Source organism: Pseudomonas sp. 8(2025) (assembly GCF_052665325.1).
The window spans coordinates 55930-168721 of sequence record NZ_JBQOIE010000014.1; the positions used below are offsets into that span (position 1 = coordinate 55930).

Sequence of the window (112792 nt, forward strand, 5' to 3'; positions counted from 1 at the left end):
CGTCGGAGATGAGTTTGGCGCCAATGATCTTGGCCTTGCTGTCACGCTCCAGCTCGACATCCGCCGGGTTGTACCAGGTGTAGCTGCCATTGGCTTCGCGACGGTAGTAGGTCTCGGCAATCACCATGCCCTGGGTGAGCAGGTTCTTGAACGGCTCGTTGGAACTCACCAGGCCTTCGTCACGCATCAGCTTGTGGAAGAAGCGCGCGTAGAGCAGGTGCAGGATGGCGTGTTCGATACCGCCGATGTACTGATCCACCGGCAACCAGTGGTTGGCCGCGGCCGGATCTACCAGGCCGGCTTCATAGTGCGGCGAGGCGTAACGGGCGTAGTACCACGAGGACTCGACGAAGGTGTCCATGGTGTCGGTTTCACGCTTGGCAGGTGCTCCACATTTCGGGCAGCTGCACTCGTAGAACTCGGGCATGCGCGCCAGTGGCGAACCGGCGCCATCGGGAACCACGTCTTCCGGCAATACCACCGGCAACTGCTCTTGCGGGACGGGTACATCGCCGCAGCTGTCGCAGTGGATGATCGGGATCGGGCAGCCCCAGTAGCGCTGGCGGCTGATGCCCCAGTCCCGCAGGCGGAACTGGGTGCGCGATTGGCCGAGGTTCTTCTTCAGCAGCGCCACTTCGATGGCATCGAACGCGCCAGGGAAGTCCAGGCCGTTGAACTCGCCGGAGTTGATCAGCTCGCCATGCTCGCCGTAAGCGTCCTGCCAGGGCGCCGGAGTTTCATCGCCAGCGCTGGTGCGTACCACGGCCTTGATCGGCAGGTTGTACTTGGTGGCGAACTCGAAGTCGCGCTCATCGTGGGCCGGTACCGCCATGACTGCGCCGTCGCCGTAGTGCATGAGCACGTAGTTGGCGACCCAGACCGGGAGTTTTTCACCGGTCAACGGGTGCTCGACGAACAGCGAAGTCGGCAGGCCTTTCTTTTCCTGGGTCGCCATGTCGGCTTCGGCGACGCTGCCACCCTTGCATTCGGCGATGAAGGCCTGCAGCTCGGGGTTGTCCTGCGCCGCCAGGGTGGCCAGCGGGTGCTCGGCTGCCACGGCAACGTAGGTCGCGCCCATCAGGGTGTCTGGACGGGTGGTGAAGACTTTCAGGGTCCCGGCTTCGCCGATGGAGGCCTGGTCGTAGGGAAATTGCACTTCCATGCCACGGGATTTGCCGATCCAGTTGCGTTGCATGGTCTTGACCTGCTCGGGCCAGCCCGGCAGTTCGTCGAGGCTCTCCAGCAGCTCATCCGCGTAGGCGGTGATCTTGAAGTAGTACATCGGAATTTCGCGCTTTTCGATCAGCGCGCCGGAACGCCAGCCGCGGCCGTCGATCACCTGTTCGTTGGCCAGCACGGTCTGGTCGATGGGGTCCCAGTTCACGGTACCGTTCTTGCGGTAGATCACGCCTTTTTCGAACAGGCGGGTGAACAGCCACTGTTCCCAGCGGTAGTAGTCCGGCTTGCAGGTGGTGACCTCGCGGGACCAGTCCACCGCCAGGCCCAGGCTGCGCAGTTGGGTCTTCATGTAGGCGATGTTTTCGTAGGTCCACTTGGCGGGAGCCACGTTGTTTTTCATCGCGGCGTTTTCCGCCGGCATGCCGAAGGCGTCCCAACCCATGGGTTGCAGAACGTTCTTGCCTTGCATGCGCTGGTAGCGGGAGATCACGTCGCCGATGGTGTAGTTGCGCACGTGCCCCATGTGTAGCTTGCCGCTGGGGTAAGGGAACATCGATAGGCAGTAGTAAGTTTCCTTGCCTGGCTGTTCACTGACTTCAAAGGACTTTTGCTCGTCCCAGAACGACTGGGCGGCGGCTTCGATTTCACGGGGCTGATAGTGTTCGTGCATGGCTACTTTTGTACTGAATAGGGGTGGCCTAATCCTCTTCAACGCAACTTCGGGTGGCGATGACGCCAAATGCGGCGTTTTTCAGTGCCCGATGGAGCTGGAAGTGGAGTTACAGGAAGCGCCGTAGCATACATGACCGCACTCTGCCGAGGGAAACCCTGATTGCTCGGGCGGGCCGTTGGTCGCGGCGGCGCGTCGCTTTCGGCTGTCCGACTAAGCTCAAAAAGGGGAGTGAGTCTTATCTTCGATGAGGTGAACGGATGCTTGAATCGCAGCGAAAAGCAACAGAACCGGAGGTGTATGAAAGGCTCCTCAATCGACTGGCTCTGGCCCTGGATGCGGCAAAAACGGCGGATCGACTGCGCAATGAGCGGCCTATCGAGCTGGAGCTGCGGGGGTTGAGCCGGGCGGAGTTTGAATTGATCAGGGCCTATCTGGCCCGCCATCAACGTGAAATGCAGATCAATCCAATGGGCAGTCTGCAACACCAGGAGGTGCCTCGTTCGGCCAAGATCATTTGGCTGAAGGATCAGGCGCCCGTCAAGGCATCGGTGAAAGTCCGATCTCAGCAGTTCAAGTAGGTCCCAGGGCCCCTTATCGGGTCGAGCGAGGTCGCGGCCGAGGACCTCGGGAGCAAAAATACCAGGCATTGGTTGTTGCCGGACAGGTATCCCCTTTAGGCTTCGGGCATCTTGTTGGAGATGCTCGATGCCTTTTCGCTATTTCATCAAACAGTTGCTGCTGCCGCCCGGCATTCTATTGCTGTTGCTGCTGCTTGCCTGGGGCTTGCGCCGTTCCCGGCCACGGCTGGCAGGTTGGTGTTTTGCCTTGGGGCTGGGTGGTTTCTGGTTGATGAGCCTGCCGGTCATGGTGGAGTGGGGCGCGCGCGGTCTGGAGCGCCTGCCGCCCTTGCCCCAAAGCCAATGGGCGAGCCTGGCCGAGCAGGCGGATGTGATTGTGGTGCTGGGTTCGGGGCGGGAGCGGGGCGATCCGGCGTGGGGCTCTGATCAGCCCACCGGCGTGGGCCTGGAGCGCGAACGCTATGCCGCGCGCCTGGCCAAGGCCTCCGGGTTGCCGGTGCTGACCAGCGGCGGCTTGCATTACGGTACGCCGCCCACCGAGGCTGCGTTGATGGCGCAATCCCTGCTCGATGACTTTGGCGTGACGGTGCGCTGGCAGGAAGGCCGCAGCCGCACCACCTGGGAAAACGCGCAGTTCAGCGCCGAAGTCCTGCTGCCATTGGGGATCAAGCGTGTGGTGGTGGTGACCCAGGCCTGGCACATGCCCCGCTCGGTGTGGAGTTTCGAGCACGCCGGGTTTGAAGTGGTGCCTGCACCCGTGGGGTTCCTGGGAATGGATAACGCCCGTCCGCTGGGAGGCTGGATGCCTGAGTTCAAGTCGATCTGGCAGAGCGGGCAGTTGCTCAATGAGGCAATGGGCCAATTGGGCTACCGGTTGTTCTATCGCTGATGGCAATCCGGCTCCCTTGGGAGCCGGATTGCCAGTGAGGGCCCTCAAACGGTCTTGGCAATACGGCTGGCCAGCAAGGCCCAGCCAAACAGCAGGGTGCAGAGCACCACCAGCGGCCAGGAGCGCCATTGCAGATACGGCGTCAGGTTGTGCATGGGCACGACTTCGCCGTACAGAATGCCGCGCTCGAACTGGGGAATCTGCACCGTGATCCTGCCGAACGGATCGATCAGCCCGGTGACGCCGTTGTTGGTCGCGCGAATCATCCAGCGCCCGGCTTCCAGGGCGCGCATCTGCGCCATCTGCAAGTGTTGCAGGGGGCCGATGGAAGTGCCGAACCAGGTGTCATTGCTGATGGTCAGTAGCAGGTCGCTACGGGCCGAAAGGCTGGCGGCGAATTCGGGGTAGACCACTTCGTAGCAGATGAACGGCGCTATCTGATAGCCCTTGGCCTGCAGCAGCGGCTGGTCGGCCGGGCCGCGGGCGAAGTCCGACATCGGCAGGTTGAAGAAGTCGATCAGGCCGCGCAGCACTTCCTGCAGGGGCACGTACTCGCCAAAAGGCACCAGCTTCTGCTTTAGGTAGGTGCCGTCCCCTTCGCCGGTCACGGTGATGCCGTTGAAGTAGCGTTTTTCATGGCGTACCAGTTGGCGCACCGGAACGCCGGTAATCAGCGCGGAATGACGGTCGGCGGCAAAGTTGCCCATCATCGTCAGGTAGCCTTCGGCCGACTCCTTGAGCACCGGTACTGCGGTTTCTGGCCAGACCAGCAGGTCTACGCGCTTGCTGCGAAAACTCATGTCGCGATACAGCGCCAGCTGGGCGTTGAGCTCGGCCGGGTCCCACTTCATGCTCTGTTCGATATTGCCCTGGATGGCGGCGACCGATAGCGGCTCTCCGGCCGGGCTGGTCCAGGCATGGCCTTTCAGGGCCAGGCCCACGACCCAGGGGGCTGCCAACAGGAGCACGCCCGCAACGATGAAGGCTTTGCGCCCGGCCTTGATCAGTCGCGGCAGGTTGTAGAGCAGCGCTGCGGTGAGGGCCAGGGAGAAGGAGATCAGCCAGATGCCGCCCAGCGGCGCAAGCCCGGCCAGTGGGCCGTCAAGCTGGCTGTAGCCGGAATACAGCCAGGGAAAACCGGTGAGGAACCAGCCGCGAAAGGCTTCCTGGCCCAGCCACAGGGCCGCGAATGCCAGGGCGTCCGCCAGCGGCGCTTCATTGCGTCGCAACCAGCGGGCCCAGAGCCAGGCAGGCAGTGCAAAAAACCAGGCGATGGCGGCGATGAAGGCCAGCATCAGCAGGCCGGCAAGCAGGGCCGAGGCGCCTCCATAGGTGTGAATGCTGACGTAGATCCAGCTGGTGCCGGCCCCGAACAGGCCGAAGCCGAAGCACCAGCCGCGGCCCAGGGCCTGGCGCGGTGTCAGCTCGCGCAGCCCGGCATAGAACAGGCCGACTGCTAGCAGCGCCAGAGGCCAGATGTTGTAGGGGGCCAGGGCCAGGGTGGTGATGGCGCCGGCGATCACGGCCAGCAGGTTGCCGGGCCAGCCGGGGCGGGTTGAGCGCTGCAAGAGGCGTTTCATCAGCTCTTTCCTGTGTCGTACCGGGCGAGGCACGAGGAGAATGGTTGGGTTGTTTCAGATGAGCGTCGAGTCACGCAGCGCTGCTCGGCCGATGCGTCCCCGCACTGTATCGCCTGAGGCCGGGCAAGTGGCCTCAAGACGATATCGCGGTGCGGGGGAGGGCAGATGACCCGTTTCCTCAGCGGGAAATGGGGGTCAGGCGCAGCAGATGAATCCGCCGGCTGTCGGCGTTGAGCACGCGGAAGCGATAGGCGCCGATTTCAGTGATTTCGTTGCGTTTTGGCAAGTGGCCGAACGCACTCATGACCAGGCCGCCTACGGTGTCGAATTCGTCGTCGGAAAAGTCGCTGTCGAAAAACTCGTTGAAGTTCTCGATGGGCGTCAGCGCCTTGATCAGGAAGTCGCCGCTGGGCAGTGGCTTGATGTAGCTGTCTTCCTCGACGTCATGTTCGTCCTCGATGTCGCCGACGATCTGTTCCAGCACGTCTTCGATGGTCACCAGGCCTGCCACGCCGCCGTACTCGTCGATGACGATGGCCATGTGGTTGTGGTTGGCGCGGAACTCGCGCAGCAGCACGTTCAGGCGCTTGGACTCGGGGACGAAGGTCGCCGGGCGCAGCAGGTCCTTGATGTTGAAGCTGTCACCGTTCTCCTTGAGGATCAGCGGCAGCAGGTCCTTGGCCAGCAGGACGCCCATCACGTCGTCATGGCTTTCGCCGATCACCGGGTAGCGCGAGTGCGCCGAATCGATGACTGCGGGCAGGAACTCCCGAGGGGTCTGGGTCGCCTTGATGCTGATCATTTGCGAGCGCGGAACCATGATGTCCCGGACTTGCAGGTCAGCGACCTGGATGGCGCCTTCGACGATGGCCAGCGCTTCGCTGTCCAGCAACTTGTTCTGATGGGCTTCGCGCAGCAGCTCCAGCAGCTCCTGGCGGTTTTTCGGCTCATGGGCAAAAGCCTGGGTCAGTTTGCCCAGCCATGACTTTTGCCCGTTGCTCGATCGATCTTCGCTCATAGCGATTGCTCTGAATCCTTGGTTGTTACAGGGGGTTGTTGATCAGCTTTCGTCATCTGCATAAGGGTCCGGATGACCCAGTTCTGCAAGCAACGTTCGTTCCAGCGCTTCCATTTCTTCGGCTTCGTCGTCATCTATATGGTCGTAGCCCAACAGATGCAAGCAGCCGTGAATCACCAGATGGGCCCAATGGGCCTGAAGTTCCTTGCCTTGTTCAGCCGCTTCGCGCTCGACCACCGCAATGCAGATCACCAGGTCCCCCAGCAATGGGATATCCAGCAGCTCATCCGGTACATCGGCAGGAAATGACAGCACATTGGTGGCGTAATCCTTATGACGCCAGGTGTGGTTCAGCTCACGCCCTTCTGCTTCGTCCACCAGGCGGATGGTCAGTTCCGAATCGGCGGTGCGCTGGCGCAGGGCCAGCTCGCACCACTGGCGGAACTGTTCATCGCTGGGGGCCGGCTGTTGGCTGGCGCGCTGCAGGTCAAGCTCAAGCATCGTGGCGGTTGCCTCGGTCTGCGGCAGCCTTGGCGGCCTCGTCGGCAGCGTGCAGTTCGAAGCGCTCATAGGCTTCGACGATGCGTTGCACCAGCGGATGGCGCACCACGTCCTTGGGCATGAAGTGAGTGAAGCTGATACCAGGCACATCCTTGAGTACGTTGATCACATGGGCCAGGCCGGACTTGGTGCCCTTGGGCAGGTCGACCTGGGTGATGTCGCCGGTGATCACCGCAGTGGAGCCGAAACCGATCCGTGTCAGGAACATCTTCATCTGTTCCACGGTGGTGTTCTGGCTCTCATCGAGGATGATGAAGCTGTTGTTCAAGGTGCGGCCGCGCATGTAGGCCAGGGGCGCGATCTCGATGACCTGGCGTTCGATGAGCTTGGCCACGTATTCGAAACCGAGCATTTCATACAGGGCGTCGTACAGCGGGCGCAGGTAGGGGTCGATCTTCTGGGCCAGGTCGCCGGGCAGGAAACCGAGCTTTTCGCCGGCTTCTACCGCCGGGCGCACCAGCAGGATGCGTCGCACCTGCTCGCGTTCCAGGGCGTCCACGGCGCAGGCCACGGCCAGGTAGGTCTTGCCGGTACCGGCCGGGCCAATGCCGAAGTTGATGTCGTTGCCGAGGATCTCTTTGACGTAGCGCTGCTGATTCAGGCCGCGGGGGCGAATCATGCCTTTCTTGGTGCGCAGGGCCACGGCGGCATCGGCTACCGAAGGGTTGTCCAGCTCTTGCACGGCAGACTCCTGCAAGAACAGGTGGACCAGGTCCGGCGACAGCTCGGTGCCCTTGGTTTCCCGGTAGAGACGGCGCAGAAGGTTTTCCGCGGAGGTGGTTTGCTTGGGTTCGCCGATCAGTTCGAACTGATTGCCGCGGTTGCGGATCTCGATCGTCAGGCGCTGTTCGATCAAGCGCAGATGCTCGTCGAATTGCCCGCACAGATTGGCGAAGCGGCGAGCCTCGAAGGGCTCGAGGATGAAACGATGAGGTTCTATGGGTGCGTTCAAGGTCGTTTTTAGCCGCCCAACGGCAATTAAGATGAATTCAAGGATAACGCCAGCAGCCTGGGTGCGAAAGCTCTTATGCGGAGCAAGGGCTGCTGGGGCTTTTCCCTGCCAGGTTATTGCAGCAGGGAGCCGCGCAGCGAGTGAGGCTGCGCCGAGTCGATGTACACGTCGGCGAACTGGCCGATCAGCGTGGGATTGTCACAGCGGAAGTTGACGATGCGGTTGTTCTCGGTCCGTCCCTGCAGTTCGCCCGGGTCTTTCTTCGAGTAGTCGGTCACCAGGATGCGCTGGGTAGAGCCGACCATTTGTCGGCTGATTTCAAAACCTTGCTGGTTGAGGCGGTGCTGCAAGGCGTTGAGCCGTTCCTTTTTCACCGCCTCCGGTGTTTCGTCGGCCAGGTCGGCGGCCGGTGTTCCCGGCCGTTGGCTGTAGACGAAGGAGTAGGAGAAGTCGAAACCGACGTCTTCGATCAGTTTCATGGTCTGCTGGAAATCCTTCTCCGTCTCGCCTGGGAAGCCGACGATAAAGTCCGAACTGATGCAGATTCCCGGAACAGCCGCCCTGAGCTTGCGCAGCTTGGACTTGTACTCCAGGGCGGTGTGATTGCGCTTCATGGCCGCGAGGATCCGGTCCGAACCGGATTGCACCGGCAGGTGCAGGTGCTTCACCAGTTCTGGTACTTCGGCATGCGCCTGGATCAGGCTGTCGGAGAACTCCAGCGGATGTGAGGTGGTGTAGCGGATTCGCTCGATGCCATCGATCGCGGCAACCACACGAATCAATTCGGCCAGGTCGGCCATGCGCCCGTCGTGGGTTTGGCCGCGATAGCCGTTGACGTTCTGGCCCAGCAGGGTCACCTCGCGGACGCCGTTTTCCGCCAGGTGGATGATCTCGGCGATCACATCGTCGAAGGGCCGGCTGACTTCTTCGCCGCGGGTGTAGGGCACGACGCAGAAGGTGCAGTACTTGCTGCAGCCTTCCATCACCGAGACATAGGCGCTGGGGCCATCGATCCGGGGCTCGGGCAGGTGGTCGAACTTTTCGATTTCCGGGAACGAGACGTCGACCTGCGGCAATTTGGTGATGCGCGCGACGTCGATCATTTCCGGCAGGCGGTGCAGGGTCTGCGGGCCGAAGACCACGTCCACATAGGGTGCGCGGTCGCGGATGGCCGCGCCCTCCTGGCTGGCCACGCAGCCGCCTACGGCGATCACCATGTCCGGATTGGCCAGCTTGAGCTCACGCCAGCGCCCGAGCTGGGAGTACACCCGGTCCTGGGCGCGTTCGCGAATGGAGCAGGTGTTGAGCAGGATGACGTCCGCATCTTCGGCGCGTGCGGTGACTTCCAGGGCCTGATGTTCGCCCAGCAGGTCCACCATGCGCGAGCTGTCGTACTCGTTCATCTGGCAACCGTGGGTTTCGATGTAAAGCTTCTTGGCCATGGACGGGATCATCACGTGATTCAAAGAACCGCGCATTATAGGGGCCATGCCCACAGGTTCCTAGGGTTGTGCATCGGGTAGCTATGCTATAGTTCGCGCCCTATTTTTGTCCCCCGATGTGTTACCCGCCCGCCATGACCAAACGTGAAGCTCCAATCTACAAGGTGATTTTCCTCAACCAGGGCCAGGTGTTCGAAATGTACGCCAAGCAGATCTATCAGAGTGATCTGTGGGGTTTCCTGGAAGTGGAAGAGTTCGTCTTTGGCGAGCGCACGCAAGTGGTCGTTGACCCGAGCGAGGAGAAGCTCAAGGCCCAGTTCGAAGGTGTAGTGCGCAGCTTTGTGCCGATGCATTCGATCGTGCGCATCGATGAAGTCGAGCGCCTGGGTACGCCGAAGATCAGCGAGGCCCGCGGGGTGAGCAATGTCATGCCGTTCCCGATGCCGATGCCGGAAAAGTAAGCCTGGCCGATTCCGTCTTTCCGGGAGGGCGGTTGTCTGTGTGGAAGCCGGCTCACCGGCGACTGAGGCGCAAATGCCTACGGCAGGGGCGAGAAGGGTGAACGCCCATCGGCGCTCTGCAGTTCCATCAGGTATTTGCGGAAAATCTGTCCCAGTACCTGGGTCGCAACTTCCAGTTCGTCGCGCTGCATGTGTTCGGCGACTTCGTCGGCGGTGTCCAGGGCGTCTTCGGCGCCATTGACCGCAGCCATCTTCAGCACGATGTAAGCCTGCACGTTATTGGCCGGCACGCCTTCACCGTGGAAGAACATGGTGCCCAGCTTGAATTGCGCCTGGGCATGGCCTTGCAAGGAGGCCTTTTCGAAGTAGCTCAGGGCTTGATTGAAATCTTGCGGCGCACCTTTGCCCTCGTAGTAGAACTCGCCCAACTCGTATTGCGCCTCGGCATCCCCCTCGTCGGCGGCCTTCTGGCAGGCGGTGAGGGCCTCGGCCTGGTCCTGAGCCTGGGGATCGAGGGTGCAGCGACCCAGCGCCGGGATCAACAACGAGTTGCCACCTGCTTGTGCATGCGCGAGCAGGGGCTGAAGGAGCAACAGGCAGCCCAGTGTCAGGGCGCGGCCGGTGCGGTTCATGGGAATCGACTTACCTCTGAGGGGCGCGGGGCCCAGCGTGGGGCCCAATAAGCGCGCATTATGAAATAAGCAGGGCCCACCTTACAAAGTCTTTACTCGTTTTTCTGCTGCGTGGGCGCTATATCCCAAGGATTCATCAGCATTTGCAGGTTTCACTGCAGAAAATTCAAGTAAAGACTACAACGGGCGTGATGTTTCACACGCCCGCCGTCCAGCGCTTACTTCAGGGCGGCGAATGCCCGCTCTGCCGCATCCAGCGTCAGTTGCAACTCGGCCTCGCCGTGGGCGATGGAGGTGAAGCCCGCTTCGAAGGCACTCGGCGCCAGGTACACGCCGCCTTCCAGCATCAGGTGGAAGAAGCGCTTGAACAGGTTGGCGTCGCTGGCCATCACATCGTCGAAGGTGACGATGTCATCGGCACCGCTGAAGTACAGGCCGAACATGCCGCCAGCCTGGGTGGTGACGAACGGAATGCCTGCTGCATCGGCGCGTTGTTGCAGGCCTTCGAGCAGACGGCTGGTGTAGTCGCTCAGTTCGGCGTGGAAGCCCGGGCGGCTGATCAGGCGCAGAGTGGTCAGGCCAGCGGCCATGGCCAGCGGGTTGCCGGACAGGGTGCCGGCCTGGTAGACCGGGCCCAGGGGCGCGATGTGCTCCATGATCTTGCGCTTGCCGCCGAAGCAGCCTACCGGCATGCCGCCGCCGATGATCTTGCCGAAGGTCGACAGGTCGGGTGTCACGCCGTAATGGGCCTGAGCGCCACCGAGGGCAACACGGAAACCGGTCATCACTTCGTCGAAGATCAGCACTACGCCGTGCTGATCGCAGAGGCGACGCAGGCCTTCGAGGAAACCTGGTGCCGGGGGTACGCAGTTCATGTTGCCGGCCACTGGCTCAACGATGATGCAGGCCACTTCCTGGCCTACTTCGGCGAGCATTTTTTCCACCGCCGCAATGTCGTTGAAGGGCAGGGTCAGGGTGTGCTTGGCGAAAGCCGCGGGCACACCGGCGGAGCTCGGCACGCCTTGGGTCAGGGCGCCGGAGCCAGCCTTCACCAGCAGGCTGTCGGAGTGGCCGTGGTAGCAGCCTTCGAACTTGATGATGCTGTCCCGGCCGGTGAAGCCACGGGCCAGGCGAATGGCACTCATGGTGGCTTCGGTGCCCGAACTCACCATGCGCACCATTTCCATCGACGGCACGATGGAGCACACCAGGTCGGCCATTTCGGTTTCCATGGCGGTCGGTGCGCCGTAGGACAGGCCGTGTTCCAGTTGCTTGCGCACGGCGTCCAGGACATCAGGGTGGCTGTGGCCAAGAATCATCGGGCCCCAGGAGCCAACGTAGTCGACATAGCGCTTGTCGTCTTCGTCGGTGACGTAGGCACCTTCTGCGTGTTTGAAGAACAGCGGGGTGCCGCCCACGCTCTTGAAGGCGCGGACAGGCGAATTGACGCCACCCGGGATGTGTTTCTGGGCGTTGGCAAACAGGGTTTCGGAACGAGACATGATCGGGCTCTCAAAAATCAGCTGTTGAATAGGGCGTTGAAGGCGCGGGCGCGGCGGGTCACTTCTTCGGCGCTCTCGGCGCCGAACAGGCCGTGGACCACCGCCAGCAGGTCGGCGCCGTGGTTCACCAGTGGCGCGGCGTTGTCCAGGGTGATGCCGCCGATCACGCAGATCGGCAGGTGCAGGCTGGCCCGGGCCTGGTCCAGCAGCTCCAGGCTGGCCGCAGGCGCGCCGGGCTTGGTGGTGGAATTGAAGAAACGGCCGAAGGCGACATAGCTGGCGCCTTCCTTGGCGGCTTGCTCGGCCAGTGGCAACTGGCTGTGGCAGGTGGCACCGATGATCGCCTGGCGGCCCAGCAAGGCTCGGGCCGGGGTCAATGGGCCATCAGTCTGGCCCAGGTGCACGCCGGCACCGATACGCGCCGCCAGCTCGGCATCATCGTTGATGATCAAACGGGTCTTGTAGCGCTCGCACAAGGCCAGCAGGGTTTCGGCTTCCCGCAGTCGGCGGGCCTGGTCGTCGCTTTTGTCGCGGTACTGCAACAGCGTGACACCGCCTTCCAGCGCCGCCTCCACGTACTTCAGAAACTTGCCGGCCAACAGTTGGCTGTCGGTGATGGCGTACAGACCACGTAGTTTCATTGAGCAGGCCTCATGACATTACGAGCAGAAATCCAGCGGCAAGCGGCGCGGAACGAACTGGCCACGGCCAAGCTGTTCGGCATCGCGCAGGGTGCGCCAGGTGTAATCCAGGGCGGACTTCACCGCACTGGCCAGGTGTTCACCTTGGGCCAGGCGGCCGGCCAGTGCGCTGGCCAGGGTGCAGCCGGAGCCGTGGTAGCTGCCCGGCAAGCGCTGGCAGGTATAGGTTTTGCGCAGGCCGTCACGGCTGTACAGGCGATTGTGGACTTCGTGTTCATCGCCGTGGCCGCCGGTGATCAGCAAATGCTTGACGAAGGGCAGGAGTTTTTCGGCGCATTGGTCGGCGCTGCCTTCAGGCAGTTCCGCGAGAATTCGGGCTTCGGGAAGGTTGGGGGTGGCAATGGTTGCCAGGGGCAGGAGGCGCTCGCGCATGGCGTAGCCGACCTCATCCTTGCCCAGCCGGCCACCGCCACCGGCGCGCAACACCGGATCGCAGACCACTGGCAGGTGCGGGTGGGCCTGGAGCAGCTCGACCACGGTGTCGACCATCTCCAGGGAACCGAGCATGCCCAGCTTGACCGCCGCTACCGTGGAGTCGTTGAGCACGGCATTGGCCTGGGCCAATACCCACTCGCGATCCAGGACGCGGAAGTCGCTGACATTGACCGTGTCCTGCACGGTCAACGCGGTGACAGCCGGAGCTGCATGACAACCCTGAGCCAGCAGGGCTTCGATATCTGCCTGCAGGCCGGCGCCACCACTGGGGTCGTGGCCGGAGAGACAGAGGACAACGGGGCGAGAGCTGTAGATATTCATGGGCGGCGAGCTTACCACCAAACGTTTTTTTTCGCGGCGCTCGACATATAAGAGAGGGGCGATCTGGCGCCGGCCAGCCCACTTGACCGAAGCAACAGCTCTAGCCCGCTGGATTGCGCTGAAAGCCCCGTTCTAGAGCCTTTAGACTAAAACTTACAATGGTGTTCAATGGCCATCAGCGGCTATGCTAGAGTGGATTCAAATCAATAACAGGTCATGCCGGTTCTACGTCTGCTCAAGGGAAATGGGGGACTTCCTGACACCACCGGACAAGCCACGCTGGGGCTTTATGCACTATTTGCTGATGTTGCTGTTGAGCTTGCCGATGCTGGCTGGCGCCGCCGAGTTCGACGAGTTCACTCAACGCCTGCCCTTGGGCCGAGTGATGCAAGTACTCGAAGACGCGGGGGGTGAGGCGACCATTGCCGATGTCAGCTCGGGGCCTCTGGCTGAACAATTCAGACCCCACGACAAAGACACCCTCAACGCCGGTTATTCGCGCTCGGCGTTCTGGCTGAAGATCGACCTCGACTATCGCCCCGCCAACCCGAGCGCACAACGCAGCTGGTTGCTGGAGTTGGCCTATCCGCCTCTGGACCACCTTGAACTGTACGTCCCTGACGAGTCTGGTGGTTATCGCCTGGCGGGTCGTACCGGGGATGCCTTGCCCTTCGACAGTCGAGAGATTCGCCAGAACAACTACCTGTTCAACCTGAATTTTTCTCCCCACGAGCACAAGACCGTCTACCTGCGGCTGGCCAGTGAAGGCTCGATCCAGGCGCCGGTGAGCCTGTGGTCCAGCAGTGCTTACCTGGAAGCCCAGCCGGTGCGGTTGTATGTGCTCGGGCTGATTTACGGCGTGCTGCTGGGGATGCTGGTGTACAACCTGTTCATCTACCTCAGCGTGCGGGACACCAGCTACCTCTACTACATCGTCTATATCGCTTCCTTCGGTCTCTATCAGCTGTCGGTCAACGGCGCCGCAGTGGAGTACTTCTGGCCCGACAGCCCCTGGTGGGCCAATGCCGCGACACCGTTCTTCATCGGTTCGGCAGGTTTGTTCGGCAGCCAGTTCGCCCGCAGCTTCCTGCAGACTTCCCGCCACAGCCCCTGGGTCGACCGTGTGCTACTGGCCTTGATGGCCTTTGGCGCGCTGGTCATGGCGCTTTCACTGATGACCAGTTATGCCCTGGCATTGCGCCTGGCCACCACCCTGGCCCTGGTGTTCACCGTGGTGATCTACGTGGCCGGGATTGTCGCCTGGTGTCGAGGCCTGCGCGTGGCACGCTATTTCATCATCGCCTGGTCGGCCTTTTTGTTTGGAGGGGTGATCAACACCTTGATGGTGCTGGGTTATCTGCCGAATGTGTTCCTGACCATGTACGCCAGCCAGATCGGCTCGGCGATCGAAGTGGCGTTGCTGTCCCTGGCCCTGGCCGATCGCATCAATGCCATGCGTGAGCAACAGGCCCAGACACTGCTCGAAGCCGGGCAGAAGCTTGAAGTGTTGAACCAGCAACTGGCCCACAGCAACCGGCTCAAGGACGAATTCCTGGCCACCCTGACCCATGAGCTGCGGACCCCGATGAATGGCGTCATCGGCTCCCTGGAACTGATGCAGACCCTGGAACTGGATCCGGAGCTGGAGCAATACCAGCAGACAGCGGCCGGCTCGGCGCGGGACATGATGCGCATGGTCAACGGCATTCTGACCCTGACCGAGCTGCAGGCCGGCAAGCTCAGTGCCCAGCGTCAGCCGTTCAGCCTGCGCTCCCTGCTGACGACACTGCAGACCCAATACGGCGCCAGTGCCGCCGCCAAGTCGCTGGCTTTCCAGATCGACTTGAGCGCCGGGCTGCCCGATCGCTTGCAGGGCGACCGCTGCAAACTCAGCCACTGCCTGGAGTGCCTGCTGGACAATGCCATCAAGTTCACCCCTTCGGGCAGCGTGGTGCTGCGGGTGCTCACGCGTTCCGTGTCAGCGCAGCGGGTCAGCCTGAGTTTCGAGGTGATCGACAGCGGTATTGGCTTCGTCAACCTGGATGAAGCGACCCTGTATCAGCGTTTCTTCCAGCTCGATGGTTCCATGACCCGTGAATATGGCGGGCTGGGTATCGGCCTGGCGATCTGTCGGCAGTTGGTGGAGTTGCTGGGCGGGCAATTGACCCACGAATCCACGCCAGGCCGAGGCAGTTGTTTCCGCCTGCTGGTGGAGTTCGACGCCCAGGAACCCGCCCCGCGCTCGCCGGTGGCAGTGGCGCGACGCTTGCCCCGGGACTGCACCGTGCTGCTGGTGGACGACAACGACGTCAATCAGTTGGTGGTCAGGGGCATGCTGCTCAAGCTGGGCTACCAGGTGCGCACCGCCGGTAGCCCTACTGATGCCCTGCAATTGCTCGGGCGTGAGCTGGTCAGTGCGGTGTTGATCGATGGCGAGATGTCCACGGCGCAACTGGGGGCGTTTCGCTTGCAGGCCCAGGCGCTGCCCGGCTATTCCCAATTGCCCATCCTGCTGGCCTGCGTGCCCGGCAAAGAGGGCTGCCCGGCGGGGGCTGGCTCCGACTATCTGGCTAAACCGGTGAAGTTCGAGGCCTTGCAAACGGCATTGTCGAGATATGTGCTCTCTGTGGAACAGGGCGAAAGCGCCGACATTTAGGCAGGTATGCCACTTTGTTCGGGGTGGGGGCGGTGCTTAACTGGGGTCTTGGCACACCCTGAAGGAGCCCCGCGATGAACCTCCACCAGTTCGCTGAAACCCACGAAGTCACCAACCAGCCGCCAGCTTTGGACGGCGCCAATCTCTATCGGATCGACCTGCCGCTGCAGCAATGGATGCGCCGTTTCGATGCCGGTTGGGCCGAGTCGCGGGTCGACGCCTATGGCGCCCTGGCCGGTGGTCCGTTGATGGAGGCGGGGTTCCTGGCCAATCAGAACAAACCGGTATTTTCCAGCCACGACCGCTTTGGCCACCGGATCGATCTGGTGGAGTTTCATCCCGCCTATCACCAATTGATGCAGGCGGCGATCGAAGCCGGCCTGACCTCACTGCCCTGGACCGATCCGCAAGCGGGGGCCCACGTTGCCCGCGCCTCCATGACCTATCTGCACAGCCAGGCCGAGGCCGGCAGCGGATGCCCGCTGACCATGACCTTCGCCTGTGTACCGGCCTTGAAGCTGCAACCGGATATCGCCGACCAGTGGCTGCCCAAGATCCTTGCCACCCGGTACGACCCGCGCAATGTCGGCATGCAACACAAGGCCGGGCTGACCATCGGCATGGCCATGACCGAGAAACAGGGCGGCACCGATGTGCGTGCCAACACCACCCGGGCCTACCCGGTGGGGGCTGGCGGCCCCGGGCAGGCGTACGAGCTGGTGGGCCACAAATGGTTCTGTTCGGCGCCGATGTGCGATGCCTTCCTGACCCTGGCCCAGACCGACAAGGGCCTGACCTGCTTCCTCCTGCCCCGGCACCGTCCCGATGACACGCGCAACCAGTTCTATATCCAGCGCCTGAAGAACAAGCTCGGCAACCTTTCCAACGCTTCCAGCGAAGTGGAGTTCCGCGGTGCCCTGGCCTGGATGATCGGCGAGGAAGGCCGCGGCGTGCCGACCATTATCGAGATGGTGGCCATGACCCGTTTCGATTGCATGGTCGGCTCCAGCTCCCTGATGCGCCAGGCCCTGACCCAGGCCAGCCATCACTGTGCCCATCGCACCGTGGGCGGGCGGGTGCTCAGCGAGCAGCCCCTGATGCAGAACGTGCTGGCCGACCTGGCCCTGGAAAGCGAAGCGGCCCTGGCCCTGAGCATGCGTATGGGGCGGGCCCTGGATCATCTGGACGATGCCCAGGAGGCGAAGTTTTCCCGGCTGGTGACGGCGGTGGGCAAGTACTGGATCTGCAAGCGGGCCCCGGCGATGATCAACGAGGCGGCGGAGTGCATGGGCGGTGCCGGTTATGTCGAGGACAGCATCCTGCCACGGCTGTACCGCGAGGCGCCGGTGAACTCCACCTGGGAAGGCTCCGGCAACGTGCAATGCCTGGATGTGCTGCGAGCCTTGTCGAAGGAGCCGGGCGTGCTGGACGCCTTGTTCGCCGAATTGGGCGATGGCCATGGCGACAAGCGCCTGGCCGCCCATATCAACGGGCTGAAGGAGAGCTTCAAGGACACCGGCGACATTCAATACCGTGCTCGTCAACTCACCGAGGACATTGCCCTGGGCCTGCAGGCCAAGCTCTTGCTGGAAGCCGGCAACCAGGTGGTCAGCGACGCTTTTATCGCCAGCCGCCTGGGCGGCCAGGGCGGGCGGGTCTACGGCACCTTGCCGCGTGGCCTGGACGTGGCGGCCATTGTCGCCCGCTCCTCCCCTCAGGGCTTCTGACCCTCCCCGGCGCCGGCTTCCCGGCGCCTGCGGTGATTACGCTGTTCCCGTGGGACGGTCTTGCAGGCAAGATGAACGCCTGCAAGTTCAGAACACAGGATGCTTATCGTGACCGAAGCTTTTATTGTCGTTCAAACCGCCGAGCAAGCCGTGGACCGGCTTGCCGCCCTGCATGAGCGGGCCACCACGGCGCTGAGCCAGGCGCTCAAGCGTTATCTCAAGGACCGGGTCGAGCCGGATGCCGAGCAACGAGCACTGTTTCGCTACCCTGAGTTGCGCCTGACCTACCACTGCCACGGCGAAGTCCCACAGACCACAAGGGCCTATGCCAAGGTCCAGTTGCCGGGCACCTACAGTGTCACCGTGACCCATCCTGCAGCCTTCCGTAATTACCTGCTTGAACAATTGGTGCCGTTGATGCACGACTTCACCGTGACGGTGGAAGTGGGCGTCAGTGAGCAGAACATTCCTTATCCCTATGTCGTGGAGCAGGGCGACGAGCTGGCAGGTTCCGGCGTGACCGCTGCGGCGCTGGCGCGGGTGTTCCCGAGTACCGACCTGTCGGCCGCCACCGATGGCATCGCCGATGGCCTCTACGATTGGGAAAATACCCATCCGCTGCCCCTGGCGCTGTTCGATGCCGCGCGAGTGGATTTCTCCCTGCGGCGCCTGGTGCACTACACCGGTAGCGACTGGCGTCATGTGCAGCCGTGGATCCTGCTGACCAACTATCACCGCTATGTGGACCAGTTCATCGTTCATGGCCTGGAGCAGTTGCGCAGCGATCCGCGCTTTGTGCGCATGGTCCTGCCGGGCAACGTGATCATCGAGAAAAGCATGGATCACGGCGAGGCCTCGGCCATCGCCGCCGGTGTGGTCTGGCACCGCTACCAGATGCCGGCCTACCACTTGCAGGCCAGCGATGGCCACGGTGTGACCCTGGTGAATATCGGTGTCGGCCCGTCCAACGCCAAGAACATCACCGACCACCTGGCGGTGCTGCGTCCGCATTGCTGGCTGATGATCGGCCACTGCGGCGGCCTGCGGCAGTCCCAGACCATTGGCGACTACGTGCTGGCCCACGCTTATATGCGGCGCGACGGCATTCTCGACCGCGTGGTGCCGCCGAACATTCCGATTCCGGCCCTGGCCGAAGTCCAGTTGGCGTTGCAGCAGGCGGCGGCCAATGTCACCGGGGAAAAGGGCGAACAACTGAAGAAACGCCTGCGCACCGGCACCGTGCTGACTTACGACGACCGCAACTGGGAGTTGCGTTGGGCCGAGGAACGCCCGCTGATCAACCTGTCCCGGGCCGTGGCGGTGGACATGGAAAGCGGCACCATCGCCGCCCAGGGGTATCGCCTGCGGGTGCCGTACGGCACCTTGCTGTGTGTCTCGGACAAGCCATTGCACAGTGAAATCAAGTTGCCGGGCGCGGCCAACGCCTTTTATGAGCGTGCGGTCAGCCAGCATCTGAAGATCGGTATCGAAGCGGTGGACCTGATGCGCAGCGAGCTCAACTCCCTGCACTCGCGCAAACTGCGCAGCTTCGACGAGCCGCCTTTCCGCTAAGCGTTTAAGCCATGGTCATTTGGCGGTCAGGCCACTAGCATTGTCGGTCCTGATCGCTGAATGTTCCTGCTCCCATGTCCCGTCCGCCCCGTCCCGCTTCCCGCCGCCCTGGCGCCAAACCGTTTTCCTCCTCTCCCGCCAAGCGTGTGGCCAAGGCCGCGCCGGTCGAGCCGAAGCTGATCCTGTTCAACAAGCCTTTCGATGTGCTGACCCAGTTCAGCGATGGCGAGGGGCGGGCCACGCTCAAGGACTTCATTGCGGTTCCCGGGGTCTACCCGGCCGGGCGCCTGGATCGCGACAGTGAAGGGTTGCTGCTGTTGACCAATGACGGGCAGTTGCAGGCGCGCATCGCCGATCCCAAGCACAAGCTGGCCAAGACCTATTGGGTGCAGGTCGAGGGCGAGCCCAGTGCCGAGCAGTTGCAGCGCTTGCGCGAAGGTGTGCAGTTGAATGACGGCATGACCCTGCCGGCCGAGGCGCGTCAGCTCGAAGAACCGACGCTATGGCCGCGCAACCCGCCGGTGCGCTTTCGCAAGAGCGTGCCCACCAGTTGGCTGGAGCTGGTGATACGCGAGGGGCGCAACCGCCAGGTAAGGCGCATGACCGCTGCGGTGGGGCTACCGACCTTGCGCCTGGTGCGGGTCAGGATCGGCGACTGGACCCTGGATGGCCTGGAGCAGGGCCAGTGGAAAGAGGTGGCGGCGCGCTTATAAGGCGCCGGACTCGATCAGGCCGATCACCACGCTCTTGATGATGAATGCTGCAACGCCCAGGCCCAGCACGAAGAACAGGATGAACGAGCCGAAGCGCCCGGCCTTGGACTTCTTGGCCAGGTCCCAGACGATGAAGCCCATGAAAATGATCAGGATGCTGACCAGGCCGGTCATCATCCACTCTTCGAATACTGCTGGGTCCATCACTCATCTCCAGTGCAGGCAGGGCAAAAAATGCCGGGCGAGTATACGCCAACGCCCGCGGCCCAAGCATTGATCTGCATGCGTTATGTCGCCACAGCGGGGGCCGGGATTCAGTTGCGCAGGTGGGTCAGCGGCAGTTCGGTGCTGTTGAGCACCTGATTGAGCACGAAGCTCGAACGCACGCTGGTCACGCCCTCGATACGGGTCAGATGGCCGAGCAGCAGCTTCTGGTAATGGTCCATGTCCGGTACCACCACCTTGAGCTGGTAGTCGGCATCGACCCCGGTCACCAGGCTGCACTCCAGCACCTGGGGCAGGCTGCGGATCGCGGCTTCGAAATTCTCGAAGCGTTCCGGCGTGTGCCGGTCCATGCCGATCAGGACATAGGCGGTCAGGCTCAGACCGAGCATCTTGCGGTCCAGCAGGGCGACCTGGCGGGAAATGTAGCCATCGTCCTCCAGCTGCTTGACCCGGCGCGAGCAAGGGGAGGGCGACAGGCCGATGCGCTCGGCCAGTTCCTGGTTGGAGATACGGGCGTCGCGTTGCAACTCCGCCAAAATGCTCAGGTCGTAGCGGTCGAGTTTGCTCATCAATCAGGCCTTTGTCGTAACTATTGCGTTGAATTATCTATCTTGAGTTAAAAATTGCGCAAGTGGTGTTTTTACAAGCAATCTTCGCAATCCTCTGTCTTCGCTGCGCGCCTATTCTTATCACCAGAATCACTGCCCGGACATAGAGTCCACTGCGGCCCGCCGAATCAGGCCTGCCGCGGCCGCCAATCCCACAGGGTTGAGCCGGCCCCCGGGCTACACACTGTCCAGAAGACGGAGTGAGGTGAGCCGGCGTCAAAAGCGCCGAGCACGGACAAAATCTCAAAGGGCGGCCGACGGGCCGCCCTTTTTTATTGCCTGCGAAATAAGTCTCGTGACTGATAACCTGATGCAGAACCGCCCAGGGCTTTTTCAGTCTTATGTACAGGCCCCCCCTATCCGCAGTGAGGAATAGCATGAAGTCGCGCATCTGGCGTATGGCAGGTGTTGGTGTGTTGTGCCTGAGCGTCAACGCTCAGTTGCTCGCCGATGAGCGAGACGAGAATCGGCCGCCTGCGCAGCATGGCGCTCCCGGGGGCGAGCAGCGAGAGCATCAAGGCCAGGGCCGCCCGGAAAATGCCCCGCCGCGGCCCGCCAATGTTCCCAACCGTCCACCACCCAGTGCGCAGCCACAGCGGCCGCAGAATGAAATCATTCGCGGCGATAACAGCCGTCAGTTCGAGCACAACGGCCAGAACCCGGGAGGGCAGTGGCAGAACCGGCCTCAGCACGATCCCAATCAGCAGGTTCGCCCGGCCCCTGTGCCACAACCCCAGGTGCAGCAGCCGAACAACCTGCCGATCCAGGGCCGCCCCGACACCGTGCGCCAGACCCAGGAGCCACAGCGTGGCTACTATCAGGACATTCCCCGGCGCAACGACTACAACCAGCATTGGCAGGCTGGCGGCCCGGGCTCTCGGCCAGGTGGCGGCCATCCCAACGACTACCGCTGGCCGGGCCGCCCTGATGGCCATGGCAATGGCTGGGGCCCCGGGCCGCAGTACCGCCCCGGGTATGTGATCGACCGCTTCCCCGGGCGCAATGACCGGGTCGCCTATCGCGGCCAGGATTACTTTTTTTCCGGTGGTTACTGGTACCGCCCGCAAGGCCCGCGCTATGTGGTGGTGCGCCCGCCCTATGGCATTCGCGTGACGTACCTGCCCGACTATGCGCGGGAAGTCTGGATCGGCAGCGCGCTGTTCTTTCTGGCGGCAGGGGCCTACTACACCTACGAAGCCAACACCCAGCAGTACGTGGTGGTCGAGCCACCTGCCGGCGTGCCGGTTGCGGACCCGCAGCAGAGCGGCAATGGCTATGACGTGCTGGCCTACCCGGTCAACGGCCAGTCGCCGCAGCAGATCGACCAGGACCGTTACGACTGCTATCGCTGGGCGGTGCAGCAGAGCGGCTTCGATCCTGCGAGCGTGACCTATCAGCCGGCCCCGCAAGTGGTCCAGGCCTACCGCCAGGCCCAGGGCAACTGCTTGAGCTCACGGGGCTATCAGGTGACCTACTGAGCCCTGGCTGCCTTCACCACTTCCTGCGGGTCGGCGTGCACCAGCACTTCGGCCCGTGGATAGGCCTTCTGGATGGCATCGGCGGCCTGGTCGCTGATGCCATGGGCCACCGAAAGGGTCAGTTCCCCGGGTAATTCCAGGTGCAGTTGGACAAACCAGTGGCTGCCGGAAATCCGTGTGCGCAGGTCATGGGCCCCCAGTACTCCCGGCACACTGCACGCCAGCTCCAGCATGTGCTGGCTGACGTCCGGTGGCAGCTCCTGGTCCATCAGCACCGAGAAGCTCTCCCGGGCGATCTGGATCGCGCTCCAGAGAATGTAGAAGGCAATCCCCAGGCCGAACCAGGCGTCCACCTGATGCAGGCCGAACGCCGCCAGCACCAGGGCCAGCAGGATGCTACCGTTGAGCATCAGGTCGGAGCGGTAGTGCAGGGAGTCGGCGCGCACTGCATTGGAGCCGGTCGCCCGGATCACCCGGTGCTGCAGGAGCAGTAGGGCGATGGTCAGCGCCAGCGACAGGACGATCACCCCGATGCTCAGCCAGGGCGCGCCTACCGGTTCCGGATGTTGCAGGCGTTGCGCCGCCTGGAAGGCAATCAGAACCGCGCTGCCGGCGATGAACAATGCCTGGGCCATGCCCGCCAGGGACTCGGCCTTGCCGTGGCCATAGCGGTGGTCGTCGTCTGCCGGGCGCAGGGCGTAATGCACTGCCAGCAGGTTGAGCAGCGAGGTAAAACCGTCCAGCACCGAGTCGGTGAGCCCGGCGAGCATGCTCACCGAGCCGCTGAGCCACCAGGCGACAGCCTTGGTCACGATCAGTATGCCCGCTACGGTGACCGAGGCGCGGGTGGCCAGGCGCAGGAGGCGGGCGTGTTCCGAGTTGGCGGTCATCGATGGCGGGTTCCTGGGTAAAAGTGATCAGGCAGCAGGTTGCAGGCCGTACAGCGCCAGTTGTTGCACGCTGCCCTTGTGCTGGATCAGGCGTGGGTCATCCAGGGGGAAGTTGCCCCCCAATTCGCTTTCCAGGATGGCCTGCAGCTTGCGGTTGTCGACTTTACCGTCGGCGCCGATGGCCTGTTGCAGTTTTTCCGGCGCGATCTGCGCGGTCTTGCCCGGCTCCAGGTAGATGGCCCCGGTGGCGAAGTCGACGCCGAAGGCGATCAGCCCTGGGATCACGTAGAACAGCAGGCCAACGGCATCCAGCACAGCCACCAGGGGATCGATCTTGCCGTCGATCTGGCCGCGCCGGTCGGGGAAGAAGATCGAGCCGCAGGCGGTGAGTTGGGTCAGTAGGGTAGCCACCAGAACGCCGCCGATGACACGGTGGGAAATACGCATGGAAATCTCCTAGCAAGCACGAAAGCAACGAGGGATGAAGCGGGGTGTTGAGTCTTGTCGATCAGCACTCAGACCATGATTAACCCCAGGCAGTTCGCCGTTATACTCGCGCCTCTGTTTTGGAGCCAGCATGAATTCTTTGCCAATTGATGAAGTTTTGCCTGCACTGCGTACCGCCCTGGCGACACGCCATGAAGCGGTGCTCGAAGCCCCGCCCGGTGCCGGCAAGACGACCCGCGTGCCCCTGGCGCTCCTGGACCAGGACTGGCTGGCCGGACAGACCATCCTCATGCTCGAACCCCGGCGCCTGGCCGCCCGGGCCGCCGCCGAGCGCCTGGCCAGCGAGCTGGGAGAGAAAGTCGGCGAGACCGTGGGTTATCGCATCCGCCTGGACAGCAAGGTCGGCCCGCGTACCCGCATCGAGGTGGTCACCGAAGGCATCCTCACCCGGCGCCTGCAGGATGACCCGGCCCTGGAAGGCGTCGGCCTGCTGATCTTCGATGAATTCCACGAACGCAGCCTGGACGCCGATCTGGCGCTGGCCCTGAGCCTCAATGGCCGCGAGCTGTTTCGTGACGAGCAGCCACTGAAGATCCTGCTGATGTCGGCGACGCTGGAAGGCGAGCGCCTGTCGACCCTGCTCGGCGATGCGCCGATCCTGCGCAGTGAAGGGCGCATGTACCCGGTGACCCAGCGCTGGGGCCGACCCTTCCAGCCCGGTGAATTCATCGAGCCAAGGGTGGTGCAGACCGTGCTTGAGGCCCTCAACGATGAAAGCGGCAGCCTGCTGGTGTTCCTCCCCGGCCAGGCGGAGATCCGCCGGGTGCACCAGCAGTTGGCCGAAGCCCTGGGTGAGCGCAGTGAGATCCTGCTCTGCCCGTTGCATGGCGAGCTGGACCTGGCAGCCCAGCGCGCAGCCATCGACCCGGCGCCGTCGGGCAAGCGCAAAGTGGTGCTGGCCACCAACATTGCCGAAACCAGCCTGACCATCAATGGCGTGCGGGTGGTGGTGGATGCCGGGCTGGCGCGGGTACCGCGTTTCGATCCCGGCAGCGGCATGACCCGCCTCGATACCCAGCGTATCTCCCGGGCCAGCGCCACCCAGCGCGCCGGGCGTGCCGGGCGTCTGGAGCCCGGCGTGTGCTACCGGTTGTGGTCGGCCGATCAACAGGAGCAACTGGCCGCCTATGCCAGTGCGGAAATCCTCCAGGCGGACCTGGCCGGATTGGCCCTGCAACTGGCGCGCTGGGGCGTGACGCCAAATCAACTGGTATGGCTGGACGCTCCCCCCAGTGCCGCTTATGCCCAGGCCCAGGACTTGCTGGTGCGCCTGGGGGCGTTGAATGACGATGGCAGCCTGACCCGCCACGGCCAGGCCATGGCCGAGTTGCCGGCTCACCCGCGCATCGCCCATCTGCTGCTGCGCGGCCAGTCCCTGGGGTTGGCGCCGATGGCTTGCGATGTCGCGGCGCTGCTGGGGGAGCGGGATATCCTGCGCGGCGCCGGCGCCGACCTGCACAGCCGCCTGGTGCTGCTTGGCGGGGAAGAGCGTGCCGCTCGCGGAGCCCAGGGCGGGGTGCAGCGTGCCCGACAACTGGCGCGCCAGTACCGGGGCTATCTGCGCGGGCAGCCCGAGGCTGCGGTGGCCGACCCCGAGCACCCGCGCTGGCTCGGCGCCCTGTTGGCCCTGGCCTATCCCGATCGGGTGGCCCAGCAGCGGCGCCCCGGCGGTGCCGAATACCGCCTGGCCAACGGCCGTGCGGCGCTGTTCAGCGAAACTGACAGCCTGATGAAGCAACCCTGGCTGGTGATCGCCGACCTGGGCAGCCGCCAGGGGCAGCGCGAGGAGCGCATCTACCTGGCGGCGGATTTCGATCCGGTGTTGTTCGATTCGGTACTGGCGGAGCAGGTGCGGCAAGTCGATCAGCTGGATTGGGACGAGCGCGAAGGCGTGTTGCGGGCCGAACGCCAGCGCAAGGTCGGCGAATTGGTGCTCAGTCACGAACCGCTAAGCGGGCTGGATGAGTCCGCCCGCACTCAGGCCCTGGTCAATCTGGTCCGGCGCAAAGGCTTGGAGCTGCTGCCCTGGACCCCGGAGCTGCGCCAGTGGCAGGCCCGGGTAGCGTTGCTGCGCCAGCTGGACCTGGAGGCCACGGGCACCAGCCAATGGCCGGATGTCAGTGACGGGGCCTTGCTCAAGGGGCTGGAGCAGTGGTTGCAGCCCTACCTGGGCAAGGTCTCGCGGCTCAGCCACTTCGCCAACCTGGAACTGGCCGGAATTATCCACAACCTGCTGCCCTGGCCACTGCCTCAGCGCCTGGATGAGCTGGCCCCCCATCACCTGACGGTGCCTTCCGGGTCGTCGATTCGCCTGGACTACAGCGAGCATCCACCCATCCTGGCGGTACGCCTGCAGGAGCTGTTCGGCCTGGCGCAAACACCGCGCATTGCCGGTGGCCGCCAGGTGGTCAAGTTGCACCTGCTGTCTCCGGCACGACGTCCGGTACAGGTCACCCAGGATCTGGCGAACTTCTGGCGCAGCACCTACGCCGAGGTGAAAAAGGACCTCAAGGGCCGTTACCCCAAGCACTACTGGCCGGATGACCCGCTGATCGCCGAAGCCACGGCGCGGGTCAAACCGCGCAAATAACCCGAACTCCCGTGCTGCCCTGTAGCCGCTGCCGAGCGTGCGAGGCTGCGCCCGGGGGCGCAGCCCCCGCAAAACGGACGCCGCGGTGTGTCAGACGGAATCTGGGCCAAGCCGTTGCGAGCGCTACACGCTCGATCGCCGCCTCGGCAGCGGCTACAGGTGATGGGTGCCGCTCTGGGGTTTATTGCGCCGGCAAGAGGAAGCGGGCCAGCACCGGCAGGTGGTCGGAGATGCGCAAGGTGTCGTCCAGGCGCACCCGGGATTCGACTCGCTTGAGCCGCGGGCTGTAGAACAGGTAGTCCACCGTGCGATCCGGGCCGTCGAGGCTCGGGTCGTTGGGGTAGTGGGTCAGCCAATGTGCGCGGTCGACGCCGCTGGCCTGGGTGTTGCTGGGGATCATCGGGTATTTGTCCCACAGCAGGTGCAGCGGGCTGTCGGCACTGTAGGGCGCCCGTTGCACGTCGCTCAGTCGCTGGTACTGGCCCAGGGGCAACAGGTTGAAATCCCCGCCAATCAGCCAGGGCGTGCCGCGGCCTTCGAGTTTATCCAGGACTTTGCCAATGGCTGCGACCTGCCTTGATTGCGTCTGGCCAGGCGTGCGAGCACGTTCCAGATGGGTATTGAGCACCGCCACCTGGCCGCCGTCGTTCAGGGGCAGGTAGCTCAGCAGCAGGGCCTCCCTGGGCTGGAACTGCCGGCCGATGAAGCCGTGTTCGGCTGTGGGCAGTTGCAGGCGTTCGGCGTGGTCGATGCGATAGCGGCTGAGGGTGGCCAGTTGTCGGCCGACGCTGCCGAAGATATGCGGCGATGGTACGAAATCGGCTTTCCAGTCGTACGCCTGGGTGCTGCAGGGGTAGAGATCGGTGAGGCGTTCCTGCAGGAGTTTGAGCTGGTCCTGGTAGGCGCTGGCCTTGGCGCCGTTGTCCACTTCCTGCAGCAGCACCAGGTCCGGTTGTTCGTCGCGGATCACGCGAGCCACTTCGTCGAGGCTGAAGGCCATGTCCTCCAGGGTCGGCTGCTCGTCCTCGCCCTGTGCCTGGTCGTTCCAGAACACATAGCGCTTGCCCGCCAGGTACTGCAGGTTCCAGGTCATCACTTTCAGGGCCTGGCCCGGCACCAGCGGCGCGGCCTGGGCACTGCAACTGACAGCGAGGCTTTCCTTGGCTTCCGGGCGCCAGGTCAGGCTGTAGACCAGCCCGGCCAGCACCAGACCGATCAACAACAGGCTCAACAGGGTGATGCGAAGTAGACGGATCATCGGCTCGGCTTATGGCGTTGCAGGATGGCCCCGGAGCATAACCGAGAGCACGGCCGTCACCCAAGGGGCAGAGCGGCCGAGGGAGGATTCAGCGCTTGTCCGGCTGCTCGCTGATCAGCATGAACAGGCGGAACAGCACCACGCTGGTGAACAGCTGCAGGAAGCTGTAGGCGCTGTCGATGGCCAGGGACAGCAGCGGGTTCAGCGGTTCGGAATAGGCCGCTTCACTGGCACCCTTGAGCAGCCACAGCGGGGTCATTACCGCCAGGATGCACACCAGGATCCGCAGGAAGTGCCCACGGCTGAGGCGGAAACTTTCACTGATGGCCGCCAGCGGCGCCATGCCCTTGAGCACCAGCAGGTACTCGGCGAAAGCCAGTACCACCATCAGCCACAGCCCCGGCAGGAAATACAGCGACAACCCCAGCAGGATCAGCAGGGTGCTGACCGCCGTCAGCAGGGCAAAACGCGGCCACAGGGCCAGGGCCATGGCCAGCAGGTCCCGGGTCCGCGGCGACTCGCCCCGGGTGCGGGCGTCGAGAAACAGGATCAGCGCACCGGTGTACAACGGATACACCAGAAGGCCCACCACCACGCTGTAGCCCGGGAAGGTATCGGGGCCCAGGGCGCTGTTGACCCCTTGTTGCAGCAAGGCTTCGAGAATCACCAGCGGCAGGCACAGCTGGGCGATCTGCCCGAGGTTGCGCTGGAAGAAATACAGAGAGTCACGCAGTACATCTAACGGATTCATTCGATGAGATCGCAGTTGAAGAAGCGGTTGCACACTTTAACCGATGCAGGCCCCGCCCGAGCAAACGTAAACCTTGGGTAAAGACCATTGAAAGTCGTCGCACCAGCCCCATAACTGGTGCGTACCACCGCTCTGTCCGAGCGGCGGACCAGATTTCTACCGGCAATCTAAAGAGGTCGCCATGAACAACCAAGAGCAAACCCTGATCGATGGACTGTTTTCACGGTTGCAGCAAGCCGAAACGGATTCAGCCCCGCGCGACGCCCAGGCAGAGGCGCGGATCAAGGAGCATCTGACCCGCCAGCCTGCGGCCGGGTATTTCATGACCCAGGCGATCCTGGTGCAGGAGGCCGCACTCAAGAGCCTCAACGAGCAGAACCAGCAGCTGACCCAGCAAGTCCAGCAATTGCAGGCTGACCTGCAACAGGCCCGGGCCCAGGCCAGTGCTCCGGCACCGGCGGCCGGTGGCGGTTTCCTGTCGAGCATCTTCGGCGGTTCCCGCGAGCCACAGCCGGCACCGAGCCAGAGCGCGCCGCCGCCGTCGTCCGGTGGTGGCTGGCGTGAACCGGCGCGTTCTTCCTTTGGCGCCCCCGCGCAACAGAACTTCGGCGCGCCGCAGCAGAATTACGCCGCACCGCCACAGAACTATGCACCGCAGCAGGCACCGGCGGTGGGTAGCAGTTTCCTGGGCGGCGCCTTGAAAACTGCCGCCGGCGTTGCGGGCGGGGTCATGCTGGCCCAGGGCATCAGCAGCCTGTTCCACAACAACCAGCAGCCCCAGGAAATCGTCGAAGTCATCAAGGAAGAACCGGCGCCGGCCAGCGACAACAGCGGCTGGGGCAATGACGACCAGCGCCTGGCCAACAACGACTCCTGGGGCAACAACGACCAGGGTGGCTTCAGCAACGCCGACTACGACAACGACGACAGCTCGTTCTTCTCCGACGACGACTCCTTCGTCTGACCTGCGTCGGTCCGGGGCAGACACCTGCCCCGGACCGATTATTCGCGGAACAATCCCTGCGACTGGCATACTGGGCGACTTTTCGGGGCCTGAGGCCCGATCCAGCCCTTGCGCTGCTGCGCCATGAGGATTAGCGGTGAAGAAAATCGCTGTGTTCGCCGATGTCCAGAACCTCTACTACACCGTTCGTCAGGCCTATGGTTGCCACTTCAACTATGCGGCGCTGTGGGCGGATATCAGCAAGCAAGGGCAGATTGTCGAAGCCTATGCCTATGCCATCGATCGTGGTGACAGCAAGCAACAGCAGTTCCAGCAGATCCTGCGCAACCTGGGCTTCACGGTAAAACTCAAGCCCTATATCCAGCGCAGCGACGGCTCGGCCAAGGGCGACTGGGACGTGGGCATCACCATCGACATCATGGACGCTGCGGCCCATGTCGACGAAGTGGTGCTGGCTTCCGGCGACGGTGATTTCGACCTGCTGCTGGAGCGCATCATCCACAAGCACGGGGTCAGCGCGGTGGCCTATGGCGTGCCGGGGCTGACCGCCAATTCGCTGATTCGCGCGGCTACGCGCTATGTGCCGATCGAAGGCGCCTTGCTGCTTAAAAGCTGATCAATTTTCATACGGAGCAGGACAGGTTTGGAACGCATTGCCGTCATCGACTTTGAAACCACCGGGATCTCCCCGAGCAGCAGTTGCCGGGCCACGGAAATCGCCGTGGTGATCCTTGAGCAGGGGCGCATCGTCGAGCGTTACCAGAGCCTGATGAATGCCGGCGTGCGGGTGCCGGCGTTTATTGAGCAACTGACCGGCATCAGCAATGCCATGTTGCGCAGCGCACCCCCGGCAGAGCAGGTGATGAACGAGGTCAACGAGTTCGTCGGCATCACGCCGTTGCTGGCGCACAACGCGGCCTTCGACCAGAAGTTCTGGGATTTCGAGCTGGGCCGGATCAAGCGCACCCGCCTGCAGAACTTCGCCTGTTCCCTGCTGCTGGCGCGGCGCCTGATGCCGGCGGCTCCTAATCACAAGCTGGGCACCCTGACTTCATTCGCCGGCCTGCCGCACACTGGCCAGGCTCACCGGGCCATGGCCGATGCGGAAATGGCAGCCAACCTGGTGGCCCACCTGGCCGGCGAACTGAGGCACAAGCATGGCCTGCGCGAGCTGTCCCATGACTTCCTGTGCAAACTGCAGAAGGTTCCCGCGGCCAAAGTCCCCGAACACCTCAAGCGCCACCGCGGGTTCTGAGCCCCGAGGTTCATTTGCTTTCCAGTTGCCCCAGGGGCACGCGCCGTTCAATGGCGCTGGAGAGCACGATGGAGGTCTTGCTGAAACCGAACTGGGCCACGCGGTTGATCAACTCCTCCAGCTCCGGCATCGATCCCACTGCGGCCTGCATGATCACGCAGGGGTCGCCGGTGACCCGGTGGCACTCGGTGAGCTGGGGAATCTTGATCAGTTCGTCATAGGCCTTCTGGTTGCCGTGCTGGGCCAGGCGCAGTTCGATCACGCACTGGATCGGCAAGCCGACCTTGGCCATGTCGACTTTGGCCTGGTAGCCGGTGATCACTCCGCTGGCCTCCAGCTTGGCCACGCGTTCGGCCACCGCCGGTGCCGAGAGATTCACCTTGCGTGCCAGCTCGGCGTAACTCGCCCGGCCATTTTCCAGCAGGCTGGCCAGGAGCATGCGGTCGTACTTGTCCATGGAAGGCTCTCGATCTATCCAGCTTTCGAAAGCACGGTATATAGCCCTTATCTCCATCTTTTGGAAAGTGTACGGGCGTTATAAACAGGTTTTGTAACTTAAGTTCCCTGGGCCGAGTTTCTAGAATAGACCTCCCCCTGCCTGCCTCAGAGCCGCCTCCCATGCCTGGCCAAAGCCGTTTTCCGCTGCCGTTGATCGCCGCCTTTTTTGCCCTCTATGTAATCTGGGGCTCGACGTACCTGGTGATTCGCATCGGTGTCGAATACTGGCCGCCACTGATGCTCGGCGGCATTCGCTTCATCATCGCCGGTAGCCTGATGTACGCCTTTCTGCGCTGGCGCGGGGTGCCGGCGCCGACCTGGGCGCAATGGAAGGCCGCAGGGATCATCGGTGTGCTGCTGTTGAGCTGTGGCAATGGCGCGGTAACGCTGGCCGAACACTCCGGGGTGACCTCCGGCGTCGCGGCGCTGGCGGTGGCCACGGTGCCTTTGTTCACCTTGCTCTGCGGGTATTTCTGGGGTGCACGCAACACGCGCCTGGAGTGGGCCGGGATCGTCCTCGGGATGATTGGCATCGGCATGCTCAACCTGGGGTCCAACCTGCAGTCGAGCCCGATGGGCGCCGCCTTGCTGCTGTTCGCTGCGGCGGCCTGGGCTTTCGGCTCGGTGTGGAGCAAGCATCTGCCGCTGCCCCAGGGCGCCATGGCCAGTGCCGCGGAAATGCTTGTCGGTGGCGTGGTGCTGATGATCGGCAGTGCCCTGAGCGGTGAGCATCTGGACACCATGCCTCCGATGGAAGGCTGGCTGGCCCTGGCCTACCTGGCCGGTTTCGGTTCGATCATCGCCTTCAACGCCTACATGTACCTGCTCAAGCACGTGCGCCCAGCCGCGGCCACCAGCTACGCCTATGTCAACCCGGCGGTGGCGGTGCTGCTGGGCATCGTCTTCGTCGGCGAAACCATTGGCATCGAGGAGGCCATGGCCATGCTGGTGATCATCAGTGCCGTAGTGCTGATCGGCCTGCCCCAATGGCGCAAGCCCAAGGCCGCGGCCCAGGAAGAGGCGGCCTGATCACTGTCCCGGTGGCAGGCCGGCCAGGCTCCGTTGGAGAAAGTCGCCGATGACCTGGCTCGCTTGCTGGTGAATCGCTTCGCGGCTGCGCTGGCCGCCGTCCCGGCAGATGATTTCATCCTCGGGGTTCTCTTCCCGGAGCAGGGCCGTGGCGCCTGGCTTGCAGATTTGCATGAAGCTGAAATGGCTGGCATCGGCGATCACCAGCAGGCTGGAGGTGGCCGACGGCAGGTGGGTTCCCAGGTAGCCCGACTCCTGCTCCACCGGCATGCTGGCAATATCGACTCCTGCTCCCAGGATCAGGGTCGGCGTTTGCACCGCTGACAAGCTTTGCGGGGTGAACCCACGGACCAGCCCCGGGTCCAGGGAGACGACCGCCTTGACTCGCGGATCCCGCAGGTCGGTGCCCAGAGAGTCCTGGTTTTGCGGCGCGATCCCCAGCTCCGGAGCCAGCCCGCACAGACGCGGGTTGGGATGCAGCCGACATTCCTCAAGGAAGCGTTGCGGGCTATAGCGGGCGCCGGCCAATGCGGTGACCGTCCAGCCGCCCAGCGAATGGCCGATGGCGGCGATGCGCTGCGGGTCGACCGCGCCTGCCAGGGACTGGTCAGCGCTGAGGGCGTCGATGACCCGGCTCAGGTCCCGCGGCCGCTCCCAGAGCCTTGCGGCTTGCACCGGGCGCTTGTCGAAGGTGCTGGTGCCCGGATGATCAGGTGCCGCCACTATATAGCCCTGGCTGACCAGTGACGGTACCAGCCAACTGAGGTTGCGCCAGTTGCCGCCATAGCCATGGGACAGCACCACCAATGGATGGGCGGGGGAGGTGGGGTGGGCATCCTTGATCGCCGGCACCCCCTGGAAAACCGGATTTTCCGAGGAGGTGGCAGGCGTTGCCCCGTCCTCGGTGGGGTACCAGAGGCCGACATGCAGCTCACGGTTGTGGCTGGAATCCCCTAGCTGGATTTCACGAAAGCCGATGGATTCAGCTGCATAGGCGTGTGGCAGGCAAAGCCCCACTAGCATTGAGGTGTACAGGACAAGATTGCGCATCGCTCACTCCATTGAGCCAGGCCGCAAGAGGCTGCCCGGTGGGGGCTTGTGGCGGCCGAAAGGGCCGCCAGGGGGCCTTACTCGAACCCGCTCAGCAGGACGAGGGCGAATAACACTGCCGCCAGGGCCAGGGAAAACAGCAGGCTGATTCCCGCCACTCGCCATAGCGAGAAGAAGCGCCCGTTGCCGGCCTTGTGCTCTATCACCTGGGGGCCGAACAGTTGGCGTGCGTAAGCGTTCATCCCGTAGATCGGCGGCAGGATGAACACCACCGCAGGGATACTTTCCGGAAGAAAAAAGCCTGCCACGCTCATGGCAATGAAAAGGCCGATGCCCATGGCCCAGACTTTGTTCACTTCGCTCTCGCGGCCCATGGCCTTGAGGTTCTGGCTGATGAAATAGGCGCCGGCCACGGAGGTGCCGATGAAGGTGCTCAGGCCAATGGCCGCCACGCTGTAGAGGCACAGGCTCTGATCGGTTGGCTTGCTGGCCAGGAGTTCGGCGGCAGGGGCCTGGAAGGGGTTTTGGTTATCCATGCGCGGTGAGGCTCCTTGGGAAGGGCAAAGGGGCGGTTGAGTGCCAGCTCGGGTGTTGCGCCGCCCTTGTACGCGACCCGTGGCAAACAGTGGGGCGAGCATACACTCACCGGGGCGGGCTTGGCAGGCCTGGGGCGGCCCGGGAGCGAGCCCCTGAATTAGGGTAAACTGCCGCCCATTGCGTCCCTGTGCTGACTTTTTCCTACGGTACCCCCATGACATTCGCCACTCTTGGCCTGATCGAACCCCTGCTGCGCGCCCTCGAAACCCTCGGCTACCAGACCCCGACCCCGGTGCAGGCGCAAGCCATTCCGGCAGTGCTGGGCGGGCGTGACCTGATGGCCGCGGCCCAGACCGGCACCGGCAAGACCGCCGGTTTCGCTCTGCCGCTGTTGCAGTTGCTGACCCTGGAAGGGCCGAAAGTCGATAGCAACTCGGTACGCGCGCTGATCCTGGTGCCGACCCGGGAACTGGCCGAGCAGGTCCACGAAAGCGTGCGCCAGTACGCCGAACACCTGCCGCTGCGCACCTATGCGGTGTACGGCGGGGTCAGCATCAACCCGCAAATGATGAAGCTGCGCAAAGGCGTGGACCTGCTGGTGGCGACTCCGGGGCGTCTGCTGGACCTGTTCCGTCAGAATGCGGTGAAGTTCAGCCAGTTGCAGACCCTGGTGCTGGATGAGGCCGACCGCATGCTCGACCTGGGGTTCTCCGAAGAGCTCAAGAGCATCTACGCGGCCCTGCCGAAGAAACGCCAGACCCTGTTGTTCTCCGCCACCTTCTCCGACGCCATCCGCCAGATGGCCGGGCAGATGCTCAACGATCCGCTGAGCATCGAGGTCAGCCCGCGCAACGTGGCTGCCAACACGGTCAAGCAATGGGTGGTGCCGGTGGACAAGAAGCGCAAGCCGGAGCTGTTCAGCCACCTGCTGCGCAAGAATCGCTGGAAGCAGGTGCTGGTGTTCGCCAAGACCCGCAACGGTGTGGATGCGCTGGTGGAGAAACTCCAGGGCCAGGGCGTGAATGCCGACGGCATCCATGGCGACAAGCCACAGGCCACGCGTCAGCGCGCCCTGGACCGGTTCAAGGCCAGTGAGATCCAGATCCTGGTGGCCACCGATGTGGCGGCCCGCGGCCTGGACATCGAAGACCTGCCGCTGGTGGTCAACTTCGACCTGCCGATCGTGGCCGAAGACTACATCCACCGCATCGGGCGTACCGGCCGTGCCGGTTCCACCGGCGAGGCGATTTCCCTGGTGTGCGCCGATGAGGTGAACCTGCTCTCGGCGATCGAGATGCTCACCCGCCAGACCCTCAAGCGCCATGAGGAACAGGATTTCGAACCCGAGCACCGGGTGCCGGAAACCGACGCCAGTGGCCAGGTGGTGAAAAAGCCGAAGAAGCCCAAGAAGCCGAAAACCTCCGGCGGTGGCGGCAAGCGCAACCTGGGCAAGTGGGTGGACAGTGGCGAAGTGGCCGAAGCTCCGGCGGTGAAGCCGGTGCGCAAGGTGCCGGCTTTCAACACCGGGCCGCGCAAGCGCAAGCCTTGATCTGACATCGCGCCGGGCCCTTCGCCGGCAAGCCGGCTCCTACCCTTTCGTAGGCGCCGACTTGCCGGCGAAGCTGTTTATGGCTGGCGCCGCAACCACTTCAGCATCCCCAGCCCCGCCTGGCGCCCGCTGGCAAAGCAGGCGGTCAGCAGGTAGCCGCCGGTCGGCGCTTCCCAGTCGAGCATTTCCCCTGCGCAAAACACTCCAGGCAACTGCCGAAGCATCAGGTCGTCGTCCAGGGCTTCAAACATTACGCCGCCGGCGCTGCTGATGGCTTCGTCCAGTGGGCGAGGCTTGATCAGCGTCAGGGGCAGGGCCTTGATGGCTGCCGCCAAGAGCGCCGGATCGTTGAAGCTCTCTGCCGGGGTCAGCTCCCGCAGCAACGCCGCCTTCACCCCCTCGATTCCCAACTGGCCCTGCAAGTGCTTGGCCATGGACCGCGAGCCGCGTGGCTTGGAAAGGGCGGCCTGGACCTTGTCCAGGGGCTTGTTCGGTAGCAGGTCGATATGGACCGTCGCCTGCCCGTGCCGGTTGATGGATTCGCGAATCGGCGCCGACAGTGCATAGATCAGGCTGCCCTCGATGCCGCTGGCGGTGATCACGCACTCACCCAGCCGTGGTGCGTCGTCATCAAGGCCGATGGCCACGTTCTTCAGCGGCGCGCCGGCGAATTTGCTGCGCAGCAGCTCGCTCCAGGCGCTGACCTCAAAACCGCAATTGCTCGGTTGCAAGGGTGCGAGCTGTACACCGCGCTGTTCCAGCAGGGGCAGCCAAGCCCCGTCGGAACCCAGGCGTGCCCAACTACCGCCGCCCAATGCCAGCAGGACCCCATCCGCCCGTACCGCACTTTCACCCTCGGCATGCCGGATGCGCAGGCTGCCGTCGGCATTCCAGCCCAGCCAGCGGTGCCGAGTGTGGATAACGACTCCGGCATCGCGCAGGCGCTTGAGCCAGGCGCGCAGCAGCGGCGCAGCCTTCATGTCGGTAGGAAACACCCGGCCGGAGCTGCCGACAAACGTCTGGATACCCAGCTCATGAATCCATTGGCAGAGTGCCTCGGCGCCGAACTCGCGCAGCAGCGGGGCGATGTGCGGCGCACGCTCGGCGTAGCGCGAGAGGAAGGCCGGATAGGCTTCGGAGTGGGTGATATTCATGCCACCCACCCCGGCCAGGAGGAATTTTCGGCCCACCGATGGCATGCCGTCGTACAGGTCAACCTGAATCCCGGCCTGGCTCAGTACCTCGGCGGCCATCAGGCCGGCGGGGCCACCGCCGATAATCGCGACGTGGTGGGGCGTGGAAGAGTGCGATGCAGTCATGGCAGAGGCGGGGCTGAGGAAATAGGCCGGGCATTCTACCCGAGGTGCAGGGGGCGTGCTGGGGCGATGATGCCTGGTCAAAAACTAGGCAGCGGGCTGCGGGCCTTGTGTCCCGTGGGCTGGCGTGACTTTCGCGCAGGTTGTCCACAGGCGGCTCCACAGGGATTGGGGGTAAGCGCTACGGCGTCGCCGGAGGCCTGCTGCGCCTGATCAAAAAACAGGCGCCACGCTGCAAGTCACGCCGATAGCGAGCTGTAGCGTGTTTCACGCAGGTTATCCACAGGCGGCTCCACAGGGATTGGGGGTAAGACGCTCACAACTGTATGACCGTCTGATGTCACTGATCAAAAAACAGGCGATGGCCTTGAGGCCCCGTGGGACAAGGGCTGCAGAGGCTTTCTCCCAGCTTATCCACAAGCGGTTCCACAGTGGATGTGGGTAAGGCCTGCGGATGTCAGTAGCACCCTGACGATTTCCAGACCTTCTGGGCACTGTGGTGAAGAATGCCGTGGCGCCGGGCCAGGGCCTGGCGGTCCTTGCTGTAGCCGCCGCCGATCACGCCGACCACCGGGATGTCGCGGCCCAGGCAGTGGCGCATGACCCGTTCGTCGCGTTCGGCCACGCCGGCATCGGTGAGTTTGAGGTAGCCCAGGGCGTCGTCCTGATGCACGTCGACCCCAGCGTCGTACAACACCAGGTCCGGCTGGTACAGGGGCAGCAGGTAGTTGAGCGTGTCGTCCACTACGTTCAGGTAGTCGGCGTCGCCCATGCCCATGGGCAGCGGGATATCCCAGTCGCTCTGGGCCTTGCGCGCGGGGAAGTTCTTTTCACAGTGCAACGAGACGGTCACCGCGTCGGCGGTATGTTGCAGGATCCGCGCGGTGCCATCGCCCTGGTGCACATCGCAGTCGAATATCAGCACCCGGCCCACGCGCCCGCTTTCCAGCAGGTAATGGCTGATCACCGCCAGGTCGTTGAAGATGCAGAACCCCGCCGGGTAGTCATAGTGGGCGTGGTGGGTGCCGCCGGCCAGGTGGCAGGCCAGGCCATGTTCCAGTGCCTGTTCGGCGGCCAGCAAGGAGCCGCCGACCGCACGCACCGTGCGCCGGGCCAAGGCTTCGCTCCAGGGCAGGCCAAGGCGCCGCTGGTCCTCCCGGGACAACTCGCCGCTCATGTAGCGTTCGATATAGGCCGGGTCGTGGGCCAGGGCGAGGATTTCTGCCGGGCACAGCTCGGGGCGCAGCAGGTCGTCGTCCCGGGTCAGGCCACTGTCCACCAGGTGATCGCGCAGCAGGCGGAACTTGTCCATGGGGAAGCGGTGCTCCGCCGGGAACTCGGGGCTGTAGTCGTCGTGATAGATCAATGGCAATGGCATGGCATTTTCTTAGAGGAACCCGTGAAGGATCCTACCAGCGATGTAGACTTGCACCCACGGAAACGGAGGGCACTGATGGAGCCGATACTGCAACTCGAAAGCGCGCGCCTGCTGCTGCGTCAATGGCGCGACGATGATTTGCCGGCATTTGCGGCGATGTGTGCCGATCCGCAGGTCATGCGCTACTTTCCGGCGCCCTTGAGCCGCCTGGAAAGCGCGGCGCTGATCGGCCGGGTGCGTGGGCATTTCGCCGAACATGGCTTCGGACTCTGGGCCCTGGAGCGTAAGGATAGCGGTGAGTTCATCGGTTTTACCGGTCTGGGCGTCGTGGGTTTCGAAGCGCCCTTCACGCCGGCGGTGGAGATCGGCTGGCGCCTGGCCCGCGAGCACTGGGGCCTGGGTTACGCCAGTGAGGCCGCCTGGACCGCCCTGCGCTGCGCTTTCGATCGTCTGGCGCTGGAGGAGGTGGTGGCGTTCACGACCCGGACCAATCTGCCGTCGCAGAAGGTCATGCAGGCCATTGGTATGCATCACACCGTCGAGGATGACTTCGAACACCCGAACCTCGCTGGCGATCACCCGCTGCGCGAGCATGTGCTGTACCGCATTACCCGCGAACAATGGTTGGAAACCTTGCATGGATAGCAAGCGCGCACGTTTAGAATGTGCCGATGAGGTGCGACCCCAATTGATTTGACCGCCGCAGCCGAGATTGCGCGGTTTTGCTCTGTGTGAGGAGAGTCTGAATGAGTCATGTGCTGGATGATCTGGTCGATCTGTTGACCCTGGAAGCCATCGAAGAAAACCTGTTTCGCGGTCGCAGCCAGGACCTCGGTTTTCGCCAGCTGTTTGGCGGCCAGGTGCTCGGCCAGTCGTTGTCCGCGGCCAGTCAGACGGTGGAGGAGGCGCGCCATGTGCACTCCATGCACGGCTATTTCCTGCGCCCCGGGGATGCCGCGCTGCCGGTGGTCTACCAGGTGGACCGGGTGCGCGACGGTGGCAGCTTCAGCACCCGGCGAGTGACGGCGATCCAGAAGGGCAATCCGATCTTCACCTGCAGCGCCTCGTTCCAGTACGACGAACAGGGTTTCGAGCACCAGAACAGCATGCCCCAGGTGGTCGGGCCGGAAAACCTGCCATCGGAGCTGGAGATCACCACCCAGCGTGCGCACCTGATTCCCGAGCACATGCGCGAGAAACTGCTGTGCCCCAAGCCCATCGAAGTGCGCCCGGTGACCGAGAAGGACCCCTATAACCCGCAGCCCATGGATCCGGTGAAGTACGTCTGGTTCCGCGCCGACGGCGCCCTGGCCGACAGTCCGGCGCTGCACAAGTACCTGCTGGCCTACGCTTCGGATTTCGGCCTGCTGACCACCTCGATGCTGCCCCACGGCAAGTCGGTGTGGCAGAAGGACATGCAGGTCGCCAGCCTCGACCACGCTCTGTGGTTTCACGCCGACCTACGCGCTGACGACTGGCTGCTGTATGCCATGGACAGCCCCTGGGCCGGAAACTCCCGGGGCTTCTCCCGGGGCAGCGTGTTCAACCGTGCCGGGCAGTTGGTGGCCTCGGTGACTCAGGAAGGGTTGATCCGCCATCGCAAGGATTGGGCATGAGTCTTTCAGAGATAAAACATTGGGTGTTCGACATGGACGGCACCCTGACCATCGCTGTGCATGATTTCGCGGCGATCCGCGAGGCGCTGTCGATTCCTGCCGAGGATGACATCCTCACACACCTGGCGGCCTTGCCGGCGGACGAATCCGCGGCCAAGCATGCCTGGCTGCTGGAACACGAGCGCGACCTGGCCCAGGGTTCGCGCCCGGCGCCGGGTGCGGTGGAACTGGTGCGGGAACTGGCCGGGCGCGGTTATCGCCTGGGCATCCTCACCCGCAATGCGCGAGAGCTGGCCCATGTGACCCTGGAGGCCATCGGCCTGGCGGACTGCTTTGCCGAGGCCGACGTGCTGGGCCGCGACGAAGCACCGCCCAAGCCCCATCCGGGCGGTTTGCTGAAGCTGGCCGAAGCCTGGGATATCTCGCCGTCACGGATGGTCATGGTGGGGGACTACCGCTTCGACCTGGACTGCGGGCGGGCCGCCGGGACCCGTACGGTGCTGGTCAACCTGCCGGACAACCCCTGGCCGGAGCTGACCGACTGGCATGCCCGGGATTGTGCGCAGTTGCGCGACCTGCTGTCGGCCTGAGGGCCCTGTTCGCCGGCAAGGCTCCCGTCGGAGCCTTGCCGGCGAAAGCGTCGTTCCAGGCAGCGCCTTTCTTTACTTGAACACTGCCGCCTGCCCCTCGGGCGAGGTGAACATCCGGTCACCGTCATGCCCGATCCCGGGCACTTCCACCAGCCGTTGCAGCAAGCCTTGCGGATGACGCCGCACCAGGTAGTCGAAGTAGTTGTGCCCGCGAATCAACCGGTACGCGCCCTGGGTCTCGGCGGCGCAGCTCTTGTCCAGGGCGGGATGGTTGGGATCGGTGTCCTGCTGGCCCAGCAGGTAGGTGATGTCGCGCGTCACGTAGCCCTGTTCAAGCTGCGCCGGGGAATGGCCGCCGGCATAGGCCGGTAGCCGGTTCAGGCCGTACTTCCAGTCGTTGAAGCCCGGGCAACTGGCCGGTTCGAATGCCACCGGGCGCCATGCGTCGAAGTAGGCGTAGGACGACGGATTGGCGATCACGTAGCGCAGGCCGATCCCGGCCTTTTCCAGCTCGGGGTGGCTGCCGGTGCTCAGCGCATAGCGCTGCACCACCTGGGCGCCGCCGGAGTGACCGGCGATCACCACTTCCTTGAGTGCCGGAAAACGTTTGCGGTCTTCCAGGCGCTGGAGGATTGCATCGAGCACCGCATACGAGCTGATGGCCTGCGGGCCCACTGAAGGTTCGCCGGCCATCCAGCCATTGCCCTTCCAGCGCAGTAGCGCGTCTGGCAATTGATGGCGGGCGATGTCGCTCTGGTTGAGAAACTGCGGGGCGATCACCAGGGTTGTTGTGCTTTGCCCGGCCTGCCCGGCAGCGCTTTGCCCACTGTGCAGATACGTCTGGGCGTTGCGCAGCCGGCCGTGAACGATGATCAGGGCCCGCTCTACGCCCGGCAGCGGCTGGCGCCAATCCTGGCTCAGGCCCAGAGCCAGTTGCCCGCCCTCCAGGGGCAGGCGTTGCGGGCTGATGACCTTGACCCCCTGTTCCGCCGCCTGGGCGCCGCAGCCACCCAGGCACAGCAGCAGGACCAGCAAGCGGCGCATCTACAGGCTCCTGGCGCTGAAGGTATCGCACTGGCTGACCTGGCCCTGGCTGAAGCCGGTCTTGAACCAGCGCACTCGCTGCGCCGAGGTGCCGTGGGTGAAGGAGTCCGGCACCACCCGGCCCTGGCCTTGCTGCTGCAGGCGGTCGTCACCGATGGCATTGGCGGCGTTCAGGGCTTCTTCCACATCCCCGGGTTCCAGCCAGTTCAAGCGCTTCTGTGCGTGATAGGCCCAGACCCCGGCAAAGCAGTCGGCCTGCAGCTCCTGGCGTACCAGCAGGCCGCCATCGCCTTGCATCTGCTGGCCTTGCTGGCGCGCGGCCTGGATTTTTGCCGAGACCCCGAGCAGGGTCTGCACGTGGTGCCCGACCTCATGGGCAATCACGTAGGCCTGGGCGAAGTCGCCGGCGGCGGAAAAGCGCTGGGCCATCTCCCGGAAGAAGTCCATGTCCAGGTACACCTGGCGGTCGGCGGGGCAGTAGAAGGGCCCGCTGGCGGAAGTGGCCGCGCCACAGGCGGAATTGACCCGGCCCCGGAACAGGATCAGCTTGGGCGGCTGATACTGGCGGCCGGCTTGCTGGAAGATCTGGCCCCAGGTGTCTTCGGTGTCACCGAGGATGGCGCGGACAAACTCTGCCTGTTCGTCATTGGCCGGTGGTGCCTTGCGTGCCTGGGTGGTGGCCGGCGCTGAAGTCTGCCCGCTCTGCTGGCCCAGCAGTTGCCCGAGGATCTGCAGCGGATCCTGGCCGGTGGCCCAGCCGATGCCGACGATCAGTACGATCGCCGTCAGGCTCAAGCCCTTGCCTCCACCGAACCGCATGCCACCGCCACCGCCGGCGCTGCTGTCATCTCGCGCGTCCACGACGTTGTCGCTGCGCCGGCCTTTTTTCCAAAGCATGGGGGTGTCCTCGTTTTTTCTGCTGGTCAGTGTTGCTGGTGGCTCGAACCGGCGCCAGTCCGGTCGTCAGGGATTTTTCTGCACGCTACCATGGCCCGGTTACGGATCGATCCGGTCCAGGCGCATTCGGGGCTCCCTATTGAACATCGATACCCGCATCAAATTCCGTCACTTGGTGTGTTTTCTTGAAATGGCCCGCCAGGGCAGCCTGGCCCGGGCGGCCGATGTCCTGGCGGTGAGCCAGCCGGCGATGTCGAAAACCCTCAAGGAACTGGAAGCGTTGCTGGAGACCCGGCTGTTTGCCAGGAGCAAGGCCGGCCTCAGCCTGACCGAGGCCGGGCGGGCCTTCCTGCGTTATGCCGGGCCTTCGGTGCAGGCCCTGCGGGAAGGTGTCAGCAGCCTGCGCGGCGGTGAGTACGCCGCCGGGCTGGTGCGCATCGGTGTGCTTTCCACGGTGGAAAGCCTGCTGCTGCCGGAGGTGATGCGGCGCCTGCATCAGCGCCATTCGGCGCTGACCGTGAGTGTGCTGACCGGCCCCAGTGCTTACCTGCTGTCGCAATTGCGGGTCGGCGACCTGGACCTGGTGGTGGGGCGCATGACCGAGAGTCCGGAGATCCACGGCCTGAGCTTCGAGCATCTGTACAGCGAATCCATGACCCTGGTGGCCCGTCCGCAGCATCCACTGGCAACCGGCCCTCTGGACCGCGACGCGGTGAGCGCCTATCCCCTGGTGCTGCCCCTGGCCGGCACCAGCATTCGCAAGCACGCCGACAGCCTGTTCATCCAGTGCGGCATTGCCCCGTCGCAGCAGCGTCTGGAAACCCTCTCGGTGGCCCTGAGCCGACGCTACACCTTGTCCAGCGACGCGCTGTGGATCGCGCCGCTGGATGCCGTGCGCCTGGACCTGGCCAATGGTGAACTGCAGGAGCTGGACCTGGGCCTGCGCGAACCCGGCGGCTCGGTGGGGATTTCCAGCAATGCCAGCCTTCCCTTGTCCCTGGCGGCGCAATGGGCGGTGGAGGTGCTCCGGGAAGTGGGGCTGGCCTATCGCGAGGGCAGTTATCCATAACCATTTGGTTATTGATTGAGGGCGGCATTTCAATTTTCCCCGCTCCTGGTTTGTTTGAAACTGCGCCGGCTGCGCTCCATAAATCAAACAACAGGAGATCGACATGTCTGATGCAGACAGCAGTCGCTTCGTGATTCGCGACCGTAATTGGCACCCCAAGGCCCTGACCCCCGACTACAAGACCTCCGTCACTCGCTCCCCGCGCCAGGCGCTGGTGAGCATTCCACAATCGGTCAGTGAAACCACAGGCCCGGACTTTTCCCACCTGCGCACCGGGCGTTTCGACAACGACCTGCTGCTCAACTTCAACAACGGTGGCTTGCCCGTGGGCGAGCGGATCATCGTTTCCGGGCGGGTCTGCGATCAGTACGGCAAACCCATTCCCCATACCCTGGTGGAAATGTGGCAAGCCAACGCCGGCGGCCGCTACCGGCACAAGAACGACCGCTACCTGGCGCCCCTGGACCCGAACTTCGGTGGCGTCGGCCGGGCCCTCACCGACCGTGATGGCTACTACAGTTTCCGCACCATCAAGCCCGGCCCCTACCCGTGGCGCAACGGCCCCAATGACTGGCGCCCGGCGCATATCCATTTCTCCATCAGTGGCCCGTCGATCGCCACGCGCCTGATCACCCAGCTGTATTTCGAAGGCGACCCGCTGATCCCGCTGTGCCCGATCGTCAAGTCCATCGCCAACCCGGACGCGGTACAGAGCCTGATCGCGCGCCTGGACATGGGCGGCGCCAACCCCATGGATTGCCTGGCCTACCGCTTCGACATCGTGCTGCGCGGCCAGCGCAAGACCCACTTCGAGAACTGCTGAGGAGCCTGACATGCCTGTTCAACTGCTGCCTGAAACCCCCTCGCAAACGGCCGGCCCCTATGTGCATATCGGCCTGGCCCTGGCGGCCGCGGGAAACCCGCCGCGCCCCGAGGAAATCTGGAACCAGATGGCCAAGGCCGATGCGCCGGGTGAGCGGATCCTGCTGATCGGCCACGTCTACGATGGCAATGGCCACCTGGTGCGCGATTCATTCCTGGAGTTCTGGCAGGCCGACCACGCCGGGGTCTACGACCCGGTGTTCGATACGGAGAAGCCGTTCAACTGCTTCGGTCGCACCGCCACCACCTTCGATGCCGGGGAATGGACACTCAACACGGTCAAGCCCGGGGTGGTGAACAACGCAGCTGGCGTGCCCATGGCGCCGCACATCAACCTGTCGCTGTTTGCCCGGGGGATCAATATCCACCTGCACACCCGGCTGTACTTTGCCGATGAGCCGGAAGCCAACGCCCAGTGCCCGGTGCTGAACCTGATCGAACAGCCCCAGCGCCGGGAAACCCTGCTGGCCCATCCTTGCGAGGTGAATGGCCAGCGTGCCTACCGTTTCGATATCCGCATCCAGGGTGAAGGCGAGACGGTGTTCTTCGATTTCTGAAGTATCGCCAAGCCAGGGATGGCCAGCGCTCGAGAATCCGCCCCCTGACGCCACGCTGCGGTGTCAGGGGGCGTTTCGTTTCAGTGGTCGAAGTGGTCCCACACCGGAGCGAAATCCGGGCTGACCTGACGCTGGTCCTTGGGCAGGGCGGCGATCAGCGCCCGGTCTGCATCGTCCAGGTGGATCTTCAGGGACTCCAGGTTGGCCAGTTGGTTGGCCCGGCTGCTGGCCTTGGGGATGGCTGCCACATTGTCCTGGTCGAGCAGCCACTTGAGGGCCACCTGGGTCGGCAGCACGCCGTGCTTGGCGGCGATCTGCTGGATTTCGGCCACCTCTGAGACCTTGTTGCGCGCCAGCGGGGTATAGGCGGTCAACACCATGTCGCGCTCGCGGGCGTAGTCCAGAAGGCCGCTCTGGCCCAGCAGCACGTGGTACTCCACCTGGATCGCCGACAGCGGCGCGCCCAGCCCTTCGATCACTCGGCGCAGCAGGGCCAGGGGAAAGTTGGCCACGCCAATGTGTTTCACCAGCCCCTGCTCCTTGAACGACACCAGGGTTTCGATGCTGCGTTCCAGTTCCCAGTCGCTGGTGGGCCAGTGAATGTGGAACAGGTCGATGTAGTCGGTTTGCAGGGCTTTCAGGCTGCGCTCCAGTGAGTGGCGCATGGCGGTGGGTTGCAACTGGTCCCACCAGACCTTGGTGGTGACGTGGATCTGCTCCCGGGGCACAGGAGTGTTGGCCAGGGCCTGGCCCACCGCTTCTTCGTTGTTGTAGGCCTGGGCGGTGTCGATATGCCGGTAACCCAGTTCCAGTGCCTGTTCCACGGCGCGGGTGCATTCCTGGTCGAGCATTGGCCAGGTACCCAGGCCGAGCTTGGGCATGTGCAGGCCACTGTGGGTGAGGACGGGGCAGTCAAGGGTGTGAGGCATGGGCAATCTCCCTGTGGATAAAAGAGCACAGCCGGTTGAGGGGCGAGTGACGATCCGGGCTGCGGGGGTGTTGCTGAAGGTTGGACAGCATTGGCGGGCGGAAAATGCCCGGAAAATCGATGCGGCGGGCAAACCGTTATTTTGCGTTTTATGGAAGCGGGTTCCAAAAAATATACGAGCTCGACTACCCTGCCACAAGGCGCCGTGCCGGGTACAAGACTCGATCGGCGCCGATTCCGGGCGGTAATCGAACACCGCCGCCCGGTTCCCCAACCGGCCGCTTGTCTCTAGAATCGGCCAAATTTTGTCGGGACCCGACCATGGCTGGCAGTCAAATCGAACGCGTCTTCAGTGTTCTCGAACGTCTTACCGCTGATCCCCGTGGGCTGCCGTTGCAGACCCTGGCCGAGCAGCTGGAGATTCCCAAAAGCGCCACCCACCGCTTGCTGGCGGAGCTGATCCGCCTGGGTTATGTGCGGCAGAACCCGGACAACCTGCGCTACCAGCTGTCCACGCGGCTGGTAGCCATGGGCTTTCGCTACCTGTCCGCCAGCGGCGCCGATATCGTTCAGCCAGTACTGGACCGCCTGGCGGTCGAATCCGGCGAGCTGGTGCGCCTGGGCGTGATCGAAGGCGAGCGCCAGACCTGGATCGCCAAGTCCCAGGGCGCCCGTTCCGGCTTGCGCTACGACCCGGACATGGGCCGTGAGGCACCGTTGTTCTATACCGCCTCCGGGCATGCCTGGCTGGCCACCCTGAGTGATGCCGAGGCCCTGTCCCTGGTGGAGCGCCAGGCGGCCGAGCCCCCGACGGACCTGGGGCCCAACGCTCCGCGCTCGAACATCGAACTGCTGGAGCGCCTGCGCCTGGCCCGGGAGCAGGGCTATGCCTGGGTCGAAGAAAGCTCCGCCGTGGGGACCTCGGCGATCGCCGCGGTGGTGCGCCATCCCATTGATGGCCGGGTCGTGGGCGTGCTCAGCGTTGCCGGGCCCAGCGCACGCCTGCCTCTGGCGCGGCTGCACGAGCTGGCGCCACTGCTGTTGCAGTTTGCCGAGGAACTGTCGGCCGCCAGTCAGGCGTCCGAGTTGTTCAATTGAGATAACGCCGCAGGGCCTTGCTTGGCGATCTGCCGCAGGGCCGGTGGTGGCCTTGATACCGCCGCGTCTGTATCACAGCCGTTCGCAGCCTGCGGCAGCGGCTACGCAGACCTCGACTCGGCACAAAGCTGTTCGATAATCGGACGGTATTTTTTATCCCTCTTGTGTGAAAGTGGAACCGGGTTCTAAATATTTGAAATTCAGTGTCCCTATAACAATCACAAGAGGATCTTCCATTGAGCACGCCACTGCGCATCGCCCTGATCGGCGTCGGCAATATGGGGCAGCAGCACTATCAGCACCTCAAGACTCTGGCCGAGGCCTGCCTCTGCGCGGTGGCCGATCCCGGCCCCCAGGCGGCGGCTGTCGCCGCACAATGGCAGGTGCCGCACTTTGCCGATCACCAGACCCTGCTCCGGGAAGTCCGCCCGGATGCGGTGATCGTTGCCAACCCTAACAACCTCCATGTCAGCACCGCCCTGGATTGCCTCGCCGCAGGCGTGCCGGTGCTGCTGGAAAAACCGGTGGGCGTGCATCTGGATGAAGTGCGTGAATTGGTAGCGGCCACGCGGACCACTGGGGTCCCGGTGCTGGTGGGGCATCATCGACGGCACAACCCATTGATCGTCCGCGCCCATGAACTGCTGCGCAGCGGCGCCCTGGGGCGCCTGACCAACGTCACCGCACTCTGGCAATTGCAGAAGCCCGAGCGCTATTTCGACATTCCCTGGCGCCGCGAGGCCGGGGCCGGCATGTTGCTGACCAACCTGATCCACGACCTGGACCTGCTGCGCCACCTGTGCGGCGAGGTGCGCCAGGTCCAGGCCATCACCAGCAACAGCGTGCGCGGCTACGCCAACGAGGATTGCGCAGCGGTGCTGCTGCAATTCGACAACGGCGCCCTGGGCAGCCTCACCGGTTCCGACGCCGCGGCCGCGCCCTGGAGCTGGGAGCTGGATTCCGGGGAGAACCCGGTGTACCCGCGTCAGCCCGATCAGCCTTGCTACCTGCTGGCCGGTACTCAGGGGGCCTTGAGCATTCCTCAGCTCAAGCGCTGGCACTACGCCGAGGCGGGCGCCGGTTGGCACCAGCCCTTGTTGATGCAGCAGGAAAGCTTCGTGCCGGATGAGGCGTTGCGCTTGCAACTGCAGCATTTCGTCAAGGTCGCCCGGGGCGAAGTCACGCCCCTGGTCAGCGCCGCCGATGCCGCTCGTACCCTGGCCCTGATCGAAGCCATTCGTCAGGCCGCCGCCACGGGGCGCGCCTGTACCCCAACCCACATTGAGTGAACAACTGATGAGTGAGCGGATTTTTTCCCTGGCCAGCCTGACCGTGCTGGAGCTGTCTCCGCCCGAGATGGTGGAAGTGGCGGCCCGTGCCGGCTACAGCCATGTGGGCCTGCGGCTGGTGCCGGCGACCCCGGAGGAACATCACTTTCCGCTGGTGGCGGATGCCGGCTTGCGTCGGCAAACCCAGGATCGCCTGCGCGATACCGGGGTGCGGGTGCTGGATGTGGAAATCCTGCGGCTCAAGCCGCAGACCCGGATCAAGGACTTCGAGGGCGTGCTGGCAGTGGGCGCCGAGTTTGCCGCCAGCGAGTTGCTGGTGGCGGGCAATGACCCGGATGAAGCCCGCATGACCGACAACTTTGCCGCCTTGTGTGATCTGGCGGCGCAGTATGGCTTGCACCCCCATCTGGAGTTCATGCCCTGGACCGATGCGCGCAACCTGGAGCAAGCCGTGCGCGTGGTGGAGAACGCCGCTCGCAGCAACGGCTGCGTGCTGGTGGACGCCTTTCACTTCGACCGCTCGGGATCGCGCCTGGAGGACCTGGCCAAGGTGGCTCCGGCGCGGTTGCGGTATGCCCAGTTGTGCGACGTGGCCGGGCCGCGGCCGGACGATATGCAGGAAATCTTGCGCCAGGCCCGTAACGAGCGGCGTTTCCCGGGGGAGGGCGATTGCGATCTGGCGGGGCTGCTCAAGTGCCTGCCGGAAAACCTGCCCCTGAGCCTGGAGATTCCTACGGTGCAATTGCTGGAGCAGGGCGTGAGTGCCTTGCAGCGAGCACAGATGGCCCTGGACAGAACCCGGGAGTTGCTGGCGCGGATTTGAAGCCGCGCAGGCCTTTCGCCGGCCTGCCGGCTCCTGCCAACATCCGGTAGGGGCCGGCTGGCCGGCGAAGCCGTTTCTACAATTGCCCCAAGGAAAGCCCATGACCCGCAGCACGCCCCTTTCCGGGACCAACCACCCTTTCAAGGGCATTGTGCTGATCGTTCTGGCGACCTTTCTGTTCGCCAGCCACGATGCCCTGTCCAAATACCTCTCGGGATTCTTTCCGGTGATCATGGTGGTCTGGGCCCGTTACCTGATCCACACCCTGCTGATGGCCGGGATCTTCCTGCCGCAATCCGGTCTGCGGGTACTACGTAGCAAGCGACCGCTGCTGCAACTGCTGCGGGCTCTGTGTTTGCTGAGTACCAGCCTGTTGTTCACCTCGGCGTTGCTGTTCATACCCCTGGCCGAGGCCACGGCGGTCAACTTTCTCGCCCCGGTGCTGGTCACCGCGTTGTCGGTGCCTTTGCTTGGCGAGCAGGTGACCCGGGGCCAGTGGCTGGCGGTAATCTGCGGTTTCGTCGGGGTGCTGATCATCGTGCATCCGGGCGGCGAGCTGTTCACGCCGGCGGTGTTGCTGCCGTTCTGCTCGGCGCTGTTCTTCTGTTTCTATCAACTGCTCACACGCAAGCTGGCCGAGCATGACAGCCCCACCACCAGCAACTTCTTTGCCGGGTTGTGCAACACCCTGGTAATGACGGCACTGGTGCCGTTCTTCTGGCAGACCCCCGGGTTCCTCCATGGCTTGCTGATGCTGGCGCTGGGCGCCTGCGGCATGAGTGCCCACCTGTTCCTGACCCAGGCCTTTCGTCATGCGGCGCCGGCGCTGCTGGCGCCCTTCGGTTATTGCCAGATTGTCTTTGCCGGGTTGCTGGGCTGGTTGCTGTTCGGCCACGCGCCGTCGTTGATCACCCAGGTGGGCATCATCGTGATCTGCCTCAGCGGGCTGGCGGCGGCCTGGCAGCAACGCCGCCGCTGAGACGATTCAGAAACGCAAGCGCACCACCAGGTTCTGCAGGCCGGCCGCCAGGTGCGACAGCTCCTGGCTGGTGGCGTTGGTGCGGGTGGCGGCGTCGGCGCTTTCCAGGGACAGGTCGCGGATGTTCAGCAGGTTGCGGTCCACTTCACGGGCCACCTGGGCCTGTTCTTCCGAGGCACTGGCGATCACCAGGTTGCGCTCGTGGATCTGTTCCATGGCCCGGGTGATTTCCCCCAGGGCCAGCCCGGCCTGCTCGGCGATGGACAGGGTCTGGGCCACCCGTTGACTGTTGCCGTGCATGGACTGCACCACGCTGTCGGTGTCGCCCTGGACCCGGCCGATCATCTGTTCGATTTCCTGGGTCGACTGCTGGGTGCGATGGGCCAGGGCCCGCACTTCGTCTGCCACTACGGCAAAACCACGGCCGGCTTCCCCAGCCCGCGCCGCCTCGATGGCGGCGTTCAGGGCCAGCAGGTTGGTCTGTTCGGCAATGGCGCGGATCACGTCCAGCACCTTGCCGATTTCCCGTGACTGCTCGGCCAGGGTCTGCACTTGCTGCAGGGCGATGCCGACATCGCTGCTCATGGCCTGGATCGCGTCCAGGGTCTGGGTCACCCGGGCTTGCCCCTGGGTGGCCTGGGCGGTGGACTGGCGGGTGGTGTCGGAGGTGGACACTGCGTTGCGTGCCACTTCCTCGACGGCCGCGGTCATCTCGTTGACGGCCGTGGCTGCTTGCTCGATTTCGTTGTGTTGCTGCTGCAGCCGGCTGGAGTCCTGATGGGTGCTCTGGCTCATCTGTTGCGCGGCGGCGGCCAGTTGGGTCGAGGTGCTGCTGATCAGTTGCAGGGTTTCACGCAGGCTGGCCTGCATCCTGGCCAAGGCCTTGAGCAGGCGCGCGGTTTCATCGCTGCCCTCGCTGTGGATGGGGCGGCCGAGATCGCCGGCGGCCACTTGCTCGGCCACGCTCACAGCCTGGCGGATGGGCACGACGATGCTGCGAATCAACAGCCAGGCCAGGCACAGGGTCAGCAGGGCGACGGCGATCAAGGCGCCGATCACCGTGATTTTTACTTGGGTGTAAAGCGCGTCGGCATGCTGCGCCGACTGGCTGACTTCCTCGGCAGTCAGGTTCATCAGCTCGGCGAACTGGTTGCCGGTCTGGGTCGAGTAATCCTGGATCTTGCCGTTGAGCAGCGCTGTCATCTCGCTGCTGCGGTTGTCCCGGGACAGGGCTTCGTACTGGGCCAGGGCCTGTTGGTAGCTCTTGACCGTGGCGAGGAATGCTTCGTATGGCACCCGATTGTGATCGCCCACCAGCGGCGCGAACCTGGCCAGGGCCTGGTCGAGCCAGGCTTGTACCTGATGCAGGCGGGCAATGGTGCTTTCCAGCACTTGCGGTTCACGGTTGAGGGCCATGCGCAGGCTCAGCACGCGGATGCTCAACACGTAGTCGCGCACTTCTCCCAGGTAGCGGGTGCTGGGCAGGGAAATGTTTTCGGTGTGTTGGCCGGTGGCGCGGACTTCGGCCACTTGCTTGAGGGCGAACAGCCCCTGCAGCAGGACCAGCAGGGCAATCACGCCGAAGCTGATCACGGCGCGTTGGGCGATGCTCAGGTTACCGAGCGTCATGGGACGATCTCCGAGTCTGGAAAAACAAAAGGGGGGGAGGGCGAGCAGATAAAAAAACGCAGGCCCGGAGTGGGCCTGCGTGAAAGGAGCATCAGTCTTCTACGCGGGGAATCTTGCGCGGGGCCATGAAGTACATCCAGGTCAGGGCAATGAAGTACATCGCCGGGATCAGGGTGAACAGCAGGGTGTAGTTGTTGTTGGTCACGGTCAGGATGTGGCCGACGATCTGGGTCATGAACATGCCGCCGATGGCCGCGCACATGCCGCCGAAGCCGAACACCGTGCTCATCATGTGCTTGGGCGTGTAGTCCATCACCAGGCTCCAGATGTTGGCGGTCCAGGCCTGGTGCGCGCCGATCCCCAGGGAGATGGCGAACACGGCCAGCCACAGGTTGGCGGTGCCGGCGGCCATGATCACGCCGATGATGCAGCAGGCGAACAGGAACATCGACAGCAGCCGCGCCTTGATCGGGTTCATGCCGCGCCCGATCAGGAACGAAGAGAGGATGCCGCCGCCGACGCTGCCGAAGTCGGCGGTCAGGTAGATGATGATCAGCGGGATGCCCATCTGGGTCACGTTGATGCCCAGGTTGTACTGCTGGTTGAGGAACGGCGGCAGCCAGTACAGGTAGAACCAGAACACCGGCGCGGTCATCGCATAGGCCAGGGCGAAGGCCCAGGTGCCGCGCATGCGCAGGATGCGGCTGAAGGGCACGCGGGTTTCTTCCGGCTCCACCTGTTGCTGGATGTAGGCCAGCTCGGAGGCTTTGACGCTTGGATGATCTTCAGGGTTGAAGTACTTCAGGCCCCAGAACAGCAGCCAGATGCCACCCAGCGCGGCCATGCACAGGAACGCGGCCTGCCAGCCCCAGGCGTGGAGGATCAGCGGCAGCAGCATGGGCGTGAACATTGCGCCGACGTTGGTCCCGGCGTTGAAGATCCCGGTGGCCACGGCCCGTTCGCCGGCCGGGAACCACAGCCGCGTGGTCTTCACGCAGGCCGGGTAGTTGGCGGCTTCGGTGAGCCCGAGAATGAACCGGCAGACCATGAAGCCTGCCGCCGAAGTGGCGAGGCCGTGGGCGCCGGTGGCCAGGCTCCACAACAGCACGGCGAAGAAGAACACCCGCTTCACCCCAACCCGGTCGATCAGGCGGCCCTGGAGCACGAAGCCCACGGCGTAGCCGACCTGGAACCAGAAGTTGATGTTGGCGTAGTCCATCGCCGTCCAGTTCATTTCCTTGGCCAGGATCGGCTGCATCACGCCCAGTGCGGCGCGATCTATGTAGTTCAGGGTGGTGGCGAAGAACACCAGGGCGAGCATGCCCCAGCGGGTCTTGCCGACCGCCATGGCGCCGCGGATCTTGTCGCCGATGCCGCCGGCAACGCTGAGGCTCGGGGCGATGCGAGAGCTTTGGGAAGGAGTCATGTGGGCCATCCGTTCAGTGACTGGCGAGCCGGGGCTCGTCGGAACTCAAGGGCGCGTGACCAACCGTCGGCGGGGGCATGGCAGCCCGGGAACCTGCGGGTTGATCGGCTGGGGCGGCGCGTCGCTGCGGCAGATGCCGGGCGGGCGAACGCCATCGGGTCGGCTGCAGCTCAGGGCTGTAGCGCGGCGTATTCCAGGGTGCCGGTTGAGGCCGTTGGCGGTATCAGCCAAAGGGATGTGCAGCAGTGAAGGGCGTTGAGTGCAAGCATGAGGGTGTACCCGATTTTTGAAATTTTTATGGTGTGTTCTGGGTCTGGGTGATTGAAGCCGGGGGTTTGGGGCCGGCTCAACGTGCTATCGATGGTGCGCAGTGGCTGAAAAATCGTCAATTCGCCAATCTGTATTTTGTTCGATAATCGAACACAAAACTAACTGGTTCGTACACTTTAACAAGGCCTGTGGAATAATCCGCAACATCCAATAAAAAGCCGCGGTCCCCCTGTGCCCGACTGGCCGTCCTTACCCGGGAGTCGAATCATGCAGCGTTCCATTGCCACCGTGTCCCTGAGCGGTACCCTGCCGGAAAAACTCGAAGCCATCGCCGCCGCCGGGTTCGACGGCGTGGAGATCTTCGAGAACGACCTGCTCTACTACGACGGCAGCCCTCGGGAAATCAAGCAGATGTGCGCCGACCTGGGCATTGCCATCACCCTGTTCCAGCCATTCCGGGATTTCGAGGGCTGCCGTCGCGACCGTCTGCCGCGCAACCTGGAGCGCGCCGAGCGCAAGTTCGACCTGATGCAGGAATTGGGCACCGACCTGGTGCTGGTGTGCAGCAACGCCTCGGCGGACAGCCTGGGGGACCGGCAGATCCTCATTGACGACCTGCACCTGCTGGCCGAGCGGGCCGGTGCCCGGGGCCTGCGCATCGGCTACGAAGCCCTGGCCTGGGGCCGTCACGTGAATACTTATCAACAGGTCTGGGACATCGTGCGCAGCGCCGATCACCCAAGCCTCGGGGTGTTGCTGGACAGCTTCCACACCCTGTCGCTCAAGGGCGACCCGGCGGCGATTGCCGAGATTCCGGGGGACAAGATCTTTTTCGTGCAGATGGCCGATGCGCCGATCCTGGCCATGGATGTGCTGGAGTGGAGCCGGCATTTCCGCTGCTTCCCCGGCCAGGGCGAATTCGACCTGCCGGGCTTTCTGGCGCCGATCATCAAGAGCGGCTACACCGGGCCGCTGTCCCTGGAGATCTTCAACGACGGCTTTCGCGCCGCGCCGCCGCGGGCCAACGCCGCCGATGGCTTGCGCTCGCTGCTGTACCTGGAAGAGAAGACCCGCGAGCGCCTGCTGCAGGAAGGCCAGCCGATGGCGAACATCGACACCCTGTTCGCGCCGCCTGCGGTGCAGGCCTATGGCGGCACCGAGTTTCTCGAGTTCGCCGTGGACGAGGCCTTGGGCGCCAAGCTCGGCGGCTGGCTGGAGCGCCTGGGTTTCGCCAGGGCCGGGCAGCATCGCTCCAAGAGCGTCAGCCTGATGCGCCAAGGGGATATCAACCTGATCCTCAACTCCGAGCCCTATTCCTTCGCCCACAGTTTCTTCGAGGCCCACGGCCCTTCGGTGTGTGCCACGGCAATCCGGGTCAAGGACAGCGCCAAGGCCCTGGAGCGGGCGGTGGCCTACAAGGGCCAGCCCTATCGCGGCCTGGTGGGCCCCAATGAGCTGGAGCTGGCGGCGGTGCGCGAGCCCGATGGCAGCCTGATCTACCTGGTGGATCAGCAGCAGGGCGGCCAGCACCTGTACGACACCGATTTCAATATGCACAGCGGCGTGGTGGCCAAGGGCGGCCTCAAGCGCATCGACCACATGGCCATGGCCCTGCCGGCGGACAGCCTGGACAGCTGGGTGCTGTTCTACAAGAGCCTGCTGGACTTCGAGGCCGACGACGAAGTGGTGCTGCCCGACCCCTACGGCCTGGTGAAAAGCCGCGCCCTGCGCAGCCGTTGCAGCTCGATCCGCCTGCCGCTGAACATCTCGGAAAACCGCAATACTGCGATCTCCCATGCTTTGTCCAGCTATCGCGGTTGCGGGGTGCACCACATCGCTTTCGATTGCGACGACATCTTTGCCGAAGTCAGCCGGGCCAAGGAGGCTGGCGTGCCGCTGCTGGACATCCCGCTCAACTACTACGACGACCTGGCGGCACGCTTTGATTTCGACGACGAATTTCTCAGCGAACTGGCCTACTACAACGTCCTCTACGACCGCGATGCCCAGGGCGGCGAGCTGTTTCACGTCTACACCGAGCCCTTCGAAGGGCGCTTCTTCTTCGAGATCATCCAGCGCAAGAACGGCTATGCCGGCTACGGTGCGGCCAACGTCGCGGTGCGCCTGGCGGCCATGGCCAAATCACGCAGCGGTGCCGTGCGCCAGGCCAAGTTGTAGAAGATTGTTAACGACGGCGGTAACGGCCGCCGTCGCGCTTTCTTTCGCAGGGTGACGCGGCCCATAATCGCCCGCGTGTGCAGTGATGGCCGTGAGCCCAGAATGACAATGACCAGTGAACGCTCGATTGCGCCCGATGAGCCTGCTCTCGAACCGCGCAAGAGTCGCAAGAACAACCCGGAAAAGACCCGCGAGAACATCCTTCAAGAAGCCATTGTCGAGTTCGTCCAGCAGGGCTTGTCCGGCGCGCGAGTGGATGCGATCGCCGAACGCATCCATACCTCCAAGCGCATGATCTATTACTACTTCGGCAGCAAGGAGCAGCTGTACGTCGAGGTGCTGGAGAAGCTCTACGGCGATATCCGCAGCACCGAGAGCCGCCTGCACCTGGCAGAGCTGGCGCCGCAGGAAGCGATTCGCCGGCTGGTGGAGTTCACCTTCGATCACCACGACCGCAACGTCGATTTCGTGCGCATCGTCAGCATCGAGAACATCCACAAGGCCGAGTACGTGAAGCAGTCCGGCGTGATCAAGGCCATGAACAACACCATTCTCCATGCCCTGGGCGAGATCCTCGAGCGCGGCGCGCGCGAAGGCGTGTTCCGCGGCGGCCTGGATCCGCTGGACGTGCATTTGCTGATCAGCTCGTTCTGTTTCTACCGGGTCTCGAACCGCCACACCTTTGGCGAGATCTTCCAGATCGACCTGCCGGATGAAGGCATCAAGCAACGCCACCGGGAGATGATCTGCGAGTCGGTGCTGCGCTACCTGCAGGCCTGATCCCACTCTTTGTAGGCGCTGGCTTGGCAGGCGCTGGCTTGTCAGCGAAAGCGCCCGTAAGATCGCCATCGCCACCAAGGCTTCTGCAACCTGCACCACGACAAGGAAGGCACCATGGGCAACCCCGTTCCAACCCTGAAAATAATCCTGATCCTGATGATCGTGGTCGACACGTTCTGGTTCGGCGAGCGCCTGCTGTCCCTCACCGGGTTCAGCATGTTCGACTGGTTGCCGTCGTCGGTGATCAGCCTGGTGGGCATCCTCGGCAGCCTGCTGATGATTCTCTTCAATGTGCTGCTGATCGGCCTGCTCTCGCGCCTGCAGCTCAAATCCGACTAAGCAGGCTGTAGCCGCTGCCGCAGGCTCGCCAGCGCCCTGAAGGCCGCAGCTGCTACCGAAGCCTGTCTCAGCCGTTCATGCTGTGAAAGTGCGCCAGCATACGCTGCGGGTCCGCGCGTTGGCCGCTGAACAGCTCGAACGCCTTGACCGCCTGGAACACCGCCATGGTGCCGCCGTCCAGGGTCCTGCAACCCAGGGCCCGGGCGTTGCGCAGCAGTTCGGTTTCCAGGGGAAAGTAGACGATCTCGGCAACCCACAGCTGCGCTCGCAGCAGTTCCACCGGCACCGGCATGCCCGGCAGCTTGGCCATGCCCATGGGCGTGGTGTTCACCAGCCCGTCGGCGCTGTGCAGGGCACTCGACAGATCACCGCCTGCCCGGGCCCCGGCGCTGCCGAAATGCTGGTTGAGGTTGTCCGCCAGGCTTTGCGCCCGCTGCGGCTCCACGTCAAAAATGTTCAGTTGCTCCACGCCTTCACTCAGCAGGGCGTGAGCCACTGCGGCCCCGGCACCGCCGGCGCCCATCTGCACCACCTGGCGCCTTGCCACGTCCGGCAGGCCGCGGCGAAAGCCCTCGGCAAAACCCAGGCAGTCGGTGTTGTGGCCGACTCGTTTGCCATCCTTGAGCACCACGGTGTTCACCGCACCGATGCCCCGGGCTTCCGGGGACAGTTCGTCGAGTAGCGGCAGGATGCTCTGCTTGCAGGGAAAGGTGATGTTCAGGCCGGTGAAGCTCATCTGCTCGGCGGCGCGCAACAGTTCAGGCAGGGCGCTGCTGTCCAGGCCCAGTTGATCCAGGTCGATCAAGCGGTACAGGTAGCGCAAATGCTGGGCATCGCCTTCTTGTTCGTGCAGGGCCGGGGTGCGGGAGGCCTGGATGCCGGCGCCAATCAGCCCGGCCAGAACGCTGGCTTGCCGGCTCATGCGCCTTGCTCCTTGAACCGCTGGCTGAAGTGTTCCAGCGCCAGGCGATAGCCATGGCTGCCAAAGCCGCACATCACCGCCTGTGCGATGGCGGAAACGAAGGAGTGATGGCGAAACGGTTCGCGCGCGTGGACGTTGGACAGGTGCACTTCGATCACCGGCAGCTCGCTGGCCACCAGGGCGTCACGGATTGCCACCGAGGTGTGGGTCCAGGCGGCCGGGTTGATCAGGATGCCGGCGCAGCGACCACGCGCCCCGTGGATCCAGTCGAGCAACTCGCCTTCGTGGTTGGTCTGGCGAAACTCCACGGCGAGGCCGAACTCCTCGGCGGCGCGGCCGCACAGGGCGGAAATGTCAGCCAGGGTTTCGTGGCCGTAAGTGGCCGGCTCGCGGGTGCCGAGCAGGTTCAGGTTCGGGCCGTTTAGCACCAGAACGATAGGACGCATGGGGTAAATCTCCGTTGTTATTGTCGGCCTCGGGAGAGCGTACGAGGCGTTGAAAGGTAAATTGTACTAACTGGTTAATTTGGTCAATTGGCGGTAGATGCGCAACGGGGGGCGGGCGGATTAAGTGTTCGGTAATCGAACGGCAGCGTAGGGCTCGCAGGTGCAAGGCTGCCGCCAATGAGTGCTTATATCAATTGAAAATCATTCTCGACTGACCGTAAGATGCCCGGCAATTTCCTTCATGTTCCAGGGAGTCGGTTTGTCGGACGTGGATCTCAAGGGACTGTTTCTCAAGCATGCCGCTGCCTTGCGTGGGTACCTGGCGCGCAAGATACGGGACCCGCAGTTGGCCGCTGATCTGGTGCAGGAGAGTTTCCTGCGGCTGGCCGAGCACACGCGCGGCGAGCGTATCGACAACTCCCAGGGCTATCTCTACCGCACGGCGAACAATCTGCTGATCGACCATGTACGTCAGGAGGCGCGGCGCAAGACCGAGACCGTGCCCCATGAAGTGCTGGCCGACATCGAGGATGAGGCGGCCGGGCTGGAGGCTCAGGCGATGGCGCAGCAACAGCGCAAGGCACTGAAACAGGCGATCATGGAACTGCCCCCGCGGACCCAGGAAATCTTTCGCCTCAACCGTATCGAAGGCATGACCCACGCCGAGGTGGCCCGGCACCTGAATATTTCCGACAGCTCGGTGCAAAAGCACCTGTCCCGGGCGCTGGCCTATGTGATGCAGCGTTTGCAGGCTACCGACGGTCGGCCGGTCGACGAGTGAGTTACGGTAAAAGTCGGGGTCAGACGTCACTGCTTATATATAACGAGAAATCGAGATTCACACGTGAATAGCCAGGGTCCGCAAGAGCGCAGTATCACCGAGGCCGCCGCCGACTGGGCGGTGCGTTTGCACGCGGGAGGCCTGAGCGCCACCGAGCAGGCGCAGCTTGCCCAATGGCAGGCCGCCGACCCGCGTCATCCCCAGGCTCTGGTGTTTGCCCGGCAGACCTGGGAGGCCTTGGGCGAGTTGCGCCTGGACCCCGAACTGGCGGCCACTGCCCCACCACGGCGCCAGGCGGCGCGGCCTGCGGCGACAATACCGCGCCCGCGCCGTCGACGCCGGCTGGTGCGGGCCGCCAGCGTGGCGATGCTGGTACTGGCGGTGGTCCTGGGCTGGCTGCAAGGGCCGCAGGCGCTGCTGTACCTGCAGGCTGACTACCTTACCGGCAAGGGCGAGGTGCGCACCGTACAACTGGCCGATGGCAGCCAGGTGGAGCTGGATTCGGGCAGCGCCATTCGCCTGGACTACAGCGGCGACAAGCGCCAGGTTCAATTGCTGGCCGGCTCCGCGGTGTTTGACGTGGCGCCCATGGCCGGCGAGGAAAAACGACCTTTTATCGTGCAGAGTGCCGGCGGCCAGACCCGCGCCTTGGGCACCCGTTTCGTGGTCGGGCGCGAGAGTGCTCAACAAGCCTGGGTCGGCGTGTTGCAGCACAGTGTCGCGGTGAGCCTGGATGCCCCGGCGCAACGCGGGGCCTCCGAGCGGGTGCTGCAAGAGGGGCAGAGCGTGCGCTATGACCCGCAGTCGGGGGTGGTGGCGCTTGATGGGCTCGACCTGCAGCGGGCCACCAGTTGGCGGCGCGGCGTCCTGGTGTTCGACCGCCAGCCCCTGGGCCTGGTGGTGGAGCGCCTCAATCGCTATCGGCCCGGGCGGGTGGTGCTGACCAACAGTGCCCTGGCCCAGCGTCAGGTCAGTGGTGTCTTCCGCCTGGACATGCTCGATGCAGCCCTGGTTACCCTGACCCAGGAACTGCAGGTGCAGCGTTTCGACCTGGCCGGCGTCAGCCTGATTTACTGAGGCCTGCGGGCCTTTTTCCACCCTTGTGCAAAATAATTCAAAAAACCTTACTGAGTTTTCCTGCCTGGCACGTCTAGCTAATTGAGATGCATTCGCATAAACAAAAATAGCCAGCGCAGGAACAAGGGACATGAGGGTAGGCAGTCGCACTGGAATTCACGCAGCAAGTCGTTTGGCCCTGGCCATTCACTTGGGCGTCGCAGGGCTGTTGGCAGGAGGCGGTTTGCTGCACGCGGCAGAGCCTGTGGGTGCAGCCCCACAGAGCGCCCAGCAGCAACGCGAGATGGATTTCGATATCCCCGCCCAGGCTCTCGGCAGTGCGGTGCTGGTGTTTGCCGAGCAGGCCGGGGTGCAGGTGCTGTTCGACAGCCTGCGCCTGCATGGCTTGCACAGCTCGCCGCTCAAGGGCCGCTACAGCGCCGAGGAGGGCCTGGCGCGGCTGCTGGGCAATGCGCCGGTGCAGTACCGCTTCACCGGCGAGCGCCAAGTGACCCTGAACCGGGTGGAAACCGGCCGTGACGGCGCCCTGGCCCTGGCGCCCACCACCATCTCCGGCAACCTCGAAGGCCGCCAGAGCGACTGGGTGTATAACGCGCCACGTTCGGTGAGCGTGGTCGGCCGCGAGCAGCTCGATCGCAACCCGCCCCGGCACGCGGCCGACATGCTGGAGGAAACCTCCGGTGTGTATTCGGCAGTCAGCCAGCAGGACCCGGGCCTGTCCGTGAATATCCGCGGCCTCCAGGACTATGGCCGGGTCAACATGTCGGTGGACGGCATGCGCCAGAACTACCAGCAGAGCGGCCACCAGCAGCGCAACGGCACCCTCTACGTCGACCCCGAGCTGCTCTCCGAGGTGGTGGTGGAGAAGGGCGCCACTTCGACCATGGGCGGCGCCGGGGTGATTGGCGGGGTCGCCAATTTTCGCACCGTCGAAGCCCGTGACCTGCTCAAGCCCGGCCAGGAAATCGGTGGCCGGATCCGCGTGACCAGCGGCCTGGGTGGCCGCAGCAACGGCACCCATTTCATCGGCAGCACCGCCTTCGCCATCGGCACCGAGGTCTGGGACATGCTGCTGGCCGCCAGTGAACGGCACCTGGGGGACTACAACCCGGGGACCAAGGGCGGCATTGGCGAGCTGCGTACCGGCAGCTGGATGGACCCGTCGATCAATGACCGGGTGAAGAATTCCAAGGTGGCCTATTCCGCTTCCGTGATGCGTTCGCGCCTGGCCAAGCTGGGGCTCAACCTGCCCCAGGACCAGCGCCTGCAACTGAGCTACCTGACCACCCAGGTGTCCTACGACGACGCCAACATGATGAACGTCGAGAACCAGCAACAGCTCTGGGAAAAGCTCGGCAGCAGCGATGTGCGCTCGCAGAACTTCGGCCTCGACTACAGCTACACGCCGGACAACCCGCTGATCGACTTCAAGGCCAAGCTCTACTACGTCGACAACAGCAACGACCAGAGCACCCTGACCCGGCGCAGCAGCCCCGGCTACTCGATCACCTACCAGACCGACACCTATGGCGCTCAGGCGCAGAACACCTCGACCTTCGCGCTCGGCGAGCTGGCCACGCTGAAGGCCAACTACGGCCTGGAATTCTTCTATGACAAGGTCCGCCCCGACTCCAGCCAGCCGGTGCCCAAAGGATCGGCGGTCAGCGCTTCGCCCGCGGCCAGCATGACCCCCGAGGGCGATCGTGCCCTGGGCAGCCTGTTCACCCGCCTGGATTTCGACTACGACGGCTGGCTGAACCTCAACGCCGGTTTGCGCTACGACCGCTACCGCCTGCGGGGCGAGACCGGAATCAACACCCGCACCTTCGTGATCGGCAAGACGCCCCAGCAGATTTCGGTGCCGGTGGCCTATGACATCGACAACGAGGAAGGGCGCTTCTCGCCGACCTTCGGCCTGTCGGTCAAGCCGGGCGTCGAATGGCTGCAGTTGTTCGCCAGCTATGGCAAGGGCTGGCGGCCACCGGCGGTGACCGAAACCATGATCACCGGCCGGCCCCACGGCGGCGGCTCGGAGAGTACCTTCCCCAACCCCTTCCTCAAGCCGGAGCGTTCCAGCACCTGGGAAGCGGGGGTCAACGTCTTCAAGGAAAACCTCTGGTTCAACGATGACCGCCTGGGGATCAAGGTGGCGTACTTCGATACCCGGGTCGATGACTTCATCTACATGGCCATGGGTGTGCAGCCCCCTGGCTACGGCTCGCCCGGCATCGGCAACAGTGCCTATGTCAACGACCTCAGCAGCACCCGCTTCAAGGGCGTGGAGTACCAGCTGGACTATGACGCCGGCCGCGCCTACGGCCAGCTGAACTACACCCGCATGATCGGCGACAACGATTTCTGCACGAAAATCGCCTGGCTGGGGGGCGTGACCCAGCCGGTGAAGAATGGCAGCGGGCGTGGCGCGATCGTCACCGGCATGCGTCCCGATGATGCGGCCAACAACGCCAGCCGTTGCAATGCGGCGATCCTCGGTTCGGCCGAACACATGCCCATGGACCGCGGCACCCTGACCCTGGGCGCACGCTTTTTCGACCGCAAGCTGGATATAGGCGCCCGGGCCCGCTACAGCGCCGGCTATTCGATCGCCGGCTCCGCCACCGGCACCGTGAGCCAGACCGGCGTCTACCCGGCCGACTGGAAGCCCTACACCGTCTACGACCTGTATGGCAGCTACCGGGCCACTGAAGAACTGACCCTGCGCCTGGCCATGGAAAACGTCACCGACCGCGCCTACCTGGTGCCCCTCGGCGATGTCCTGGCCTTCACCCTCGGCCGTGGCCGGACCTTGCAGGGCACAGTGGAGTATCAGTTCTGACCGCTTTTGCCCATTGATGGGCAAAACCGCAGCAGGCAGTGGCGTGCTGCGGACATGACCCCCCTAATGTATTGGAGTTTTGCATGAGCATTTCGATCTCTTACAGCGCTACCTACGGCGGTAATACTGTTGCGCAATACCTGACTGACTGGTCGGCCTACTTCGGCGACGTCAACCACCGCCCAGGCGAAGTGGTCGACGGCACCAACACCGGTGGCTTCAACCCGGGCCCGTTCGACGGCACCCAGTACGCCATCAAGAGCACCGCCAGTGACGCGGCCTTCGTCGCCGACGGCAACCTGCACTACACCCTGTTCAGCAACCCGAGCCACACCCTGTGGGGCTCGGTGGACACTATCTCCCTGGGCGACACCCTCGCCGGTGGTTCGGGCAGCAACTACAACCTGGTCAGCCAGGAAGTCAGCTTCACCAACCTGGGCCTCAACAGCCTGAAGGAAGAAGGCCGTGCAGGCGAAGTGCACAAGGTGGTCTACGGCCTGATGAGTGGCGACAGCTCGGCGCTGGCCGGCGAGATCGATGCCCTGCTCAAGGCGATCGACCCAAGCCTGTCGGTGAACTCCACCTTCGACGACCTGGCCGCTGCTGGCGTTGCTCACGTCAACCCGGCTGCCGCAGCCGCTGCCGATGTCGGCCTGGTGGGTGTGCAGGACGTGGCCCAGGACTGGGCGCTGGCCGCCTGAGTGCAGGCCTGAGGCATAAAAAAGCGAATGCAGGATCGCTCCTCCATTCGCTGGCTTGACTCACCTCCGTCGCCCGAGTTTTCGAAGGCCAGGGCGGCGGCGGTGGCAAATTCTGGGGAGCGCCGTGGTGCCTGTCAACGCACCGGGCGCGCCTCTTGTCGTTCCGCTCTGCCCGAGCGGAAGGCCCTGTAACCCTAAACTCTCCACAGGACACCTTGATGAGCAGGCCGAATCCACTTGCCGCTTCCGAGACGCTGGCGGCCTTGACGGCCTACAAGGGCGGCTTTTTCAACATCGGCCTGTTCTCGGCGGTGATCAACCTGCTGATGCTGGCCCCGGCCCTTTACATGCTGCAGGTCTACGACCGGGTGCTGGCCTCGGGCAATCAGATGACCCTGCTGATGCTGACGCTGATGATCCTCGGCCTGTTCGGCCTGATGGGGGCGTTGGAGTGGGTGCGTAGCCAGGTGGTGATCCACCTCGGTACCCAGATGGACATGCGCCTGAACCAGCGGGTGTATGACGCCGCTTTCGAAGCCCAGCTCAAGGGCAGCCCCCAGGCCGCCGGCCAGGCTTTGAACGACCTGACCGCGCTGCGCCAGTTCGCCACCGGCAATGCCTTGTTCGCGTTCTTCGATGCGCCCTGGTTTCCGGTCTACCTGCTGGTGATCTTTCTCTTTCACCCCTGGCTCGGCCTGCTGGCCCTGGCCGGTGCGGTGCTGCTGGTGGCGCTGGCCTGGATCAATCAGCATATCTGCCAGGCACCGCTGGCCCAGGCCAGCCAGTTGTCGATCATCACCAGCCAGCAGGCCACCGCCAACCTGCGCAATGCCGACGCGATCGAAGCCATGGGCATGCTCGGCGCCCTGCGCGAGCGCTGGTTCATCGGCCACCAGGGCTTTCTGGCCCAGCAGAACCTGGCCAGCGAAAAGACCGCCACCATCAGCGCCTGGTCCAAGGGCGTGCGCATGGCCCTGCAGTCCCTGGTGCTGGGCCTGGGCGCCTGGCTGGCGGTGCAGGGCCAGATTACCCCGGGGATGATGATCGCCGGCTCGATCCTAATGGGCCGCGTGCTCAGCCCCATCGACCAGTTGATCGCGGTATGGAAGCAATGGAGCTCGGCGCGCCTGGCCTACGAGCGTTTGTCCGAGTTGTTGCAGGCCAACCCGCCGCGCCCGGCACGCATGAACCTGCCGACGCCCAAGGGCAAGTTGAGCGTCGAACAGTTGAGCGCCTGTGCACCGGGCAGCCGTCGCCCGGCCTTGAGCAACCTTGGCTTCACCCTGGAGGCTGGCCAGGTGCTGGGGGTGATCGGCCCTTCCGGCTGTGGCAAGTCGACCCTGGCCCGGCTGCTGGTCGGTGCCTGGACGCCCCTGACGGGAAAGGTACGCCTGGATGGCGCAGACCTGGCTCAGTGGGACAGGCAGCAACTGGGGCCGCATATCGGTTACCTGCCCCAGGACATCCAGCTGTTCGCCGGCAGCATCGCCGAGAACATCGCGCGTTTTGCCCAGCTGGACTCGGATCAGGTCCTGCAGGCCGCACAAATGGCCGGGGTGCACGAACTGATCCTGCAATTGCCCCAGGGCTATGACACGCGCCTGGGCGAGGGCGGTGCCGGGTTGTCCGGCGGCCAGCGCCAGCGCATCGGCTTGGCCCGGGCGCTGTACGGCCTGCCGGCGCTGATCGTGCTCGACGAGCCCAATTCCAACCTCGATGAGGCCGGTGAGCAGGCTTTGTTGCATGCCATCAGCCAGCTCAAGCAACGGCAGCGGACCCTGGTGCTGATCACCCACAAGCCCAACGTACTGACCCTGACCGACCAGTTGATGATCCTGCGCGACGGCCAGTTGCAGGCCTACGGTCCGACGGCGCGGGTGCTGGAGGCGAACCAGAAGGCCAAGGCCGCGCCGCCGCCGGCTGTACCGATGAGCAATCCGGCGAGCAGCCCGGTGACCAGCTTGAACATGAATTACCGCCTGGGCGTGGCCGGCGGCGAAGGGAAAAAAGCATGAAGGCGAGTGTATCCACAGGCTCTGTTGCGCCGGTCGCTGGGCCAGCCGCCAGCAATGTATTGTCCCTGGACGACAGGAAGTACTCACGGCTCGGCTGGCTCCTGGTGCTGGGAGGTTTTGCCGGGTTCATCGGCTGGGCCGCCTTGGCGCCTCTGGACAAGGGCGTGGCGGTGTCGGGCAAGGTCATGGTCTCGGGCCATCGCAAGACCGTGCAGCACCAGAGCGGCGGCATCGTTGAGCGGATCGAGGTCAAGGAAGGCGACCGGGTCAGCGCCGGGCAGGTGCTGCTGCGCCTCAACGAGACGCCGCTGCGCACCCAGATGCAGTCCCTGCGCAGCCAGTACCTGGGCTCGCTGGCCAGCGAAGCGCGGCTCAATGCCGAGCGCGACGGCGCCAGCGATATCGTCTTCGACCCGCAACTTCAGGCCCTGGCCAGCGAGCCGGACGTGGCCGCCAGCCTGGCGCTGCAACGGCAGCTGTTCAGCAGCCGGCGCCAGGCCCTGAGCATGGAGCAGCAGGGGATTGCCGAAACCATCGCCGGCTCCGAGGCGCAGTTGCGTGGCACCCGGGATTCCAAGGCCAGCAAGCTGGCGCAGCGCCGCGCCTTGAATGAACAGTTGCAGGGCCTGCGGGAACTGGCCCGGGACGGCTATATCCCGCGCAACCGGCTGCTGGACAGCGAGCGCCTGTACGCGCAGATCGACGGCTCGATCGCCGAGGACTTCGGCCGCATCGGCCAGTTGCAGCGGCAGATCCTCGAACTGCGCCTGCGCATCCGCCAGACCACCGAGGATTTCCAGAAAGACCTGCGCAGCCAGTTGGCCGATACCCGGGTGCGTACCGAGGACCTGCGCAATCGCCTGGCCTCCGCCCAGTTCGAACTGGCCAACAGCCAGGTGCGCGCCCCGGCCGCCGGGGTGGTGGTGGGGCTGGAGGTGTACACCGAGGGCGGGGTGATCAAGCCGGGCCAGCCGCTGATGGACATCGTGCCCCAGGACGAACCCCTGCTGGTGGAGGCCCGGGTGCCGGTGCAACTGGTGGACAAGGTGCACCCGGGGCTGCCCGTGGAGCTGATGTTCTCGGCCTTCAACCAGAGCACCACGCCCAGGGTGCCGGGGGAGGTGACCCTGGTGTCCGCCGACCGGCAGGTGGACGAGCGCACCGAGGAGCCTTACTACACCTTGCGGGCCACGGTCAGCGCCCAGGGCATGCAGCAGTTGCAGGGCTTGCAGATCCGCCCGGGCATGCCGGTGGAAGCCTTTGTCCGTACCGGCGAACGTTCGATGCTCAACTACCTGTTCAAGCCCCTGCTTGACCGTACTCACATGGCGTTGGTGGAAGAATGATTCGAGCCTGGTGCTACCTGCCCCTGCTGTGCCTGTTGAGCAGCCCGTCGGTCCGGGCCTTGGGGTTGCTGGACGCCTATGACCTGGCCTTGCGCAATGACCCGACCTTCCAGGCGGCGATCAAGGAGCGCGATGCCGGGGAAGAGAACCGGGCCATTGGCCGTGCCGGGCTGCTGCCGAACCTGTCCTGGAGCTATAACAATTCGCGCAACCAGTCCGAAGTGACCCAGGAGACCGTTCGCGGTGATGTCACCAATGACCGGGACTACCGCAGCTACGCCTCGACCCTGACCCTACAGCAACCGCTGCTGGACTACGAAGCCTATGCGCGCTACCGCCAGGGTTCGGCCCAGGCGCTGTTCGCCGATGAACGCTTTCGCGGCAAGAGCCAGGAACTGGCGGTGCGCTTGCTCGGTGCCTACAGCCAGGCGCTGCTGGCCCAGGAGCGCATCGAGCTGAGCCGGGCGCAGAAGCGAGCCTACGTCGAACGCTTGCAGCTCAACGAACGCCTGCTCAAGGGCGGCGAGGGCACCCGCACCGATGTGCTGGAGACCCAGGCCCGGCTGAGCCTGGCCCTGGCGCAGGAGATCGAGGCCCAGGACCAGCAGGACGCGGCCCTGCGCGAGCTGCAAGCCATAGTCGGCGAACCGTTGCAGATCGACGAACTGGATCCGCTGACCCGGCAGTTCCAGATCCAGCCGCTGCTGCCCAACCGCTTCGACAGCTGGCGTGACCTGGCCATGGCCAACAACCCGGACCTGGCGTCCCAGCAGCAGGCGCTGCGAGTGGCGGAGTATGAAGTGGAGCGCAAGCGCGCCGGGCACCTGCCCAAGGTGAGTTTGTATGCCAGCAGCCGTCAGACCAGTTCCGATTCGGAAAGCTCCTACAACCAGAAGTACGACACCAATACCGTGGGCATCCAGGTCAGCCTGCCGCTGTTTGCCGGTGGCTCGGTATCGGCCTCGACCCGCCAGGCGGCCAGCCAGCTGTCCCAGGCCCAGTTCGAACTGGATGCCAAGACCGCCACCACCCTCAACGAACTGCGCAAGCAGTTCAACCTCAACACCAGCGCCGCGGCCAAGGTCCGGGCCTATGAAATGGCCGTCAGCTCCGCCGAGGCGCTGGTGACCGCGACCCAGAAGAGCGTGCACGGCGGCGAGCGGGTCAACCTGGATGTACTGGACGCCGAGCAACAACTGTTCACCGCCCGCCGCGACCTGGCAGATGCCCGGCATGCCTACCTGTTGGCGCGGATCCAGCTCAAGTTCTACGCCGGCCTGCTCAACGAACAGGACCTGCAGCAACTGGCCGGTTACTTCCGCCCCCTGGGCTGACACCACTGCGCCCGCACCTACCCTGTAGGAGCTGGCTTGCCAGCGAAGGCGTCGGTCGGGTTGGTGCAGGTCTCAAGGGCCTCTTCGCCGGCAAGCCGGCTCCTACGGAGGAGGGCGTTACGTCTGGTTTGGCCTTGTAGGAGCTGGCTTGCCAGCGAAGGCGTCGGCCGGGTTGGCACAAGGCTCAGGGGCCTCTTCGCCGGCAAGCCGGCTCCTACGGAGGGGGAGGGCTGCAGAACGACAACGGCCGTCTCGAGGACGGCCGTTGGGGAGCGGGGCCAATCAGCGGCGGGTCAGCAGGACCCCGGATTCCATGTGGTGGGTCCAGGGGAACTGGTCGAACAGTGCGCAGCGGGTGATGCGGTGGGTGTCGTGCAGCTGGGCGATGTTGGCCGCCAGAGTCTCCGGGTTGCAGGAGATGTACAGGATGTTGTCGAAGCGCCGGGTCAGCTCGCAGGTGTCCGGGTCCATGCCGGCCCGCGGCGGGTCGACGAACACGCTGCCGAATTCGTAGCTCTTGAGGTCCACGCCCTGCAGGCGGCGGAACGGCCGAACTTCGTTCAGGGCTTCGGTCAGCTCTTCGGCCGACAAACGCACCAGGGTGACGTTATCCACAGCGTTTTCGCTGAGGTTGCTCAAGGCGGCATTCACCGAGGTCTTGCTGATCTCGGTGGCCAGCACCTTGCGCACCCGGGTGGCCAGGGGCAGGGTGAAGTTGCCATTGCCGCAGTACAGCTCCAGCAGGTCGTCCTGGCGCTCTCCCAGGGCTTCATAGGCCCAGTTGAGCATCTTCTGGTTCACCGTGCCGTTGGGCTGGGTGAAGGCGCCTTCGGGCTGGCGGTAGCTGAAGGTACGCCCGCCGACTTCGAGCTTTTCCACCACGTAGTCCTGGCCGATGACTTCGCGCTTGCCCTTGGAGCGACCGATCACGCTGACCTTGAGGTCGGCGGCCAATTGGCTTGCCGCCTTGTGCCAGTGCTCGTCCAGGGGGCGGTGGTAGCACAGGGTGATCATCGCGTCGCCGGCCAGGGTGGTGAGGAACTCCACCTGGAACAGCTTGTGGCTCAGGGGCGCGCTGGCTTGCCAGGCGGCCTTGAGCCGGGGCATCAACTGGTTGATGCGCTGGCTGGCGATGGGGAATTCCTCGATGAGGATCGGTGTGCGCTTGTCGTCCTGGGAGAACATCGCGTAGTGCCGTTCCCCGGCCTCGCGCCACAGGCGGAACTCTGCCCGCAGGCGGAAGTTCTGCAGGGGCGAGTCGAAGACCTGAGGCTCGGGCGCATCGAAGGGGGCCAGCAGGTCGCGCAAGCGCGCGATCTTGTCATTCAACTGGGTGGTGTAGCTTGCGGCGTCAAAAGTCATGCGGGGTAACCGAGCTTGATCACGAACAGGATCGACAGGATCACCAGGGGCGCGTTCAGCTCACGGGCACGGCCCGACAGCAGTTTGATCACGGTCCAGGCGATGAAGCCGAAGGCGATGCCGTTGGCGATGGAATAGGTGAACGGCATGGCCAGGGCGGTGACGACCACGGGAGCGGCGACGGTGATGTCTTCCCAGTCGATTTCTGCCAGGCCCGAGGTCATCAGCACGGCGACGAACAGCAGGGCCGGTGCGGTGGCGAAGGCGGGTACGCTGGCTGCCAGTGGCGAGAAGAACAGCGCCAGCAGGAACATGATCGCCACCACGATGGCGGTCAGGCCGGTGCGGCCACCGGCGCTTACGCCCGCCGCGGATTCGATATAACTGGTGGTGGTCGAGGTGCCCAGCAGGGAGCCGGCCATGGCGGCGGTGCTGTCAGCGATCAGCGCCCGGCCCATTTTCGGCATGTGACCGTCCTTGCCCATCAGGCCGGCGCGCTTGGCGACGCCGATCAGGGTGCCGGAGTTGTCGAACAGGTCGACGAACAGGAAGGCGAAGATCACGCTCACCAGACCAATGTCCAGGGCGCCCTTGATGTCCAGTTGCAGGAAGGTTGGGGCCAGGGACGGTGGCATCGAGGTCACGCCGCCGAACGGGGTGACGCCCATGAGAATGGAGACGACGGTCACCGCGAGAATGCCGATCAGCACCGCGCCGCGCACTTTCAGGGCTTCCAGGGCCACGATCAGGGCAAAACCCAGGGCTGCGAGGATGGGGGCCGGTTTGCTCAGGTCGCCGAGGCCGACCAGGGTCGACTCGTTGCCCACGACGATCTGGGCGTTATGCAGGGCGATCAGCGCCAGGAACAGGCCGATACCGGCGGCAATGGCCGAGCGCAGGGGCAGGGGGATGCTGTTGATGATCCATTCGCGGATGCGGAAGATCGACAGCAGGAAGAACAGCACCGCCGAGATGAATACCGCACCCAGGGCTACCTGCCAGGTGTGGCCCATGTGCAGGACCACGGTGTAGGTGAAGAAGGCGTTCAGGCCCATGCCCGGTGCCAGGGCGATCGGGTAGTTGGCGATCAGGCCCATGACGGTGGAACCGATGGCCGCCGCCAGGCAGGTGGCAACGAAGATCGCGCCCTTGTCCATGCCCGTCTCGCCGAGAATGCTCGGGTTGACGAAAAGGATGTAGGCCATGGCCAGGAAGGTGGTCACGCCCGCAAGAATCTCGGTGCGCACGTTGGTGTTGTGTGCCTTGAGTTGAAACAGCCTTTCCAGCATGTCTGCTCCCCGTGGCGCCGCCGGGCGCCGTGAATGTATCGACTCCAACAGCAAAGCACAGACTTTATAAGGTGCCTGCGGATTTGCTCTGGGTCGGAAAAAGCCGCGCATCATACCAGCAGCGTGGGCCAATGGCTGCGATCGTCGGCGATGTTTTGCCGCGCTGGCAAGTAGCGCATACTGCGCCCTGGTTTTAGGGGGGATTTATGCGCAGCACAGTGAAAATGACAGCCCTGGCATTGCTCGGCGCGACAGCCTGCTGGCTGGCGGCCCCGGCCATGGCGCGCTCGGCCCCGCCGCTGAGCCGGGTGGAGATTCTCAAGGTGCTGTCACCTTCCTGCGGCCTGGAGGATGTCTCCGACGGCCGTGAACGGACCCAGTGCGATCACAACGGCCCGAACATCAAGGTCTACGTGCTGGAGATCGGCTACGGTCGCGAGCCCCATGTGACCCTGGACGGCTTCGAGGTCGATGGCACCCGTTCGCCGGTGTGCGAGGACGGCTCCAGCTATGTGCCCTGCGGCAACTCGGGGACTACCGTCGGCTATGTCTATGTCTTCGACCTGGCGGGCAAGCAGGAGGGCACCTTCAGCTTTCGCAACACCTCGCTCAACGCCCCGGGCAACAGCCTGGGCGCGCAGATCTACATCAAGTGACGGCGCCCTGAACGGCAGCCGGCAAAGCTGACTAAGCTCTAAAGACCTCCACGCGGAGTCATCCCCATGACCTTCAGAGCCCTGGTCACCCTTGCCGAAGGCATCGACGACCTGCAAAGCGTGACCCTGATCGACGTATTGCGCCGTGCCGAAGTCGAAGTGCTGGCCGCCAGCGTCGAAGGCCGGCGCATGCTCACCTGCGCCCGGGGCACCCGCTTGACCGCCGACGCCATGCTGGTGGACGTGCTGGCCCAGCGCTTCGACCTGATCGTATTGCCCGGCGGCGCGGTGGGCGCCCAGCACCTGGCGGCCCATCAACCGCTGCAGCAACTGCTCAAGGATCAGGCCGCAGCGGGACGCCTGTTCGCCGGCATCGCCGAAGCCCCGGCCCTGGCCTTGCAGGCGTATGGCGTGCTGCGCCAGCGGCGCATGACCTGCCTGCCCAGCGCCAGCCATCATCTGCTGGGCTGCACCTTTGTCGACCAGCCGGTGGTGGTGGACGGTAACTGCATCACCGCCCAGGGCTCCGCCGCGGCCCTGGCGTTTGCCCTGGCCCTGGTGGAAGCGCTGTGCGGTCGCGGCAAGCGCGCCAAGGTGGCTGGAGAGCTGCTGGTTTAGGGCTCAGCCAACATGGGCCACGATGGGCTCGATCACCGGTTGCAGTTCCTGCTCGGTGTGCCAGATGTCGTAATCGGCCTGTACCGCCAGCCAGACCTTGGCCTTGCCGATTCCGGCGCGTTCCAGCTTGACCGCCAGTTCCGCACGGATCGGCGCATGGCCGTTCAACACCTTGGACAGGTGCGGGCGGGCGTAGCCGATATGCCGAGCCAGCTCCGTCACGCTGATGCCCAGTTCGGGCAAGATATCCAGGCGCAGGGTGTCACCGGGGTGGGGCGGGTTGTGGATGGGCATGATCCTGCCTCCTGTTCAGTGGTAGTCCAGATAATCCACCAGCTCGATATCCGAACCTACGAAACGAAAGATCACTCGCCAGTTGCCGGACACTACCAGGGACCAGTAGCCAAGCAGGTCGCCCCTGAGCGGGTGCAGCCGCCAGCCCGGCAGATTGAGGTCTGCCGGTTCGCTGGCGTGATCCATGAACGACAGTTGGCGGGCCAACCGGCGTGCATGCTCGGCCCGTATTCCACGAGTCGATCCGGTTTCATAGAAGGCGCGCAGGCCCTTGTGCTGAAAGGACTTGATCATGGGGTGCGAGTGTAAGGCGATACCTTACACTCTTCGTAACGGTTTTGTATTGCAGAGAATGATCAATAACCTGTTACGAGGCCCCCCACGGGGCGTTTCTCTGTCGCAGCTCGGTTCGGCAAGGAGTCGGGCACGGGGCTTGTGAACGGGTAACAAAGGCTAACCAGCCGCTTCTTGCACCGCCCGTCCCATCACCCCTATAGTTCGCGCCGTCGCTGCCAATTCAGCGGCCGGGTTTGGTCACCCGAAATTAGAAGGCGCACGCGCCACCCTGGTTTGCAGGCACTTTTTCGTGTCCGCACGCTTAATGGTGGGCTGTGCGCGGGACACCTTCGGGTGTGCCGGGTGCCTTCTTCCCGGTTGACCAACCTGTGCACAGTCCGCCACCCATCGTTTGGTCACGATTGGGGCGGTCATTCATAAAGAAGGATCTAATGATGAATACCCCGGAAACTGCTGCTCACTATGTGCCGCTTAAATCCAACATAAGCCGGCCAGGTGTGTTTTTTATCAACGCCAATGCCTCCCCTGAGGCGCTGCACGAAGCCGCCGAGCAACGCATGCGCACGGCTGCCAACCTGCTGGAAACCCTCTGCTGCCTGAATTTCAGCCACGGCGATGTGAAGGACATCCCGCACATCATCGACGTGCTCTATGTACTGACCCAGGATGGTTGCGACCTGCTGGAGGCGGCGAAATGGCGAGCCGCTGCTGAAGCTCAGCCCAGCCACTGAGGCTTGAACCTGGCCGCGCCTGCCCGGCGCGGCTTCAGGCCTTGGGTTGCTCGAGCCGTTCGATCATCCGATCGCGCTGGGCCAGGGTCGGGAACAGCTTGATCCAGACGCCGGTCACCAGCAGCGTGCCGACCCCGCCGAGCACCACCGCCGGCACCGTGCCGAACCAGTGGGCGGTCAGCCCGGATTCGAACTCCCCCAACTGATTCGAAGCGCCGATGAACAGGCCGTTCACCGCGCTGACCCGGCCGCGCATTTCGTCCGGGGTCTCCAGTTGCACGAAGGAGGCGCGGATCACCATGCTGATCATGTCCGCCGCCCCCAGCACCACCAGCACCGCCAGGGAAAACCAGAACGAAGTCGAGAGGCCGAAGGCGATGGTGGCCACGCCAAACACCCCGACCGCGGTGAACATCACCCGCCCGACCTTGCGCTCGACGCTAAAACGCGCCAGCCACAGGGACATCAGCAAGGCTCCCACCGCTGGCGCCGAACGCAGCAGCCCCAGGCCCCAGGGGCCGGTGAGCAGGATGTCCTTGGCGAACACCGGCAGCAGCGCGGTGGCGCCACCCAGCAATACCGCGAACAGGTCCAGGGAGATGGCGCCGAGGATGTCCGGGCGGCTGCGGATGAAGCGGATGCCCGCCAGCAGCGAATCGAGGGTGGCCTTGCCCTTGTTCAACGGGGTCTGCCGGGCCGGCAGGTTGAGCATCAGCACGCAGGCGATCAGGTACAGGACCACGGTGGGGCCGTAGACCCAGACGCTGCCGAAGGCGTACAGCAACCCGCCCAGGGCCGGGGCGACGATGGTCGCCGACTGCTGCGCCGATTGCGCGGCGGCCACCGCCCGGGGAAACAGCGCCGCGGGCACGATGCTCGGCAGCAGGGCCTGGGTGGTGGGCATTTCGAAGGAGCGGGCGCCGCCGAGCAGGAAGGCCAGAATGAAGATCATTTCCCGGGTGACGCTGTCGGTCAGGCTGCCGACGGCCAGGGCCAGGGCGATCAGGGCTTGCAGCGACTGGCAGATGGCCGCCACCCGACGCCGGTCGTAGCGGTCGGCCACATGCCCGGTGTGCAGCATGAACAGCACCCGCGGGGCGAACTCCACCAGCCCCACCAGGCCCAGGTCCAGCACATTGCCGGTCAGTTGGTAGAGGTTCCAGCCAATGGCCACGGTGAGCATCTGGAAGCCGCTGGCGGTAAAGATCCGCGCCAGCCAGAACGCGATGAACGGACGATGGTGACGGAGCAGCAGAGGGTCTTGGCTGGGCATCGGGCGGTAGATCTGAGCGGGGAGTGCCACGAGATTATCACCAAGATGTAACCAATAGTTGCGGCTCGGGGAAAATTCGTTAGCCGCGCATCTATCTTGTTTTTCGCTCGAACACCTGGTCGCGAACCCTGTAGCCGCTGCCGCAGGCTGCGAACGGCTCCGGAGGAGACGCCAGGATATTGAATACGCCGCAGGTTCGACGGGAAGTTGCCAGCCAAGGCCCTGCGTACCGAACGCGGCCCGGCCTTTCGCAGCTTCGCAGGCTCAGCAGCGGCTACAGGCGTTTTGTGTGGGAAAAGCCGGGAAAACCCCGGGCTTGAGAGGGTGAGGCAAGCTGTCACGCGGCAAATAACCACAGAGTTGCATGGCGAAATTAGGACTACTCTTTCAACGTTGCTTGATCCAGATCAAAACCTTTTTGCAAAGGCTGATGTGGTGGCCCAAGTGCCAGACTCCCTGCGTAGCGATGGTTTAAAAAGAACGAATCCGAATTCGCCGCACTCCATATCCGTGGGGGCAGTGGGTGCAGGCCTCTGGCCGGCAGCCGGTATTACCTGATAGAGGAAAGCTTATGTTCGGTTTAGAGGCTCTTGATCTCGCCCGAATTCAGTTCGCGTTCACCATCTCGTTCCATATCCTGTTCCCGGCGATCACCATCGGCCTGGCGAGCTACCTGGCGGTACTCGAAGGCCTCTGGCTGAAGACCCGCGACGACACCTACCGCGATCTCTACCACTTCTGGTCGAAGATCTTTGCCGTCAACTTCGGCATGGGCGTGGTCTCCGGCCTGGTGATGGCCTACCAGTTCGGCACCAACTGGAGCCGCTTCTCGGACTTTGCCGGGTCCGTCACCGGCCCCCTGCTCACCTATGAAGTGCTCACGGCCTTCTTCCTCGAAGCCGGTTTCCTCGGGGTGATGCTGTTCGGCTGGAACAAGGTCGGGCGCAAGCTGCACTTCTTCTCCACGGTGATGGTGGCCATCGGCACCCTGATCTCGACCTTCTGGATCCTCTCGTCCAACAGCTGGATGCAGACCCCGCAAGGCTATGAAATCGTCAATGGCCAGGTGATCCCGGTGGATTGGCTGGCGGTGATCTTCAACCCGTCATTCCCCTATCGCCTGGCGCACATGGCTGTAGCGGCGTTCGTCGCCACGGCGTTCTTCGTCGGTTCGTCCGCAGCCTGGCACTTGCTGCGCGGGCGGGACAACCCGGCCATTCGTCGCATGCTGTCGATGGCCATGTGGATGGCCCTGATCGTGGCGCCGGTGCAGGCGGTGATCGGCGACTTCCATGGCCTCAACACCCTCAAGCACCAGCCGGCGAAAATCGCCGCCATCGAAGGCCACTGGGAGAACGTCGGCAACGAGCCGACCCCGCTGATCCTCTTCGGCTGGCCGGACATGAAGGCCGAGAAAACCCGCTTCGCGGTGGAAATCCCTTACCTGGGCAGCCTGATCCTCACCCACTCGCTGGACAAGCAGGTGCCGGCGCTCAAGGAGTTCCCACCCGAGGACCGGCCCAACTCGACCATCGTCTTCTGGTCGTTCCGGATCATGGTCGGCCTGGGCATGCTGATGATCTTCACCGGCCTGTGGAGCCTCTGGCTGCGCAAGCGCGACACCCTCTACACCTCGCGCCCGTTCCTGTACCTGGCGTTGTGGATGGGCCCGTCCGGGTTGATCGCGATCCTGGCCGGCTGGTTCACCACCGAGATCGGCCGCCAGCCGTGGGTGGTCTATGGCCTGATGCGCACGGCGGATGCCTCTTCCGGCCACAGCTTTGTGCAGATGAGCATCACCCTGGCGCTGTTCGTGGTGGTGTACTTCTCGCTGTTCGGCGTGGGTATCGGCTACATGATGCGCCTGGTGCGCAAAGGCCCGGTTACCAACGAAGGTGCCGAAACCAGCCACGGTGGCCCCGGCCAGAAACGCACCCCGGCCCGTCCGCTGTCCGCAGCCGACGATGACCACGACGCCGACCACGGCACCCGCCTGAACAAGGGGAACTGAGTCATGGGTATTGATCTTCCGCTGCTCTGGGCCGTGATTATCATCTTCGGCATCATGATGTACGTGGTCATGGACGGCTTCGACCTGGGGATCGGGATTCTCTTCCCGTTCGTCAAGGACGACCGCGACCGTGACGTAATGATGAACACCGTCGCGCCTGTCTGGGACGGCAACGAAACCTGGCTGGTACTGGGGGGCGCAGCGTTGTTCGGCGCTTTCCCGCTGGCCTACTCGGTGGTGCTCTCGGCACTCTACCTGCCGCTGATCCTGATGCTGGTGGGCCTGATCTTCCGCGGCGTGGCCTTCGAGTTCCGCTTCAAGGCCAAGGAAGACAAGCGCCACATCTGGGACAAGGCCTTCATCGGCGGCTCGGTGGCGGCGACCTTCTTCCAGGGCGTGGCCCTGGGGGCATTCATCGATGGGCTGCCGGTGGTCAACCGCCAGTTCGCCGGCGGTTCCCTGGACTGGCTGACCCCCTTCACCCTGTTCTGCGGCCTGGCGCTGGTGGTGGCCTATGCCTTGCTCGGTTGCACCTGGCTGATCATGAAAACCGAAGGCAAGCTGCAACTGCAGATGCATGACCTGGCGCGGCCCCTGGCCTACGTGGTGCTGGCGGTGATCGGCGTCGTCAGTATCTGGACGCCCCTGGCCCACGCCGAGATTGCCGCGCGCTGGTTCACCCTGCCGAACCTGTTCTGGTTCCTGCCGGTGCCGATCCTGGTGCTGGTGACCATGTACGGCCTGCTCCGCGCCGTGGCCCGCAACGCCCACTACACGCCGTTCCTGCTGACCCTGGTGCTGATCTTCCTCGGCTACAGCGGCCTGGGCATCAGCCTGTGGCCGAACATAGTGCCACCGTCGATCTCCATCTGGGACGCCGCCGCGCCGCCGCAGAGCCAGGGCTTCATGCTGGTGGGCACCTTGTTCATCATCCCGTTCATCCTGGGTTATACCTTCTGGAGCTACTACGTGTTCCGCGGCAAGGTCACCCACGAAGACGGTTATCACTAGGTAGGAGCCGGCTTGCCGGCGAAGAGGCCTTCGCGCCTTGCGCCGAGCTTGCGGTCGCTTTCGCTGGCACGCCAGCTCCTACGGGAATCCGGGTTAGGCAGGAGTTGAGGTCATGAGCGGTAAACACTCTTTGCAGGAAATCGAACAGGCGGAAAAGAAGCCGCTGTGGCAGCGCCTGGGTTGGCTGGTAATGATCTGGGGCGGCAGTGTCCTGGCCCTGTTCGTGGTCGCCAGCCTGATGCGCATGTTCATGAATGCCGCAGGCCTGACCACCCACTGATCATCCCATCCCGTTGCCTTGCGGCTCGGTTTCAACCCTCCCTTGGTGGAGGGTTTTTTTTGCCTGTCGAAAAGGCCGCTGTGTTCTGGCGAGCCCTTACTTGCGGGCCTTGAGGATGACGAACTTGGGGGTTGCCGCCACTTGCTCGACGCCGCGGAACAGCCGCGCCAGCTTGCTGTGGTAGCCCAGGTGGCGGTTGCCGACGATGTACAGTGCGCCCCCTACCACCAGGGCCTCCCGGGCCTGCTGGAACATGCGCCAGGCGAGGAAGTCGCCCACCACCTGCTGCTGGTGGAACGGCGGGTTGCACAGCACCACCTCCAGGGATTGCGCTGCCTGGCCGGCCAGGCCGTCGCCGGCTCGCATTTGGGCTTCGCGCTCGCCCAGCACGGCCTGCCAGTTCTCCCGGGCCGATTGCACCGCCATGAAGGATTCGTCCACCAGGGTGTAATGGGCCTGGGGGTTGTCCAGGGCGCTGGCAATGGCCAGTACGCCGTTGCCGCAGCCCAGGTCCGCGACCCGGGCGCTGCCGAGGTTCTGCGGCAGGTGCGGGAGGAAGGCGCGGGTGCCGATGTCCAGGCCTTCGCGGCAGAACACGTTGGCGTGGTTGAGCAGCTCGATGGCCGGCTGTTCCAGGCGATAGCGGGTCGGGTAGGGCGACACGACGGGCTGCTTGTCTTGCGGCGTGGCAATCAGCAGCCGAGCCTTTTTCACCGCCAGCGAGGCCTGGACCGGGCCGATGTAGCGCTCCAGCAAATCACCGGCGGCGCGGGGCAGGTGCTTGACCATCGCCGCCGCCACCACCTGGGCGCCGGGGGCCAGTTGCCCTTGCAGGCGGATCAGTTGCTCTTCCAGCAGGGCCAGGGTCTTGGGGACGCGGATCAGCACCCGGTCGAAGGGGCCGGCCAGGGGCTCGCTGGCCGGCACCACGCGCACGGCGTCGAAGGGCAGGCCGTTGCGCACCAGGTTCTTTTCCAGGGCCAGGGCGCCCAGGTAGGAGTCGCCACTGCTGCTGATCTGGACCTTGCCCAGCAGGCTCGCGGCCAGGGCGCCGAAGCTGTCGTTGAGCACCAGCACCCGGGTGTCGCTGGCCGGTTGTTGTTCGGCCAGGTGATTGAGCAGGTATTCGTCCGCCGCGTCGAAGGCTTGCAGTGGCTCGTTCTGCTGTTCGGGCTGGCGGATCAGGTCGAGCTGGGCGAAGGGGCTTGCAAGCAGGGGCATGGGGCGGACTCTAGGTAATCGGTGAATGTCCCGGCGGTGGGGGCTGTCGAGCGCACGGGAACCCTCGGACAGCGGCAGTGCGGGCTGTTCGAAGCGGGGCTAAATGGTACGTTTTTTTGTCGCTGATTGCCCGCGCTCTATGCCACTACAAACCGCCGGTGTTTCTGCGCGGCGCTTTGCGGGACACTAGCGCATCGGTTTTGTGGAGCCTGTCATGACTGCCAGTGAAGAAAAGTACACCCGCCAGACCCTGCTCGAGGTCCAGCCCTTGACCTCCAGCCTGTTCACCCTGCGCACCACCCGGGATGCGGGTTTTCGCTTTCGTGCCGGGCAGTTCGCTCGCCTCGGGGTGACCAAGGCCGACGGCAGTACGGTGTGGCGCGCCTATTCCATGGTGTCATCGCCGTTCGATGAGTTTCTCGAGTTCTTTTCCATCGTGGTGCCCGGTGGCGAGTTCACCAGCGAGCTGAGCCGCCTGGAAGTGGGGGACAGCCTGCTGGTGGATCGTCAGGCCTTTGGCTACCTGACCCTGGACCGTTTCGTCGATGGTCGCGACCTCTGGTTGCTATCCACCGGCACCGGGATTGCGCCGTTCCTGTCGATCCTCCAGGACTTCGAGGTGTGGGAAAAATTCGAACGCATCATCTTGGTCTACAGCGTGCGCGAGGCCAAGGAGCTGGCCTATCAGCGCCTGCTGGCCGAGTTGCCCCAGCGCGAATACCTGGCGGAATTTGCCCACAAGCTGCAATTCATCAGCACCGTGACCCGCGAGCAGCATCCGGGCAGCCTCAACGGGCGCATCACCCAGTTGATCGAGAACGGTGAGCTGGAGCGTGCCGCCGGCGTGGAGCTGAGCCCCGAGCACTCCCGGGTGATGCTATGCGGCAACCCGCAGATGATCGATGACACCCGCGCCCTGCTCAAGCAGCGGGGCATGAGCCTGAGCCTGACCCGGCGACCGGGGCAGGTGGCGGTGGAAAACTACTGGTAATGAAAACGGCGCCATCAGGGCGCCGTTGTCGTATTGCGGGATCAGCCTCAGGGCTTGTTGTTCTGAGCCTTGAGCAGATCGCGGATCTCCCCCAGCAGCTCTTCTTCCTTGGTCGGCACCGGCGGCAGCGTCGGGGCCACGGCCTCTTCGCGCTTGAGACGGTTGATCACCTTGACCCCCATGAAGATGGCGAAGGCAATGATCACGAAGTCGATGATGCTCTGGATGAACTTGCCGTACGCCAAGACCACTGCCGGCGTATCGCCCGCAGCCGCCTTGAGCGTGACCGCCAGATCCCCGAAGTTCACCCCACCGATCAGCAGGCCGATTGGCGGCATGACCACGTCGCCAACAAAGGACGAGACGATCTTGCCGAACGCGGCGCCGATGATGATACCGACGGCCATATCGACCACATTACCTTTGACCGCGAAGGCCTTGAATTCACTTAGCACGCCCATAGGTTATTCCTTGCTACAGATGAGGTTGGTTACGGCAGTGTAATTCAGCAAAAAGCATTTTGCCGAAACAACTTTTTACAGCTCGCGGGGTTATCGACCGATAAAGAGGCAAATAGTTTATTCAAAGTGCCATCAAATCGCGCGCGATATACCCCGCGCCCCACGATATAACCAGTACATTCTGTCAATCGAGCGGTTACGGCCTTTCTATTTATCTTTCAAATATTTAGTCACTAGCCTCTAGCAGGCGCATCGAGATGCGCCTTATATAACTAGAGGAATACAACATGACCGCTTCTCTTGGCCTTGGGAGTCTTTCCCAGCGACGCGTACTGGGCGTGCTTGCCGCCAGTATGCTTTCCCTTTCCGTACAGGCCGCCACGCTGACCCGCGACAACGGTGCGGCAGTGGGCGACAACCAGAATTCGCAGACTGCGGGCGCCACCGGCCCGGTGCTGTTGCAAGACGTGCAGTTGATTCAGAAACTCCAGCGGTTCGACCGCGAGCGCATTCCAGAGCGTGTGGTGCATGCCCGTGGCACGGGTGCCCACGGTACTTTCACGGTAACCGACAACCTCACGGACCTGACCCGTGCCAAGGTGTTTGCCGCCGGCGAAGTGACCCCGGTATTCGTGCGTTTCTCGGCGGTGGTGCATGGCAACCACTCCCCGGAAACCTTGCGCGATCCACGGGGCTTCGCCACCAAGTTCTATACCGCGGACGGTAACTGGGACCTGGTGGGCAACAACTTCCCGACCTTCTTCATTCGTGATGCCATCAAGTTCCCGGACATGGTGCATGCGTTCAAACCCGACCCGCGCACCAATCTCGACGATGACTCGCGGCGTTTCGACTTCTTCTCCCATGTTCCAGAAGCCACCCGTACTCTGACCGAGCTGTATTCCAACTCCGGCACTCCGGCCAGTTACCGGGAAATGGACGGTAATGGTGTGCATGCCTACAAGTTGATCAACGCCAAGGGCGAAGTGCACTACGTGAAGTTCCACTGGAAGAGCCTGCAGGGTCTGAAGAATCTCGACCCGAAACAAGTGGTGGAGGTACAGGGCCGCGATTACAGCCATATGACTAATGACTTGGTAACCCACATTAATAAAGGGGACTTTCCCAAGTGGGACTTGTATGTCCAGGTATTGAAACCCGAAGACCTGGCCAAGTTTGATTTCGACCCGCTGGACGCTACCAAGATCTGGCCCGGTGTGCCCGAGCGCAAAGTCGGGCAGATGGTGTTGAACCGCAATCCGGCCAACGTCTTCCAGGAAACCGAGCAAGTGGCCATGGCACCGGCCAATCTGGTGCCAGGCATCGAACCGTCGGAAGACCGCCTGCTGCAAGGCCGGGTGTTCTCCTATGCCGATACCCAGATGTACCGCATCGGCGCCAATGCCCTGCAACTGCCGATCAACGCGCCGAAGAACCCGGTGAACAACGGCAACCAGGACGGTGCGATGAACCTGGGCCACAGCAGCACGGGGGTCAACTACCAGCCAAGCCGCCTGATGCCACGCGAGGAGCCGCAGACCGCGCGCTACAGCCAGATGGCGCTGGCGGGCAGCACCCAGCAGGCGAAGATCCAGCGCGAGCAGAACTTCAAGCAGGCCGGTGACCTGTACCGCTCCTTCAGCAAGAAGGAACGCCAGGACCTGATCGACAGCTTCGGCGGCTCCCTGGCCACCACCGATGATGAGAGCAAGCACATCATGCTGTCGTTCCTTTACAAGGCCGACCCTGAATACGGCACTGGGGTGACCAAGGTGGCCAAGGGCGACCTGGCCCGAGTCAAGGCCCTGGCGGCGAAGTTGAGCGACTGATCGAGCGAGCCTTACCCGTCACGCCCGTCCGGGCGTGACGTCTTTTTCCGACAGAGGAGTCGCGCCATGCGTCTTTTTATAGCGCTGCTGTCAGTGGCCTGGTCGTTTGCCGCCTACGCGCAGCCTACGGCCGAAGCAGCGGCCGCCGCCGACCCGGTGGCGGTCAAGGTCCAACTGGAAAACTACTATTTCGATGCCGCCCGCCGTGGCGATGTGGAAATGCTCGACACCTTTATCGCGGCCGGCTATTCCCTCGATACCCAGGATGAAAAGGGCTACACCGCGCTGATCCTCGCGGCCTATCACGGCCAGGGCCCGGCGGTGGAGCGCCTGCTGGCCGCTGGGGCCAACGCCTGCGCCCAGGACAAGCGTGGCAACACGGCCTTGATGGGGGCGATCTTCAAGGGCGAGGTGCAGATCGCCCGGCGCCTGCTGGCCGCCGATTGCAGCCCTGACCAGCGCAATGGCGCCGGGCAGACCGCCGCCATGTACGCCGGGTTGTTCAAGCGGGTCGAATTGCTCGACGCCCTGGCCGCCAAGGGCGCCGACCTGAATGCCGAGGATCCCCTGGGCAATAGCGCCACGCGCCTGGCCAGCGGGCAGATACGTACCGCCGCACCGCGCTGATCCGCGCCAGCTGAGCTATCATCGCGGTTTTTGCCGGGGGTTCAGATGGCCAAGGCCAAGCGCATGTACGGCTGCACCGAGTGCGGCTCCACCTTTCCCAAATGGGCCGGGCAGTGCGGTGAGTGCGGGGCCTGGAACACCCTGACCGAGACCATGATCGAAAGCGGCGGCGCGGCGGCACCTGCCGGGCGCACCGGCTGGGCCGGGCAGCAGGCGCAGATCAAGACCCTGGCGGAAGTCAGCGTCGAGGAAATTCCGCGTTTCTCCACCGCTTCCGGTGAACTCGATCGGGTGCTGGGCGGCGGCCTGGTGGACGGTTCGGTGGTGCTGATCGGTGGTGATCCGGGGATCGGCAAGTCGACCATCCTGCTGCAGACCCTGTGCAGTATCGCCACGCGCATGCCGGCGCTGTATGTCACCGGTGAGGAATCCCAGCAGCAGGTGGCGATGCGCGCCCGGCGCCTGGGCCTGCCCCAGGACCAACTGCGGGTGATGACCGAGACCTGCATCGAAACCATCATCGCCACGGCCCGGGTAGAAAAACCCAAGGTCATGGTGATCGACTCGATCCAGACGATTTTCACCGAACAACTGCAGTCGGCTCCGGGCGGCGTGTCCCAGGTGCGCGAGAGCGCGGCCTTGCTGGTGCGCTACGCCAAGCAGAGCGGCACGGCGATCTTCCTCGTCGGCCACGTGACCAAGGAAGGCGCCCTGGCCGGGCCGCGGGTGCTGGAGCACATGGTGGACACCGTGCTGTATTTCGAAGGCGAATCCGACGGGCGCCTGCGCTTGCTGCGGGCGGTGAAGAACCGCTTCGGTGCGGTGAATGAGCTGGGTGTATTCGGCATGACTGACCGCGGATTGAAGGAGGTCTCCAATCCTTCGGCGATTTTCCTGACTCGTGCCCAGGAAGAGGTTCCGGGCAGCGTGGTGATGGCCACCTGGGAAGGCACCCGGCCGATGCTAGTGGAGGTCCAGGCGCTGGTGGATGACAGCCACCTGGCCAACCCGCGCCGGGTGACCCTGGGCCTGGACCAGAACCGCCTGGCCATGCTGCTGGCGGTGCTGCATCGCCATGGCGGCATCCCCACCCACGACCAGGATGTGTTCCTCAACGTGGTGGGCGGGGTCAAGGTGCTGGAAACCGCCTCCGACCTGGCGTTGATGGCCGCCGTGATGTCGAGCCTGCGCAACCGTCCGTTGCCCCATGACCTGCTGGTGTTTGGCGAAGTCGGCCTGTCGGGTGAGGTGCGCCCGGTGCCCAGCGGTCAGGAGCGCTTGAAGGAAGCGGCCAAGCACGGCTTCAAGCGAGCTATCGTGCCCAAGGGCAACGCGCCGAAAGAGGCGCCGCCGGGCTTGAAGATCATTGCCGTGACCCGCCTGGAGCAGGCGCTGGATGCACTTTTCGAGTAAGCATGCTGGTCTTTTTTGAAAGGAAGCAGGTGATATGGCCATGAGCGGATTCAGGGGGCGGGTGTTGGGTTGGGGGTTGCTGGGCTATTGCGGCCTGGCCCTGGCACAGCCGGCCGAGGTGCCGGAAGGCTATCGGATTGCCCAGCAGGTGCTGGTGGGCGACGGTTCGGTGCTGGAGGTGCTGGAGGATGTGCGCATCACCCCCCAGTTGCATGCCGATAGCTGGGGCAATGGCCTGGACGCCGACAGCTTTGCCGAGCCGGAGGGGGATCAGCCGAGCGCGCCGTTGGGAGCCCAGGCGCGCCTGGTGTCCGATAGCGGCGAGGTACTGGCGCAGAAGTCCCTGGGCTACCCGATGGCCACCGTGGAAAAGGCACCGCTGAACGGCCTGCCGTCCCCGGCGTTTTTCCTGACAATCGACCAGACCGCTCCCATGGGCAGCTACAGCGGCCCGGCCACCCAAGTGCTGATGCCGGAACAGAATCAGTTGGACCCGGTGCTGTGCCAGGGGGAGGGCGCGGAGAAGCAGCCGCTGGTGTTTGCCCAGACCGGCAAGGCGGCCTGGCAGATCGTACCGTCCGTTGGTGGCGGCACGGAAAGCATCCAGCAGGTGTCGTCCGCTTCATCGATGGAGAACGAAGAGTTCGTTACCACCTATCGCACCTTCCGTTATGCCGACGGCCAGTGGACTGTCGCCACGCGCCAGCAGGCGGGTTACTGGGACACGGAAAGCGAGTTTCCCGAGCCCGCGCTGTTTCCCTGAAAGGCCATCAGATATCGATCAAGGCCCCGAGCTCGCGCTCAAGCTCCTCGGGGTCTCCCAGGTTCAATTCGATCAGGCGCCTGAGGTGCTCGACGGACTCCAGGCCGATGTGCAGGCAGACGAAGCCCAGTTGGCCCTTATTGTCATGGGCCAGTTGTACGTCCATGCGCACATCGGCGTCGGAGCTCAGGTGAATGTCGGCCTCGAAGGGGCGCGCCGGGTCGCCCAGCCACGGGTCGGGGCGCTCGATCAGCAGGCCCTTCAGTGAAAGATCCAGCAGCCGTACCGGCCAGCGGTGGGTGCCTTGGCTGAGTTCGGTCCGGGCATCGAAGGCGATGCGTTTGAAGCGTCGGCGGTCGTCGTGTTGCTCGGTCATGGGCTGGCCCTCTGCATGGTGCCCTGAACTATAGACCCCGGTTCGCGCCTGTCGCTACAACCAGCGCCGGACCTTGCGGCAGTAGTCACGGTAGGGCTGGCCAAAGAGCTCCAGCAGTTGTCTCTCGTCCGGGCGGATTACCGTGCGGTTCATCAGGTACAGCAGCCCCGGCAGCAACAGCCAGGGCCACAGGTTGCCCAGCAGCAGGGCAATGGCGCAGTAGCCCAGGGTGTCGCCCAGGTTGATCGGGTTGCGCGAGATGGCGAAGGGGCCATCGCGGAGCAACTGGTCGGGCTGGTCGAAGTTGCTGGAGGTGGTGCGCTGTTGCCGGAAACGCCACATGGCCCAGAACGACAAGCCCTGCCCGAAGACGATCAGGATCACTGCCAGGCTGCGCACGCCGTTATTGACCGGCAGCGGCAAGGGCAGCCAGCCGCTGAGAAACAGCGCCAGGGTCAGGCACAGTAAATACAGGAGTGGCGGTGGCAATGGCGGTTGTTCGGGTGGCGTTGACATGGAGGTTCCTGCACCAAGGCTCAAGCGTGCGACTGTCGGCAAGTGCCCAGGGTTCCGGTTTTTTCCTGGCGGGCGCCGCTCAGGCAGATCGGGAGCAAGAAAAACCGCCCTCATAAGTTAAAAGAAGGCTCTAGACCAACGTGGGGGGTGGTCTTTAAGAGCAGTAGCGCTACACTCGAAACGCGGTTTTTCTATCCTCCTGGCTGGAATAAAAAAATGAAAAATAATAATAGCCTGTTGCGCCATGTTCCTTGGCTGCTGCTGGCAATCGTAGGAGCTTGCGCCCTTGGCGTAGTTGCATTGCGTCGCGGCGAGGCGATCAACGCCTTGTGGATTGTGGTCGCCGCCGTGGCCATCTATCTGGTGGCGTACCGGTATTACAGTCTGTTCATTGCCAACAACGTGATGCAGCTGGACCCGGGACGGGCCACGCCCGCCGTGGTCAACAATGATGGTCTGGACTACGTCCCGACCAACAAGCACATCCTCTTCGGTCACCACTTCGCGGCCATTGCCGGCGCAGGTCCCCTGGTGGGCCCGGTGCTGGCGGCGCAGATGGGCTACCTGCCCGGCACCCTGTGGCTGATTGCCGGGGTGGTCCTGGCCGGTGCGGTGCAGGACTTCATGGTGCTGTTCCTGTCCACCCGGCGTAACGGCCGTTCCCTGGGCGACATGGTCCGTGAGGAAATGGGCCGTATCCCGGGGACCATCGCGCTGTTCGGCTGCTTCCTGATCATGATCATCATCCTCGCGGTGCTGGCGCTGATCGTGGTCAAGGCCCTGGCCGAGAGCCCGTGGGGCATCTTCACGGTGATGGCGACCATCCCGATCGCGGTGTTCATGGGCGTGTACATGCGCTACATCCGCCCGGGCCGCATTGGTGAGATCTCGTTGATCGGCGTGCTGCTGTTGCTCGGCTCCATCTGGCTGGGTGGCCAGGTGGCGGCGGATCCGGTGTGGGGCAAGATGTTCACCTTCACCGGCGTGCAGATCACCTGGATGCTGATCGGCTACGGTTTTGTCGCGGCAGTACTGCCGGTGTGGCTGATCCTGGCACCGCGGGACTACCTGTCGACCTTCCTCAAGATCGGCACCATCATCGCTCTGGCGATCGGCATCCTGATCACCATGCCCGAGCTGAAGATGCCGGCCCTGACCCAGTTCACCGACGGCACCGGCCCGGTGTGGAAAGGCGGCCTGTTCCCCTTCCTGTTCATCACCATTGCCTGCGGTGCGGTCTCCGGCTTCCATGCGCTGATCTCCTCGGGCACCACGCCCAAGCTGCTGGATAACGAAGCCAACGCCCGCTACATCGGCTACGGCGGCATGCTCATGGAGTCCTTCGTGGCGATCATGGCCATGGTCGCGGCCTCGGTGATCGAGCCGGGCGTGTACTTCGCCATGAACAGTCCGGCGGCCATCGTCGGCGGCGACGTGGTGGCGGTAGCCCAGACTGTCAGCAGCTGGGGTTTTGCGATCAGCCCGGACCAACTGCAGGCGGTGGCCAAGGACATCGGTGAAAACACCATCCTGGCCCGTGCCGGCGGCGCGCCGACCCTGGCAGTGGGGATCGCGCAGATCCTCCACCATGTATTGCCGGGTGAGAACACCATGGCCTTCTGGTACCACTTCGCGATCCTGTTCGAAGCCCTGTTCATCCTCACTGCGGTGGACGCCGGTACCCGTGCCGGGCGCTTCATGCTCCAGGACCTGCTGGGTTCCTTCGTTCCGGCGCTGAAACGCACCGAGTCGTGGACCGCCAACCTGATTGCCACCGCAGGCTGCGTGGCGCTCTGGGGCTACCTGCTGTACCAGGGCGTGATCGATCCTCTGGGCGGCATCAACACCCTGTGGCCGCTGTTCGGCATCTCCAACCAGATGCTGGCCGGTATCGCCCTGATGCTGGGTACCGTGGTGCTGATCAAGATGAAGCGCCAGCGCTACATCTGGGTCACCCTGCTGCCGGCTGTGTGGCTGCTGATCTGCACCACCACCGCAGGCTTCATCAAGCTGTTCGACGCCAACCCGGCGATCGGCTTCCTGTCGCTGGCGAAGAAATACAGCGATGCAATGGCCAACGGCCAGATCATCGCTCCGGCCAAGGACATCACGCAGATGCAGCACGTGATCTTCAACGCCTACACCAACGCGACCCTGACAGCCCTGTTCCTGCTGGTGGTGTTCAGCATCCTGTTCTACGCGCTCAAGGTCGGCATCGCCGCCTGGGGCAGCAAGGAGCGTACGGATAAAGAATCGCCCTATCAGGCCGTGCCGGACGCGTAACTCGAGGATTGCAACGATGTTCAATGACCTGAGTCGCCTCGGTAAATACCTCGGTCAGGCCGCGCGCCTGATGGTCGGCATGCCCGACTACGACAACTACGTCGAGCATATGCAAACCAAGCACCCGGACAAGCCGGTGATGTCGTACGAGGCGTTCTTCCGGGAACGCCAGGAGGCGCGATACGGCGGCAAGGGCGGTCCGAAGTGCTGTTGAAACACAGCGTTTGAGCCACACCCCTGTAGGAGCCGGTTTGCCGGCGATAGCGGTTCTTCGGACGCCATCGCCGACAAGCCGGCTTCTACGTTTTTATGCGTGGGAGATCCTGTTTTGCACAACCCTATTCCCGTGACCGTGCTCAGCGGTTTTCTCGGCGCCGGCAAGACCACTTTGTTGCGCCACCTGCTCAAGGCCGAGCACGGCCTGAAAATCGCCGTGATCGAGAACGAATTCAGCGATGCCGGCATCGACACCCAGTTGCTGGGCGAGCAGCCGGTACAGGTCATGACCCTGTCCAACGGCTGCGTCTGCTGCACCATCCACACCGACCTGACCAAGGCCCTGTACCTGTTGCTGGAGCGTCTGGACAGCGGCGAGATCGCCTTTGACCGGCTGGTGATCGAGTGCACCGGGCTGGCCGATCCGGCGCCGGTGGCACAGACCTTCTTCATCGATGAGGAACTGCGCGAACGCTATATCCTCGACGGCATCATCACCCTGGTGGACGCCAAGCACGCCGAGTTCCACCTGACCCAGACCATTGCCCAGGCGCAGATCGGTTTTGCCGACCGGCTGCTGGTGAGCAAGCGTGACCTGGTGGACGAGGCGACTTTCGAAGCCCTCGGCCAGCGCCTGACCCGGATCAACCGCCGGGCACCGATCCGCCTGGTGGAGCACGGCCAGATCGACCTGGCCGAACTGCTGGATGTGCGGGGATTCAATCTCAATGCCGACCTGGGGGGCGGCCTCAGCCTGCGGCCAGTGAGCAAGGCGCCGTCAGTGGACCGGATTTCCAGCCTGGTGCTGCGCACCGAGCAAGCCCTGGACCTGGATCGCCTGAGCGAATTCATGAATGAGCTGCTGGAAGACCACGGCAAGCAACTGCTGCGCTACAAAGGTGTGCTGAGCGTTATCGACGAGCCCCGGCGCATGGTGTTCCAGGGCGTGCTCAAGCTCTATGGCTTCGATTGGGACAGCGAATGGGCCGAAGGCGAAGTGCGCGAGAGCGTGATGGTGTTCATTGCCGACGATCTGCCGGAAGAGAAGATCCGGCAGGGGTTCGAGCGGATGCTCGCGGGCTGATGGCGGCTACAGGCCGCCCAGCAGGCGCTGCTCCAGGTGCGCCAGGTGCTGGTTCATCAGGGTTTCGGCCTTTTCGGCATCGGCCTCCTGTAGTGCATCGATGATCTTCGAGTGTTCCTGCCAGGAGCAGTAGTTGCGGGCCTGACCCTCGAACTGGGCGATGGCCAGTGAGGTCAGGGGCACCAGGCTGCCGAGGAACTGTGCCAGGGGCCCGTTGCCGGCGATTTCCGCCAGTTGCAGGTGGAACTCCCCGGACAGGCGGATAGCCGGCCCGCGCTGGTCGCGGGCAATGGCCTCGCGCTCCTGGGCGATCAACTCGCGCAAGGGTTGCAACTGGCGCCGGGGCTGCTGGCAGGCCAGGCGCACCAGGGTGATTTCCGTCAGGCGCCGGGCATGCAGGATCTGCCGGGTCTGTTCCAGGTCCGGCGCCGCCACCTGGGGCCGGTAATTGGGCCGCAGGATCACCACTTGCTGATGGGAAAGCCGCGCCAGGACCTGGCGCACTATGCTGCGGCTGACGCCGAAGGCCTGCCCCAGGCTGTCTTCGGTGAAGCGGCTGCCGGGAGCGATGCGCTGTTCGAGAATGGCGTCGAAGATCTGCGGGTAGACATCATCCACCAGCAGCTTCCTTTCGCCCCGAGGGCGCCTTGGCAGGCTGGCCACCCGGGTGAAGGGATTGTTTTTCAGGGCGTAGCTGACCATGGCCTGTCTCCAGTCCGGTTGCTGACTCGGGGGGATTACTGGGCGCTGTTGCCCAGGTGATCGTCCGGGATATTCAGTTCGATGCCCATGCGCTGGCCTTCCTGGAGGATGTGCCGGCGCATCTCGGCGCTGGCCAGGGCGCTGTTCTTGTTGCGGATGGCCCGCACCACCGCCTCGTTTTCTTCCAGGCGTTCGGCCAGGTGCTCCGGTGAATTGCGCAGGATCTGTGCACTTTGCTTGAGGGCATTGCTGGTCTGTTGCACCACGTTCTGGAAGATCGGGTTGCTGGTCAGGGTGAACAGTTCCTCGTGGAAGGCGATGTAGGCGTTGACCCCGGCTTCGCTGTCGCCGGCTTCAAGGGCTTCGCGCATGTCCATCAGGGTCAGGCGCAACTGGCCGACTTCCTTGCTGCTGATGGATTGCGCCACCAGGCCGACGATGAAGGGCTCCAGGGTGTAGCGCAGTTGCAGCACGTCTTCGAGGCTGGCCCCGGCCACTGCACTGTCGCTGCCCTGCGCTTCGTCCAGGGGAGTGTCCAGCACCACCACGCCTTTGCCGGGCATGGAGCGCACCAGGCCCAGGGTCTCCAGGACGATCACCGCTTCGCGCAGGCTGGGGCGGCTGATGCCCAGTTGCTCGGCCAATTCGCGTTGCCCTGGCAGCATGTCGCCGGAGCGCCACTGGCCGCGGGCCAGGGCGGCCCGGAGCTTTTCTACCACTGAATTCACCACTGTTGACGAGCTGATCACTGTTGACTCCATGAACGATTAATAGCGCGCTGTTGCCGCGCCGAGTGTTGTGCCTGCCGATGACAGGCACAAGATCGGGTCAAAATTCCTGCTGGTGGGCGCCGGTCACCGGTTTTCGGGCCTGGAAGGTGTAGCCCTGCTGGCCGCTGAGCACCTTGTTGGCCCGCTGCACGTCGATGTCCTTTTCCCAGCGGGCGATGGCGACGGTGGCCACGCAGTTGCCGATCAGGTTGGTCAAGGCGCGGCCAATGCCCATGAACCAGTCCACCGCCAGCACCAGCACCAGGCCCACCACCGGAATCGCCGGGATTGCAGTCAGGGTTGCCGCCAGGATCACCAGCGCCGAGCCGGGGATGCCGTGGGCGCCCTTGGAGGTGATCAGCGACACCAGAAGAATGGTCAAGAGGTCCGACATGGACAGCGGAGTGCCGGTGGCGTTGGCAATGAAGACGATGGCCAGGGTCAGGTAGATGGAGAAGCCGTCGAGGTTGAACGAGTAGCCGGTGGGAATCACCAGGCCTACGGTGGAACTGCCGATCCCCAGGTGTTCCAGCTTGCGCATGATCTGCGGCAACACCGCATCGGAGGAAGCGGTGCCGAGGACGATCAGCAACTCTTCGCGCAGGTATTTGAGAAAGGGCAGCATGCGCAGGCCCGACAAACGCATCACCAGGCCCAGGATCACCGCGACGAAGGCAAAGCAGGTCAGGTAGAACAGCCCCACCAGGCTGCCCAGGTGCTGCAGCGAATCCAGGCCGTACTTGCTGGTGGTGAAGGCGATGGCACCGAACACGCCGATGGGCGCCAGACGCACGATCATGCCCATGATGCGGAAGATCACATGGCTCAGTTCGTTGATCAGCCGGGAGATGCCCGAGGCGGCTTCACCCACCAGGTTAAGGGCGCTGCCGAACAGCACCGAGAACAGCAGTACCTGGAGGATGTTGTTCTCGGCGAAGGCACCGATCACCGAGGTGGGAATCAGGTCCATGAGGAACTGAGTGGTGGTGTGCATGTGCTGGCCACGCTGGGCGATGTCGCCCATGTCCGCGGTGGACAGTTGCTCCAGATGGATGTTGGCGCCGCTGCCGATGCCGGTGCTGAAGGCCATGATCAGGCCGATCACCAGGGCCACGGTGGTGAGGATCTCGAAGTAGATCACCGACTTGAGGCCGATGCGGCCGACCTTCTTCAGGTCGCCGGCACCGGAGATGCCGCTGACGACCACGCAGAACACGATCAGCCCGATCAGCATCTTGATCAGCTTGATGAAACCATCGCCTAGGGGTTTGAGCTGGGAGGAGTATTCGGGGAGGGTGAGTCCGCACACGATGCCGAGCATCAGTCCGAGGACAACCTGGAGGAAAATCGAACGCGAGCACCATCTGAGCATGGGGGGAATCCTGGTCGGTGTCCTGTCTGCCGTGCGCGGGGGAGGCGCAGCGGATGGAGGACTTAATTATTGTGGTCTTACCGGTATGTCCAGTGCAGGCGCAGTCTACGCTCGGGTTTTATGGGTTTACAAGGGGGAGGGTGCAGATTGGCTTTACCGGTATGACCAGTGGTTTTTCCTCCTCTGGCCACTGTAGCCGGTGTCGCAGGCTGCGATCGGCCGGACCAGCCGCCCGGGTATCCTGCGTTCGCAAGACCTCGCAGGCTCCTTTCACCGCCTGTCTGCGCGGCCCTGCGGGCACAAAAAAGCCCGGCACTGGGCCGGGCTTTTTCTGCTGCGGTCTGCGGGCTGATTAAGCGCCGTATACCGGCAGCTTCTTGCAGATGGCCTTGACCTTCTCACGCACGGCGTCGATCACCGCTTCGTTGTTCAGGTCCGCCAGGATGTCGCAGATCCAGCCGGCCAGTTCCTTGCACTCGGCTTCCTTGAAGCCACGAGTGGTCACGGCCGGAGTACCGAAGCGCAGGCCGGAGGTGACGAACGGGGAGCGTGGATCGTTTGGCACGGAGTTCTTGTTCACGGTGATGAAGGCTTTGCCCAGGGCGGCGTCAGCGTCCTTGCCGGAGATGTCCTGCTTGATCAGCGACAGCAGGAACAGGTGGTTCTTGGTACCACCGGACACCACGTCGAAACCGCGCTCGATGAACACTTCGGCCATGGCCTGGGCGTTCTTCACCACTTGTTCCTGGTAAGCCTTGAACTCAGGCTGCAGTGCTTCCTTGAAGCAGATGGCCTTGGCGGCGATCACGTGCTCCAGTGGGCCGCCCTGGGCGCCAGGGAATACGGCGGAGTTGAGCTTCTTCTCGATGTCGGCGTTGGCGCGAGCCAGGATCAGGCCGCCACGTGGACCGCGCAGGGTCTTGTGGGTGGTGGTGGTGACCACGTCGGCGAATGGTACTGGGTTCGGGTAGACGCCAGCGGCGACCAGACCGGCCACGTGGGCCATGTCGACGAACAGGTAGGCGCCCACTTTGTCAGCGATTTCGCGGAAACGCGGGAAGTCGAGGATCTGCGAGTAGGCGGAGAAACCGGCCACGATCATTTTCGGCTTGTGCTCGACGGCCAGGCGCTCGACTTCGTCGTAGTCGATCAGACCGTTGGCGTCGATGCCGTACTGGATAGCGTTGTACAGCTTGCCGGAGGAGGACACCGCGGCGCCGTGGGTCAGGTGACCACCGTGGGCCAGGCTCATACCCAGGATGGTGTCGCCGCCTTGCAGCAGGGCCAGGTAGACCGCGGCGTTGGCTTGGGAGCCGGCGTGTGGCTGGACGTTGGCGTAGTCGGCGCCGAACAGCTCCTTGGCGCGGTCGATGGCCAGCTGTTCAACCACGTCGACGTATTCGCAGCCGCCGTAGTAACGCTTGCCCGGGTAACCTTCGGCGTACTTGTTGGTCAGTACCGAGCCTTGAGCTTCCATCACCGCTGGGCTGGTGTAGTTTTCCGAAGCGATCAGCTCAATGTGCTCTTCCTGGCGCTGAGCTTCTTGCTCCATGGCGGCAAAGAGATCGGCGTCGTACTTGGCAATAGTCAAATCACGGCTGAACATGGCGGTCCTCAAGGATCGGGGGCAGAAAAGGGAGGCATTCTAACCCAATGGGTTTTAGATGGCATATGAAAGGACATCATGTCGCAGACAAGTGGCCTTCACTTGGGTACGGGCTTGTATAGGAGCTGGCTTGCCAGCGAAGAGGCCCCTGAGACCGCCTTCGCCGGCAGGCCGGCAATTACGCAAGCAGGGGATGTTAGTCGAACATGAACAGGGCGTCGTTGCTGAACTGCGCCTCGAAGCGGTTGGCCGGCATCGGCCGGCCGAACAGGTAGCCCTGGACCTCGTCGCAGCCATGTTCGCGCAGGAACTCCAGCTGTTCGTGGGTTTCCACGCCTTCGGCGATCACCGCCAGGTTCAGGCTGTGGGCCATGGCGATGATGGCGCGGGCGATCTGCGCATCCTGCTCGCCGGACGGCAGGCCGTCGACGAAGGTGCGGTCGATCTTCAGTACGTCGATGGGGAACTGCTTGAGGTAGTTCAGCGATGAGTAGCCGGTGCCGAAGTCGTCCACCGCGATGCTCAGGCCGAGGTTCTTCAAGCCATCGAGAATCTGCATCGCCTCGCTGACTTCGCGCATCAGGATACTTTCGGTCAGTTCCAGCTCCAGGCACGCCGGTGGCAGGCCGGTGTCCTTGAGGATGGTGGCGATGCGCATGCCCAGCTGGCCGTCGGAGAACTGCCGGGCGGAGATGTTCACCGAAACCTTCGGCACCCGCACCTTGGCCTGGTGCCAGGACTTGAGCTGGCGGCAGGCTTCACTGATCACCCAGTCGCCCACATCCACCACCAGCCCCAGTTCTTCGAGCACCGGAATGAAGTCACCCGGCGGTACCAGGCCGCGACGCGGGTGGCGCCAGCGCAGCAGTGCCTCGGCGCCGGTCAGGCGCTTGCCGTCGCCGCTGAACTGCGGTTGGTAATAAAGCACGAATTCTTCCTGCTCCAGGGCGTGGCGCAGGTCGCTTTCCAGTTCCAGGCGCTCCAGGGCGCTGGCGTTCATGTCCGCCTGGTAGAACTGGAAGTTGTTCTTGCCGCGTTCCTTGGCGTGGTACATCGCGGTGTCGGCGTTCTTCATCAGCTGGCTCAGCTCGTTGCCGTCCTGGGGGCTCAGGGCGATGCCGATACTGGCGGTAACAAAGAACTCGCGGCCTTCGAGGACGAAGGGTTTGACCAGGCTGGCGAGAATCTGCTCGGCCACATGGATCGCCCGGTTCAGGGCCATCTCGCGGCTGGAGCGCGGCTGCAGGAGCAGGGTGAATTCGTCGCCGCCCATGCGTGCCACGGTGTCGTCGTCATCGACGCAGCCCAGTAGGCGCGTGGCCATTTCCTTGAGCATGCGATCGCCGGCGGCATGGCCCAGGGAGTCGTTGATCGGCTTGAAGCGGTCCAGATCGAGGAACATCAGCACCACCCAGGACTTCTGTCGTTCTGCCGATTGCAGGGCGGTGTGCAGGCGGTCCTGGAACAGAGTGCGGTTGGGCAGGTGGGTCAGGGCGTCGTAGTAGGCCAGGCGGTGGATGCGCTGTTCACTGGCCTTGCGTTCGCTGATGTCGCTGAAGAAGCACACGTAGCTGGCCAGGTCGCCTTCATCGTCGAGCACTGCGGTGATCCCGACCCACGCCGGGTAGTGCTCGCCATTGCGGCGCTTGAGCCAGACTTCGCCTTCCCAGGTGCTGTGCTGGTTCAGTTGCTTGAGTACATAGCGCAGGTGGGCTTCCTGCTGGTCGTCCACGGTGAGCATGTTCGGCAACTGATCGAGCACCTGGGACACCGCGTAGCCGCTGACCCGGCTGAACGCCTCGTTGGCCTGGACGATATAGCCGGCGGGGTCGGTGATCAGGATCGCCGAGGTCGAGTGCTCGAATACCGTGGCCGCCATGCGCAGGTCCTTTTCCGCTCGGCGCTGCTGGCTGATGTCGCGGCCGACCCCGAGCACGCCCTCGAAGGCGCCATGCTCGTCCCACACCAGTACCAGGCGCAGCTCGATGGGGATCTTGCGGCCATCGGCCCGCAGGCAGTCGAACAGGAACAGCTGGGTCTGCACCTGGCTGCGCAATTGCGCCAGTTGCTCGGGTTTGTCCAGGGCCTTGCTGACCCGGTCCATGAGGGTGTAGATGCCGCTCAGCTGCTGCGGGTTGGCGATGGTCGACTGCCAGCCGTTCTGGAAGATCCACTCCACGTCGTAGCCGAGCACCGCGTGCACCGAAGGGCTGACGTAGTTCAGCGAAAGCTTGCTGTCGGTGGAGAAGATCACGTCGCTGATGCTTTCGGCGAGCATGCGGTAGCGCTGCTCGCTGTCACGCAGGGACTCGCTGGCCTCGATCTGGTCGGTGATGTCCTTGGCCACGCCGATGATCCGCGTCACCTGGTCGTAGCGGTCCCGGGCCAGGGCCTGCTCGCGGATCTCGAAGCGCCGCCACTGGCCGCTGCGGTGGCGGAAGCGCAACTGGCATTGCAGCAATTGGGCGTAGGCCGAATGCCGCTGTTCCTGGCGCAGGCGGTGATAGAGGTCGGCGTCTTCCGGGTGCAGGAGGATTTCCCAGAAGTACTCGCCCATCTGGTGCAGCTCGGTCTTGTTGTAGCCCAGGGTCTGGCCCAGATGGTGGTTGCTGAAGATCATCCGCTGGCTGATCACATCCTGTACGTACAGGTGATCAGGCACGGTGCGCACCACGTCCGACCAGAACCCTTCGCGCTCCAGCAGTGAAAGTTCGATCAGCTTGCGGCTGGTGATGTCGCTGATGCTGAGGATCACCGCGCTGTAGTCCGCGATGGCCTCGGGCAGGCGCAGGACCAGCCACAGATGCTGGTCGTTGCCCTGGGCGTCGCTGAGCTTGATCTCCAGTTCCAGCTGTTTCTGCTGGTTGATCACGGCTTCGAGCAACTGGCTGCCGATGGCGTTGCCGTTCTTCGGGCTGCCTTCGATCAGCAGTTGCCAGGCCTGCTCGCTGGATTCGACGTTGAGCAGGCGCAGGGCAACCTGGTTGACCTCGGTGATGCGCAATTCACTGAGCAGTTGCAGGCGGTGGCCAGGATCGCTGGCCTGCCAGCGCTTGAGTTGGTCGCTGTTGTGCAGGTTGTGCTTGTCGAGCAACCCTGGAAGCCCTGAGATATCCATGACGCACAAGGCCACGCCGGTGCCTTCGAAAATGTCCTGATAGCGCCGCCGGCCTTCGTGCAGTTGGCGCTGGCGCCGGCGCATGTTCAGCAGGGCGATCACCGGCAGCAGGGAGAAGGCCAGGCCCAGCAGGCACTTGCCAATGAAGGCCGGCAGCAGCGCCTCGAGCACGGCCCGCTGGTCGAACAGGCCGCGCAGTTGCCAGTCGCTGTTGCTCAGGGGCACCAGCAGTACGCTGCTGGCCATTTCGTCGGGATCCAGCATGCCTGGGGTCGAAGTGCTGCGCTCATCGCGCTTGATCACCTGGTGGCTGAGGCGGTTCTCGATCACCCAGGTGGGCTTGAAGCCCTCTTCGCTTTGCCGCACCAGGGTCTGCAGAAAGCTTGGAGCCAGGCGCAGGACCCAGTAGCCGCGGCTCCCGCCGCTGGACTGGTGCAGCAGGACATGCACCACCGAGCCATCGGCGGGGTTGCTGTAGTAGTAGCGTTGGGCACGGCTGCGCTGGACCAGCTCGGCGAGCCACAGGGCGTCCTGGCTATCGGTGGCGCTGTCGCTGAGGATTTGCCCCTTGCTGTCCAGCAGGGCAAAGCTGCGTACGTCCGGCAGCGAGCGCTGGAGTTTCTGAAGCAGTTGCTGTTGCTGCTGGCTGTCTTGCGGTGCCTCGATGATGGGCAGCAGATTGAGGGCGATCTGGGCGTTGAGCGCCAGGTTCAGGCTCAGGTGGTCGGCCAGGTCGGCGCTGTAGTCGATGGCATGCTGACGCTGGTCCTGGCGGGTCTGTTGCAGTTGATCGAGCAACTGCCAGAACAACAGGGCCAGCAGCAACAGCACCAGCGTCGCCAGTGCGCCTTTGAGTGTGCCACGCATAGGATAGGCCGGCCCGGGGGCAGCGGCGCGCGCGGGCTTTGGCGAAGTGACGTTGAACAAGCTGTGATCCTGCGGTTTGGCTGGGCTGGCGCGACGTGCACTATAAGCCGGACGCCCGAAGGGCGGCTAGCATGCCTTGAGTTGTGGCAAAGTGCCAGTCCCGCCTGGCTGGACCTGGATCGTGCATTGAGGTAGTTTTGCCGGTTACGCGGGAGCGTTCCAGCTCCAGACAATCAGGCTTTTTCCGCCCGTCGGTATTGATCATGGTCAATGCCGGCGCAGCGCATGGCCTGGCCCGGGCCCGGCCCGTTCTATTCATCTGTCACTGACGCTAGGTTCACCATGGCTCAATACGTCTTCACCATGCATCGGCTGGGCAAGGTTGTTCCGCCGAAGCGGGAAATCCTGAAAAACATCTCCCTGTCCTTTTTCCCTGGCGCCAAGATCGGCGTGCTGGGCCTCAACGGTTCGGGCAAGTCCACGCTGCTGAAGATCATGGCCGGCGTCGACACCGAGTTCGAGGGCGAAGCCCGCCCGATGCCGGACCTGAACATCGGTTACCTGCCCCAGGAACCCCAGCTGGACCCGGCCAAGACCGTGCGCGAAGTGGTCGAGGAAGCGGTCAGCGTGATCAAGGACGCCCAGGCGCGCCTGGACGAGGTCTACGCCGCCTATGCCGAGCCGGATGCCGACTTCGACAAGCTGGCCGCCGAGCAGGCCAAGCTGGAAGCCATCCTGCAGGCCAGCGACGGCCACAACTTGGAGCGCCAGCTGGAAGTGGCCGCCGACGCTCTGCGTCTGCCGGCCTGGGACGCCAAGGTCGAGCACCTGTCCGGTGGTGAAAAGCGTCGTGTGGCCCTGTGCCGCCTGCTGCTGTCCGCTCCGGACATGCTGCTGCTCGACGAGCCAACCAACCACCTGGACGCCGACTCCGTCGCCTGGCTGGAGCATTTCCTCCACGACTTCCCGGGCACTGTGGTCGCGATCACGCACGACCGTTACTTCCTGGACAACGTCGCCGGCTGGATTCTCGAACTCGACCGCGGCGCCGGCATTCCTTACGAGGGCAACTACTCCGGTTGGCTGGAAGCCAAGTCCGACCGTCTGGCCCAGGAATCCAAGCAGCAGTCGGCCCATGAAAAGGCCATGAAGGAAGAGCTGGAGTGGGTGCGCAAAGGCGCCAAGGCTCGCCAGTCGAAATCCAAGGCCCGTCTGCAACGCTTCGAGGAAATGCAGTCCCAGGAATTCCAGAAGCGCAGCGAAACCAACGAGATCTACATTCCGGCTGGTCCGCGCCTGGGTGACAAGGTCATCGAGTTCAAGAACGTCACCAAGGGCTACGGCGATCGCGTGCTGATCGACAACCTGTCGTTCTCCATGCCCAAGGGCGCCATTGTCGGCGTGATCGGCGGTAACGGTGCCGGTAAATCGACCCTGTTCCGCATGCTCATGGGCAAGGAAACCCCGGATTCGGGCAGCATCGAGATCGGTGAAACCGTGCAGCTTGCCTGCGTGGACCAGAGCCGTGAGGACCTGGACGGCAGCAAGACCGTGTTCCAGCAGATCTCCGACGGCTCCGACCAGATCCGCATTGGCAACTACGAGATCCCGTCGCGTACCTACGTCGGCCGTTTCAACTTCAAGGGCGGCGACCAGCAGAAGTTCGTCAAGGACCTGTCCGGTGGTGAGCGCGGCCGCCTGCACCTGGCCCTGACCCTGAAGGAGGGTGGCAACGTCCTGCTGCTCGACGAACCTTCCAACGACCTCGACGTTGAAACCCTGCGTTCCCTGGAAGAAGCCCTGCTGGACTTCCCGGGCGCCGCCATTGTGATCTCCCACGATCGGTGGTTCCTGGACCGGGTGGCCACTCACATCCTGGCGTACGAAGACGACTCCCAAGCGGTGTTCTTCGAAGGCAACTACACCGAGTACGAAGCCGATCGCAAGAAACGCCTGGGCGAAGCCGCAGCGCAACCGCACCGGGTACGGCACAAGAAGCTGGCCTGATCGGTTAGCTGCTTGAAAAAAACGGGGCCTTCGGGCTCCGTTTTTTTATGCCTGGCAGAAACCTGGGCGGTTAATTCGGGGGCGTGGCTCAACGTTCAAAGTGAGTGCAAAGCAGTCAGTTTTTGTCACCAATTCGGTGCGTAAAACACCTGTAGAACCGGGCTATTTATATTTATTGCACCATTTAAATTCATATCTGCGACATTTTGCGCTGTCGCGGTGCGGATTGAATTGATAAAGTCCCGGGCAAATCTCTTCTTAACGACAATAAATTTGCCGAGACTTCCCATGATCGAATCCGTCGAAGACTTCCTCGCCCGCCTGAAAAAACGCGATCCGGACCAGCCTGAATTCCATCAGGCGGTGGAAGAGGTCCTGCGCAGCCTCTGGCCGTTTCTCGAAGCCAATCCGCACTACCTGAGCTCCGGTATTCTCGAGCGGATCTGCGAGCCGGAACGCGCGGTGGTGTTTCGCGTGTCGTGGGTCGACGATCAGGGCAAGGTCCGGGTCAACCGCGGCTTCCGCATCCAGATGAACAGCGCCATCGGCCCGTACAAGGGCGGCCTGCGCTTCCATCCCTCGGTCAACATGGGCGTGCTGAAATTCCTCGCCTTCGAGCAGACCTTCAAGAACTCCCTGACCTCCCTGCCCATGGGCGGCGGCAAGGGCGGTTCGGACTTCAATCCCAAGGGCAAGAGCGACGCCGAGGTGATGCGCTTCTGCCAGGCCTTCATGAGCGAGCTGTACCGGCATATCGGTGCCGACGTTGACGTCCCGGCCGGTGACATCGGCGTGGGTGCCCGGGAAATCGGTTTCCTCTTTGGCCAGTACAAACGCCTGAGCAACCAGTTCACGTCGGTGCTGACCGGCAAGGGCATCAGCTACGGCGGCAGCCTGATCCGCCCCGAGGCCACGGGCTTTGGCTGCGTGTACTTCGCCGAGGAAATGCTCAAGCGCCGCGGTGATCGGGTCGAAGGCAAGCGCGTGGCGATCTCCGGCTCCGGCAACGTGGCCCAGTATGCGGCGCGCAAGGTCATGGACCTGGGTGGCAAGGTGATCTCCCTGTCCGATTCCGAAGGCACCCTGTATTGCGAGTCGGGCCTGAGCGAAGAGCAGTGGCTGGCGGTACTGGAACTCAAGAACGTGCAGCGTGGGCGTATCAGCGAGCTGGCGAGCCAGTTCGGCCTGGAGTTCCGCGCCGGCCAGACTCCGTGGGACCTGCCGTGCGATATAGCCTTGCCCTGCGCCACGCAGAATGAACTGGACGCCGAGGCGGCCCGTACCCTGCTGCGCAACGGCTGCACCTGTGTCGCCGAAGGTGCCAACATGCCGACCACTCTGGAGGCTGTGGATATCTTTATCGACGCGGGCATCCTCTTCGCCCCGGGCAAGGCGTCCAACGCCGGTGGCGTGGCGGTGAGTGGCCTGGAAATGTCGCAGAACGCCATGCGCCTGCTGTGGACCGCCGGTGAAGTGGACAGCAAGCTGCACAACATCATGCAGTCGATCCACCACGCTTGCGTGCACTATGGCGAAGAGAATGGCCGGATCAACTACGTGAAGGGTGCGAACATCGCCGGCTTCGTCAAGGTCGCCGATGCCATGCTGGCCCAGGGCGTGGTCTGAACCGTCTCAGGCCGGTTCGATGCGGATGATCTCGATCAACTGATTGCCCGCCGGCCTTTGCCACAGGACTTCGTCCCCCGGTTGTGCTCCCAGTAGGGCACGACCCAGGGGCGAGGCCCAGTTGATCAGCCCCTTGGCCGCATCCGCTTGATCCTCCCCCACCAATTGCACGCTTTGCTGGCGATCCTGTTCATCGGCGAAGGTCACCCGGCTGCCGATCTGCACCTTGTCGGTTGAATTGGCCGGCGTCACCACTTGGGCGCTGTGCAGGCGCTGGGTGAAATAGCGCAGGTCGCGCTCAAGCTCTGCCATTCGCTGCTTGTCGGCGTCATCTCCCAGGTCGTTTTGCTCGCTGTGCTGGCTGTGCAGCAGGGCAACCCTGGCCTGCAATTCGGCAAGGCCCTGGGGCGTGACGTAATTGGGCTGGGTGCTGATCTGGCGCTCCACCGGCTGCTCGGCCTGGGCGGCTTGATCTTCATTGACGAAAGCGCGGCTCACGGTTTTCTCCTTGAAGGGAGGCGGGTGGACCATGGTTGCAGGCTTTTCACCTGGGCGGTTACCTGAAAGCGACCTACGGCGAACGATAGGCCCGGGCCGCATCGCGGTCCTTTTCCTGCTGCCAGGCTCGCTCGCGCTCGTCCCAGTGCCGCTCTCGATACTCGTTGCGGTCCTGGTTCTCCAGCATGGCCTGGCATTGGCGGAAACCATCGTTCCAGCCTTCGGCGTATTGCGCGTCCTTGAGGTAGCGCGGTACGTCCTTGCGAAACTCTCCGCTCATGGAGCCTGCCGCCTGGCGGCCGCTGACGCAGCCGGCATCGAAGCCATCGGCAAAGGCCGGCGGATAGCCCTGCGCCAGCAGATGCTCATGGGTTGATTCACAGCCACCGACTAGCGCCAGCAACAGCGCTGCCCACCCGTACCGCCACATTTTCGTCTCCCAGGCTTCCTCTGCGTGAAGTCTAGAAGGGCGTTTGTCAGCAAGCCGTGAAAGCCGGGTGATCAACCCATTTAACCGTGGCCGCTGGTGCAGGCTGCGACAAGGTTCGCAGCACCTTCCAGGGCCCTTGAGAGCGGCCTCTGGCTGCCTTTAGTAGTGATACCACTTGAGTTCGAGCATGACCTCGTTGACCGGAGTCGCCAGTTGGCTGAACTCCCGCTGTGCGCTCAGGCGCAGGCCCAGGTTGCGCGACAGCTCCCACTGCTGGTTGAGGCTCAGGCTGCGGCGTACCTCGCCATTGGTGAAGTAGTCGCCCTTGGCCTCAAGGCTGAAGTTGCCCAGCGGGTTTTTCCACAGCAGCCCGGAGTTGAAGCCTGCTGCCGGGGCGATGAAACCGGCGAAGTCGGCGTTGTGCTCGACCCGCACCGTGCCCAGGACAAAGCCCAGGGTGTCCTCGCCCAACTGCCAGGTGCCGCCGGCCCCGCCGTTGACGTGGCTGACCAGGGTCTCGTCGTCGTGTTTGCCCGGTACTCGCTCCAGGCCGCCGGTGACCTGCCAGGACCAGGGTTGCAGCAGGTCGTTGCGTGGGGTCAGGGAACGGATGGTCGCCAGGTCCAACTGTTGCAACTGCCAGTGGTTGCCTTCGTACTGGCGCAGCTTCATCTGCAGGATCTCGATCTGCGCCCCCAGGGGGAAGCCTTCGGCGTTGTCGTTGAGGTCGTGATAGGCCATGCGCAGGCCGTACTCGGCGAAGGCCTTGTCGTCCCGGGTGCCGACTCCCAGCTGCCAGGTGCGCGACTGGTGGCCGTCTTCCGGCAGGCCGGGGCGCTGGATCTGCAGCTCCGGTGCCGGGTTCTGGTTGATTGCCCGCAGCAGTTCGAAACTGCGTTGCGAGCGCTGCGCATCTCGTTCCAGGCCGTTGGCCCGGTAGCGTTCAAGACGGTAGGCGGCATCCACGATCAAGGCCTGGCGATCCCGGGGTAGAGCCTTCAGCTCAGGGGCCTGCAATTGCTTCTGGTCAGCGCTGACCTTGAGCACCCATTGCTGTTCTTCCGGGTCCAGCGGCTGGGCGCGGCTCAGCAGCTCCCGCTCCCGGGACGGGCGATAGTCGATGCGTTCCACCAGCCCGGCGTCCTTGACTGCCTTGACCGTATCGGTAGGGATCGCCGTCAGCGGGAACTGTTCGGTCAGGCGCAGGCTGGGGCGCGCCACTTGCAGCAGTTCCAGCAGCCGGTAGGAGCAGTTTTCATCGAAGAAGAAGTAGTCGAACTTGATCTGCTTGAGTTCCCAGACATGCTCCACCATGCGTTCGGTTTCGGCCTGGGTCAGGTTCAGGCGGTATTCCCACAGGTCGCGGTTTTCCAGGCTGCGGTATTCCGAGAGCTTCTCTTGGTAGGGCACTAGAGCGAACAGCCCCGGATAGCCGCCCATCAGGCCTTTCCAGGCGTAGAGAATGCTGTTGTCCGAGCCCTCGATATAGGCCCCGAAGTTGATTGCGTAGCTGAGCAGCGCGGTGTTGTTGCTCTGTACGTCCGCCTGATCGATGCGCAGGAGGGTGTGGCCGAACATCGACGAGGGGCTGTTCAGGTAGGCCGCGGGAAAGATCATCACCGTGCTGTGGGGCGAGACATCCTTGAACCATTGCTTGAACTCGGCGCACTCCACCGCAGGCAAGTCATTCAGGCCCAGTTGCGCCTTGAGCCAGCGGGTGCGGGACGGATAGACGCACTGGGCATGCTGGTCACCCGCATCGGCGGGGGCGTAGAGGGCGTTCAGGGTCGCGGCCAGCTCAGCGTCGGGATGATGGGCACCGTCGGCAGCGAGGAAGAATTTCGGGTCGCTGACATAACTGCGCCAGCCGCCGAGCTTGGCAGTTTCGTAGTGACCTATGGATATCCAGAAGGGGTCATTGGCCAGTTGCTGCAAACGTTGAGGGTCGATGTGAGGCGCGGCATACAGCGGGGCGCAGACACAGAGCGCCAGGTAGGCAAGGCGTTTGAGCATGTTGGGCAACTTAAGTCGGAAATACAAAGACCCAAGGTGGGCAAGGTCCGGAAAATAAAACCCGCTCCTCGCGAGGAGCGGGTGGGGCGAGCTTAAGCTGGGGTTGCGTACTTGGCCAGGCGCGCGTCGTTTTTCAACACGGCCAGGGTATTGGTGTGCACATCTTCCGCGGTCACGTCAGCCTTGCTGAAGATCTGTTGGAAGTGCTCGTGGGTAACCGCGGCAAAGTGCGCGCGATCCTCAGGGGCTACACCGAGTACCACGGCGTAGGTGGTCAGGGCTTCGCCTTGACCCTTGGCCATGTCTTCGGAGAGCTCGTTCATCATGCCGTTCATGGCGAACCAGGACTTGCCGCCATAGGTCAGCGAGGCATTGGTCGAGCAGCCGTTGGTACCGGAGGTCATGCCGAAAGTGGCGTTGCCTGAGGTGCCGTTGGTGGTGGATGCGAGGAAGTGCGCCGGAGTGCCGCGCTGGCCTTCGAACAGCATGTTGCCCCAGCCGCAATCCGGGCCGCCTGGCGCCTGGGCCATGGCGTTGAGGGATACAGCGGTGAAAAGAGTACCGAGAAGAATCCGTTTCATAGCGTTGTTCTCTTTGTGTGCATACCAATGGACAGGGAGACTGGCCCGTGCGGGCGCCAGTGGGCCGGTTATCTATCCAGCCGCGCAGTTTGGAGTTTAGGCAGGTTCCTCAGGTTCCGTAACTATTTACAAAACAATACCTGAAACAGCTGGTTTTACTTGGTGCGGGTCGTGGCCTGCGGCTTGTCTATGCTTTCCCCTGAGGCGCGCCTTGCCAGCCGGGCATACCCGGCGCCAGAATGCCGCCATCTGCCCCGCCTGATGTAAGGAAGCCCGATGCCTGATCCTGTTGCTGCCAGCCTGCGTCTTGCGCCTGAAGCGCTGACCCGTCCTTTCTCTGCTGAACAGTTCAGCTTCTCCACAACCAATGATCTGGAGCCCTTCCGCGGTGTGCTAGGCCAGGAACGTGCGGTCGAAGCCTTGCAGTTTGGCGTGGCCATGCCGCGCCCCGGCTACAACGTCTTTGTCATGGGCGAGCCGGGCACCGGCCGCTTCTCTTTCGTCAAACGCTATCTGAAGGCCGAAGGCAAGCGCCTGCAGACCCCGTCGGACTGGGTCTACGTCAACAACTTCGACGAGCCCCGGGAACCCCGGGCACTGGAGCTGCCAGCGGGGGCCGCGGGCAGTTTCATCAGCGACATCAACGGCCTGATCGATAACCTGCTGGCCACCTTTCCGGCGGTCTTCGAGCACCCTTCGTACCAGCAGAAGAAGAGCGCCATCGATCGCGCCTTCAACCAGCGCTATGACCGTGCCCTGGATGTGATCGAGCGCCTGGCCCTGGAAAAGGACGTGGCGCTGTACCGCGACAGCAGCAACATCGCCTTTACCCCGATGTTCGAAGGCAAGGCCCTGGACGAGGCTGAGTTCGCCCAGTTGCCCGAGGCCGATCGCGAACGCTTCCACGAGGACATTTCCGCCCTGGAGGAGCGCCTCAACGAAGAACTGGCGAGCCTGCCGCAATGGAAGCGCGAGTCGAGCAACCAGTTGCGCCAGCTCAATGAAGAAACCATCACCCTGGCCCTGCAGCCCTTGCTCGCGCCGCTGTCCGAGAAGTACGCGGAAAACGCCGCGGTCTGCGGTTACCTGCAGGCCATGCAGGTCTATCTGTTGAAGACCGTGGTCGAACAACTGGTGGACGACAGCAAGACCGACGCCGTGGCGCGCAAGCTGCTGGAAGAACAGTACTGCCCGAGCCTGGTGGTCGGTCACCCGGCCAGCGGTGGCGCCCCGGTGGTATTCGAGCCCCATCCGACCTACGACAACCTGTTCGGGCGTATCGAGTACAGCACCGACCAGGGGGCGCTCTACACCACCTACCGGCAGTTGCGCCCTGGCGCCTTGCACCGGGCCAATGGCGGTTTCCTGATTCTGGAAGCCGAGAAGATGCTCAGCGAACCCTTTGTCTGGGACGCGCTCAAGCGCGCCCTGCAATCGCGCAAGCTGAAGATGGAGTCGCCACTGGGCGAGATGGGCCGCCTGGCCACTGTGACCCTGACGCCGCAGGTGATTCCGCTGCAGGTCAAGGTCATCATCATTGGCGCCCGCCAGTTGTATTACACGCTGCAGGACCTGGATCCGGACTTCCAGGAGATGTTCCGGGTACTGGTGGATTTCGACGAAGACATTCCGATGGTGGATGAAAGCCTGGAGCAGTTCGCCCAGTTGCTGAAAACCCGCACCTCGGAAGAGGGCATGGCGCCACTGACCGCCGACGCCGTGGCGCGGCTGGCCACCTACAGTGCACGCCTGGCGGAGCATCAGGGGCGCTTGTCGGCGCGTATCGGTGATCTGTTCCAACTGGTCAGCGAAGCCGATTTCATCCGGCACCTGGCTTCGGATGAAATGACCGACGCCGGGCATATCGAGCGCGCGCTGAAGGCCAAGGCCACGCGTACCGGGCGGGTGTCGGCGCGGATTCTCGACGACATGCTGGCGGGCATCATCCTCATCGACACCGATGGTGCTGCGGTAGGCAAGTGCAACGGCCTGACGGTGCTGGAGGTCGGGGACTCGGCCTTTGGCGTGCCGGCGCGGATCTCGGCCACGGTCTACCCCGGCGGCAGCGGTATCGTCGACATCGAGCGCGAGGTCAATCTCGGCCAGCCGATCCACTCCAAGGGGGTGATGATCCTCACGGGTTACCTGGGCAGCCGTTACGCCCAGGAGTTCCCCCTGGCGATTTCCGCGAGCATCGCCCTGGAGCAGTCCTATGGCTATGTGGACGGTGACAGTGCTTCGCTGGGCGAGGCCTGCACGCTGATTTCGGCGCTCTCCAAAACCCCGCTCAAGCAGTGCTTCGCCATTACCGGCTCGATCAACCAGTTTGGTGAGGTGCAGGCGGTCGGCGGGGTCAACGAGAAGATCGAGGGCTTCTTCCGTCTGTGCGAGGCCCGTGGCCTGACCGGGGAGCAGGGGGCGATCATTCCCCAGGCCAACGTCGCCACACTGATGCTTGACGAGAAGGTCTTGCAGGCGGTGCGAGCCGGGCAGTTCCATGTGTATGCGGTGCGCCAGGCCGATGAGGCCCTGAGCCTCCTGGTGGGCGAGCCGGCTGGCGAGCCGGATGCCGAAGGGCAGTTCCCCGAGGGCAGCGTCAATGCGCGTGTGGTGGAGCGGCTGCGGGTGATTGCCGAGATGATCAGCGAAGACGACCTGAAGGAGGCCGAGAAGGAACAGGCCCAGGAGGCGTTGGCCGATACCAAGCCGGCGTGATGCTGTTCGATGGCGAGGGGGGTGTTCCCTCGCCATCGGCGCCAGGCCGCTGACGCCAATTTTTCAAAATAGACCATTCGGCGCCTGTTGGATCGGTCAACTTTGTTTATCAGGCTTTTCTTCTATTCTCAGGGCAAGGAGAACGACAGTCGTCGCTGGATCGAAACAGCCTTGCGTTGAAGGCTGAATAGTGGATCTACCGAGGGTCGCCGCCATGTCGCGCAACCTTTGCCTTACTCGCCAATGCCTTGGCCTGGTTACCCGTATCGAATGCATTGTTCGCCCTTTGGCGGGGGACAACGGTATGTGGACCCTTCTCTTCGCCGCCGGAATGGCCGGTGAACAACCCTCGGCGATCAAGTCCCAGGGGCCGTTCTGCGGACCTGTGGTGGCCGAATCGATCCTCGATTCGATCGTTGAAAGCCTGACTACCCACGGTTACCAACTGGCCGACGATCCGCAGATATGGTGCCTGCATCTGCAGGCCCAACTGCGGCAGATCAACGGTGAGCGGGGGCGTCACGCCGGGGATTTCCAGTTCCATCCCGAACACTGATGGCTAGGGTGGTGTCGGCTCGGCTTTGTCGAGTTTGACCTCGAAGCCGTATTCGACGGCATTGAGTTCGCTGCGCTCGTAGCTTTCCAGTTGGCTGGGCTGGCCGTAGAAGTAATGCACGTCGAACAGCGCGGGCCCGTTGTTCGAGGCGCCGTGGCTGACGGCAAGGATCTCCTTCAGGTACTGGCCACTGTCGTCCTTGGCATAGAAGCGCCAGGCATCCGCGGGAAAGAGCTTCTGGTCGACTATCAGGGCATTGCCCTTGAGCTCCAGGCCCTTGGGCAGTTGCTGGGCACTGATGGTCTTTTTCTCGATGTTGGCGAGAAACAGCGGGATAGAGCCGACGGCATAGGCCGGGGTTTCCGGGAACAGGTTCAGGTCATAGGTGATGACGCCACGCATGGGGTCGATTTCAAAGGCCTCGTCCGGCAGTTCGATCGGTTCGCCACGCTGGCCCTTGTCGTCCTGAGTGAAGAAGGTCAGCGGGGTGTCGCCGGCATTGAACTCCGAGCCCAGCAGTTCGTCGTTGAAGGTCCGCGGATGGCTGAACTCAATGCGTGCCGCACTGGCATCTTCCACCGATTGGCTGATGGTCACGGACTTTTTCAATGAGTCCTCATCAAGCTCCGCGCCCTTGAGGTAGCTGGCGGCCTGATCGTCATAGACCACCACCGGCATCGGCAGTGGCTGGATGTTCTTGTCGGTGGTGAGCCGATCGAAGCGGTGTACCGGCAGGTCGAGGTCCTTGCGGGTCACGCTGGCCTGAGCGAAGTCGAGTACGGCGACCTCCAGCTTGTCGATCTGGCCGTTGAAATACACCTTGGCGTAATGCTGGGTGTGCTGCTGGTCGAAGGCTTTCTGCTCATCCTCCAGTTGCTTCTCGAAGGCCTCGCTCCAGCTCTTCTGCTTCTGCATCTCGGCCAGTTGCTGGCGGTAAAAGGCGACCTGCTGGGCGCTCTCATTGATCGAGCCCGACCGAGAGAGGATTTGCCCGCTGCTGTCCCGAGCCTGCGCCAGCAAGGGGTTGAGGGAGGCGTCGTCGGCTTCCTCAGGCAGGGCTGCGTTATTGCTCAGTTCGATCTCGGCGACATTCTTTTCCAGCGCCAGCAAGGTCAGGCTGATGTTGCCGTCCTGGCGTGGCTTGCCGATGTCGGCCCGGGTCAGTTCGAAGGTCAGGGTGCGGCCGGGAGCTATCACTTCCAGCTTGCCCTGCAGCGAGACCGGCTGCGGCTGGTTCTTGTTGTCCACTTCCAGGCCCTCGATGAAGGGATAGGTCACGGTCAGGTCATCCGGGTTGGTCAGGTTGGAACTGGACGGGCTGAGTTGAATCCCCGGGTCGGTTTCCGACCATTCGGGCTGAAAGGGGATGACCTTCTTGTTGCTCAGGGTGACGGACTGCCACTCCAGGCCATGGGGAAAGGGGAACTGCGCGGGCATGTTGAAGCTGAAGGGGAACACCGGCTGCAGGTCGGTCAGGTAGTCCGAGCTGGAGGGCTTGCGCAGCACGAACAGGCCATTGACGTAGGTGTCCACCAGCGCCTGGGCCGTGGGGTAGTGCTTGAGCAGGGCCAGGCTGTCGTCACCGTATTCGGTTTCGATCGGCTTGCTGTCGAGCTTGATCTGCGCACGCTCCAGCAGCAGCAGTGAGCCGCCGAGGTCGGCGATGGCGTCCTTGAGCTTGGGGTCCTGGATGGCGTCCAGGGATTTTTCAAACTGTGCGGTCCTCTCTTCGAGGCTGGCCTGCTTCTTTTCGTCGCTGGGTGAACAGCCGCCGCTGATCAGCAGCGCCAGACCAAGGCCGAAGCTGGCCAAAGGCAATCGCAAATCCATTTTCCAGTCTTCCTGTCCAGTGTCGGTGGGCGGTGGCAATGGCTTCGACACTAGCAGAAAAAACGTTTGGAAAAACCCGTGGGGCAGGGGATTGTCTGTGGTTTATGGGCTTTTGGCGCGCTGATATACTCGCCGCCGTTTTTACACCGGGTACGAGATTCAATGGAACGTTTTATCGAAAATGCAATGTATGCCTCACGCTGGCTGCTGGCGCCGATCTACTTCGGATTGTCCCTGGGCCTGCTGGCACTGGCATTGAAGTTTTTCCAGGAAGTCTTCCACGTTATTCCCAATGTGTTCTCCATGGCCGAGTCCGACCTGATCCTGGTGCTGCTGTCGCTGATCGACATGGCGCTGGTGGGTGGCCTGCTGGTGATGGTGATGATTTCCGGCTACGAAAATTTCGTGTCGCAGCTGGACATCGATGAGGACAAGGAAAAGCTCAGCTGGCTGGGCAAGATGGATTCTTCGTCGCTGAAGATGAAAGTGGCGGCGTCCATCGTCGCGATCTCCTCGATCCACCTGCTGCGGGTGTTCATGGACGCCAAGAACACCCCCACCGAGTACCTGCTGTGGTACGTGGTGATCCACATGACCTTCGTGATCTCGGCATTTGCCATGGGGTACCTGGACAAGCTGACCAAGCACTGACCGCCCCCTGCCCACCGGACACCTGCCGCCCGGCCGTTGCGAAACGGACGGGCGGCGTTGTTTATGGCTTGTGCTTTTTCCGGGCGGGGCATATGCCTGTAGGGGTCATGGCTTTCAATTGCACGAGGTGCGCTCATGAACCTGCAGGAAATGAATGCCTACGCCATTGCCGGAAAAGTCGATGAGTTGAACCTGATTTCGCTGGAAGGCGGAATCTACCTGCTTGAGGCGCGCATGCACGGGGCTGCATACCCGTTGAGCGACGCCCATGGGCAGATGTTTCATCTGCGTTCGGTGGAGCATGCCCGTGAAGTGCTGCAGTCGTTTCCCAAGCTGCCGTTCAACCTGATCCACACCTCGGTGCATGACGAGATGTGCGGGTTGTCTGCCAGCGCCGAGGAAAGCCTCAAGGTGCCAATCACCCTGCACTCCGGCTGGTAGCGCCGGGGTTGCGCTGATTGTCGCCGGACTTCTGTGCTAGTCTGCTCGCCCTTTTGGTTCCGGGCGCTCCGGAAGGTGCTGTGTTTCCACGGCCTTTCCCGAGCCGTCCGCACAGCGGAGCAGTGTCATGTCCGAAGTAAATCTGTCCACCGACGAAACCCGCGTCAGCTACGGCATCGGCCGTCAGCTGGGCGACCAACTGCGTGACAACCCGCCACCGGGCGTGAGCCTGGATGCAATCCTGGCTGGTCTGACCGACGCTTTCGCCGGTAAGCCGAGCCGTGTGGGTCAGGAAGAAATGTCTGCCAGCTTCAAAGTCATCCGCGAAATCATGCAGGCTGAAGCCGCTGCCAAGGCTGAAGCGGCTGCCGGTGCCGGTCTGGCATTCCTGGCGGAAAACGCCAAGCGTGAAGGCATCACCACCCTGGCTTCCGGCCTGCAGTTCGAAGTGCTGACCCAGGGCGAAGGCGCCAAGCCATCCCGTGAAGACAGCGTTCGCACTCACTACCACGGCACCCTGATCGACGGCACTGTGTTCGACAGCTCCTACGAGCGCGGCCAGCCTGCCGAATTCCCGGTTGGCGGCGTGATCGCTGGCTGGACCGAAGCGCTGCAACTGATGAACGCCGGTAGCAAATGGCGTCTGTACGTGCCGAGCGAACTGGCTTACGGCGCACAAGGCGTGGGCAGCATCCCGCCGCACAGCGTCCTGGTGTTCGACGTCGAGCTGCTGGACGTTCTGTAACCCCTGTAGGAGCCAGCTTGCTGGCGATGAAGGCTGCGCACTCGCGGTCTGCTCATCGCCGGCAAGCTTGCCCCTTGATCGGCTTAGGTTTCATAGACGGATTTTTGCGCTCAGGCTTTGACCATCGGTACCGGTCGGCCGCAAGGCTCTGGCGTAGCAGAACAAAAACAGGTTGCGCACCAATTCCTTGAGTACCAGCGGTTCGCTGGAGCTCAGGCCGTTCAGGTCCAGATCTCCCTGGTCCTGCAGCTCGTTCAGGGCTTCCTCTTCCAGTACCGCACAGACTTCCCCGGTTTCCCGATGCAGGATTCGCAGGTAAGGGTGTGGGCGGTCCAGCCAGGCATCAATCAAATAAGTCATGGTCGTCATCTCCTTGAATGGGGTTCAATGAGAATAATTCTTATTCAATGAATAGCAAGTGCCTATTGGCGGTTTCTGCTTTTTTCTGTGCAGAAATTGTTTTCGATCAAATCGACTGGCTTTCTGTTAGCAAGGTTGTGGGTTGACCGAGCGGGGAGGGGCGTAGGGGGGGACCCTCTCGCGGCGGGCGCGAGAGGGGGGGATTCAGACCTTGCGGACGAACTCGGACTTGAGTTTCATCGGGCCGATACCGTCGATCTTGCAGTCGATGTCATGGTCGCCATCGCACAGGCGGATGTTCTTGACCTTGGTGCCGACCTTGACCACCAGCGAGGTGCCCTTGACCTTGAGGTCCTTGATCACGGTAATGGTGTCGCCGTCTTGCAGCACGTTGCCCACCGAATCTTTCTTCACGGCTTCATCGGATACGGCTTCGGCTTCACCGCTGGCGGACCACTCGTGGGCGCACTCAGGGCAGATCAGCTGGGTGCCGTCCTCGTAGGTGTATTCGGAATTGCATTTTGGGCAGGGTGGCAAAGTGCTCACTTAAGCTCCTCAAAGTCAGGATGGCTAAAAAGCGCACATTGTATAGGGTTTTGTGGGCGAGAGGGGGCGAAGGGGGGGAGGGCAACGAGTCGGCTCCTGTGATGAGCAGGAGCCGGGCTGTTTAGTGGGTGCGGGCGACGGCGAATTCGCTCAGTTCCACCAGGGCATCGCGGTACTCGCTCGGTGGCAGGGCTTCCAGGCAAGTGATGGCGCGCGCAACGTAATCGCGGGCCAGTTGTGCGGTGTAGTCCAGGGAACCCGAGGCCTCGACGGCGGCACGGATGCTTTCCAGATCTTCGATGCCGCCTTTCTGGATCGCCTGGCGAACCAGGGCTGCCTGCTCCGGTGTGCCTTCGCGCATGGTGTAGATCAGCGGCAGCGTCGGCTTGCCTTCTGCCAGATCGTCACCGACGTTCTTGCCCAGGGTCT

Annotated in this window: 105 protein-coding genes and 1 pseudogene (2 of these 106 running past the window's edge); 55 read left to right on the forward strand and 51 right to left on the reverse strand. The window is 63.6% G+C overall.

Features of this window, described 5'->3' with window-relative positions; genetic code table 11:
- Positions 1–1849, reverse strand: partial view of a leucine--tRNA ligase gene (gene leuS, locus ACUXVH_RS24055; protein WP_065363624.1) — the 5' portion only. It extends 758 nt beyond the left edge of the window; the window shows 1849 of its 2607 coding nt (coding positions 1–1849); its start codon is at positions 1847–1849; its stop codon lies beyond the left edge, outside the window.
- A 260-nt stretch (positions 1850–2109) separates the two neighbouring features.
- Here leuS and ACUXVH_RS24060 point away from each other — a divergent pair, with 260 nt between their 5' ends.
- Positions 2110–2430: a hypothetical protein gene (locus tag ACUXVH_RS24060; protein WP_011063656.1), complete on the forward strand. Its 321-nt coding sequence runs from the start codon at positions 2110–2112 to the stop codon at positions 2428–2430.
- A 127-nt stretch (positions 2431–2557) separates the two neighbouring features.
- Complete coding sequence (locus ACUXVH_RS24065) at positions 2558–3319, forward strand: YdcF family protein (RefSeq protein ID WP_015637160.1); 762 nt, start codon at positions 2558–2560, stop codon at positions 3317–3319.
- Positions 3320–3363: 44 nt separating this feature from the next.
- Here ACUXVH_RS24065 and lnt read toward each other — a convergent pair whose 3' ends face one another.
- The 5 genes from lnt to miaB all read right to left on the reverse strand — a co-directional run bounded on the left by lnt (position 3364) and on the right by miaB (position 8872).
- Positions 3364–4887, reverse strand: coding sequence for an apolipoprotein N-acyltransferase (gene lnt, locus ACUXVH_RS24070; protein ID WP_053160199.1), 1524 nt, complete (start codon positions 4885–4887; stop codon positions 3364–3366).
- A 190-nt stretch (positions 4888–5077) separates the two neighbouring features.
- On the reverse strand, positions 5078–5917 hold the full coding sequence (locus tag ACUXVH_RS24075; protein WP_011063653.1) for an HlyC/CorC family transporter: 840 nt from the start codon (positions 5915–5917) through the stop codon (positions 5078–5080).
- Positions 5918–5959: 42 nt separating this feature from the next.
- On the reverse strand, positions 5960–6418 hold the full coding sequence (ybeY, locus tag ACUXVH_RS24080) for an rRNA maturation RNase YbeY (protein ID WP_011063652.1): 459 nt from the start codon (positions 6416–6418) through the stop codon (positions 5960–5962).
- Positions 6411–7430, reverse strand: coding sequence for a PhoH family protein (locus ACUXVH_RS24085; RefSeq protein WP_065363625.1), 1020 nt, complete (start codon positions 7428–7430; stop codon positions 6411–6413). The genes ybeY and ACUXVH_RS24085 overlap by 8 nt, the downstream gene beginning before the upstream one ends.
- A 113-nt stretch (positions 7431–7543) precedes the next feature.
- Positions 7544–8872, reverse strand: coding sequence for a tRNA (N6-isopentenyl adenosine(37)-C2)-methylthiotransferase MiaB (gene miaB / locus ACUXVH_RS24090; RefSeq protein ID WP_011063650.1), 1329 nt, complete (start codon positions 8870–8872; stop codon positions 7544–7546).
- A gap of 134 nt (positions 8873–9006) precedes the next feature.
- Here miaB and ACUXVH_RS24095 point away from each other — a divergent pair, with 134 nt between their 5' ends.
- Entirely contained in the window at positions 9007–9333 is a 327-nt protein-coding gene (locus tag ACUXVH_RS24095; RefSeq protein WP_007927079.1) for a DUF1820 family protein, read from the forward strand.
- Positions 9334–9410: 77 nt separating this feature from the next.
- Here the strand turns inward: ACUXVH_RS24095 and ACUXVH_RS24100 are convergent, their stop codons facing one another.
- The 4 genes from ACUXVH_RS24100 to ACUXVH_RS24115 form a co-directional block, all read right to left on the reverse strand.
- A complete protein-coding gene (locus tag ACUXVH_RS24100) occupies positions 9411–9965 on the reverse strand; it encodes a tetratricopeptide repeat protein (protein WP_011063648.1) in 555 nt (184 codons plus the stop codon).
- 218 nt (positions 9966–10183) lie between these two features.
- On the reverse strand, positions 10184–11467 hold the full coding sequence (gene hemL, locus ACUXVH_RS24105; RefSeq protein WP_011063647.1) for a glutamate-1-semialdehyde 2,1-aminomutase: 1284 nt from the start codon (positions 11465–11467) through the stop codon (positions 10184–10186).
- Positions 11468–11484: 17 nt separating this feature from the next.
- The gene (gene thiE / locus ACUXVH_RS24110; protein WP_011063646.1) at positions 11485–12108 is read right to left on the reverse strand and encodes a thiamine phosphate synthase; all 624 of its coding nucleotides are present in this window, start codon (positions 12106–12108) and stop codon (positions 11485–11487) included.
- A gap of 18 nt (positions 12109–12126) precedes the next feature.
- Complete coding sequence (locus ACUXVH_RS24115) at positions 12127–12924, reverse strand: hydroxymethylpyrimidine/phosphomethylpyrimidine kinase (protein WP_015637156.1); 798 nt, start codon at positions 12922–12924, stop codon at positions 12127–12129.
- 289 nt (positions 12925–13213) lie between these two features.
- Here ACUXVH_RS24115 and ACUXVH_RS24120 point away from each other — a divergent pair, with 289 nt between their 5' ends.
- The 4 genes from ACUXVH_RS24120 to ACUXVH_RS24135 all read left to right on the forward strand — a co-directional run bounded on the left by ACUXVH_RS24120 (position 13214) and on the right by ACUXVH_RS24135 (position 19592).
- Positions 13214–15580, forward strand: a complete 2367-nt coding sequence (locus tag ACUXVH_RS24120) for a hybrid sensor histidine kinase/response regulator (RefSeq protein WP_011063644.1) — start codon at positions 13214–13216, stop codon at positions 15578–15580.
- A 74-nt stretch (positions 15581–15654) separates the two neighbouring features.
- Positions 15655–17307, forward strand: coding sequence for an acyl-CoA dehydrogenase family protein (locus tag ACUXVH_RS24125; RefSeq protein WP_065363626.1), 1653 nt, complete (start codon positions 15655–15657; stop codon positions 17305–17307).
- A 99-nt stretch (positions 17308–17406) separates the two neighbouring features.
- The gene (amn, locus tag ACUXVH_RS24130) at positions 17407–18879 is read left to right on the forward strand and encodes an AMP nucleosidase (RefSeq protein WP_015637154.1); all 1473 of its coding nucleotides are present in this window, start codon (positions 17407–17409) and stop codon (positions 18877–18879) included.
- Positions 18880–19025: 146 nt separating this feature from the next.
- Complete coding sequence (locus tag ACUXVH_RS24135) at positions 19026–19592, forward strand: pseudouridine synthase (protein WP_161466734.1); 567 nt, start codon at positions 19026–19028, stop codon at positions 19590–19592.
- On the opposite strand, the gene ACUXVH_RS24140 is transcribed toward ACUXVH_RS24135, so the two are convergent.
- Both ACUXVH_RS24140 and ACUXVH_RS24145 read right to left on the reverse strand, forming a co-directional pair.
- Positions 19587–19796 carry a DUF2788 domain-containing protein gene (locus ACUXVH_RS24140; RefSeq protein WP_003228500.1) on the reverse strand — a complete coding sequence of 70 codons (210 nt, stop codon included), beginning with the start codon at positions 19794–19796 and terminating at the stop codon, positions 19587–19589. The genes ACUXVH_RS24135 and ACUXVH_RS24140 overlap by 6 nt on opposite strands.
- A gap of 110 nt (positions 19797–19906) precedes the next feature.
- Positions 19907–20386, reverse strand: coding sequence for an Lrp/AsnC family transcriptional regulator (locus ACUXVH_RS24145; RefSeq protein ID WP_011063640.1), 480 nt, complete (start codon positions 20384–20386; stop codon positions 19907–19909).
- Positions 20387–20802: 416 nt separating this feature from the next.
- Here ACUXVH_RS24145 and ACUXVH_RS24150 point away from each other — a divergent pair, with 416 nt between their 5' ends.
- Complete coding sequence (locus ACUXVH_RS24150; protein ID WP_011063639.1) at positions 20803–21903, forward strand: DUF6515 family protein; 1101 nt, start codon at positions 20803–20805, stop codon at positions 21901–21903.
- Here the strand turns inward: ACUXVH_RS24150 and ACUXVH_RS24155 are convergent.
- Positions 21897–22793, reverse strand: coding sequence for a cation diffusion facilitator family transporter (locus ACUXVH_RS24155; RefSeq protein ID WP_445496100.1), 897 nt, complete (start codon positions 22791–22793; stop codon positions 21897–21899). The two genes, ACUXVH_RS24150 and ACUXVH_RS24155, sit on opposite strands and share 7 nt — an antisense overlap.
- Before the next feature lie 27 nt (positions 22794–22820).
- Entirely contained in the window at positions 22821–23240 is a 420-nt protein-coding gene (locus tag ACUXVH_RS24160; protein ID WP_125062961.1) for a polyribonucleotide nucleotidyltransferase, read from the reverse strand.
- Between the two features lie 130 nt (positions 23241–23370).
- On the opposite strand from ACUXVH_RS24160, the gene hrpB reads away from it, so the two are divergent.
- On the forward strand, positions 23371–25890 hold the full coding sequence (gene hrpB, locus ACUXVH_RS24165) for an ATP-dependent helicase HrpB (protein WP_445496102.1): 2520 nt from the start codon (positions 23371–23373) through the stop codon (positions 25888–25890).
- 181 nt (positions 25891–26071) lie between these two features.
- Here hrpB and ACUXVH_RS24170 read toward each other — a convergent pair whose 3' ends face one another.
- On the reverse strand, positions 26072–27148 hold the full coding sequence (locus tag ACUXVH_RS24170) for an endonuclease/exonuclease/phosphatase family protein (RefSeq protein ID WP_404673597.1): 1077 nt from the start codon (positions 27146–27148) through the stop codon (positions 26072–26074).
- An 88-nt stretch (positions 27149–27236) separates the two neighbouring features.
- The gene (locus ACUXVH_RS24175; protein WP_011063634.1) at positions 27237–27899 is read right to left on the reverse strand and encodes a YciC family protein; all 663 of its coding nucleotides are present in this window, start codon (positions 27897–27899) and stop codon (positions 27237–27239) included.
- Between the two features lie 181 nt (positions 27900–28080).
- Between ACUXVH_RS24175 and ACUXVH_RS24180 the strand changes: the two genes are divergently transcribed.
- The 3 genes from ACUXVH_RS24180 (at position 28081) to ACUXVH_RS24190 (ending at position 30118) form a co-directional block, all read left to right on the forward strand.
- Positions 28081–28863, forward strand: a complete 783-nt coding sequence (locus ACUXVH_RS24180) for a DUF2076 domain-containing protein (protein ID WP_065363629.1) — start codon at positions 28081–28083, stop codon at positions 28861–28863.
- Between the two features lie 136 nt (positions 28864–28999).
- Positions 29000–29479 carry an NYN domain-containing protein gene (locus tag ACUXVH_RS24185; protein ID WP_011063632.1) on the forward strand — a complete coding sequence of 160 codons (480 nt, stop codon included), beginning with the start codon at positions 29000–29002 and terminating at the stop codon, positions 29477–29479.
- Positions 29480–29506: 27 nt separating this feature from the next.
- On the forward strand, positions 29507–30118 hold the full coding sequence (locus tag ACUXVH_RS24190) for a 3'-5' exonuclease (protein WP_011063631.1): 612 nt from the start codon (positions 29507–29509) through the stop codon (positions 30116–30118).
- Between the two features lie 10 nt (positions 30119–30128).
- On the opposite strand, the gene ACUXVH_RS24195 is transcribed toward ACUXVH_RS24190, so the two are convergent.
- Positions 30129–30575, reverse strand: coding sequence for an Lrp/AsnC family transcriptional regulator (locus ACUXVH_RS24195; protein ID WP_011063630.1), 447 nt, complete (start codon positions 30573–30575; stop codon positions 30129–30131).
- Between the two features lie 161 nt (positions 30576–30736).
- Here ACUXVH_RS24195 and yedA point away from each other — a divergent pair, with 161 nt between their 5' ends.
- Positions 30737–31645 (forward strand): drug/metabolite exporter YedA, encoded by a 909-nt coding sequence (gene yedA / locus ACUXVH_RS24200; protein WP_065363630.1) that lies wholly within the window; start codon positions 30737–30739, stop codon positions 31643–31645.
- Here the strand turns inward: yedA and ACUXVH_RS24205 are convergent, their stop codons facing one another.
- Positions 31646–32695, reverse strand: a complete 1050-nt coding sequence (locus ACUXVH_RS24205; RefSeq protein ID WP_065363631.1) for an alpha/beta hydrolase family protein — start codon at positions 32693–32695, stop codon at positions 31646–31648. It abuts the gene before it with no gap.
- A 77-nt stretch (positions 32696–32772) separates the two neighbouring features.
- On the reverse strand, positions 32773–33231 hold the full coding sequence (locus ACUXVH_RS24210; protein WP_041119988.1) for a hypothetical protein: 459 nt from the start codon (positions 33229–33231) through the stop codon (positions 32773–32775).
- Between the two features lie 215 nt (positions 33232–33446).
- Between ACUXVH_RS24210 and ACUXVH_RS24215 the strand changes: the two genes are divergently transcribed.
- Positions 33447–34781, forward strand: a complete 1335-nt coding sequence (locus ACUXVH_RS24215; protein ID WP_065364703.1) for a DEAD/DEAH box helicase — start codon at positions 33447–33449, stop codon at positions 34779–34781.
- Positions 34782–34858: 77 nt separating this feature from the next.
- Here ACUXVH_RS24215 and ACUXVH_RS24220 read toward each other — a convergent pair whose 3' ends face one another.
- Together ACUXVH_RS24220 and ACUXVH_RS24225 are read right to left on the reverse strand one after the other, a co-directional pair.
- Complete coding sequence (locus ACUXVH_RS24220; RefSeq protein ID WP_065363632.1) at positions 34859–36100, reverse strand: TIGR03862 family flavoprotein; 1242 nt, start codon at positions 36098–36100, stop codon at positions 34859–34861.
- A 454-nt stretch (positions 36101–36554) separates the two neighbouring features.
- Positions 36555–37475, reverse strand: a complete 921-nt coding sequence (locus tag ACUXVH_RS24225; RefSeq protein WP_065363633.1) for a histone deacetylase family protein — start codon at positions 37473–37475, stop codon at positions 36555–36557.
- A 75-nt stretch (positions 37476–37550) separates the two neighbouring features.
- Between ACUXVH_RS24225 and ACUXVH_RS24230 the strand changes: the two genes are divergently transcribed.
- From ACUXVH_RS24230 to ACUXVH_RS24240, 3 genes are all read left to right on the forward strand, one after another.
- A complete protein-coding gene (locus ACUXVH_RS24230; RefSeq protein WP_065363634.1) occupies positions 37551–38120 on the forward strand; it encodes a GNAT family N-acetyltransferase in 570 nt (189 codons plus the stop codon).
- 101 nt (positions 38121–38221) lie between these two features.
- Positions 38222–39091 carry an acyl-CoA thioesterase II gene (tesB, locus tag ACUXVH_RS24235; protein WP_011063621.1) on the forward strand — a complete coding sequence of 290 codons (870 nt, stop codon included), beginning with the start codon at positions 38222–38224 and terminating at the stop codon, positions 39089–39091.
- Positions 39088–39681 carry an HAD family hydrolase gene (locus ACUXVH_RS24240; RefSeq protein ID WP_015637140.1) on the forward strand — a complete coding sequence of 198 codons (594 nt, stop codon included), beginning with the start codon at positions 39088–39090 and terminating at the stop codon, positions 39679–39681. Before tesB ends, ACUXVH_RS24240 begins: the two co-directional genes overlap by 4 nt.
- A 72-nt stretch (positions 39682–39753) precedes the next feature.
- On the opposite strand, the gene ACUXVH_RS24245 is transcribed toward ACUXVH_RS24240, so the two are convergent.
- A complete protein-coding gene (locus ACUXVH_RS24245; RefSeq protein WP_065363635.1) occupies positions 39754–40725 on the reverse strand; it encodes a hypothetical protein in 972 nt (323 codons plus the stop codon).
- Positions 40726–41622, reverse strand: a complete 897-nt coding sequence (gene ypfJ, locus ACUXVH_RS24250; RefSeq protein ID WP_011063618.1) for a KPN_02809 family neutral zinc metallopeptidase — start codon at positions 41620–41622, stop codon at positions 40726–40728. It lies immediately after the preceding gene.
- Between the two features lie 139 nt (positions 41623–41761).
- Here ypfJ and pcaQ point away from each other — a divergent pair, with 139 nt between their 5' ends.
- From pcaQ to pcaG, 3 genes are all read left to right on the forward strand, one after another.
- A complete protein-coding gene (pcaQ, locus tag ACUXVH_RS24255; protein WP_019093836.1) occupies positions 41762–42691 on the forward strand; it encodes a pca operon transcription factor PcaQ in 930 nt (309 codons plus the stop codon).
- Between the two features lie 103 nt (positions 42692–42794).
- Entirely contained in the window at positions 42795–43514 is a 720-nt protein-coding gene (pcaH, locus tag ACUXVH_RS24260) for a protocatechuate 3,4-dioxygenase subunit beta (protein ID WP_011063616.1), read from the forward strand.
- A gap of 10 nt (positions 43515–43524) precedes the next feature.
- Positions 43525–44130: a protocatechuate 3,4-dioxygenase subunit alpha gene (pcaG, locus tag ACUXVH_RS24265; protein WP_015637137.1), complete on the forward strand. Its 606-nt coding sequence runs from the start codon at positions 43525–43527 to the stop codon at positions 44128–44130.
- Between the two features lie 80 nt (positions 44131–44210).
- Here the strand turns inward: pcaG and ACUXVH_RS24270 are convergent, their stop codons facing one another.
- Positions 44211–45059, reverse strand: a complete 849-nt coding sequence (locus tag ACUXVH_RS24270) for an aldo/keto reductase (protein WP_065363636.1) — start codon at positions 45057–45059, stop codon at positions 44211–44213.
- Positions 45060–45379: 320 nt separating this feature from the next.
- Between ACUXVH_RS24270 and ACUXVH_RS24275 the strand changes: the two genes are divergently transcribed.
- The 4 genes from ACUXVH_RS24275 (at position 45380) to ACUXVH_RS24290 (ending at position 49247) form a co-directional block, all read left to right on the forward strand.
- Complete coding sequence (locus tag ACUXVH_RS24275) at positions 45380–46156, forward strand: IclR family transcriptional regulator (protein WP_011063613.1); 777 nt, start codon at positions 45380–45382, stop codon at positions 46154–46156.
- Positions 46157–46392: 236 nt separating this feature from the next.
- On the forward strand, positions 46393–47445 hold the full coding sequence (locus ACUXVH_RS24280; protein WP_065363637.1) for a Gfo/Idh/MocA family protein: 1053 nt from the start codon (positions 46393–46395) through the stop codon (positions 47443–47445).
- Between the two features lie 7 nt (positions 47446–47452).
- A complete protein-coding gene (locus ACUXVH_RS24285) occupies positions 47453–48268 on the forward strand; it encodes a sugar phosphate isomerase/epimerase family protein (protein ID WP_065363638.1) in 816 nt (271 codons plus the stop codon).
- Between the two features lie 100 nt (positions 48269–48368).
- Positions 48369–49247, forward strand: coding sequence for a DMT family transporter (locus ACUXVH_RS24290; RefSeq protein ID WP_053154030.1), 879 nt, complete (start codon positions 48369–48371; stop codon positions 49245–49247).
- A 6-nt stretch (positions 49248–49253) separates the two neighbouring features.
- Here the strand turns inward: ACUXVH_RS24290 and ACUXVH_RS24295 are convergent, their stop codons facing one another.
- From ACUXVH_RS24295 to ACUXVH_RS24305, 3 genes and pseudogenes are all read right to left on the reverse strand, one after another.
- Entirely contained in the window at positions 49254–50117 is an 864-nt protein-coding gene (locus ACUXVH_RS24295; RefSeq protein WP_370508980.1) for a methyl-accepting chemotaxis protein, read from the reverse strand.
- Positions 50109–50876, reverse strand: a pseudogene (locus ACUXVH_RS24300) (MCP four helix bundle domain-containing protein); the annotation flags it as partial. The gene ACUXVH_RS24295 and the pseudogene ACUXVH_RS24300, both read right to left, overlap by 9 nt.
- Positions 50877–50967: 91 nt before the next feature.
- Positions 50968–52302: an MFS transporter gene (locus tag ACUXVH_RS24305; protein ID WP_011063608.1), complete on the reverse strand. Its 1335-nt coding sequence runs from the start codon at positions 52300–52302 to the stop codon at positions 50968–50970.
- 537 nt (positions 52303–52839) lie between these two features.
- Between ACUXVH_RS24305 and quiC the strand changes: the two genes are divergently transcribed.
- The 3 genes from quiC (at position 52840) to ACUXVH_RS24320 (ending at position 55869) form a co-directional block, all read left to right on the forward strand.
- Entirely contained in the window at positions 52840–54750 is a 1911-nt protein-coding gene (quiC, locus tag ACUXVH_RS24310) for a 3-dehydroshikimate dehydratase QuiC (RefSeq protein WP_065363640.1), read from the forward strand.
- Positions 54751–54852: 102 nt separating this feature from the next.
- Positions 54853–55530: a TetR/AcrR family transcriptional regulator gene (locus ACUXVH_RS24315; protein ID WP_011063606.1), complete on the forward strand. Its 678-nt coding sequence runs from the start codon at positions 54853–54855 to the stop codon at positions 55528–55530.
- A 114-nt stretch (positions 55531–55644) separates the two neighbouring features.
- Positions 55645–55869 (forward strand): hypothetical protein, encoded by a 225-nt coding sequence (locus ACUXVH_RS24320; RefSeq protein WP_015637127.1) that lies wholly within the window; start codon positions 55645–55647, stop codon positions 55867–55869.
- A 67-nt stretch (positions 55870–55936) separates the two neighbouring features.
- Here ACUXVH_RS24320 and ACUXVH_RS24325 read toward each other — a convergent pair whose 3' ends face one another.
- Positions 55937–56791 (reverse strand): shikimate dehydrogenase, encoded by an 855-nt coding sequence (locus tag ACUXVH_RS24325; protein ID WP_065363641.1) that lies wholly within the window; start codon positions 56789–56791, stop codon positions 55937–55939.
- Positions 56788–57237: a type II 3-dehydroquinate dehydratase gene (aroQ, locus tag ACUXVH_RS24330; protein WP_011063604.1), complete on the reverse strand. Its 450-nt coding sequence runs from the start codon at positions 57235–57237 to the stop codon at positions 56788–56790. The genes ACUXVH_RS24325 and aroQ overlap by 4 nt, the downstream gene beginning before the upstream one ends.
- Positions 57238–57496: 259 nt before the next feature.
- Here aroQ and ACUXVH_RS24335 point away from each other — a divergent pair, with 259 nt between their 5' ends.
- The 7 genes from ACUXVH_RS24335 to ACUXVH_RS24365 all read left to right on the forward strand — a co-directional run bounded on the left by ACUXVH_RS24335 (position 57497) and on the right by ACUXVH_RS24365 (position 67327).
- A complete protein-coding gene (locus tag ACUXVH_RS24335; protein WP_011063603.1) occupies positions 57497–58018 on the forward strand; it encodes an RNA polymerase sigma factor in 522 nt (173 codons plus the stop codon).
- A gap of 63 nt (positions 58019–58081) precedes the next feature.
- Positions 58082–59095, forward strand: a complete 1014-nt coding sequence (locus ACUXVH_RS24340; protein ID WP_065363642.1) for a FecR family protein — start codon at positions 58082–58084, stop codon at positions 59093–59095.
- A 130-nt stretch (positions 59096–59225) separates the two neighbouring features.
- Entirely contained in the window at positions 59226–61931 is a 2706-nt protein-coding gene (locus ACUXVH_RS24345; RefSeq protein WP_015637123.1) for a TonB-dependent receptor, read from the forward strand.
- Positions 61932–62014: 83 nt separating this feature from the next.
- The gene (locus ACUXVH_RS24350) at positions 62015–62632 is read left to right on the forward strand and encodes a heme acquisition protein HasA (RefSeq protein ID WP_011063600.1); all 618 of its coding nucleotides are present in this window, start codon (positions 62015–62017) and stop codon (positions 62630–62632) included.
- Between the two features lie 218 nt (positions 62633–62850).
- Positions 62851–64647 (forward strand): type I secretion system permease/ATPase, encoded by a 1797-nt coding sequence (locus ACUXVH_RS24355; protein WP_065363643.1) that lies wholly within the window; start codon positions 62851–62853, stop codon positions 64645–64647.
- The gene (locus ACUXVH_RS24360; protein WP_065363644.1) at positions 64644–65993 is read left to right on the forward strand and encodes an HlyD family type I secretion periplasmic adaptor subunit; all 1350 of its coding nucleotides are present in this window, start codon (positions 64644–64646) and stop codon (positions 65991–65993) included. Before ACUXVH_RS24355 ends, ACUXVH_RS24360 begins: the two co-directional genes overlap by 4 nt.
- Positions 65990–67327: a TolC family outer membrane protein gene (locus ACUXVH_RS24365; protein WP_065363645.1), complete on the forward strand. Its 1338-nt coding sequence runs from the start codon at positions 65990–65992 to the stop codon at positions 67325–67327. Before ACUXVH_RS24360 ends, ACUXVH_RS24365 begins: the two co-directional genes overlap by 4 nt.
- 282 nt (positions 67328–67609) lie before the next feature.
- Here the strand turns inward: ACUXVH_RS24365 and trmA are convergent, their stop codons facing one another.
- Positions 67610–68689 (reverse strand): tRNA (uridine(54)-C5)-methyltransferase TrmA, encoded by a 1080-nt coding sequence (gene trmA, locus ACUXVH_RS24370; protein WP_065363646.1) that lies wholly within the window; start codon positions 68687–68689, stop codon positions 67610–67612.
- Positions 68686–69978 carry an NCS2 family permease gene (locus tag ACUXVH_RS24375; RefSeq protein ID WP_019095091.1) on the reverse strand — a complete coding sequence of 431 codons (1293 nt, stop codon included), beginning with the start codon at positions 69976–69978 and terminating at the stop codon, positions 68686–68688. The genes trmA and ACUXVH_RS24375 overlap by 4 nt, the downstream gene beginning before the upstream one ends.
- A 206-nt stretch (positions 69979–70184) precedes the next feature.
- Here ACUXVH_RS24375 and ACUXVH_RS24380 point away from each other — a divergent pair, with 206 nt between their 5' ends.
- Both ACUXVH_RS24380 and ACUXVH_RS24385 read left to right on the forward strand, forming a co-directional pair.
- Positions 70185–70634 (forward strand): DUF4879 domain-containing protein, encoded by a 450-nt coding sequence (locus ACUXVH_RS24380; protein WP_015637117.1) that lies wholly within the window; start codon positions 70185–70187, stop codon positions 70632–70634.
- Between the two features lie 66 nt (positions 70635–70700).
- Complete coding sequence (locus ACUXVH_RS24385) at positions 70701–71252, forward strand: DJ-1 family glyoxalase III (protein ID WP_065363647.1); 552 nt, start codon at positions 70701–70703, stop codon at positions 71250–71252.
- A 3-nt stretch (positions 71253–71255) separates the two neighbouring features.
- Here the strand turns inward: ACUXVH_RS24385 and ACUXVH_RS24390 are convergent, their stop codons facing one another.
- Positions 71256–71546, reverse strand: a complete 291-nt coding sequence (locus ACUXVH_RS24390; RefSeq protein ID WP_053160128.1) for a HigA family addiction module antitoxin — start codon at positions 71544–71546, stop codon at positions 71256–71258.
- 15 nt (positions 71547–71561) lie between these two features.
- The gene (locus ACUXVH_RS24395; RefSeq protein WP_011063591.1) at positions 71562–71840 is read right to left on the reverse strand and encodes a type II toxin-antitoxin system RelE/ParE family toxin; all 279 of its coding nucleotides are present in this window, start codon (positions 71838–71840) and stop codon (positions 71562–71564) included.
- Between the two features lie 437 nt (positions 71841–72277).
- Here ACUXVH_RS24395 and ACUXVH_RS24400 point away from each other — a divergent pair, with 437 nt between their 5' ends.
- Positions 72278–72574 carry a hypothetical protein gene (locus ACUXVH_RS24400; RefSeq protein ID WP_019096028.1) on the forward strand — a complete coding sequence of 99 codons (297 nt, stop codon included), beginning with the start codon at positions 72278–72280 and terminating at the stop codon, positions 72572–72574.
- 34 nt (positions 72575–72608) lie between these two features.
- Here ACUXVH_RS24400 and ACUXVH_RS24405 read toward each other — a convergent pair whose 3' ends face one another.
- On the reverse strand, positions 72609–73847 hold the full coding sequence (locus ACUXVH_RS24405; protein ID WP_065363648.1) for an MFS transporter: 1239 nt from the start codon (positions 73845–73847) through the stop codon (positions 72609–72611).
- A 571-nt stretch (positions 73848–74418) separates the two neighbouring features.
- Here ACUXVH_RS24405 and ACUXVH_RS24410 point away from each other — a divergent pair.
- The 3 genes from ACUXVH_RS24410 to ACUXVH_RS24420 all read left to right on the forward strand — a co-directional run bounded on the left by ACUXVH_RS24410 (position 74419) and on the right by ACUXVH_RS24420 (position 77149).
- Positions 74419–75858 (forward strand): cytochrome ubiquinol oxidase subunit I, encoded by a 1440-nt coding sequence (locus ACUXVH_RS24410; protein WP_011063588.1) that lies wholly within the window; start codon positions 74419–74421, stop codon positions 75856–75858.
- Between the two features lie 3 nt (positions 75859–75861).
- Positions 75862–76869, forward strand: coding sequence for a cytochrome d ubiquinol oxidase subunit II (cydB, locus tag ACUXVH_RS24415; protein WP_011063587.1), 1008 nt, complete (start codon positions 75862–75864; stop codon positions 76867–76869).
- Positions 76870–76981: 112 nt separating this feature from the next.
- Positions 76982–77149, forward strand: coding sequence for a DUF2474 domain-containing protein (locus ACUXVH_RS24420; protein ID WP_011063586.1), 168 nt, complete (start codon positions 76982–76984; stop codon positions 77147–77149).
- Between the two features lie 96 nt (positions 77150–77245).
- Here the strand turns inward: ACUXVH_RS24420 and ACUXVH_RS24425 are convergent, their stop codons facing one another.
- Positions 77246–78370, reverse strand: a complete 1125-nt coding sequence (locus ACUXVH_RS24425; protein ID WP_019095096.1) for a methyltransferase — start codon at positions 78368–78370, stop codon at positions 77246–77248.
- Between the two features lie 214 nt (positions 78371–78584).
- Between ACUXVH_RS24425 and ACUXVH_RS24430 the strand changes: the two genes are divergently transcribed.
- Positions 78585–79361 carry a ferredoxin--NADP reductase gene (locus ACUXVH_RS24430; RefSeq protein ID WP_019095097.1) on the forward strand — a complete coding sequence of 259 codons (777 nt, stop codon included), beginning with the start codon at positions 78585–78587 and terminating at the stop codon, positions 79359–79361.
- A gap of 47 nt (positions 79362–79408) precedes the next feature.
- Here the strand turns inward: ACUXVH_RS24430 and mscL are convergent, their stop codons facing one another.
- Complete coding sequence (gene mscL, locus ACUXVH_RS24435) at positions 79409–79822, reverse strand: large-conductance mechanosensitive channel protein MscL (RefSeq protein WP_011063583.1); 414 nt, start codon at positions 79820–79822, stop codon at positions 79409–79411.
- A 287-nt stretch (positions 79823–80109) separates the two neighbouring features.
- Here mscL and katB point away from each other — a divergent pair, with 287 nt between their 5' ends.
- The 4 genes from katB to ACUXVH_RS24455 all read left to right on the forward strand — a co-directional run bounded on the left by katB (position 80110) and on the right by ACUXVH_RS24455 (position 84454).
- Positions 80110–81651, forward strand: coding sequence for a catalase KatB (gene katB / locus ACUXVH_RS24440; protein ID WP_053160119.1), 1542 nt, complete (start codon positions 80110–80112; stop codon positions 81649–81651).
- 66 nt (positions 81652–81717) lie between these two features.
- The gene (locus ACUXVH_RS24445; RefSeq protein ID WP_015637109.1) at positions 81718–82278 is read left to right on the forward strand and encodes an ankyrin repeat domain-containing protein; all 561 of its coding nucleotides are present in this window, start codon (positions 81718–81720) and stop codon (positions 82276–82278) included.
- A gap of 45 nt (positions 82279–82323) precedes the next feature.
- Positions 82324–83691 carry a DNA repair protein RadA gene (gene radA, locus ACUXVH_RS24450; RefSeq protein ID WP_065363649.1) on the forward strand — a complete coding sequence of 456 codons (1368 nt, stop codon included), beginning with the start codon at positions 82324–82326 and terminating at the stop codon, positions 83689–83691.
- 34 nt (positions 83692–83725) lie between these two features.
- Entirely contained in the window at positions 83726–84454 is a 729-nt protein-coding gene (locus ACUXVH_RS24455) for a hypothetical protein (RefSeq protein WP_019095099.1), read from the forward strand.
- Between the two features lie 7 nt (positions 84455–84461).
- Here the strand turns inward: ACUXVH_RS24455 and ACUXVH_RS24460 are convergent, their stop codons facing one another.
- Positions 84462–84830, reverse strand: a complete 369-nt coding sequence (locus ACUXVH_RS24460) for a PilZ domain-containing protein (protein WP_445496127.1) — start codon at positions 84828–84830, stop codon at positions 84462–84464.
- A gap of 54 nt (positions 84831–84884) precedes the next feature.
- Positions 84885–85346, reverse strand: coding sequence for a methyltransferase family protein (locus ACUXVH_RS24465; RefSeq protein ID WP_015637107.1), 462 nt, complete (start codon positions 85344–85346; stop codon positions 84885–84887).
- Positions 85347–85562: 216 nt separating this feature from the next.
- Between ACUXVH_RS24465 and ACUXVH_RS24470 the strand changes: the two genes are divergently transcribed.
- The 3 genes from ACUXVH_RS24470 to yjiA all read left to right on the forward strand — a co-directional run bounded on the left by ACUXVH_RS24470 (position 85563) and on the right by yjiA (position 88929).
- Complete coding sequence (locus ACUXVH_RS24470) at positions 85563–87629, forward strand: carbon starvation CstA family protein (RefSeq protein WP_011063576.1); 2067 nt, start codon at positions 85563–85565, stop codon at positions 87627–87629.
- Between the two features lie 16 nt (positions 87630–87645).
- On the forward strand, positions 87646–87843 hold the full coding sequence (locus ACUXVH_RS24475) for a YbdD/YjiX family protein (protein ID WP_007937254.1): 198 nt from the start codon (positions 87646–87648) through the stop codon (positions 87841–87843).
- A gap of 114 nt (positions 87844–87957) precedes the next feature.
- Entirely contained in the window at positions 87958–88929 is a 972-nt protein-coding gene (gene yjiA, locus ACUXVH_RS24480) for a GTPase (RefSeq protein ID WP_019095101.1), read from the forward strand.
- Between the two features lie 6 nt (positions 88930–88935).
- On the opposite strand, the gene ACUXVH_RS24485 is transcribed toward yjiA, so the two are convergent.
- The 5 genes from ACUXVH_RS24485 to ACUXVH_RS24505 all read right to left on the reverse strand — a co-directional run bounded on the left by ACUXVH_RS24485 (position 88936) and on the right by ACUXVH_RS24505 (position 97424).
- Positions 88936–89631: a GntR family transcriptional regulator gene (locus tag ACUXVH_RS24485; RefSeq protein WP_011063574.1), complete on the reverse strand. Its 696-nt coding sequence runs from the start codon at positions 89629–89631 to the stop codon at positions 88936–88938.
- A 35-nt stretch (positions 89632–89666) separates the two neighbouring features.
- On the reverse strand, positions 89667–90380 hold the full coding sequence (locus tag ACUXVH_RS24490; protein ID WP_041119954.1) for a FadR/GntR family transcriptional regulator: 714 nt from the start codon (positions 90378–90380) through the stop codon (positions 89667–89669).
- 79 nt (positions 90381–90459) lie between these two features.
- The gene (locus tag ACUXVH_RS24495) at positions 90460–91773 is read right to left on the reverse strand and encodes a C4-dicarboxylate transporter DctA (RefSeq protein ID WP_015637104.1); all 1314 of its coding nucleotides are present in this window, start codon (positions 91771–91773) and stop codon (positions 90460–90462) included.
- Between the two features lie 352 nt (positions 91774–92125).
- Entirely contained in the window at positions 92126–93379 is a 1254-nt protein-coding gene (glyA, locus tag ACUXVH_RS24500; protein ID WP_065363650.1) for a serine hydroxymethyltransferase, read from the reverse strand.
- A gap of 196 nt (positions 93380–93575) precedes the next feature.
- Entirely contained in the window at positions 93576–97424 is a 3849-nt protein-coding gene (locus tag ACUXVH_RS24505; protein WP_011063570.1) for a bifunctional diguanylate cyclase/phosphodiesterase, read from the reverse strand.
- A gap of 282 nt (positions 97425–97706) precedes the next feature.
- Here ACUXVH_RS24505 and ettA point away from each other — a divergent pair, with 282 nt between their 5' ends.
- Positions 97707–99371 carry an energy-dependent translational throttle protein EttA gene (ettA, locus tag ACUXVH_RS24510; RefSeq protein WP_011063569.1) on the forward strand — a complete coding sequence of 555 codons (1665 nt, stop codon included), beginning with the start codon at positions 97707–97709 and terminating at the stop codon, positions 99369–99371.
- A gap of 288 nt (positions 99372–99659) precedes the next feature.
- On the forward strand, positions 99660–100997 hold the full coding sequence (gene gdhA, locus ACUXVH_RS24515; RefSeq protein ID WP_011063568.1) for an NADP-specific glutamate dehydrogenase: 1338 nt from the start codon (positions 99660–99662) through the stop codon (positions 100995–100997).
- 6 nt (positions 100998–101003) lie between these two features.
- Here gdhA and ACUXVH_RS24520 read toward each other — a convergent pair whose 3' ends face one another.
- The 4 genes from ACUXVH_RS24520 to ACUXVH_RS24535 all read right to left on the reverse strand — a co-directional run bounded on the left by ACUXVH_RS24520 (position 101004) and on the right by ACUXVH_RS24535 (position 104519).
- Entirely contained in the window at positions 101004–101495 is a 492-nt protein-coding gene (locus ACUXVH_RS24520) for a GreA/GreB family elongation factor (protein WP_065363651.1), read from the reverse strand.
- A 73-nt stretch (positions 101496–101568) separates the two neighbouring features.
- On the reverse strand, positions 101569–101925 hold the full coding sequence (locus tag ACUXVH_RS24525; RefSeq protein WP_011063566.1) for a hypothetical protein: 357 nt from the start codon (positions 101923–101925) through the stop codon (positions 101569–101571).
- A gap of 159 nt (positions 101926–102084) precedes the next feature.
- Entirely contained in the window at positions 102085–103938 is a 1854-nt protein-coding gene (locus ACUXVH_RS24530; protein WP_026020072.1) for an Lnb N-terminal periplasmic domain-containing protein, read from the reverse strand.
- A gap of 92 nt (positions 103939–104030) precedes the next feature.
- Positions 104031–104519 (reverse strand): DUF3015 domain-containing protein, encoded by a 489-nt coding sequence (locus ACUXVH_RS24535; protein ID WP_011063564.1) that lies wholly within the window; start codon positions 104517–104519, stop codon positions 104031–104033.
- 276 nt (positions 104520–104795) lie between these two features.
- Between ACUXVH_RS24535 and ACUXVH_RS24540 the strand changes: the two genes are divergently transcribed.
- Both ACUXVH_RS24540 and ACUXVH_RS24545 read left to right on the forward strand, forming a co-directional pair.
- Entirely contained in the window at positions 104796–107234 is a 2439-nt protein-coding gene (locus ACUXVH_RS24540; protein WP_015637098.1) for a Lon protease family protein, read from the forward strand.
- Between the two features lie 214 nt (positions 107235–107448).
- Complete coding sequence (locus tag ACUXVH_RS24545; RefSeq protein ID WP_015637097.1) at positions 107449–107790, forward strand: PA4575 family protein; 342 nt, start codon at positions 107449–107451, stop codon at positions 107788–107790.
- A 3-nt stretch (positions 107791–107793) separates the two neighbouring features.
- Here the strand turns inward: ACUXVH_RS24545 and ACUXVH_RS24550 are convergent, their stop codons facing one another.
- Complete coding sequence (locus tag ACUXVH_RS24550) at positions 107794–109620, reverse strand: hypothetical protein (RefSeq protein ID WP_065363652.1); 1827 nt, start codon at positions 109618–109620, stop codon at positions 107794–107796.
- Positions 109621–109782: 162 nt separating this feature from the next.
- Here ACUXVH_RS24550 and ACUXVH_RS24555 point away from each other — a divergent pair, with 162 nt between their 5' ends.
- The 3 genes from ACUXVH_RS24555 (at position 109783) to ACUXVH_RS24565 (ending at position 111457) form a co-directional block, all read left to right on the forward strand.
- Complete coding sequence (locus ACUXVH_RS24555; protein ID WP_015637095.1) at positions 109783–110271, forward strand: TIGR00645 family protein; 489 nt, start codon at positions 109783–109785, stop codon at positions 110269–110271.
- A gap of 135 nt (positions 110272–110406) precedes the next feature.
- Complete coding sequence (locus ACUXVH_RS24560; protein ID WP_011063559.1) at positions 110407–110712, forward strand: DUF6482 family protein; 306 nt, start codon at positions 110407–110409, stop codon at positions 110710–110712.
- 127 nt (positions 110713–110839) lie between these two features.
- A complete protein-coding gene (locus ACUXVH_RS24565) occupies positions 110840–111457 on the forward strand; it encodes an FKBP-type peptidyl-prolyl cis-trans isomerase (RefSeq protein WP_007924751.1) in 618 nt (205 codons plus the stop codon).
- A 90-nt stretch (positions 111458–111547) separates the two neighbouring features.
- Here the strand turns inward: ACUXVH_RS24565 and ACUXVH_RS24570 are convergent, their stop codons facing one another.
- The 3 genes from ACUXVH_RS24570 to ACUXVH_RS24580 all read right to left on the reverse strand — a co-directional run.
- Positions 111548–111817, reverse strand: a complete 270-nt coding sequence (locus ACUXVH_RS24570) for a PA4570 family protein (RefSeq protein ID WP_015637094.1) — start codon at positions 111815–111817, stop codon at positions 111548–111550.
- A 204-nt stretch (positions 111818–112021) separates the two neighbouring features.
- A complete protein-coding gene (locus tag ACUXVH_RS24575) occupies positions 112022–112363 on the reverse strand; it encodes a zinc ribbon domain-containing protein YjdM (RefSeq protein WP_011063557.1) in 342 nt (113 codons plus the stop codon).
- A gap of 121 nt (positions 112364–112484) precedes the next feature.
- Positions 112485–112792, reverse strand: the 3' end of a protein-coding gene (locus ACUXVH_RS24580; protein WP_011063556.1) for a polyprenyl synthetase family protein. It continues 661 nt past the right edge of the window; only the last 308 of its 969 coding nucleotides appear in the window; the start codon falls outside the window, past its right edge; its stop codon occupies positions 112485–112487.

Coding starts and splice junctions, on each gene's coding strand:
- ACUXVH_RS24060 (WP_011063656.1), top strand. CDS start 2,110: ATGCTTGAATCGCAGCGAAAAGCAACAGAACCGGAGGTGTATGAAAGG.
- ACUXVH_RS24065 (WP_015637160.1), top strand. CDS start 2,558: ATGCCTTTTCGCTATTTCATCAAACAGTTGCTGCTGCCGCCCGGCATT.
- ACUXVH_RS24075 (WP_011063653.1), bottom strand. CDS start 5,917: ATGAGCGAAGATCGATCGAGCAACGGGCAAAAGTCATGGCTGGGCAAA.
- ybeY (WP_011063652.1), bottom strand. CDS start 6,418: ATGCTTGAGCTTGACCTGCAGCGCGCCAGCCAACAGCCGGCCCCCAGC.
- miaB (WP_011063650.1), bottom strand. CDS start 8,872: ATGGCCAAGAAGCTTTACATCGAAACCCACGGTTGCCAGATGAACGAG.
- ACUXVH_RS24095 (WP_007927079.1), top strand. CDS start 9,007: ATGACCAAACGTGAAGCTCCAATCTACAAGGTGATTTTCCTCAACCAG.
- ACUXVH_RS24100 (WP_011063648.1), bottom strand. CDS start 9,965: ATGAACCGCACCGGCCGCGCCCTGACACTGGGCTGCCTGTTGCTCCTT.
- hemL (WP_011063647.1), bottom strand. CDS start 11,467: ATGTCTCGTTCCGAAACCCTGTTTGCCAACGCCCAGAAACACATCCCG.
- thiE (WP_011063646.1), bottom strand. CDS start 12,108: ATGAAACTACGTGGTCTGTACGCCATCACCGACAGCCAACTGTTGGCC.
- ACUXVH_RS24115 (WP_015637156.1), bottom strand. CDS start 12,924: ATGAATATCTACAGCTCTCGCCCCGTTGTCCTCTGTCTCTCCGGCCAC.
- ACUXVH_RS24120 (WP_011063644.1), top strand. CDS start 13,214: ATGCACTATTTGCTGATGTTGCTGTTGAGCTTGCCGATGCTGGCTGGC.
- ACUXVH_RS24125 (WP_065363626.1), top strand. CDS start 15,655: ATGAACCTCCACCAGTTCGCTGAAACCCACGAAGTCACCAACCAGCCG.
- amn (WP_015637154.1), top strand. CDS start 17,407: ATGCTTATCGTGACCGAAGCTTTTATTGTCGTTCAAACCGCCGAGCAA.
- ACUXVH_RS24140 (WP_003228500.1), bottom strand. CDS start 19,796: ATGGACCCAGCAGTATTCGAAGAGTGGATGATGACCGGCCTGGTCAGC.
- ACUXVH_RS24145 (WP_011063640.1), bottom strand. CDS start 20,386: ATGAGCAAACTCGACCGCTACGACCTGAGCATTTTGGCGGAGTTGCAA.
- ACUXVH_RS24150 (WP_011063639.1), top strand. CDS start 20,803: ATGAAGTCGCGCATCTGGCGTATGGCAGGTGTTGGTGTGTTGTGCCTG.
- ACUXVH_RS24155 (WP_445496100.1), bottom strand. CDS start 22,793: ATGACCGCCAACTCGGAACACGCCCGCCTCCTGCGCCTGGCCACCCGC.
- ACUXVH_RS24160 (WP_125062961.1), bottom strand. CDS start 23,240: ATGCGTATTTCCCACCGTGTCATCGGCGGCGTTCTGGTGGCTACCCTA.
- hrpB (WP_445496102.1), top strand. CDS start 23,371: ATGAATTCTTTGCCAATTGATGAAGTTTTGCCTGCACTGCGTACCGCC.
- ACUXVH_RS24170 (WP_404673597.1), bottom strand. CDS start 27,148: ATGATCCGTCTACTTCGCATCACCCTGTTGAGCCTGTTGTTGATCGGT.
- ACUXVH_RS24175 (WP_011063634.1), bottom strand. CDS start 27,899: ATGAATCCGTTAGATGTACTGCGTGACTCTCTGTATTTCTTCCAGCGC.
- ACUXVH_RS24180 (WP_065363629.1), top strand. CDS start 28,081: ATGAACAACCAAGAGCAAACCCTGATCGATGGACTGTTTTCACGGTTG.
- ACUXVH_RS24195 (WP_011063630.1), bottom strand. CDS start 30,575: ATGGACAAGTACGACCGCATGCTCCTGGCCAGCCTGCTGGAAAATGGC.
- yedA (WP_065363630.1), top strand. CDS start 30,737: ATGCCTGGCCAAAGCCGTTTTCCGCTGCCGTTGATCGCCGCCTTTTTT.
- ACUXVH_RS24205 (WP_065363631.1), bottom strand. CDS start 32,695: ATGCGCAATCTTGTCCTGTACACCTCAATGCTAGTGGGGCTTTGCCTG.
- ACUXVH_RS24210 (WP_041119988.1), bottom strand. CDS start 33,231: ATGGATAACCAAAACCCCTTCCAGGCCCCTGCCGCCGAACTCCTGGCC.
- ACUXVH_RS24215 (WP_065364703.1), top strand. CDS start 33,447: ATGACATTCGCCACTCTTGGCCTGATCGAACCCCTGCTGCGCGCCCTC.
- ACUXVH_RS24220 (WP_065363632.1), bottom strand. CDS start 36,100: ATGACTGCATCGCACTCTTCCACGCCCCACCACGTCGCGATTATCGGC.
- ACUXVH_RS24225 (WP_065363633.1), bottom strand. CDS start 37,475: ATGCCATTGCCATTGATCTATCACGACGACTACAGCCCCGAGTTCCCG.
- ACUXVH_RS24230 (WP_065363634.1), top strand. CDS start 37,551: ATGGAGCCGATACTGCAACTCGAAAGCGCGCGCCTGCTGCTGCGTCAA.
- tesB (WP_011063621.1), top strand. CDS start 38,222: ATGAGTCATGTGCTGGATGATCTGGTCGATCTGTTGACCCTGGAAGCC.
- ACUXVH_RS24240 (WP_015637140.1), top strand. CDS start 39,088: ATGAGTCTTTCAGAGATAAAACATTGGGTGTTCGACATGGACGGCACC.
- ACUXVH_RS24245 (WP_065363635.1), bottom strand. CDS start 40,725: ATGCGCCGCTTGCTGGTCCTGCTGCTGTGCCTGGGTGGCTGCGGCGCC.
- ypfJ (WP_011063618.1), bottom strand. CDS start 41,622: ATGCTTTGGAAAAAAGGCCGGCGCAGCGACAACGTCGTGGACGCGCGA.
- pcaH (WP_011063616.1), top strand. CDS start 42,795: ATGTCTGATGCAGACAGCAGTCGCTTCGTGATTCGCGACCGTAATTGG.
- pcaG (WP_015637137.1), top strand. CDS start 43,525: ATGCCTGTTCAACTGCTGCCTGAAACCCCCTCGCAAACGGCCGGCCCC.
- ACUXVH_RS24270 (WP_065363636.1), bottom strand. CDS start 45,059: ATGCCTCACACCCTTGACTGCCCCGTCCTCACCCACAGTGGCCTGCAC.
- ACUXVH_RS24275 (WP_011063613.1), top strand. CDS start 45,380: ATGGCTGGCAGTCAAATCGAACGCGTCTTCAGTGTTCTCGAACGTCTT.
- ACUXVH_RS24285 (WP_065363638.1), top strand. CDS start 47,453: ATGAGTGAGCGGATTTTTTCCCTGGCCAGCCTGACCGTGCTGGAGCTG.
- ACUXVH_RS24290 (WP_053154030.1), top strand. CDS start 48,369: ATGACCCGCAGCACGCCCCTTTCCGGGACCAACCACCCTTTCAAGGGC.
- ACUXVH_RS24295 (WP_370508980.1), bottom strand. CDS start 50,117: ATGCAGGCCAGCCTGCGTGAAACCCTGCAACTGATCAGCAGCACCTCG.
- ACUXVH_RS24305 (WP_011063608.1), bottom strand. CDS start 52,302: ATGACTCCTTCCCAAAGCTCTCGCATCGCCCCGAGCCTCAGCGTTGCC.
- quiC (WP_065363640.1), top strand. CDS start 52,840: ATGCAGCGTTCCATTGCCACCGTGTCCCTGAGCGGTACCCTGCCGGAA.
- ACUXVH_RS24315 (WP_011063606.1), top strand. CDS start 54,853: ATGACAATGACCAGTGAACGCTCGATTGCGCCCGATGAGCCTGCTCTC.
- ACUXVH_RS24320 (WP_015637127.1), top strand. CDS start 55,645: ATGGGCAACCCCGTTCCAACCCTGAAAATAATCCTGATCCTGATGATC.
- ACUXVH_RS24325 (WP_065363641.1), bottom strand. CDS start 56,791: ATGAGCCGGCAAGCCAGCGTTCTGGCCGGGCTGATTGGCGCCGGCATC.
- aroQ (WP_011063604.1), bottom strand. CDS start 57,237: ATGCGTCCTATCGTTCTGGTGCTAAACGGCCCGAACCTGAACCTGCTC.
- ACUXVH_RS24345 (WP_015637123.1), top strand. CDS start 59,226: ATGAGGGTAGGCAGTCGCACTGGAATTCACGCAGCAAGTCGTTTGGCC.
- ACUXVH_RS24350 (WP_011063600.1), top strand. CDS start 62,015: ATGAGCATTTCGATCTCTTACAGCGCTACCTACGGCGGTAATACTGTT.
- ACUXVH_RS24355 (WP_065363643.1), top strand. CDS start 62,851: ATGAGCAGGCCGAATCCACTTGCCGCTTCCGAGACGCTGGCGGCCTTG.
- ACUXVH_RS24360 (WP_065363644.1), top strand. CDS start 64,644: ATGAAGGCGAGTGTATCCACAGGCTCTGTTGCGCCGGTCGCTGGGCCA.
- ACUXVH_RS24365 (WP_065363645.1), top strand. CDS start 65,990: ATGATTCGAGCCTGGTGCTACCTGCCCCTGCTGTGCCTGTTGAGCAGC.
- trmA (WP_065363646.1), bottom strand. CDS start 68,689: ATGACTTTTGACGCCGCAAGCTACACCACCCAGTTGAATGACAAGATC.
- ACUXVH_RS24375 (WP_019095091.1), bottom strand. CDS start 69,978: ATGCTGGAAAGGCTGTTTCAACTCAAGGCACACAACACCAACGTGCGC.
- ACUXVH_RS24380 (WP_015637117.1), top strand. CDS start 70,185: ATGCGCAGCACAGTGAAAATGACAGCCCTGGCATTGCTCGGCGCGACA.
- ACUXVH_RS24385 (WP_065363647.1), top strand. CDS start 70,701: ATGACCTTCAGAGCCCTGGTCACCCTTGCCGAAGGCATCGACGACCTG.
- ACUXVH_RS24390 (WP_053160128.1), bottom strand. CDS start 71,546: ATGCCCATCCACAACCCGCCCCACCCCGGTGACACCCTGCGCCTGGAT.
- ACUXVH_RS24395 (WP_011063591.1), bottom strand. CDS start 71,840: ATGATCAAGTCCTTTCAGCACAAGGGCCTGCGCGCCTTCTATGAAACC.
- ACUXVH_RS24400 (WP_019096028.1), top strand. CDS start 72,278: ATGAATACCCCGGAAACTGCTGCTCACTATGTGCCGCTTAAATCCAAC.
- ACUXVH_RS24405 (WP_065363648.1), bottom strand. CDS start 73,847: ATGCCCAGCCAAGACCCTCTGCTGCTCCGTCACCATCGTCCGTTCATC.
- ACUXVH_RS24410 (WP_011063588.1), top strand. CDS start 74,419: ATGTTCGGTTTAGAGGCTCTTGATCTCGCCCGAATTCAGTTCGCGTTC.
- cydB (WP_011063587.1), top strand. CDS start 75,862: ATGGGTATTGATCTTCCGCTGCTCTGGGCCGTGATTATCATCTTCGGC.
- ACUXVH_RS24420 (WP_011063586.1), top strand. CDS start 76,982: ATGAGCGGTAAACACTCTTTGCAGGAAATCGAACAGGCGGAAAAGAAG.
- ACUXVH_RS24425 (WP_019095096.1), bottom strand. CDS start 78,370: ATGCCCCTGCTTGCAAGCCCCTTCGCCCAGCTCGACCTGATCCGCCAG.
- ACUXVH_RS24430 (WP_019095097.1), top strand. CDS start 78,585: ATGACTGCCAGTGAAGAAAAGTACACCCGCCAGACCCTGCTCGAGGTC.
- mscL (WP_011063583.1), bottom strand. CDS start 79,822: ATGGGCGTGCTAAGTGAATTCAAGGCCTTCGCGGTCAAAGGTAATGTG.
- katB (WP_053160119.1), top strand. CDS start 80,110: ATGACCGCTTCTCTTGGCCTTGGGAGTCTTTCCCAGCGACGCGTACTG.
- ACUXVH_RS24445 (WP_015637109.1), top strand. CDS start 81,718: ATGCGTCTTTTTATAGCGCTGCTGTCAGTGGCCTGGTCGTTTGCCGCC.
- radA (WP_065363649.1), top strand. CDS start 82,324: ATGGCCAAGGCCAAGCGCATGTACGGCTGCACCGAGTGCGGCTCCACC.
- ACUXVH_RS24455 (WP_019095099.1), top strand. CDS start 83,726: ATGGCCATGAGCGGATTCAGGGGGCGGGTGTTGGGTTGGGGGTTGCTG.
- ACUXVH_RS24460 (WP_445496127.1), bottom strand. CDS start 84,830: ATGACCGAGCAACACGACGACCGCCGACGCTTCAAACGCATCGCCTTC.
- ACUXVH_RS24465 (WP_015637107.1), bottom strand. CDS start 85,346: ATGTCAACGCCACCCGAACAACCGCCATTGCCACCGCCACTCCTGTAT.
- ACUXVH_RS24470 (WP_011063576.1), top strand. CDS start 85,563: ATGAAAAATAATAATAGCCTGTTGCGCCATGTTCCTTGGCTGCTGCTG.
- ACUXVH_RS24475 (WP_007937254.1), top strand. CDS start 87,646: ATGTTCAATGACCTGAGTCGCCTCGGTAAATACCTCGGTCAGGCCGCG.
- ACUXVH_RS24485 (WP_011063574.1), bottom strand. CDS start 89,631: ATGGTCAGCTACGCCCTGAAAAACAATCCCTTCACCCGGGTGGCCAGC.
- ACUXVH_RS24495 (WP_015637104.1), bottom strand. CDS start 91,773: ATGCTCAGATGGTGCTCGCGTTCGATTTTCCTCCAGGTTGTCCTCGGA.
- glyA (WP_065363650.1), bottom strand. CDS start 93,379: ATGTTCAGCCGTGATTTGACTATTGCCAAGTACGACGCCGATCTCTTT.
- ettA (WP_011063569.1), top strand. CDS start 97,707: ATGGCTCAATACGTCTTCACCATGCATCGGCTGGGCAAGGTTGTTCCG.
- gdhA (WP_011063568.1), top strand. CDS start 99,660: ATGATCGAATCCGTCGAAGACTTCCTCGCCCGCCTGAAAAAACGCGAT.
- ACUXVH_RS24525 (WP_011063566.1), bottom strand. CDS start 101,925: ATGTGGCGGTACGGGTGGGCAGCGCTGTTGCTGGCGCTAGTCGGTGGC.
- ACUXVH_RS24530 (WP_026020072.1), bottom strand. CDS start 103,938: ATGCTCAAACGCCTTGCCTACCTGGCGCTCTGTGTCTGCGCCCCGCTG.
- ACUXVH_RS24535 (WP_011063564.1), bottom strand. CDS start 104,519: ATGAAACGGATTCTTCTCGGTACTCTTTTCACCGCTGTATCCCTCAAC.
- ACUXVH_RS24540 (WP_015637098.1), top strand. CDS start 104,796: ATGCCTGATCCTGTTGCTGCCAGCCTGCGTCTTGCGCCTGAAGCGCTG.
- ACUXVH_RS24545 (WP_015637097.1), top strand. CDS start 107,449: ATGTCGCGCAACCTTTGCCTTACTCGCCAATGCCTTGGCCTGGTTACC.
- ACUXVH_RS24550 (WP_065363652.1), bottom strand. CDS start 109,620: ATGGATTTGCGATTGCCTTTGGCCAGCTTCGGCCTTGGTCTGGCGCTG.
- ACUXVH_RS24555 (WP_015637095.1), top strand. CDS start 109,783: ATGGAACGTTTTATCGAAAATGCAATGTATGCCTCACGCTGGCTGCTG.
- ACUXVH_RS24560 (WP_011063559.1), top strand. CDS start 110,407: ATGAACCTGCAGGAAATGAATGCCTACGCCATTGCCGGAAAAGTCGAT.
- ACUXVH_RS24565 (WP_007924751.1), top strand. CDS start 110,840: ATGTCCGAAGTAAATCTGTCCACCGACGAAACCCGCGTCAGCTACGGC.
- ACUXVH_RS24570 (WP_015637094.1), bottom strand. CDS start 111,817: ATGACTTATTTGATTGATGCCTGGCTGGACCGCCCACACCCTTACCTG.